Below are 115,343 nucleotides of genomic sequence, written 5' to 3' on the forward strand. Positions count from 1 at the left end.
GATATCGCTCTGGCGGGCTGCGGTGCGAATTGCCTTGGAAACCGACGACTCATGCAAATGATGACGGCGGCGAACTCCCGTTCTGGGGTCACGGCTGATTCCAGATGCAGGAAAAACGTATTTCCAGCGGAATTCGAAGGCTGCTCCAGGGGACTTCCGTTCTAAGGCATACGGTAATTCGACACTGCCGAAACCGTGCTGAAGATCGTCATTGTGGTAACCTCGGGAGATTTCGATTTGCGAACGCAGTCCTTCATGGGCCGCTTGTGGAAGCATCGTCCGGCGGTCCTTGTTTCCTTTCGCCTCGCGAATGAGCAATTCGCCTTGGGCAAAGTCGACATCTTTGACCCGCAACCGGAGTGCTTCAAGCAGAACAGACCGAGGTGCGTGGGTTGGCGCGTTGCTGTGTTCATGGTCCAGCCTCTCCCGAACGATCGGAACTGTTCAATAGTAGACCATAAGCCGCGAGGGGAGTCAAGCTTCTGCACTTAACGGATAGCGGGGAAAATTCCTGTCTTGAACGCTGAATATCGCACTTCGACCACCAGCAATACCGGAGCAATAGGTGGGCAATACTGTTACCAATTTGTTACCAAACCAACAACATCACGAAAAAAGGACTCACGTCGATTTGACGTAAGTCCATTGATCACAAAGTACCGGAGGGGGGACTCGAACCCCCACATGGTTTACCCATACTGGATTTTGAATCCAGCGCGTCTGCCAATTCCGCCACTCCGGCTGGTTCGAGCAATGTTAGCGAATCCGGCTGCGAATGCAAACGTTCGGAGAGGCTTCAAAATCGACTTGGGCGAAAATGCCGTCTTCGAGACACATGATGCGCAGGATTCACAGCTCTCCTTGCGGTGGGAATGACGGATGTGCCGCTGCGCAACGTGCGGTCGGTTCATTGAAAAGCCTGGCTGACAGCGTGAGAAATGCTACGCCGAAGCTGGGTTCCACGATCCAACACACTGCACTGGCTGTGAAAAGATTTCAAATGAACACATCTCAGAAACCGATTCGGTCGATGGCCATCGTGACTTGCCACTTTAACCCTTGTGGATATTCGCGTCCGATCCAGAATTTTGTCCGATTTGCGGCAGGAATAGCGGCGGCTGATCTGGATCTTTACGCTGTGGAGTTGGCGTTTGACGATCAGCCGTTCCAGCTCGCTTCTTACATAGCGCCGTCGCGACACCTTCGTCATCGAGTCTCGTCGGAACACGGTATCCTGTGGCAGAAAGAGCGGCTGATCAACTTAGGCTTCAGTACGTTACCCGAGCATTACGACGCGGTGGCTTGGATCGATGCCGACTTGCTGTTCGTCAATCCGAATTGGTCGAAGATTGCCTTGACCAAACTATCGGAGACGCCGGTCGTTCAGCTGTTCAGCCGCGTGATCGACACTGATGGAAACGGGCACCTGATCGACCCACCTCGCAGCGGAATTGGTCACGTGTTGAACACCCCGGCCCTGAAAGGAAAATACGGACGTCCCGGTGGTGCTTGGGCGGCCCGTCGGGAAGCTGTAGCCGATGGACTTTACGATCGTCATGTGCTCGGCGGTGGCGATTCCATCCTTGTGCATGCTTGGCAAGGGAAAGTTGGGCAGGCCCAAAGTTATGCGGCACTCGAGAGTGACTGGCTGCACGATTACGCTCGGCGACAAACGCCACGAGTCCAGGGAAAGATCGGCTATGTGCCGGGCGATGCAGTCCATTTGTATCACGGAACCCGCCAACGACGACGATATGTCGATCGCTATCAGATCCTTCACCGCGGAAAGTACAACCCTGCTACCGACATCAGTACAGAAGAAGGTCCGCTCACGTGGTCGGAATCGGCTCGGAGAGAAAAGCCTGAAATGATTGCCGAAGTTGCAAACTATTTCGCCAGTCGGCAAGAAGACGAGTGACGTAACCCAAACGTTGCTGAAGAAAAGCGGGTGAAGGGAATCGAACCCTCACATTTGGCTTGGGAAGCCAACGCTCTACCATTGAGCTACACCCGCGTATTCCGTCAAGGACTCTACGCTATCGCACGGCTCCGGGTTCGTCAAGTTTTGCCCTGATGATTCTCGCGGGCTTGAATCACATGGGGCGTTCGCCGCATGATGCGAAGTTTGGTGATCATACAGCTTCGCGTCTTGCGCTCAGACGGAATGGTAGGTACGTGATGAACAGGGCTCTTCTGCGGTGCGTGTCGTTTCTGTGCGGTGTCAGTTGGTGTCTGAATGCCGCATCTGCAGAACGCGTGGTTGAAGCGGATTTGTTGGTTGTGGGCGGGACGGAGTCCGGGTGTGCGGCGGCGGTGCAGGCGGCCCGGATGGGCGTGGCTAAAATCGTGCTCGTCAACGACATTGAATGGCTCGGTGGACAATTCAGTGTCGAAGCATTGGGCGCAATCGACGAGAACCGTGCCCACGGTTACGACGGCTCCGTGCCCATCCCCCGCTCCGGCATCTTTCGCGATGTGATCGATGCAATCGAAGAGACAAACGCAGCCCTCTACGGTGGTGTGCGTCGCCCCGGCAATACGCGTGTCATCACAACCAGTCGCCCGGTGGTCTCGGAGCAAGTCTTCCGTGAGTTACTGGCTCCCTACGAGAAAACCGGTCAGATTCAACGGTTTTCGAGTTACCAAGTTAATTCGGTCATGATGAACGATCGCCGAGTGGTTGGCGTTAAATTTGTATCGCCCAGCGATGAGGCGACACTTATCGTACGTGCGGGAATGACGATCGATGCCAGCGATTGGGGTGATGTCATCCAGGGTTCAGGAGCAGCTTGGGACGCGGGAATGGATGCGAAATCCGAGTTCAATGAACCGAGTGCCCCAGAATCCGGCGAGCCAGCGACCGATCTGAACCCGATCACTTGGTGTATGATCGTCGAACAACAGCCCCATGAGACACTGGTTCCCAAACCCGACGGCTACGATCCGCGTTACTTCACCGGACGTTGGGGTTGGATCGATGAGAAATTCGCCTACACGACGCGGCGGCTCGTTGATGGACAAGGGTACGAAGAGATCGATCACCCCGACGTGTTGCTGATCAACACGCCGCCGATTGATTACCCGCTGGATGTCTACCCGGCGGATGTCGCCACCGCATTGGAAGCGACCGAAGCGGGAGCGTCGAAAAAGAATCTGGTCGCGATGACACCGCAACAACGGGAGATTGTTTTTCGAGATGCCCGCCGTCATTCGCTGAAGTTTCTCTATCACTTGCAACAGCGGTTCCCCAAGTTTCGCACGATGGCGTTGAGTGATGAGTTTGGCACACCGGATCGATTGCCACCGAAGCCGTATATCCGTGAGAGTCTGCGACTCGTCGGCAAACACATCGTCAAAGAGTCGGAAGTCCTTGGGTTTGGTAGCCGATCGAATTACGCGACCACAATGTTCCCCGATGCGGTATTTTCTTGGCAGTTTGAACTCGATTTCCATCCCACCCAGCGTGCCTGGACCACTGACCAAGATGCCGCCGGTCCGTGGGAAGCGTCGTTTCGGGGCAATCGACGATTCGGTCGCGGCGGCACCGGCCGATGTGTGTTTCCGCTCCGAGCACTCGTCCCACAGGACACGCAAGGGCTACTGGGAGCGCAGAAAAACTTGGGTTATACAAGCATCGTGAGTTCGTCCTGCCGATTGCACGATCAATCCATTCATGCTGGTCAAGCCAGTGGTGCGGTTGCTGCCGTGAGCTTGCGACATGCCATCGCCCCGGAAGCGATTGCCTTCGACACCGAGAAACTTGCCGAGGTTTGGCAGGGGTTACTCGAACCACCTACAGGCGCACCGCTTGCCGTTTGGCCCTTTGCAGATCTCGATCCATTCGACCCCGATTTCGCGACAGTTCAACATCTCGCTTTGCGTCGGGTGCTACCGATGGGGCCGTCGGATACCGCATTTCATCCCGACGAACCGGCAACGCCCGAATGGATTAACGCGTTATTGACGACCGTTCGAAAAGCCGGCTACGAACCGCCGCCGATCATCGTGACCAGAACGGAAAGACGCCGGTTAATTGCTAAGCAAGTTTGGAAGGCGATTCAGACCCAACCGATCCCGAAACGAAACCGGGTCTCCGATAAGGATGCAGACGGCGACGGTTTGCCGGATTCGCAGGATGCCTTGCCCTTCACTCCTGGCGAAGTGTCCTGGGAAGTCGAACCAGACCGAGACGGTCTACCGGACGAACAACCACAGCAATCAACGGACACAAGAGCCTTCAATTTCACCGCTGCCAACAGCCCGCGAGCCATCGGGTTCACGCCAGACGTCGGTGGCCGATTCTCTGACGATGTTGGTTACGGTTGGCAACGTGATTTGACGAAAAACACGCGACTGCGAAATGTCGATAGCGAACCGTTACGTGACGGCTTTGTTTTCACACGCGAGCAGGATACCTGGGAATGTGCCGTTCCGAATGGAACCTATACCGTGCGAGTTTGTCTCGGAGATTCGGGACATGAGCAACACGGCCAACACCTCACGATCGAAACCGAGTCCGTCGCCAAGTCAATCGACACCGAAGCGGGGCATTATCGGGAGTTCACTCTCGAAAACGTCACCGTCAATGATGGCCGACTGACGGTGACGATTGGAACTCCGAAGGGTGGATCGAACACATGTATCAACTGGCTGATAATCACGCCGGTTGATACAAGTCCGTGAACCTTAGGGAAGCTGTGGTTTGAGTGCCTCAGTCCCATCCTGTGTCGTAACGGGCATGAGCGCGTCGTGCGTATCGAGACTAGCAACGAGTTTTTGCATCATTTTCTTCAGTTGCTTCGGATTGGACTCGGCAAGATTGTTTTGTTCAAACGGATCACTCGCCAAGTTATACAACTGGTAGTGTGAATCATCCGAAGCCTTTGATGGACGATAGTGATAAATCACTTTCCAATCCCCATCACGATAGCACGTAAAGTAGTCACTCCGATGGGGAGAGTGTGGATAGTGCATTAGGAATGTTGGCGATCGAGTCTTATCAGACTTCCCGAGCAACAACGTCTGTAGACTAGAACCATCAACAGGATGATTTGCGGGCGCTTCGGTGCCTGTCATCGTCAGAATTGTCGGAAACAAATCGATCACGGCGGCGGGTTGAGATTGAATGACGTTCGCCGGAATTGCTAGCTGGGTTTGGTTCGGATTCTGACCGTTTCGTTTAGCCCAAGCTGCAATCAAGGGGACTCGCATGCCACCCTCGTAGTGTGAGCCCTTCTTTCCACGTAACGGAGCCGCACATGCTACCTCATGCGGCCCGCCGAGTGGTGCATCGCTGCCATTGTCACCGAGGAAGAAGACGAGAGTATTCTCAGCCACACCGAGCGATTCAAAGTGATCTAGCAAGTCCCCGAGTGACTTATCCATGCCTTCAATGAGAGTTGCGAAAGCCTGAGCATTGGCCGGTTTGCCAGAGTCTTTGTAGTGATCGGCAAACCGCGGGTCGGACTCAAACGGGGCATGCACTGCATAGTGAGCCATATAGAGATAAAACGGCTTTCCAGCTTTGACTGCATCAGACACGCGGGACTTAGCTTCAATCGTGATGGCTTCGGTCAAGAAAGTTTCAGAACCGTGATACTTATCTAAGTGCGGCACCGCATGATGGGAACGACGTTTTTGGCCGTGACCGTAATTTTTCTCGGCATAGTAACTTCCCGGCGCTCCGAACGATGCCCCAGCCACATTCACGTCAAACCCCAGATTTGCGGGGTCGGCTCCCGGAAATTCTCTTGCTCCAAAGTGACCTTTGCCGACGTGAATCGTGTGATAGCCGTTCTTTGCGAGTTCGCTTGGCAATGTGACATCACCCGGCTTCAAGCCTTCCCAATTCCATTCCGGCGGACCATAGGGGCCTTTGTTGTTTCGATCCGGATTGATCCAATTCGTCACATGATGCCGAGCCGCATTCTGCCCGGTCATAATGGAACACCGCGTCGGCGAGCACACACTCATGGCATAGAAGTTATTAAAGCGAATCCCCTGCTCCGCCAGTCGTTGCATACTTGGTGTGCGATAATAGTCATTGAGTGGATACCGCTTTGGCTTTCCATTCTCGTCTGTCAAGAATGGGACTGACGTATCCATCACGCCCATGTCATCGACTAAGAACACCATGATGTTTGGACGAGGTGCATCCTCGGCGACAGATGCGGTTGTCACCGACACTAGTAAACAGACGCAAAGCAGAAGTGATCTCACGGAATCGTTTCCTTAATCGAATCGAGTGTATCTATAGAAAGGTGTGTTGCGACGCACCCTACGAGTTTAGTGAGTTGCATAACCACGTTCGTATAACTTTCGACATCGCGTTAGCACGTCTGCTAGTTTCGGATCGGCGGCTATGTTTTTGGTTTCGAGTGGGTCGGTTTGATGGTCGTAAAGTTCGGTAGCAACGACTTTGTTCGTCTTATGATTTCGCCATTCGGTGTAACGGTACCGTTTTGTTCTCAGGGACCGGCCCATGACTTCGGGTTCGTCTTTATAGTAGGCCGGCCTGGGGTGTTGGGTGTATGCAGCGGGTTGCACGTTTGCGGCGGGATCATTGAGAATCGGCACGAGGCTCGTTCCCTCACCGATCGGTTTTGGCAAATCGCATAGTTCGGCAAGTGTCGGATACATGTCTAGCAACTCGGCGAGCGAATCAGTTTTGATGCCGGGTTGATTCATGTCTGGCACGCTAATGATGAGCGGCACACGAGCGTCGAGTTCAAAGTTTGACGTCTTCGCCCACAATGTCTGTTCGCCAAGATGATAACCGTGATCGGACCAGAACACGACAATTGTATTGTCATCGAGTTTGAGTCGTTTCAACTCCGCAAGAACACGACCAATTTGCGCGTCCATATAACTAATGGCCGCCAGATAGCCGTGGCGAATTTCCATGATGGCTTCTGGAGAGAGTTCTCGATTCTTTGGCGGACGGCCAAGAATCTCCCGGCTATTGTGCCAAGCGATTCGCGGGGCGTCTTGGGGCCATTCGGGGTTCGCGGGTGGCGAGAGTTTCGAGCGATCGTACAAATCCCAGTACTTCTTCGGCGCATTGAACGGCGAATGCGGTTTCCAGAAACCTACGGCTAAGAAGAATGGTTCGTCGGCTGCTTTGCGGTCTTGGAGGGCCTCGATGGCGAGTGTCGCAATGCGACCGTCAAAGTAGGCATCGTCGGGCACGTCTCGGCATTCGCATTTCAAGTCGGAGGCGTGATTCGGTGGCAGTTCGCCTTCGACTTGGGGTTTATCAGACCCATGATTCGCAAAGTGCATCACGGCGGGCACGCTCCACGATTGCGGGTCGCCTTTGAGTTCGTGAATCCAATTGTGATAAATCTTGCCGATGTTCTGCGTGAAATAGCCGTTGTTTTTGAAATGCTCGGGGAGTGTGACGACGTTCGGCATTTTCGAACGGAAGTGCGTGGGCAGGTCCCAAATCTCCAGCGTGTCGGGGCGACGACCGGTCATCAACGAAGCCCGCGAGGGATTGCACACCGCTTGCTGACAGTACGCCTGCGTGAACAGTCGCCCGCGTTCGGCCAGGGCATCGAGGTGCGGCGACTGGACTTCTGGATGCCCTAAACATGCAAGATCATTCCGCAAGTCGTCCGCCGCAATGAAGAGCACATTCGGTCGCTCGGCGAATGTTGTGCTGACGGTGGTCAGGATGATGACGAACGCGAGTGTGTATCGTTGCATGTCAACTTCGTTCGGACTTGAGGATGGAGAATGACAGATCGAAGATGGCAACGATCAGGCAGCCGACGTGCAGATCTGTTGCCATCTTCCACGCTCCGTATGAGGATCGTCGGGTGCGTCGTTACGCGCTCGACAAAATCACCTGCTAGTCTTCGAGTTCCGGAATGGGATCGGTTGGGGCGACGTCTTTGCCTTCCCAATTGACTTGCCCATCAATGTATGTCAGCACTCGGTGCTGACTCCCGGGGGCAGGCAGCACGTCTTTTTTGGGCAACCATTTGCGATGCTCTGCGAGGACATCGGCATACTGTTTGTCACTCGCGAGATTTCGCCATTCGTTGGGGTCGACTTGCATGTCGTACAGTTCTTCGGAACCATCCGCATAACGAATGTACCGCCACCGTTCGCTGCGTATGCCGTGATTGCCTTGGTTATGCGTGGTGATCGCAGGCCATTCCCGGGTGGCTTTGGCATCCTTGAGAAGCGGCATCAAGCTGTGACCTTCGAGCGTGTTGTTCTCGGGAAGCCCACAGAGATCGAGCAGCGTCGGATACATGTCGAGCAATTCCGCTGGTCGTGTACAACGTTGTCCGGCGGTGGTTCCGGGACCGGCGAAAATCAAAGGCACGCGGGTCGAGCGATCCCATAGCGTATTCTTGCCCGTGATAGCTTTCTCGCCGAGATGCCAGCCATGATCGGACCACAACACGACAATCGTGTTCTCCCGGTGACCGCTACGTTCCAGAGCATCTAGCACCCGACCGACTTGGCTATCGACAAAACTTGTGCACGCCAAATACGACCGCACAAGGTTGGTCCATTCACCCGATTCACGAAGGAACTTCAAGCGGGGTTCGGGGAGTTGCCAATGCAAATACCACGAGAAGCGGGGCGTGTCGCTGCGGTCTTGGAAATCAGTGGGCGGCAGTTGAACTTTGTCTTCCGGATATAAGTCAAACCACTTTTGCGTGGCATAACAGGGAACGTGCGGCAGGAAGAAACCGCAGGAAAGGAAGAACGGTTTCGCATCGGACTTCCCGGCTTGTTTGGCGAGCGGACCATCGAGTTGCTCGACCGCCCAGCTGGCGACTTTCCAATCGCCTTTGTCTTCGTCCTTGTGCGGGAAGACGCCCCAATCGACCAACGGATGCGGTGCGGGAGTCTCGACAAGTTTCTGCTTCGGCCGCACCCCGACACCGGCAGCCGGGCCAATGTGATCGAATTCGTCGTCGTTCTTTTTGCGTCCGTATCCGCCGTGATAGATTTTTCCAGTCGTATAAGTTTCGTAGCCATGCTTCCGGAGATACTGCGGCAGCGAAACGATGTCTTCGAGTTCGTCCACTTGGCGAAACCACGGTGCCAATCCATAAATCCCGGTGCTGGATGGACGTCGACCGGTCATCAGACTCGTGCGACTTGGGTTACACAGCGGCGCTTGACAGTGCGCGTTCAAGAAGACGGTGCCGCGGTCGGCGAGTCCGTCGATGTGCGGCGTTTTGATCTGCGGATGTCCGTCGAGACAGCCAATCCAATCGTTTTGATCGTCAATCGCGATGAACAGGATGTTTGGTCGGGCATCGGCTGCGAATGCGATCGGTGGGAACGCTGTCAGAACCATCAGCCAACAGAGAATGCGGCTCGTTCGTATCATGAAGAATCTCCAACGGAGTGCGTCGATGAGATGAATTCGAGACAATCGACCGAAGTCCAAAACTGCGTGAATCGGCAGGTTGCGACGAAATCACTCAGGGATGTGGATCTCGGCTTTTGGTCGAGACTCATCATAACCAGATCAAACCGGCAATCCCAACCGAGACGGTTACCCGCACCGCAGCTGGTTGAAATTGCACACGAAGCCCTACATTCGATTCAAGCCGTACCGAATTCTTCAAAATCCTGGGAAACCGGCAAAGCACGAACTGGGGTTTATGAAGATGACTTGAGCGTGACCTATCTTTCCGAAAGATGGAATTCTTTCGCAGTCATATGCGCTCGCATTCCGTTACCAGCGGGGCGGAAGAGTTTCGCACGACACGTCACGAACACCGAGCGGTTAATGCTCCTAAAGTAAGCGTTCCCCACACTCCATAGATGTTTCCATTTCACCGGGCGAGTTTGGCCTTTTCGGCAGCCGGAAGCGTATTCATTTCCGAAGCCTTGCAGGCAGACAAACGACACGGTTGACTGAAAGCCGATCCCTCATGACCGATCCCGCGAAGATCTGGGCGTCTAGCCAATTGCCAACGCTGCCATCTGTCGCTGTTCAACTGCTCGAACTTTCGAACAACCCTTCAACCGAGTTGTCGATGGTCGTGAAAGTGATCAAGACAGACCCGGCGATCGCAGCGAAAATCCTGAAGGTCACGAACTCGTCGTATTACGGATTCAAGAAGGAAGTCGATTCACTCGAACGAGCAGTGTCCCTACTAGGCACACGAGTGGTCACGTCGTTGGCGTTGAGTTTCAGCTTGGTCGATGCAGCGATGTCGATCGGCAAGTTATCTGACTATTTTCAAGCGTATTGGCGGCAATCGGTTGTTCAGGCGATATCGGCGGAGGTGCTTGGCCAAGAGTTCCATAACCCCAAAGAGTTCGACTTCTTCCTAGCGGGTTTGCTAGCGGATCTCGGTCGATTGGCCATGTTGAAAACGATTGGTCCGGAATATGTCTCGACTCTGGAAGCGACCGCTAACTCCCGCAGTTGGCTGGCTGATCAAGAACGAGCGAACTTGGGGTTCGATCACGTCGAGATCGGCACAAAGCTCATGCAGAACTGGAAATTGCCTAAAGTGTTGATTGAAGCCACAAGGCATCATCATCACTCGCTGCCCGAACTTCGTGACCTTGAGAACGCGGCATCAACGACGTTGATTCGGTGTGTCGCGACAGCGACGGCGATCGGCGACTATTATTGCATGGAGAACCAAGGGCCGGCGTTGGAAAGAGTCCGTGAATTGGCGGGGACCTTTTACGAACTTCACGGTCAAACGCTGCAAGAACTGCTCGACCAGATCAAAACTCGGCTGGATGAAGTTGCGGAGTTGTTCAACGTCGACTCGGATGCCCTACGCGACCCGAGCGAGTTGCTCGTGATGGCGAACGAACAACTCGTGGAATTGGCGGTTCAGGAACGACTCAGCCACGTCGAAACTCAAGAACAGCACAAACGTCTGACGAAAGAGTCACTGCGTTTGAAGAAAACCAACGAGGAACTGCAGAAACAGATTCTGCACGACCCTCTCACCAAGATCTATAACCGGGCGTATCTCGAGGATGCGTTGCGACGCGAAACCGACCGCTGTAGTCGGCTAGCTGAACCGATCGGGCTGATTTTCATCGATATCGATCACTTCAAAAATCTCAACGACACTCATGGTCACGCATTCGGGGATCTCGTGTTGCAACGTGTTGCACGGACCATGCAAAGGACACTTCGCGGAGCCGACATTCTCGCTCGTTATGGGGGCGAAGAGTTTGTCGCGTTGATTATGATGCCCAGTGTTGAGGGAATTCGTATCGTAGCTGAGCGTCTCAGACGTGCCGTAGAAATCGAACACTTCGAAAACGACAGCACCCAAGTCCACGTGACCGTCAGTTTGGGCTGTACACTGGGAATCCCCGGTCGCGAAGACGACAACTTTACCAAGCACTTGATCGAAACCAGCGATCAAGCCATGTACGAGGCGAAATCGAACGGCCGAAATCAAGCACAGTTTTACAATCTCATGGAGCGTTCGGATCAAGTTCTGTTAGAGCAAACCAATTTGCTCCGTTTTAGTCATTGGCTCGTCGCAGGTCATCACCTTCAATCAGATATCGTGGAACAGGTTCGAAAGTCCATTCCGCCGCAACATCAATTGATCGGGCAACTCGCACGGAAGTATGGGTGTCTGACGAATGCCGAAGTCCGGCTGATTGTCGATCAGCAACAAGTCACCGAAGAACGATTCGGCGAAACCGCAATCCGCCGAGGCTTGATTTCTCATGAAGTCTTGGCGAACTTGTTGGCCTGGCAACAGGAAAACCCGGAAACATTCACTCAGTACCTTGTCAGCAATCGCGTTGCTGAAGCCCACGAATGCCAACAGTTGCTAAACGACTATCTCGATGATGTCCCCATTCGACAAGCACTAGCAACTGTCAGTGTGTAGCTTCGCTGGGGATGGTTTCACTCGGGCGGACGTTATGGGACTGGTCGACCTCACTCGTGAAACCGCAAACCAGTAGAATTCTTCGTGCCCGATCAATCGCAGTTCTCTCGCAAAGCCAGCCTGCGAAAACAGATTCTCGCCGCACGCTCGGAGTTAAGCGACCGAGACACGCGAAGCGAAGCGATCTGCAACCGCTGGATTCAATCCGATCTCCACCGACGCACCGGTTCCATCCTGTGCTATGTCAATGTCCGCAGCGAAGTCTCCACGCGGGGATTGATCGAGGCCTGTTGGCAGGCAGAACAACGCGTCGCGGTGCCCTACTGTGTGGGACAGGAACTTGCGTTGACATGGATCACGTCGTGGGATGAATTAGAGCCCGGGCGGTTCGGCATTCTCGAACCATTGGATGAGTTTCGAAACGATCCGTCGCGTTGTCCTTGCCAAGACGAGTTGGATGTCGTCTTCGTTCCGGGAGTAGCGTTTGACCGTCAAGGTGGAAGACTGGGGCACGGCCAGGGGTTTTACGATCGTTTGCTGGCGAGCCTACCGAAACGAACAACCTTGGTCGGCATCGCCTTTGATTGCCAGATCGTTGCCGAGGTGCCGACAGAACCTCACGACATCCCGATGGATTTCATTCTGACCGAATCCGCTTGGCATGCGTGCCAGGAAAGCACGTGAGTCCATCCCGGGCAATCGGTGTTTCCGATTAACAGGTTTTGTCTGGCGGTCGAAACACCAAGGCTTTTCTTGTCCTTCACGGTCTAGAAGGAGAGTTTGGCTTGTAGCAATAAGGTATCGTCGAGTGAAATTGTGGCAGAGTCGCGTTCGAACTCGATCTCACGCGCAAAAGAATAGCCAACTTCGCAGCCGAGTTTTCGTCCCCGTTGAAACGGGACTCCCGGTTCGACTCGTGGTACCGACTCCCAGCCAAGGACAACACGCCAGTCGCCGTACGTCAACTGATCTTGGCGCCCGTTCGTGTCTTCGAACGCCCAGGTTCCTCCACTGAACCCGCCGCCGAAATATCCCCAGCACTGACGTTCCCCTCCATCAAGCAGCAGAACATTGACTCTCGGACGTGGAAGTATCAGATCAATTTTCAGGGTGTCGCGTGGTTGCCAAATCAGACCGACTGCAGGAACCGCCGGCAAGTCGTTTCGTCCTAAAGCAATGACGCCTAGCGTCCAGATCCATTCCGGATCGCGAGAATAGAGCGCAAACGCGCCGCCACGAAATTGCCAGGCATCGCTGGACGTGTTATCACCGTCACTCGCAAACGCCACATTACACATCACTCGCAACGTCCAGCGATCGTTTAACCGTCGCACCCAAGACGAACCAACGACCACATCCATCACGTTGTTGGGAAGCTCGAACTCATCGGTCGATTGAAACTCGGTCCAGGTATACCCCAGTTGAATCATCGGTGGCGGCGGACCAAAAACGGGATACGTGGGCACTTTGACCTGTGCTCCATACGACGCAATCCCAACCGGACCGTTCGCCGGGAGCCATTCGGCAGTGGCGTCGACAAACGGACGAAACCGATTCGGTGACGCAAAGACCGTCGATGGCTGCTTGACCTCATTCGCCGCCCGAGACATGTCCTCGATGACTGGTGATGGCATCAGGTCATCGATTGTGGTTTCCGTCGGGAGAGCCGCCACACGCTGCGGTTCGGAATTCACAGGAGGAGTCTGCGAAACTCCGGTCTTGGAGTTTAGAAGAACCGCGGTCGCAAACAGCAAGATTACGAACTTACCAGACGACACCGTGATTGGCTGCGAAGTCTCGACCATCAGACTTTCCGTTGTAGCTGTGTCATCACGGAACCGTTGGCCCCATCGAAGCGATTTCGACGACATGCAAGTTTATGCACGCATTGTCAACTGTATCGACGGAACTGGCCGCACCGATCCAATCGATATTTCAACCACTCCCCATTGTCTCTCGTTCGTACCCAGGGTCTTAAAGCAGTTTCTGGTTGACGTGAGCGGCTTTAGTCTTGTGGAAGCTGGAGAACAGAGCAAATTCGTGTCCGTCATGGACACTAGAAACCGGAAATCGGTTTAGACTGCGGAATTGGCAACTCGCACGGGTCGTTCCGGTCATGTGACTGCGGAGAACGCGGTTACAGTCTGTCGTTATAATCGGCGATACGAAATTGATAGGAGGTTTTACGTCCGCAGGTGGCGAAAAAACTCTCGATTGTCGTCCCCAAACCTGACTAGAATTAGACACTCACACTTGATGACATCTCTGGGAGTTGATTGCATGCCGCCTATGAATTTTCGGTTTGTCTGGACCATTCCGATTGTAGCGGTTGTACTGATTCAACCCCTCGAACTCGCTGCTCAACAAACGACGGACGATGCCGAAGCGTCGCCGTTGCTCATTGAACCGGAAACTCCGGAAGCCGCGTTCGAGGCGGCTCGACTCATGATTCGGCTGGGACGTCCAGAACTTTCCCGCCGCTATCTGCAACAGTTTCTGGATACGAACCCCGATGATGCAACTTTGCTGAACCTGCGGGAGAAATTCGGGCCGGGAGTCTTTCTAAATCTCGATAACAATAAAGCCCTTCGCCCGGAAAGTACGGAACTGCTAGACCGTGTGAACGAAGTCTTCCGCAAGAACGCGGCTGACCCGAAACGCGTGGACCGGTTGATCGACGACCTGTCCGAAAGTTCTCAGAAGCGTGCCGAAGCGACGACCGCCTTACGCAATGCTGGTCCGAATGTCGTTCCACGGATGATTCAACGTCTCGCCGCTTCTCAGGGTGACGAACGCGATTATTTAATGGTGACTCTGATCAAAATGGGTCCGCAGGCGGTTCCGCCGATGATCGGAGCACTCAGCTCGGACAACGATGATCTTCGCTCTGCCATTATTGAGACAATGGGGCATATCGACTCCGTATTGAGCATTCCGCATTTGTGGTATCCAGCGTTTGGCTCCGATCAACCGGCCGGCGTGCAATCTGCCGCCCGAAGAGCATTACAGCGGTTACTCGACCGTCCTCGGGCAAGTGACATCAACGATTTCGAAGCCAGCAGCGATCTACGACAGACCGCACGACGACACTTGCGTGGCGAATACCCGTGGCCGACATACACCGAAGATTCAGACGTCACCATCTGGGCGTGGGACCCGCAACAGAACACCGTCACGCCGATCCCCATGCCCACCGAGGCGGCTTCGTTGTACGAAGGTAGTCGACTGGCTCATGATGCAGTTCGTCTGTCGCCGAGAAATCGTGACGTTCAGGGATTGTATTTGGCGTTGGCTCTCGGTTCGGAAGCCTACCGCAATGGCCCGGGACAACCGCTGCCGAAGGGTCGCGGAACTGTCGCCAATACGGCTCTCTCCGCTGGCATGGACGTCTTGAACGAAGCACTCCACGAAGCCCTCAACGCCGGCAACGCGATTGCTGCGGAAGCAATTGTGCCATTGCTCGGTCAATTATCATCTCGAAACGACCTCGCCACCGTAGGTGGACCGTCACCTTTGATCAAGGCGCTGTATTCGCCGGATCGCCGAGTGCGTTTTGCCGCTGCAGAAACGATTTTGGGGCTCGATCCACACGAGCAATTCGAGCATTCCGCACGCGTGGTCAGCGTTCTCACGCAGTCCCTCCGCGATGACGGCACCAAAGCCGCCTTGGTCGTCGATCCGAACGAAAGCCGGGCGATCGACATGGCCGGGCGTTTCAGTGAAATCGGATTCAGTGGCGGACCATTCACTGCCGCAACCGGCCAACAGGGTTTCCGCATTGCCGCCAGTCGGAACGATATCGAACTCGTCGTGGTCAATGCGAATGTCTCCCGCTGGCCACTTTCGCAATTTGTCGCCAACTTCCGATCCGACTCGCGAACCGAGTTGCTTCCCATCGTGATCTACGGACCGGAACGTGTCGAAGCCAATGTGCAGTACCTCATTGACCATTACCCGCAAGTGAAGTTTATTGTCGAACCGGCCTCGACGGATTTCCTCGAAATGCAAATTCGTCCGTTCTTGGATGCGACCGCCGGTCGGCCACTTTCGCCGGAAGAACGCAACCGTTACTCCGGTGCCGCAACGTTCTGGTTGGCTGATATTGCCGATCGTCGCCGGACAAATGTATTCCCGATCGAGTCGGCCGAGTCGGCCCTGAGCGATGCCATCGAAGACCCGGGACTCTCACGAAATGCCATTTCGGCACTTTCTTCGATTGGTAGCGAGTCGGCACAAACTCGGTTGCATAACGTCGCTGTAGGTGCGAACTATCCTGCAGAGACCCGCGAGTCGGCGGCTTGGCAATTGGCGTTTCACATCCAACGTCACGGTCTATTGCTGCGACCGACCGACATTGTCCAAATCAAGGACGCTCTCGCCGCCGCTCAAGAACCACAGTTAGTCACCGCACTAACAACCGTGATGGGATCGCTCCGCCCGGATGCGACTCGCTCCGGCCAGCGTCTTAGCAACCTGACACCGCCGCTTCCCGTGCTCCCGCCGAAACCGTAGTTCCTGAACGATCCGTACCAGAAATTCATTTCTCGGTCGCCATCTTACAAGCACGGCTTTCTCAATCCGGCTGACAAAACGAGCAGCATGCCCATGACACAACGTGGACATGCTGCTCGTTTTATGTCGCCCTCCGACGCAAATCATCACCGCCAAAAACTGTGAAGCAGAGGTCGTCGAACCTCTCCGCAGACCTGTCGTTTCCGACATTGCCGCTCGCATCACATAATGAACCTGGCCAAATGCTCTCGGGTTTTATGAAGTTGCGGCGGGCTCTTCGTGCCGCCAACGAACTCAATTTGCGTGGCACACGATATGCACGCGAACTCCAATCGATGTCACAGATCGAAGTTCCCCGATTAAGAAGACGTTGAAACCGCATGAATGCATCAACAATAAGCACAGAAGCCCAATAAATGTGCACAAAACATGCTTCCTCAAAAGTGTTATTGGAAACTTTCTTAATGTGCGGCTTCTTTGTTACCCATTTGAACGACGATCGCCTATAATTCCGGCAAATACCGCGCTCAATCTTTTCGGACTTTTGCGAACAGGGGTCACCGACTCGTCAAAGTGTTCGACGCTGAGCATCCGCCGGAACCTGGGTGCTGTCGACCACGTTCTGTGATGACGTTTCCACCTTCTGTTTGCCAATTCCATTTGCTGTTCTGAAATGCCTGCCACCGAACCATCTCAATCACCGCCTTGGCCGCTGATCGACGGACTGATCGGATCTAGTCCGCAGATGGTCGAAATCTGCCGTCTCACGCGTCAAGTCGCTGGAACGTCGGCAACGGTGCTACTCACCGGCGAAACCGGAACCGGGAAAGAACTCATCGCCCGTGCGGTGCACGAACTCAGTACCCGCGCGACGGGTCCTTTCATTCGTGTGAACTGCGGAGCACTCAGCGAAAGCTTGCTCGAAAGCGAATTGTTCGGACACGTCCGTGGTGCGTTTACCAGTGCCAACGAAAACCGAACAGGTCGATTCGAAGCTGCTCATGGGGGAACGATTTTCCTCGATGAGATCAATTCGATGAGTTATAAGTTGCAGGTCAAACTGCTGCGTGTCCTCCAAGAACACGAATTCGAACGCGTGGGAGATACGAAAACAATCAAAGTCGACTGCCGAATCGTGGCGGCGACCAACCGTGATCTGGTCGATGAGATCGAAGCCGAACGCTTCCGCGAAGACTTGTACTACCGGTTGAATGTCATTCCGATCGACATTCCCCCACTCCGCGAACGTCCTGACGACATTCCTGCGTTAGTCGAATTCTTCGCTGCGAAGTACGCGGAGACCAATCAGCGACCGAACCCGGAACTCACACCGGATGCCGCCCGATTGCTCCAATCTTACGCCTGGCCCGGAAACGTCCGGGAACTGCAAAACTATGTGGAACGGGCGATTGTGTTGTCCACCGAACCGATTTTAACACCGGAGCTGTTCCCCGCTCATGTGCGAGGCTTGGCTCCTGTGCGAGTGGCCCGTAGTCGAACGAAGGACCTCGATGGCCTGTGTCGCGAGTTGGTGACGATGGGTATGGCCAACGGCGATACCGATGAAGGAGACTTGCACCGGCAAGTTGTGTCGCTCGTCGAGAAAGAATTGATTTCTCAAGTCTTGCACAACAGTCAGGGTGTGCAAACCAAGGCGGCGTCGCGGTTGGGAATCAATCGGAACACGTTGCACAAGAAAATCGACGAGTACAACCTCGGTTCCGACGAACGCTCATGAAAGCCAATCGAAGGCCAAATCGAGAGCAACCGCGGAGTGCGTGAGACCACCAATGCTGATTCGTTCCACGCCGGTTTCCGCGATTGGACGAACGGTTTCCAGCGTGACACCGCCAGATGCTTCGAGCAACGTCCGCGAGCCACGCTTGTCCCGCATCGCGACAGCGTCTGACAATTGCGATGGCGTCATGTTGTCGAGCAGCACGATTTCGGGATCGCCGTTGAGCGCGTCGGCCAATTGATCGAGCGTGTCGACTTCGACTTCAATCGGAACCTGCGGACCAAGTCGTTCGCGGGACTGCCGAATCGCATCGGCAATGGTGCTGCCCGGATGATGCGTCGACCACGCCGCCAGGTGGTTGTCCTTGATCAGACAACCGTCGTACAAGCCGATGCGGTGATTATGCCCCCCTCCACACCGGACGGCGTATTTCTCGAGCACGCGATAACCGGGGTGCGTTTTGCGGGTATCGAGAATCTTCGCTTTTGTGCCCTCGACGGCTGCAACGAATCGGCTGGTCAGTGTCGCGATGCCGCTGAGATGCGTCATGAAATTTAACGCAGTGCGTTCGCCGGACAACAACGAACGCAACGGCCCGGACACGATCGCCACTGGTTGACCGGGCGAAACGGAATTGCCATCGGGCGTGAGCGTTTCCCAGTTGACCCGTTTGTCGAGAACAGCGAACACGTCCGAACCCACCGGCCCACCGGAGAGAAACCCGTTCTGCCGAGCGGTCACTTGCACCTTGGCGGTTTCAGACTCTTCGATCAACGCTCGACAGGTCAGATCGCCGGCATCGTGTAAGTCCTCCCGCAACGCCAAGTTGATCAGTGGTACCGCGGCGTCGCGTTCGAGGGGATTAAAAACCGGCGGGAGTCCAGGGTTCATTGCGAACAGATCCGGTGGGTCAGGCGGTGCCCGACATTCTTCGTTGGTTTCGTCAGGCACAGCCTGACCTACGTCAGTTATTCAGTTTCCTGAACGGCGTTTTCCTCCGAAGGTTCATCGGAATCGGTTTCTTCTTTCGTTTCCGGTTCGGATTCCGGTTTTGATTCGTCCGTTTTCGACTCTTCGGCTTTCTCCGTTTTTGGCTTAACGGGTTCTTCGGAGATGATGGTCGCCTTCTTCACTTCATCCAAACCGGGGAAATTCTCCTCGAGAAACGCGTTGCCCATCATTTGAATCTGTCCTTGGGTCTGCGTCGTGCGTTCGCCATACTCGCCGTTCAGCGAATCGACCACATCCATACCTTCGACGACCACACCAAACGGAGAGAACCCCATGCCATCGAGTCGGCTGTTGTCCACAAAATTGATGAACACTTGAGTGGTTCGACTATTCGGTCCCGATGTGGCGAAGGAAATGGTTCCGCGTTGGTTCGACGTTTTGACCGGATCATCGGGGATGACTTTGTCCTGCCATTCACGACTGACTTCCGGGTCTCCGCTAATTCCGAATTGAGCCATAAACCCGGGCACGACACGGAAGAACTTCACGCCATCGTAGAAACCACTTTCAACCAATTCCCGAAAACGTTTCGCTCCTTCTGGTGCCCATTCCGGACGCACCTTGATGACGAAATCGCCTTTGGTCGTCTCGAACTTCACGCGGAAGCCCTCACCAGCTTTGACGGGTGCAGCCGGTTCCGGTTGCGGTTCAGGCTCTCCCGAACATCCCAAAAACATCCCCAGCAAACCGACGCCAACCCAAGTCCACCTAGACATCGCGAACCGTTCCCTCTAAGACAACAGACAAAATCACCGACGTGAGTTTAGATTCTCGACCCAACAATCGCTAGCGTTCCAGAAAAGCCTGGCCCGTTCCGGTCGCTAACGTTCGCATCCCGATATCGCATGTCTGAATCCCACCAGAAACGTTTATTTGCTGAGGAAGTTCCTTGGGAAGCCGCCGGTCAGGCAGATCAATGGTCCGCGGAAATCGTCTTCGATTTGCCGGTCGATCAAACGTTTCACTACCTCGTGCCGGACCCGCTTCGCGAGCAACTCCAGGCCGGACAACGGGTGCGGGTGCCATTTGGTCAGGGGAATCGGCGGATCGTGGGGTTTTGTGTCAGCACCGGTCCGCCGCCGTCTCTGTCGAAACGGATGAAGTGGGTGGAAGCGATTGTCGACCCGGCTCCGCTCGTCACACCCCAGATGCTGCAACTCACGCGATGGATCGCCGAACACTACCTGTGCAGTTGGGGAACGGTGTTGCATGCGGTGGTGCCGGCGGGGGTCAAGAAGAATGCCGGAACGCGGATGGCCCGCGTGTACCAACTTGGCGACCCCGACCGGTTGGCGGCCGATGTCGCCTCGCTGACGAAGAAACAACAGGCGGTGATCGACGTCATTCGTTGTGCCACGCAACCTCCGACTCAAGCACAGATTTTGGAACTCGTCGGCTGCGGACCATCACCGGTGAAGACGTTGGAACGTCGCAAGTTGATTGCCTCCGAAGTTGTGCGGACATCGACATCTCACTTCGACACGCCGATTGCAACGCCCGTGACCGATTTGGAACTGAACGAAGACCAGAAGAACGCTGTCGCCGCTATTTGCGAGGTGCTGGAATCGCGTGAGCACCGCACAATCTTGTTGCATGGCGTGACCGGCAGCGGCAAGACGGAAGTGTATATTCAGGCGATTCGCGAGGTCATCAGTTACGGTCGACAGGCGATTGTGTTGGTGCCGGAAATCAGTCTCACGCCGCAAACGATCCGCCGGTTTCGCAGCCGATTTGATTCCGTCGCTGTGTTGCACAGCCATCTCGGCGATGCCGAACGTCATTGGCATTGGCAACAAATTGCCGCCGGTCGGGTGTCGGTCGTTGTGGGAGCCCGCAGCGCCGTGTTCGCTCCGACGCCGCATCTTGGATTGATCGTCATCGACGAAGAACACGAGACGACATTCAAACAGGAAACATCGCCACGATATCACGCCCGCGAAGTGGCCCGGCGACGATGTGAACTCGATCGGATTCCGCTGGTGCTCGGTTCCGCGACTCCCACGCTGGAATCTTGGCAACGTGTGCAATCAGGGGCCGATCAATTGGTGTCGATGCCGCGACGTGTCGAAGGATTGCCGTTGCCGCCGGTGGTGTTGGTCGATATCCGCAACGATCCGAAGATCGGCAGAGGGGCGGCAATCGGGCGAGCCCTCGACCACGCGATTCGGCAAGCGATCGAAGATGACGGCCAAGTCATTCTGTTTCTCAACCTGCGAGGGTTCTCCCCGGTGTTTTGGTGTCGGGCGTGCGGCGAATCCGTGACCTGCCCGAACTGCGATGTCACCCTCACTTGGCATCGTGACAAGGCGGCGGCTTTGTGTCATTCCTGCGAATACACTTGCGACCCGCCACTGCAATGCCCGGCGTGTGGCGACGCGGGAATTCGTCACGTCGGTGTTGGTACGCAACGGTTGGAAGCCGAAGTGAAGGCCCGGTACCCCGAGTGGAACTGCTTGCGGATGGACAGCGATTCCATGCGTGGTCGGGGCAGTCACGATGAAGCCTTGGAACGGTTTCGTTCGGGCGATGTGCAGATTCTGCTCGGCACCCAAATGATCGCCAAGGGCTTGGACTTCCCGAATGTGACGCTCGTCGGTGTGATTGCAGCGGACACGATGCTGCATCAACCGGACTTACGCGCGTCGGAGCGGACGTTTCAACTCATTGCCCAAGTGGCCGGTCGGACGGGGCGAAGTGAACGGGGCGGACGTGTGCTCGTGCAGACGGCGATGCCCGCGGAACCGTCGATCCAATTTGCCGCCAAACACGATTTCATCGGGTTCACCAAGTTAGAACTTTCCCAACGTCAAGCGATGCATGTGCCACCCTACCGACGATTGGCCCGTGTGATTGTGCGAGGTCCCGTTGAGGCAGATGTGCAAGCCCAGATCATGACGATGGCCACCACACTTCGAGAACACGCGACCCGCTTAGAGATTGACGACGACGTGTTAATTCTCGGCCCGGCACCGGCACCGCTCACGCGGCTAAAGACGTTTTACCGGTATCATTTACAGATCAGTGCGGAAACACCGGAGGAAATCCACACGCTCTGGCGTAATGCCGTTCCCGACTTCCCGGATGTGAAGGACATCGAATTCGCCATCGACGTCGACCCCCTCAACATGCGATGACGTTGTTCTTTCGACGCCGAGTCGGCGAATTGACACGGGGGGGTCATTCGACGTCACACGGGCGCTCATCATGAGGATGGAAGATAGAGGATAGAAGATGGAAAATAGAGGGTGGCAGATTTGTCCTTAAATCAATCCGCCATCCGCCATCCGCGAAGAACTCCCTCACTCGACGATCGTGATCTCGCTCCAGAAGGCGGTGTCATTCCCCCCGTTGCCGGCGTTTTGCACGTCCAAGCGAACTTGTTGGCCGGCGAATTTGGCGAGATCGACGGTCACGTCTTTCCAGGTTGGTTCGTTCGCCCCGCCGATGATTTCCTCGTGAATCTGTTCGCCGTTGGCCAGCACACGAAGCTTCCAGTCGGAGCGATAATCATGACTGACTCCCAGTTTCAACTTCGGTGAGCTACCAGCGGGAAAAGCCATAGCGGCACGGAATTGACTCGGCTCGTTTTTATACGGACTCGTCCGCAGAACGTTTTGTCGTCCGCCGTGCTCGCGAAACAACAGACACCCCGATCCGCTACGGTCCACCGCAAACGCCGGAGCCACTTGCGAAACGGCCCATGGATATTCCTGTCGACGGTAGGTTTCCACGAGCACTTGCGCATCGTCTTTGACTGGGGTGTGTTTCCGTTTGAGCCACTCTTTGTAGTCGTGGAGATCTTCCCAGTTTCGGGCCAGGTACACTGCATCCAACCAAGCCGCATTGCCGTCGAGACAGTGAAGATGAAAACCGGTCAGTGAAAACTCGCCGAAGTCGTTGACGATGTGAACTGTCTTCTCCTGCCAGTCCTCGGGTTGCTTGTTGTCGAGTCGTCTTGACTTCTTGTACGGGTCAACCGGATGTCCGCTGTAATACCGATAGCCGGCTTTCAAGCCGCGTTCAATTTCCCGCATGCCGGTGAGATCGCCCCAATCTCGTGCCCGACGATTGCGAAGCATTGGCATTTCCGGGTCAGCACCGATCTCCCCATCGTGGGCGATTTCCAAACCGATGATTTTTCCGCCGTCTTTTTTCCAGGCGAAATGCAACATTTGATACTCACCCAATCGCGGATTGAACCGAATCGGTAGGGGTTGCTTTGTCAGATTGAGACCGCCCCGCCCTGGCGGAGTCACCCGTAAACTGCGTTGTCCGCTCCGCACATCATCAGTATCGATGCTCGCCGTACCGGTGCCGTAGTCCAGTGAGTCGACGAAGTCGGCTTCCTCGTCGAACAGGCTGACCAACCCCGGATGATGCGGCAAAATGCCGATGCCTCGGTAGTCGATGGCCGATCCCATTTCGACGGGTTTCGGTTGGCCGTTGTCATCGGTCGGCACCCACTGCACGATTTCCACTTGCACCGGACGGCCTTGCCAATCGTGAAGTGGTACCGCGAGGGCTTGCGGATCGAGATGTCTCCGCACGGCAGGTGCATCCCAGTCAGCCACCACTTGGCCGTTGAACAATACGACCAATCGACTATTCGGGACTTTGTTGGCCACCTGTGCGACTGCGATGCTGAGCCAACGGTCTTCGGGTTCGAACGTCATCGTCCGCGTGAATACTGTGAACGAGTCCTCAACCGCCATCCCGATGCGATACCGTGGCTCGTATTCAATCGTTTCGTCCCAGAACGAGAACAACCGCAGTTTCCCCGCGGCTTCCGAGGATGCCCAATCCGCCAAAACGGGAATCGCTTGGAGACTCCGCTCGTGGATAACTTGCCAAAGCTGGTCGGCGTCGAGCGTGAGCGTCGGGCCGAGCCAATTGACCGAATCGCGAATGTCGAACGGGTCGGCGCCTGAAGGGCGACCGCTCAATACGGGATCGACGGTCAACGTCAATTGTCGATCAGGTCGGTTCTCGACCGCCGGAAGTTTTAACTCGCCGGTTTCGAGGACTTTCTCCGAACCGATCAGCAACTCGCTCTCGTACAAGGGGTTGGGTTGGGTATCCATTGTCACGCGAACACGCACGCAGCCGCCTTTGCCGGTCGATTGATCCAACCCAAACCGCGAGCGAAACGCTGTCGCGAAGGCCGGTAGCGCAAATGTCAACGAATTCTTGGCATGCACGCCAAACCCGGTGGGATGTTCCTCATTCGCTGAACGCAGCGTCTCGGCGTGCACGCTGCGATCGGTCCGCCAACGGAGTCCGGTTCCAAATGTCGACTCCTGTTCCACCGCGATCGGCGCAATGAGTGCCAACGGCACGACGTGCGGTTCGAAAAACAGCCAACTGCGAATCGTGGGAAATCGCACCCAGAACGGATCCAAACTCCAAGCGGGTTGCAGCCGTTGTAGCCAAGATTCTGACCTGTTCCGATCACCATAATGCTCCGCTTCGAAGCGTTCCGTCGATGTCGTTGCCCGGAGACCATCGGTGGTTTCGATGCGAATAAGACGAGATTTTCGATCCGTCACCAACTTCGTCAACGATTCGGTGTACGCATCCCAGGCGTCTCGCGAGGGCAGGTGAATCTCAGCGATTTCCGCAAACGAGAACTGTTCCAGACCGCCCGAAGTCAGCAGAGTAATTGCACCGTCTGACCATCGTAGCGACCGAAAACTGAACCGCCGACCATCACGAAGGAACACATTTCCCGGTTGGAATTCCCGATTTGGAATTGCCTCCCAGATCACACGTCGAACGTCCGACGCTGCAACACGAATGGTTCCAAACCGAGATTGTCGCGGATGATCCAACTCGATCGCCGGTTCGACCAGCAAATGATCGACCCACTGAAAAAATGGCGAGTTGTGTTGCTCTCCAAACCCCACGACCCGGCCTGGCAACCGATCGCCTCCATGGAACTCCACGGCGGGACCACTCGTGGACGGCAACGGAGCGGCCACGTTCATCATCCATCGGAACGGGAGCTTGTCGTCAAAAACGCGTTTCTGGGCGAGATGCGGATTTGCTTTCGCATCATGCCATTCATGGACGGTTTCCTGACTGACTCGTGTGGCATCTGCCAGTTCGGCGATGTACTGCGTCTCGGCAGCGAACACCGACAACGAACTTAGAGCAATCAGCCCGACAATTCCAAAACCCAAGTGTCGAATGGTCACAAGCACTCCCCGTTCGAGTCTCAACGGATTTGACGCTCTCGATTCTAACGGGCTGGTTTACATTCGCACCAGCAACATCGAAATGAGCTGCAACGAAATCAAGCTGGCTGTCACAAGCACGACCCAACCGAACCGCTCTCGAAGTTCGGGGCCGCTAAGTTGCGTACCGAATCGCGAGCCCACTCGGGCCCCGATTGTTCCGCCGAACAATAACACTGCGACCAGCCCCAAATGCACATGCCCTAACCACGCATGACTGACCGTCGCCAAGATCGAATTCACCCACACGATCACTAGCGAACTGACCACCGCTTGCTGAGTTGTCATCCCGAGGAGATACACCAAACCCGGCAACAGCACCAATCCGCCGCTGTTTCCCAGCAATCCGGACAGTAACCCGACCCCAAACCCGAACCACGCCAAAATGGGAATGGATGTTGGTCGGCCGTCAAATTCGTCGAGATTCGCCGACGGGGGAAGTCGCCAAGACATCAACCAACCGCGACCGACCGGTCGATTCAACCGCGTGCGATGCACATCATAGAGTGAGAAAATGCCCAACAGCAGCAACACCAACCAATACGTCGGCAGCACCACTAACTCTGCAATGGGTAGCATTCGCCCATGGATTTCCACGCTCCCCGCGTGTCGAGCGAACGACAAAATCCGTGCCCCGAGACTCACGCCCACAAGCAACCCGCCCGAAAGAATCAACGGCAACCGAAATGCGGACCAGTCAATTCTTCGCGCAAGCAGCGATGTCGTCGCCGGTCCCAAAACTTGACACGCACTGGCTCCGGCTGCGTACTCGATCGGCACGCCGAGGAGGATATTCAGAACCGGAACCAGCAAGAATCCGCCGCCGAAGCCGAACATTCCAGCCAGAATGCCAATAACGGCACTGGCCAATGCACATCCCGCGAGACTCGTCCAGTTCAGAAATTCCATTCGCTAATGGCCATCAAATCTGATAGTCAGGAAAGACCGGTTCGTCGTCCCTGTCCGACGGCTCCGAAGCCCACAAGGTGAACAGCCAATTGACGAACACGCCCCACAAAACCGGGAGTACCACGCACGCCAGAACATAGAGAATCTTCTCGAACACGACCCCAAAATCCATTGGAAGATGTGGCATCATCACATGTCGTCAATGATCTTCGCCCAGAGCCTATGGTTCCACGCGGATCGCTGTCAAGCAGGGTGCCGATCGGTCGGGGAGAGAGTGGAAATTGGACCCGGATTCCTCGTGCCGGAATCCGATCACACACAAACATTCAGTTACGATAGTATCGACAGAGTCCTCAGGAATAGGACGCAAGTTGTCACTGCGGGCTTGTCCGGTGTGGAATCGCGACATACGATATCGGTGACACGAGGCGGCTCGACTGCTTCTCCAATTGGGATTTGAGGATCAACATGGCGGCTGGCAAACGCATTTTGCTCATCGAAGACGACCGGGAAATTTCGACGACGATCCAAAGCGTCTTGGACGCTGCTGGTTATACGGTGCTGGCGGCACCGAACGGAGTCGAAGGCCAGAAACTGGTCTCCTCAGAGGAACCCGAGCTGGTCATCACCGACATGATGATGCCCCGCATGGGTGGCTTCCCAGTGCTGGAGTTCCTTTCCACCTTGGAAAACCCGCCCCGTGTGATCATGATTACCGCCAACGAAGGTGCCCGTCACAAAGCGTACGCGGAAACCGCGACACCGGGCAAAGTCGCCGTCGATGAGTACTTACGGAAACCGTTTCCGATGGATGTGCTGATCGAATCCGTCGAGCGACTCATCGGTCCTCCCGATGGTGACGGAAGCAACAACGAAGCCTCAACGACTGAGGAAGGAAAAGCCAAAACGAAGGCGTCCGAGCGTATGCGTCGGGGTCGTCGCAGTAGCTGAGCGATCGTCCGAGACGCCAATTGAACTCCCCAGAACATTGCGATGTGACGACGATTACGTTGTCACCGGGAACGGGGTGAGTTTGACAAACCGCACGGTCGCGGGCAGGATGAATACCTCTTTACATTTGGCTAGGTATTCACCGCTCTTCCTGCCGAGGACCTGCAATGTCTCGGATTCTACGCATTCCGTGCATCGTTTCCCGCTTGCTTCCGGGACTTGCACTCGTCATTTTCCTTGTGATCGGCCAGCCCGGAGTTGGTGCCGAGCCAAAACGTATCAACCTGCTGAATTCCCTGCAGCCGAAAACTGCCGGTGTCGCGGGAAATTGGCAACTCCGCGACGGTGAACTCCAAGTCGACGCCACCGCGGGCGCTCGTATCGCATTGCCTTGGACACCCACCGCAGCTTACGATTTTGAGATCGAATTCACCCGTCACTCGGGTCGTGATTCCGTCGCACTTATGTTTGTGGCAGGTGGGAATCAGGCGACGTTCGACATCGACGGTTGGGGACAACATCTCGCCGGGATCCAGAACATCGCCGGCAGAACCATGCGAGAGAATTCGACTCGTGTGCCGAACATCACGCTCGAAAACAACCGTCGCTACAAAGCCGCCGTCCGTGTGCGTCCAGACTGGGTTGAAGCCGTTCTCGACGACAAAGTGATTGCCACTTATCGAGGGACCGGTTCTGATCTTAGCCTTGTCCCATTATGGGCGCTCCCGGATCGCAATACGTTGGGACTCGGTGCCTGGAACAGTCGTACGACATTTCACTCGGTCACGGTGGCCCCCATCGCTGCGACACCGGAGATGGTCGCGAAGACCCAATCCACAACTCCGACCACCGCGAAGACACCAACATCACCCCCTGCAGAAAACGATGACCTCGTCGAATTGAGCGACGAATTTACCGACCCGGCGACTCTCCGAAATTGGCTGCGGATTTATCAAACCGAACAAACCCAAGCCGACCAATTGGCGGTGTGTGAAATTGGTCGCCCTCAACGTGGTTGGCTGACACTCGTGCCGCATGCAAGTTCTTGGTACCAGGACTATCGAGGCATGCTTGTCTATAAGAACATCTCCGGCGATTTCGTCGTCACAACGCGAATGCGAAACACGAACCGAGCCGGCAACGGTGCCCCGCGGAGTAACTACTCGCTCGCCGGCATCATGGTTCGAACGCCACGCGATGTCACACCAAGAACATGGCGACCTGGCGGAGAGAACTATATTTTTCTCTCCCATGGCTCGGCGAGAAACGCAGGTCGCTTTGAGTTTGAAGTTAAGACGACTATTAATAGCAACTCACAACTTGAAGTCACACCGGCTACGAGTTCCGAAGTACTCGTCCGTGTGGTTCGAGTCGGTCCAGACTTTGTGCTACTTCGAAAAGATGGCGACCGCAGTTGGCAAGTTCATCAACGCTACCGTCGACCGGATATGCCCAAGGAACTTCAAGTTGGACTGACCGTCTACACAGACTATAGCACTATCTCGCGTTTGCAACCTTTGCAACAGAACACCCAAGTCATCCGCGGCGGCAATCCTGACTTGCGAGCCATGTTTGACTATGTCCACTTCGAACGCCCACAAGTCCCTGCTAGTTGGCGACAACGTTCGATCGCCAATTCATCCCAAGTTTCTGATGCCGATATACTAGCCGCCTTCGGAAACTAGCATTGAATGACTAGCCCTACAAAACCATAACACTTTAGACCTCATCGAGAGATCATCGTGAAAGCTCCACTCTTTGTGCTCGTTCTCGCATTGACCGCCGTGTTCGACCACGATCCGAGTTTAGCGGCTGATGCACCAAACTTTTTGCTCATCACCGTAGACGACATGAATTGTGATTCAGTCGGAGTCTTCGGCTGCAAACTGCCGGGAACCACACCGCATATCGATCAATTCGCGAAGGAATCAAGACGCTACGAGTATGCTCATGTGCAAACTGGAAGTTGTTACCCGTCGCGAAACGTGATGTGGTCGGGACGTTACTCTCATAACACAGGCGTCGAAGGGTTCTATCAAGTCAAAGATGCTAACTATCCGCATCTCGTCGACTTGATGAAAGGGGCCGGATACTTTGTCGGCATCCGCGGAAAAGTTTCCCACTCCACACCATATCAACCCTATAGCTGGGATGCAGACCTCACGACACTAGACGGTCAGCGACAGCACATCAAAGACATTAAGTCATACTATCGCTCAACCGCCCGAGGTATTGAACTCGCACAGAAGGCCAATCAACCGTTCTGTATCAACATCAATATTTCTGATCCCCATAAACCGTTCTACGCCATGACGAATCGCGGAGACGAGTTTCAAGACCCGTTTGTTCCGTCCCGAGTATTTCAACCGAATGAAGTACCGATTCCCGGCTTCCTGTTCGACCATCCCGATGTTCGTAAGGAGCTTGCACATTATTACTCGTCGGTCCGACGGGCGGATGATTGTTTTGCGGAAACGATGCGAGCACTTGAAGAGTCCGGCGAGCAATCGAAGACCGTGGTCATTTTTCTCTCCGACCACGGCATGCCATTGCCGTTCGCCAAGACGGCCGTCTGGTACCACAGCACACGCACGCCTTTGATTGTCCGTTGGCCCGGCATCACCGAAGCGGATAGTGTCGATCAGACTCATATGGTCGCTGCAGTGGATTTGCTACCGACGATCTTAGACATCGCACAGATCGAACAACCTAAAGGAATGGATGGCCATTCATTCGCTCCCACACTAAAGGGTGAGACGCAGCCCGGCCACGATATGGTTTACACATTCCATAACGAGAACTCGGGACGCAATCGAAGCCCGATGCGAAGTGTGCAGTCAAAACGGTTTGGCTACATTTTCAATCCATGGTCGGACGGCAAGCGAGTCTTTCAAACTGCCACACGTGGGACAGCGACTTTTCGCACGATGAACAAACTGGCCAACACAGACGAAGCAATGGCAGCACGTTTAGACTTGTTTGAACATCGCGTGTTAGAAGAGTTCTATGATTACAAAAACGATCCGGATGCTCTCCACAACCTCGTTGACAACCCAGAGTACTCGGAAGAACTCGCCCGACATCGCAAAGCGATGCGAAGGTTTATGGTCGAATCGAATGACCCGCTGTTAGATCTCTTCGATCGACGAGATGATGCCAAGTATCTCAGCGCAGCCATCGATCAGTTACAGAAAGAAGCAAACAACCGCCGACAAAAACAACGCCAAAAATCCGCCCCGAAGAAAACGAAGCCCACGAAGAACTAGAACATAATATGGTCTAGTCATGCTTCGAATGTCCTGCTGACATGTTAGTCGGCCTGGAGACAAGCGACTAATAGACGTCGAGCTTGCTTAAGAGTCTTGAGCTTGTCCCCAGCGATGAATGAGGCGGTTGCCGATTCCTAGTTGATCACAAATTCGCCCTACGATGAAATCGACCAAGTCAGGAATCGAAAGCGGGTTATGATAGAACCCGGGCATCGCTGGGAGCATGACTGCTCCGGCGTCGACGAGTCTTTTCATGTTCTCCAGTTGCACACTACTCAGCGGTGTTTCGCGGGGTACGATGATGAGTTTACGTCGCTCTTTCAGGTGAACGTCGGCAGCTCGGTGAATCAAATTCGTGGAAATCCCGTTGGCTAAGTTTCCTAGGGTGCCCATCGAACAGGGACAGATCACCATTCCGCTTGTCAAAAACGAACCACTGGCGATACCCGCCGAGAAGTCAAAGTGCTGATAGTAACTCAGTTGCCCACGACTGATTTCGGAATCACTGAAGACTGAACTCAGGGCATATTGTTCTTCGGAAGGCCCACGCAGCGACGCGAGTTTACTATCGTGTTTCATGTCGATACTGGGCGGCATGATTTGCGATGGATCGAAGTTCTTGAGATCGATCGACAACCCCAGCTCATGCTCAAAGACCTGAACGGCGGACGGGCTAATCGTCAGATGCACATTGCAACCGCTGGCAAGTAAGACTTCCAGCAGACGAACCGCATAGATCGAGCCACTCGCTCCGGTGATCGCGACAACCATATCCGACATGCAAACTACTTTCCGGTTGGGGTCAACTCGGGCTTGATTCCGTAATACAGAGTCGCGATTCCGAACGTCAAAGGTCGGAATTGAACATCAGTCAAACCGGCAGATTCCATCATAGCCGCGAGCTCCTTACCATGGGGAAACTCGGCGACTGAATCCGGCAAATAATTGTAGGCGTTCTGGCGATTCGGTGCAAAAAGTTGGCCGATTCGAGGCAGGACATGCTTGGAATACCACAAGTAAGGGCCGCGAATCAGCGAACGCTGCGGTTGCGAGAACTCAAGAACCACGACCCGTCCGCCCGGTTTGCAGACCCGCACCATTTCGTGCAAGCCTTGCATGGTATCGGTGATATTGCGTAGCCCAAAGGCGACCGAAACAATTTGAAAGAGGTCGGCTTGAAACGGCAACTGTTGCGAGTCGGCTTCCAGATAAGAAATCTCGTTGGCAGATTTCCGCGCGGATTTTTCGCGGGCGATTGCGAGCATCTCGTGGGTGAAATCGGTGCCGATCACCGGAACCTTGCCCCCGGCTGCCTTCCAGTAAGCCAATGCTAAGTCACCGGTACCTGTGCAGGTATCGAGAATGGGGTCTGTTCCGACCGGTGGCACGGTCCGCACGGTCTTGCGTCGCCAAGCGGTATCGATTCCACCGGATAGCACACGATTCAACAAATCGTATCGCCCGGAAATCTCTCCAAACATCCGCCGAACACGAGTTTCGGATTTATCAACCGTCATTAACGAAGTCTCTCGAAGTGTAAGCAGCAAACCGTTAAGACTGTAGACACATTTCGCTCGCACGACCACCCATGACGCAGGGGTCGGGAGTCAGAGGACAGGAATCAGCCGGCTAGAGACCAAGCCGCTCAGCCGATTTCTATCGGTGCATGCCGAACCAGGAAACTGACGAGTTGCGAACTTCGCCACGACGGACAAACCACTACGAACAACGGACAACTCGATGCTACAACGATTCCTGCTAGGTTGGCTGATTTTGCTGTCGCTGCTGGCGTATTTCTGGCCGAGTTGGAACCTGGCATTCGATCCCTTTGCGATTTCGAAACCGTATCTCGGTTGGATCATCACGGTGACGATGTTTCTGATCGGCGGATTGTTACCTCGTGACGAGATTCGACAAGTCCTCAGAAGTTGGCCCACGGTTCTGGGTGGGACATTGGTGCAATATGTGACCATGCCTTTGGCGGCCTACACGGTCGCGCGGGTTGCCGGTTTGGAAGGGGAAATGCTTTTGGGATTGGTCCTGGTCGGGTCGGTGCCGGGTGCGATGGCGTCGAATGTGTTGACATTGGCGGCTCGCGGGAACGTGAGTTACTCGGTCAGTTTGACCACAACAGCCACCCTGCTTTCGCCGATCTTCGTTCCGCTGATCCTGTTGGTGACGCTACGTCAATCGTTGGCCGACCCTGTAGCCATCGCGCAGAAAGCCTTTCTCGATTTGCTTCTGCAGGTCGCATTGCCGGTGTTGTCCGGATATTTTCTGGCGCGATCGAGTCAGAAAGCAGAGTCCGTGTTGCAGCGAATGGGGCCGACGGTCGCCAACTTGACGATTCTGTGGATCATCGCCGTCGTGGTGAACGCGAATCACGAACGGTTAGCGAATCTGCAGCTGAACCTGCTAGCCATGCTCCTGACGATCAACGTCTTCGGCTATCTGGCCGGATGGTTCGGCGGGGGTGTGATGCGGCTTCCCGAAGCCAAACGACGGGCACTCACGTTGGAAGTCGGTATGCAGAACGCGGGACTGGGAGCAACGTTGGCGTCGCAACTTTTTCCGGAACAACCGATCGTCGCCTTACCGGCGGCGTTGTACACGTTCGGATGCATGCTCACAGGAACGGCGTTAGCCCAGTGGTGGTCGATGCGGGTTGGAGTCGAGGAAGGTCATGTGCAGCCAAGTGAGGCAGCAGGCGGGACGGATTCGGTCGGTCCGTAAATAGTCGAGGTCGCTGCTATTCTTCCAGGCGATGTTTGAGTTCATCCCGTTCTCGACGGGTCATTTCGAGATCGAACATCAAATACTTGATGTCTAACCGCAATTGAGCCAATGCTTCTTGCACAAGAGTTAGGATGCGGCGACGTCTGCGAACCGAATCGACAACCCGATTGTATGCCTCTTCGACTTCTGGTTGGTGATCGGCAGGAAGGCGGGCGATGACTTTCGCGAAGTCGATCAATTCGCGAGGCAGTTCGTCGCCGACACTGTCGGGAAGGCGAGAAGGTGATGTCGACATCGGTGGACGGCTCCTGAGTTGAATTTGCTACCCCGATAATTTTGAAGGCATGGACCACCGATCACAAGATGAAAGTGCCATCCTTTCCAGGATTCCCAGGTTCGAATTTTTCAACAACGGCATAAATTCGCTAACCCGGACGGTTCATGCACAAGCCGCCGAAAACCTCGTTCCCTAACTCGTTTATTCATCGGATGTTACAAACACCCCTTCATGATGAACAAAATGCTGTATCGGTCGAAGTCGAAATCGCTATAATTCGCAATTCTGAGCGAAATCGCTCGCGTTCGGAATTTTTCGATCAAGTTGCAAGTTCGATTGTGCCGATAATCCGCATTATACAGCCTGAGGAATTCGGGCGTTCCACTCGTTTTGATTGATACCTGAGACGCAGATTTGCCAAACTCTTGCCTCATGGACGAGAATGGAGTTGCCACCGTGATTGTCGATCGGCCTTCGAGACGGATCACAGGGTGGACGATCGCGGTTTGCCTACTGCTCGGGTTGCTAACTCCGACGATTTTCGCCGACGATTTTCACGCTGGATTCGAACAGCCAGACCAAACTGCCTGGACGGTGCGGTTCAAGTCGGCGCAACTTCGCCTGTCTGCACATCAGCGAACCGATCAACAACACGTTGACGGACAACGCAGTGAGATGTTGACTCTGGTCAGTGAAGCAGACGGCATCAGCTACCAGATCGAACATGATCTGCCCGAAGCCCGCCTCATTGACGAATTGCAAGTCGCTGTCTCCGTGCGGTCGAATCGGCCGGGTTTGACGTCGTGGTTTCGCGTGGTCTTCCCGAACGAAATGGACCCGCAAACACGGAAACCGTTGACGGCGTTCGTGTCCGGCGATGCCTATCGCAATAACGATCAATGGCAACGTCTCGTCTGTGCGGCGGATTCCAAGCAGCTACAGGGCCGGATTCGTGAGTTACGGGTGAAGTTGAATCGTCCGTCACTCAATACCGATGGGGCCTACGTCAACCGAGTTTTGTTGACCGGGCAAGTTGGAGTCGGCGAAACCCAGGTCTTTCTCGACAACCTGCAATTTGGCCCGCTTGTCGATCCGCGTCAGATTCAATTGGTGCAAGAGAACGACAAACCCGCCAGCCAGGTCGAGTTAGCCAGCTTCACCGAGACGGACACTCCGGCGGGACCGGCCGGCGAACTGCGTTTGGGGCGGTTTTTGGTTGAAGGGCGACCGTTCTTTCCCATTATTGCTGCCCAACATACCGAGTCGCCGGAACTCCTCAAAGAGTTGGGGCTGAACGTCGTCGGAATTCCAGATTACGAAGATCAGGCGGCACTTGCGGCGTTGCGTGAACAGAACTTATGGGCCATGGCCACGCCTCCGCGGGCGGTCGATGCCAATGGCCTGGTGATCGATGCCCGTGATGTCAGCGTGTTGCCATTCGGTCCAGAGACGCGGCCGATTCTGATTTGGAATCTCGGCACGCGTGTGCCCGCATCGGCCAAAGACGAGTTGTTCGCCTGGGTCGATCAGGTTCAAACTGCCGACCGTAATTTCGATCGCCCGATCGCGGTGGAAGTCATTGGTGGCGAAGAGCGTTCCATGTCGCGTCGCGTTCCCCTTCTGGGAATGAGTCGACATGTCGCGAACACCACGTTCGGTTACAAGCAGAAACGCGAGTGGTTCCTCGAAAAACGCAAACTAGCCCGCATGGGTAGTTTCGAGTGGACCTGGATTCAAACCGAACCGGCTCCGTCGTTGGCCGCCATGACGGCTCAACAAGATGGCGGCCACCCGGTTGTGATCGAACCGGAACAACTCCGGCTGCAAGTCTATTCAGCCGTTGCGGCGGGTATCAAAGGGATCGGCTACTGGAAGCGAACTCCCTTTGACGACAACTCCCCTGGCGCAACCGAACGTCGTTTGGCGATAACACAGCTCAACTTAGAACTGTCGTTGTTGCAACCGTTCTTGGCCACCGGTTCGGTGTCGACGCCATCGTCGTTCTCTGTGGACTTGCCCAGTGCCCAGTCGATTCGACGTGGCACGATTGATTTCCGCACGACTTCCGATTCGCTCCGCGAACGCGACGCCATGCTCCGCGAGCAGGAATACCAACGACAACGGGCATCCCGTGTCGGCGGCGAATTGGAAGCGACCGTCATCAGCAGTAGCGAGTACGGAAAACTCGTACTCCCAATTTGGTATGGCACCGATGCCCAATTCGTACCCGGTCAGATGGCCGCACGAAACGCGAGAATCGTGGTTGCGGGTGTCGACGACTTTTCCTCAGCTTGGGAAGTTTCTCCGACGAAAATCGTCCCACTGACCGGCGAAGGACGCGTCAAACGCGGTGCAGGCGGACTCGAAATCACGCTCAAACAGTTCGATCAGACATCGGCGATCATCATCACGCGTGATCGGGAATTGATCGACGCGATGCGGCGAAAAGTCGCTCAGATCGCTCCGCAGAGTGCAGCGGTGTGTGTGGCATTGGCGCGAGAAAAATTGGAACGTGTTCGCCGAATCGATGAAGAATTGCAGTCCCTCGGTGCCTCGCAACCGGACGGTCCGCAAATTTTGGCTCGTTCGCAGGAATACGTGATGATGGCCGAAGATGCCCTCGCACGTGGTTCCTACCAAGCCGCTTCCGAAGCCGCCGGACGGGCGATGCAATTACAACGCATCTTGCAAAAGGCCCATTGGAACGACGCGGTGCGGTCGCTGCCGTCGCCGATGTCGAGCCCGTACACAATCTGCTACCAAACGCTGCCCGACCACTGGCGGTTAATGCAACGAATTGGCCAAAGTGATTTCTCCAGCCAAGAGAACCTCCTGAAAGGCGGCAACTTCGAAGACGCCGACACGTTCTTTGCGGCTGGCGGGAAACACGAAGGCAACGACATTCCTGGTGTGCACGCGGGTGCGGATTTGTATCCGTCCAAGCAAGAAGGCAATTATTCACTCCGACTGCATGCCCTGCCCATCCCGCAGGAGAATCCGCCGGAGATCATGCCGACGAGCCCGGTGATCATCAAAACGCCACCGGTCTCAGTCAAAAGTGGCCAGGTGATTCACGTTAGTGGCTGGGTACGGATACCGAATCCGATTCAACGGTCACTCGATGGCGTGATGCTCTTCGACAATATTGCCGGCCCAGCCGCTGCCTTACGATGGACGGAAGCGGGTGAGTGGAAACAGTTCTTCTTCCTGCGGGAAGTGCCGGAAACCGGGCCTTACGAACTGACACTTCAACTCACAGGTCTCGGAGAAGTGCAGTTCGATGATCTTCGGGTCATTGCTCAGGACCAGCAAATCGTCCCGGCCCCCGAACCAACACCGACCGAGTCGGGCAGCCCGTTCTCGTATCCATTCAAACTGCTTGAAAAGTTGCCGAAGTGGAACACCAACCCGTTCCGCCGCTAAGGGGTGTCTTTCTGCAAATGGGTGGTACTGACAACACGCTGCCAGTGCGATTTCATCTGCATGAGCGAGTCACAACTCAGTGTGCCACGGCTCTATGAGCCGTGCTGAGCGATGAACCAGGAAAACACGGCTCATAGAGCCGTGGCACCCGAACTGAGATTTCAATCGAGCAACGCGACAACCAAACCGCTGCGGATTTTCGGTTCGAACCATGTCGATTTCGGTGGCATGAACCGGTTCTGCTGACAGACGGCGACGAATTGATCCATCGTGACGGGTGGCAACGTCATCGCGAATTGGAAGTCGCCGCTATCCACACGGGCTTGGAGCCACGCTGCATCTTTGTTGCCGCCGACGAACGTCAGTCGCTTGTCGCGTGCATCCGCGATTCCCAACACGGCATCGAAGATGTGACGTTGCACGATATCGGAATCAATCGATTCTGCCGCGTTGCTTGCATCGAACGCCGTCGACTTCGGGACCAACTCGAGCCATTGTTTGCCGTTGTACAGACCGATGTGGTGCGTTTCTTTCGATTGAAACGGCTCGGAATCGGGACGCGGCTTCACATCGAAGTGCTCTGCCAACGTTTGCGACCAATCCAGATCAGCGGCTTTCGGTTCGGCGACCAATCGGTTGTACGGGGCCAATCCCATCCGGCCAGTGGTGAAGAACATCGCCAGATAGTCATCGTGACCCAGCAACGCAGCGGCGGCACTCCGATGGTTACCATCCGCGACATAGGCGAATGGCTCGGCTTTCAAAAGGTCAACGAACTTGGTGATTTCTTGCTCGTTGGTGATCAACCAAACTTTGTGCGTGTTGTTGACTTCGTCATCGGCTTGGAAGTCACACTCCCGACTGTCGGCATACTGTTCGAGAGCAGCAATCAAGTTGCCGCTCTTGTCTTCGACAGTGTTGTTGACGACACCCACGTAGGACTTCGTTTTCGAAATTAGATTCGCCCGTCCGCGGGCTTTCTCTTCGCGAATGCCTTCGTTGCGGATGACAGTTCCCGTCGGTGATTCATCCGTGCGAATGTCAGCCGTCTTTGCTGCTCCACCAAGTCCCATTTGCCGCACACCGGGCCGACGTGGATCGACAATCTCATAAACCCACAGCACGTTCTCGACGACTTTGGTCAGCGGGCTGTCGATACGACTTTTCAGCGTTTCGCGGGCTTTATCGAGCGTCGCATCGGAACCGTCTTCGCCAATCTCGGCTTCGGTAGGCACGTCGCAATGTGCCATCGTGACGGCCAGAATGCAGTCGGGTTTCGCCTGGATGAACTCCCAGACCTCACGGTCGCCTTGGAATTCATCGTAATTCGGAGCCACCAACTTGGCAGCCGCTGCACTGTCCACCGGAACGAGAGCACGTCGAATCGGAGCAATATTAATCATAGTTTTCGTAGGGTGCGTCGCGACGCACCTTCTTTCGTCACAGGTTCAATTTTAATGCTGCGTTCAGTACGATTTCGTATCTGCAAAACGGGAAGGGTGACATGTCGACGGCTTTGCGTGGACATGATTCGACTTTCGAGTCTTTCTGGACCATGCCCACCCGAAATTGTGGGCATGCCACCCAATTCCTTTCTACATCGAATACTTCGCACGATCGTCTGCTACAGATGCAAAATGGTACACCACGCACCCTACTTTTAGAAATCCAAGGTTGCGAAGTAGTCGTCCAAAGTTTCGGCACGACGGATTTGTTGGACGCTGCCGTCGGGTTTCCAAAGCAATTCCGCCGAGCGGAGTTTGCCGTTGTATTGGAAGCCCATCGCGTGACCGTGGGCACCGGCATCGTGAATCACCAGCAAATCGCCGATCTCCACTTTCGGCAGTTGTCGATCGATCGCGAACTTATCGTTGTTCTCACAGAGTGAACCGACGACATCACACGTCGTGTCCGCAGCGGCGTTTTCTTTGCCGAGCACGGTGATGTGATGATACGCGCCATACATGCCCGGTCGCATCAGGTTTGACATGCAGGCATCGACGCCGACGTAATCCTTGTAGATGTGCTTCTCGTGAATCGCGGACGTGATGAGATACCCATACGGCCCGGTGATACAACGTCCGTTTTCCATCAGCACGGTCAGCGGATCGAGACCAGCGGGGCGGATCATCTCATCATAGAGTTTCTTCACGCCCTCGCCGATATGCTCCAAGTCGACAGGTTCTTGTCCGGGACGATACGGAATGCCGATGCCGCCGCCGAGATTGGCGAACTCTAACCCGATGTCGGTCTCTTTCTTCAGTTCGACGGCCAACTCGAACAGCATCCGTGCGGTTTCGACGAAGTACTCGGCGTTGAGTTCGTTCGATGCGACCATCGTATGCAAGCCGAACCGCTTCACACCAAGTTCGCGGGCTTGGCGGTACCCGTCGAACAGTTGTTGCTTGGTAAACCCGTACTTCGCTTCCTCAGGTTTGCCGATGATCGTGTTGCCTTCCCGCAGCGGACCGGGATTGTACCGAAAACACAACTGTTCCGGCATTTTCACGGAATCGGCGAGGTAAGGAATGTGCGTGATGTCATCGAGATTGATGATCGCACCTAACTCGACCGCTTTGGCATACTCCTCGGCTTTGGTGTTGTTCGAAGTGAACATCACGTCGTTGCCGGTAATGCCCACGCGTTCGCACATCACCAGTTCCGCCAGGCTGGAACAGTCCGCCCCGAAACCCTCTTCCTTCATGATTTTGAGGATATGCGGGTTCGGCGTCGCTTTGACGGCGAAATACTCTTGAAAGCCGTCACACCACGCGAACGCGGCATTCAATCGGCGGGCGTTTTCGCGAATCGCACGTTCATCGTAGATGTAAAACGGCGTGGGATATTTTTCCGTCAACTTGCGGATGAAGGCTTCATCGAACGGCAACGTTTTGGCAGCGGAGGCAGAAGCAACAGACATAGAAGCAACAGACATATCGGTATCAACGGCCAAAGGATGAATCATGGACAGCGCGGGCTGTACGGAGTTTACTCCGACAGATCATACGCAGCAGCGGAATTGGGATTCCACACTGCCGGAACCCAAGTGTAGTCAGCAAGCGTGTCGCTGACGAGCGCGGGAAGAGGTTTTCTGCGTCATTCGCCGGATTGGCCGGAAGAGCTCACGCCTCCGGCATTTTCGGAATCCCGTAGGTCGTTTCGCTATCGGAAGGTTCCGTAGAAGCCTTGGGGATCTCGAAACTCGACGGGGGATCCGCAGCCTCGGCGATCGAGACCTGCAAGACCATGTTACCGATTTTGACCTTGTCGCCGTTCATCAGGCGTGTGTCGGCTTGAATGAGACGCCCGTTGACATGCGTTCCGTTCCGGCTTCCCATATCACGCACGCGAACGGTGTACTCGTCCACCCGGAGCACGCAATGATAGCGGCTGACAAGGTCGCTATCCGGGCGGAGCTGGCAATCGGCGGCACGACCCACAATGAATTTGCCAGCCTTCAGATTAATTGTTTTCTCGGCCAAGGGACCTTCGATGACCTTCAACTCAGCTCGCATTCCGATGCCTTGTTATTACTTGAACGACATGAGGTTTTCGGCTCCCCCCAACAGTCAAGCATGAATCACGATCGGGCTCAACTCAAGAGAAATTGTACGCGGAATTGCCGACTAGGCTAACAAAATAGGTAAAAATACGTATTTTTCATGAATCAAACCATCAATTTCGATGTATTTGTACGGTGGCACCCCTCCAGCTTGTGAATTTAGGCAAGTTTGCGGAAACACAGAATCCTTGCTTGCGGAAAGTTCGAGCCATCGTGATACTTGATGGTCCTTCCGAGTGGGTCACTTGGAAACGCGCTGGGGTCAATACGTTTCCTTCTTACCAAGATCACTTTCTATGTCTACACCGCACTCGACTTCCGCATCTCCTGCGGAGCCGTTGGCGATTGTTGGGTACGCCTGCCGTTTACCTGGAAGCATCACCGACGGAACCAGTTATTGGGAACTTCTGGAAAAACGTCGTGATGCCGTCACCGAAATCCCCGAAGACCGCTGGAGCAAACTTGCTTACAGTGCCGGTCCGGGAATGAACGGAAAAAGCGCATCCCGTTGGGGTGGATTTCTCGACAACATCGACCAGTTCGAGCCGGGATTGTTCGGGATCTCCCCACGTGAAGCTCAGTACATCGATCCGCAACAACGCCTGCTCTTGGAAACCACCGCAGAAGCCCTCGAGCATGCCGGCATTCCGGCGGAATCGTTGGCGGGTAGCCGAACCGGGGTGTTTGTCGGAATCTCGACCGGCGACTACGGCCAAATCCAACGCGATCGTCAGTCGCAACGTGGACTGAGTGCGTTCACCGCCCAGGGGTGTTCACTCAGTATCGCCGCCAACCGGATTTCCTACTGTTTGGACCTCCGTGGTCCGAGTTTCATCGTTGACACCGCTTGTTCCTCCGCACTCATGGCATTCGATCGCGGCTGCAAGAGCCTGCTCGATCATGAATCCGACATGATCATCGTCGGCGGTGTGAACATCATCATCAACCCGGAAACGTTTATCAGTTTCTCGGCTGCATCGATGTTGTCGCCCGATGGACGCTGCAAAGCTTTCGACGCCTCCGGCAACGGGTTCGTGCGTTCGGAAGGCGGCGGGGCACTCGTCGTGAAGCGGTATTCCGATGCCATCCGCGATCGTGATCCGATCCAAGCGATCGTGCTGGGAACCGGTGCCAATCAAGACGGCCGCACCGGCGGGATCTCCATGCCCAACCCGGATGCGCAAGAAGCGTTGTTGCGGGAAGTCTATCAAAACTCGCAAGTCGACCCGGCCAGTGTGCGGTACGTGGAAGCGCACGGTACCGGTACCGTCGTCGGAGACCCAGCCGAAACAACGGCTCTCGGTCGCGTGTTTTCCGAAGGTCGCACCGCCGAAGAACCGCTTATCATCGGTTCGGTGAAAACGAACATCGGGCACATGGAAGCCGCTTCCGGGATCGCGTCGCTTATCAAAGCGATCCTCGTGCTCCAGAAACGCCAAATCCCCGCAAACTTGCACTTCAAAGAGCCAAATCCGTACATCCCGTTCGAGGAGTTCAAACTCCGCGTTCCAACGGAAATGGAAGCTTGGCCGGATGATCAACCCGGTGTGGTCGGTATCAACTCGTTCGGGTTCGGTGGTGCCAACGCACACGTCATTCTTGCCGACCCGAATCATGCTCGAACACAGTTGTTCTCGGAGCATTCGGCACAAATCACCGGTACTAACGGGCACACGACCAAGACCAATGGATCGGCTGTCGCCAGTTCAAACGGTTTGGAAACGAAATCGAGCGATGTTCCATTCCCGTTGTTGATCACCGCACGTTCCGAAGATGCCCTGCGACAACGAGCTGAAGACTTCAGTAAGTTCCTCGCGGATTCGCACGATTCGTTTGCGGATATCACTTACACCGCACAACTGCGACGTTCGCATTATTCGCACCGTCTCGGGCTCGTGGCGAACAATGCCGACGAAGCTCGCGAGACATTAGCGGCGTTTCTCGAAGAAGAAACCCGCCCGAACATGCACACGGCGGAAGCTAAGAAAGACGAACAGGGTTTGGTGTTCGTCTTCTGTGGACAAGGCCCGCAAGCCGCCCAAATGGGGATGGACTTGTATCGCCGCGAACCCGTCTTCCGAGCCGCGATGGACGAAATCGACACGCTCTTGCGAGAAATCGTCGATTGGTCGTTGATCGAGGAACTTTCGAAAGACTCCGAGTCGAGCCGTATTCATCTCACGTCGATTGCCCAACCGGCGTTGTTCGCGATTCACGTGGGCTTGGCCCGATTGTGGGAATCTTGGGGCGTGAAACCGGCCGCCGTCGTCGGGCACAGTGTTGGTGAAATCGCTGCCGCTCACGTGGCCGGTTTGGTCTCGCTGGAAGACGCGGTGAAGATCATCGGTTACCGGGGCATCTCGCTGCAAGAACACGCCCTGCCCGGTCAGATGCTCGCTGCCGCTCTCACCGAAGCTGACGCTCGTCGTTTGATCGCCGAGTTCGAACCGAAAGTCTGCGTCGCGGCCATCAACAGCCCGGACATGGTCACACTGGCCGGTGAAGCGGAGGCACTTGCAGCGGTCGGCGAGGAACTTGATTCTCGCGAAATTTGGTGGAAAGCCCTGCGAGTCAAACATGCATTCCACAGCCATTTGGTAGCTCCCGCGGAAGAATCGTTCATGAAGGCGATTGGCAAGATCGTCAATTCCGCCCGCACCTGCGAGATGGTCTGCACGGTGACCGGCGAAAAGGTCGGTCTCGAAGGACTTTCCGCCGACTACTGGTGGGACAACATCCGCCAACCAGTCCGCTTCGCACCGGCGATCGAAACCCTACAAGAGATGGGCTATTCGAACTTCCTCGAAATCGGCCCGCATCCCGTATTGAGCGCGTCGATCAAACAGTGTCGCAAGTCCGATGCCCCGATGCCGACGGTGTTCCCATCGCTCGTCCGCAAGGAAGACGACCAGAAAACAATTCGAGGCACATTCGTCGGTTTGCAAACACATGGACTGACAGTCGATCCATCGGCGTTCTTCCCGACCGGTGGAAAGGTCGTGAGTTTGCCGCGTCATCCGTGGTTGCACGAACGCTTCTGGCACGAAAGTGCCGACTCCCGCCAATCGCGGTTGCGTCCGGATTATCATCCGCTGCTCGGTCAAGCCGCCACGGCCGCCGAACGCGAATGGCATAACTCGCTCGATGTCTCGGTCTACCGGTGGTTACCCGATCACAAGGCCGGCGGGCAAGTCATCTTCCCGGCCGCTGGTTTCGTGGAAATGTTCCTCGCGGCAGCGTTGCGGGCGGAGAAATCCGAGTCGATCACCATCGACGATGTCGACATGCTACGGGCGTTGTTCCTGCCGAACGAGGCGGCTCCGCTCACGCAAGTTTCCGCCGACCCGAACGCGGGCACACTGTTCATGGCCAGTCGGATGAACGAATCCGACGAAGCCTGGATGAAGCACACCCAAGCCATGTACCGTCCGATGCCGAAGCTCAACCCGGCACCGCTCGACATCGAAGCATGGAAAGCCAACGCCGAACCGGCTTCTGCCGAGGCGTTCTACGAAACGTTCCGTCAAATCGATTTGGAGTACGGACCGACCTTCCAAGGCGTGAAGGAATTGCACCGCACCGGTCAGTCGGCACTTGGGCGGATTGAACTGCATGAATCGCTGTTGGATCGAGCGAACCTATACCATGTGCATCCGGCTTTGCTCGACGCATGCTTCCAAGTATTGCTCGAAGCGATTCCACCGGATGAACGAGCCGACGATCGGATGTTCCTGCCGGAACGCATTGGCCGCGTGCACTTCTATCAGTCGCCCGGTACCGCTGCTTATAGCCAAGTGACGTTGACGGCGTCTTCGCCGATGCAAGTCACCGGGGACGTTCGGATTTACACGACCGACGGTGAACCCGCGATCGACATTCTCGATTTCCGTTGTCGCGGCGTGATCTCACAACGGGAACGCGAACGCAACGAAATCGGCCCGTGTTTGTATCAAACTCGGTGGTATCACGCGTCACTTCCCGGGTCGCCGATCATTGCGGAACCGCTGACGGAAACCAAGGCACTTGCTGAACTCGTCGAGTCCGCCGAAAGCATCGCGGACAAAACCTGGCATGACGTTCCCGCCACGATCATCGGTGACAGCATCGCCGCTCAGGACCGCGTCGCCAAACCGTATTTCCTGAACGCACTTCGGGAAATGGGCATCGAACTCAAAGCCGGCGCATCTGTCGAAGTGCAAGCTTTGGTCGATTCGGGCAAACTGCTGGAAAAACACCGACCGCTGTTCGAACGGTGTTTGAATCGCCTGGTGCAATCCGGTGAGTTCAAGAAGTCTGCAGACGCCTGGAAAGTCGCAAGCGATTTGCCAGAGCCGGATGTCAACGCCGCGTGGCTCGATGCCTTGGCAGAACTTCCGGAACTCTATCCGCATTTGCGGTTGATCGAAGTTTGCGGCGAAGACCTCGCCGGAGTGTTTTCGGGCGAAGTCGATCCGTTGAAGTTGTTGTTCTCGGAGGAATCGGTCGGGTTGCTCGAACAGGTCTACCGCGATCAATACTGGACCCGTTACGGCAACACATTTATTCAACGTTTGGCTGTCGAGTTGCGAAACCGGTTGCCGGAATCACGACCGCTTCGCATTCTCGAAGTTGGTGCGGGTACCGGCGGAACGACAGCCTACATGCTGCCGGCTCTCCCCGAGAATCAAACCGAGTATTGGTTCACGGATCTTTCGCCGTATTTTCTCTCGCGAGCCGAAGACCAGTTCCGCAACGCCGATTTCGTGCGGTACGCCAAATTCGACTTAGAACAAGACCCCGCCGAGCAAGACTTGCCGACCGGTTGTTTCGATCTCGTGATCGCCGCGGATGCCATCCATGGCGTGACCGATTTGAAAGCCGCTCTCGGGCGTTGTTCCGATCTGCTCGTCGATGGCGGGTTGCTCGTGTTGCGAGAACTGACGCAAACCCGGTTGGCTTTCGATTTGGTCTTCGGTCTCACCGATGGTTGGTGGAACTATCAGCAAGACCCGGCTCGCGATCAGAGCCCACTGTTGACGACCAGCGAGTGGAGTCAGGTCCTGACGGAAACCGGTTGGGAATCGCCATCGTTACCCGCTACCTGCGAGAAAACCGGCGAACATGCAGCCGTGATTGTCGCCCGACAACCCGTTCGGTCGGAAACAAAACCGCCGAAAGTGTTCCTCACCGACAAACCGCCGAAGGAACCAAACTGGTTGATCTTTGGTGACGGCGGAGCCGCGGGACACACGCTGGTTGATCAACTCCGTCATGCCGGTCGTCGTTGTGTGACTGTGCGAGATGGTGAAGAATTCGACTTGCTCGATTCCGATGAATTCCAAATCAACCCGGCGAATCGAGAAGACTTCGTCCAACTTAAGTCGGCGATTGGTTTCCGAGGGGGTGATTGGAGCATCGTTCATTTGGCCGCCAGTGACACCGACGCCGGCAACACGACCATGCAGGGATTGGAAACGATCGACGATCGTTCCACTCACTCCTTGATGCACCTTCTGCAGGTCTTCGCCGCCGAAGAAAGCCAGTCGCCACGACGGTTGTTGCTCGTCACTCGTGGTGCACGCGATGTCGCAGTCGGCACCGAAGAAGTTGGTCCGTTGCAAGCCGGCTTGGTCGGTTTGGGTCGGTCGGCCGCTTCCGAATATCGACACATTGCCATTCGCCAGATCGATCTCGATCCGATGAAAGGTGATGAAAACACGTTGTGGGCGGAACTCTGTGCGGATGATCCGCAATCGGAAGTCGCCTGGCGTGGAGCACACCGGTTGGTGCCCCGATTGGAACAAATCGATCCCCGCACCGAACCGATCGCTGCGGAAGCCGCGAACAATGTGCCGTTCAAACTCCATGTGGCTCGTCCCGGTGACCTGGGCAGCTTGGAACTGTTGGAAACGCATCCCGCACCGCCCGGTCCGGATGAAATCCAAATGGACGTGCACTTTGTGGCGTTGAACTTCCGCGATATTCTGCGGGCACTCGGACGATTCCCGGCCGACGACTTGGCACAGATCGAACCGGGTGACGAATGCAGCGGCGTCGTGCGGAGTGTCGGTGCGAACGTGAAACACGTCAAACCCGGCGACCGCATCATCGCCTGCACCGCCGGAAGTTTCCGCTCCGTGCTGACGGTGGCGGGCACCCGTGTCACGAAGGTGCCGGATCACCTCAGTCTGTCGGCGGCGGTTTCGATGCCGGTGGCTTACATCACTGTCGATCACGCGTTGCGAAACGTGGGTCGCATGCAAAAAGGTGAATCGGTGTTGATTCACTCGGCGGCTGGTGGTGTCGGGATGGCGGCGATGCACATTGCTCGGCGTCTCGGTCTGGACATTTACGCCACCGCCGGGACCGATCCCAAACGGAAACTGTTGCCGAAGTACGGCGTGAAGCGGATTATGAATTCGCGTTCGCTCGACTTCTACGACGAAACCCTCGCCGCTACCGATGGTCGCGGTGTGGACGCCGTGTTGAACTCGCTCGCCGGGAAGGCGATGGTGCGAAGTTTGTCGTGCCTCGCACCGTACGGGCGATTCCTCGAACTTGGCAAGCGGGACTTCTTCGAGAACACCCGTGTCGGGCTGTGGCCGTTCCGTCGGAACGTGGCCTATCACGCCGTTGACTTGTCCGCGATGATGGGCAGCGATCCGGCGTCCGGTATGGCACTCCTCAGCGGTTTGTTCGAGGAAAGTGCGAACGGGCACCTCTCGCCACTTCCGACCCGCGTGTTGCCGGTCGCTCGTGTGCAGGAGGCGTTCCGACTGATGGGCCAAGGCGTGCACATCGGGAAAGTCGTGCTCGATCTCACGCAGCACTGGGGTCAGATTCGTCGTACCGAAACCAAACCAACGGTTCGCTCGGATGCCACTTACCTCGTCACCGGAGCTTTCGGTGGAGCCGGTCAAGAAGTCGCGAAGTGGTTGGCCGATCACGGGGCGAAACACTTGTTGCTCGTCAGTCGTAGCGGTCCGAAAACGGATGCCGCGAAGGCGTTTGTTGCCGATCTCGAATCGCGTGGCATCACTGTGAAAGCCGAGTCTTGCGACATCACGGACGAAACCCGCATGGCGGAAGTCCTGAAAGAATCGCAAGCGAACATGCCGCCGCTCGGTGGTGTGTTCCACTTGGCGATGGTTATCGACGACGCCGTCATCAACGATCTGAATCTCGATCGCTTCAAGACGGTCACACGACCGAAGTCGCATGCGGCTTGGGTGCTCCATCGTCTGACGAAGGACATGCCACTCGACATGTTCGTGTTGTTCAGTTCCGTCAGTGCGGCGGTCGGGAACTTCGGTCAGGGGAACTACGCTGCGGCGAACTTCTCTCTCGAAGGTCTTGCGGATCATCGTCGTCGTCTCGGTTTGCCCGCGACTGCCATCGGTTGGGGTGTGTTGGGCGAAGTCGGATACGTCGCGGAACGGGAAGACCTGGGCGATTCGCTCGCGAAACTTGGGTTCACCGCAATGTCGGTTGACGACATTCGCAAGACGCTCGATGTCACGATTCCGGCAGCGAATTCCTCGTTCGTTTCCGTGCGTGCCGATTGGCAAACGCTGGCCGGTCGGTTCCGCAACCTGAAACAAACACCGGGGCTGCTGACGAATCTGCTCGCCAATCAAAGCGAAGGCGGTGAGGGCGATGCATCTCAGGGTGTTCGGGAAGCAATTATCGCGGCCGAAGGCAAAGAACGTCCGGCGAAGATGCGAGACTTCGTGCGGGGTCGTGTCGGGCGAGTGCTCGGCATGTCGCCTGGCAAGTTGGCACTCGATCGGCCAATTTCGGAAATGGGTCTCGACTCTTTGATGGGCGTGGAACTCGCGAGCATCATCGAATCCGACCTCGGCGTTGCTGTTCCGATGAGTGCCTTGTCCAAAGACATGACAATCGAACGTCTTGCCAGCACCTTGTTGCAATCGCTGCTCGGCACATCGGAGGAGATGGTCGAGGACGAAGCCACGTCCACGCCGACTCAGGAATCGCCGCTGGTCACACTGCAAAAAGGAACCGGCAATGCCTCGCCGTTGTTCGTCTTCCATCCGGCGGGTGGCGAGTTACGAATCTACGACGACTTGCTGCCGTTGTTGAACAACGACTACTGTGTCTTCGGCTTGCAAGCGACCGAAGTGACGGACGGCGAGTCCACAGAATCGCTCGCTCGGACATACGCAGATGCGATCATGCAAGCACACGGCGATGGTCCGGTGCGATTGTTCGGGTTCTCGATGGGTGGATTACTCGCTGCTCGCACGGCACTTCGGTTGGAAGAGTTGGGACAAACCGTCGAGTTCCTCGGAATCGTGGAGTCCAACCCGGCCGATCTCGATTCGTCCGAAAACAAAGAACGTCAACTTCAGAAGTTCCTTGTGGAAACGTACGAGTTGATTCGGCAAGAGACCGGCTTCCTGGTCGAGATCGATGCCGACAGACTCGAACGCGAAACCGCGGAAGTGGCGGCTCACGTCAGTTCCGATGCGGTTCTGAATTGGCTCTTGGATGGCGGACACCTCAGCCCCGGCGTGCCCGAGGAACTGGTGGCGGAATACTTGCGACGAATCGGCGTGCACTTAACAATGATGAGTGACGACCCTGGTGAGCCTGAGTCGAAACTGTCTGTGCCGCTACACTTGTGGAGTGCCACCAACGGACTCGGTGCGGCTGAACGCAGTTGGAACCGTTGGACGAACCAAGATTGTGTGCACGCGGAATTGGACGCCGAGCACTTCTCCATCATGTTCCCGCCACGAGTGTCTGAATTGGCATCGCAATTGGAAGCGGCTCTCGCCACCACGGATTCAGAGGCTGAACTTGCTGGAGTGACACGCCGAGGGAATCAATCATGACGTCTTGGGAATGGGGACTGGTCATTCTGCTGGCGGTTTCGGCCGTGCAGCAGTTGGCCGCCACGGTGCTGTTTTGGTTCCGTTCCCGTCCCCAACCAACCCCGGCCCTGCAATCGGAGAACACAACGCTCCCGCCGGTAACCGTATTGCTGCCGATTCGCGGCTTCGATGACCGACTGCGGGAGACGATCCGTGGGTTGAAGAATCAAAACTATCCGAATGCCTCCGTGTTGATCGTTTTGGACGACGCGGACGGCACGGTTGAACCGTTGTTGCGTCAAGAATTGCAAGACGCAGCCAACTTCGAAATTCAGCCGCTCGTCACGCGACTAACAACTTGCGGGCTGAAGAACAGTGCGGTTTTGCAAGCAACGGAATCACTCCCGGCGGAATGCGAGATCGTCGCGTTCATCGACTCCGATGTCGTTCCGCATGAAACATGGCTAAGTGAATTAGTTGCCCCGCTCGCGAATCATCAAGCCGACTGCACCTACGGTTGTCGATGGTACACGATACCCGATCAGAAATTAGGCACCATTTGGCGTTATGTGTGGTGTGCAGCTTCCATCGTGAGCAGCACCGTTCGCAACTTGCCCTGGGGTGGTTCCTTGGCGGTGCGGCGGGCGATCCTCGATGAACCCAACCTTCGCGAACGCTGGACCAACGCCGGTTGCGAAGACCTGCCACTGAGTGCCCATCTGAAGAAAACCGGTCGCAGGTTGCAATGTGTGACCCGGTTGGTGATGGTCGAACCATCGAGCTGTTCGCTGGCAACTTACCGCACATTCACCAGTCGGCAAATGCTTTGGGTTCGACTTTATCGACCCGATGCGTTCTGGCCGGCCAGCGTGATTTATCTCGGGACCACCATCGGCTTATGGGGGCTGACCATCGCGGCCATTCTGCGAATGGTACAAGCCGATTGGGCAATCGTCGGGCAGCTTGTCGGAGTCCTCGCAATCTACCTGGGCTTGGCACAGGCATTGTTATTGCTTATCGAAAAGCGAGTTCGCGGCTTGATCGCTCATCGGATGATGCTTCCGAAATCGTTCGGCTTCCGTCGTCGAGCGGTGATGCTCGCAGCGTCGTGGTTAACGCCGGAGTTGATTTTCCAAGCCGTCATCACGCGACGAATTGTCTGGCGTGGCGTCAAATACGACGTGCGGAAACCGTATGGCGTACGGCGACTCACTCACGATGACAACAGGGAATCCGGCGAGCCATCACAATCGATGGTGTCGCAGCGAAGCGGATGAAGGATCATGTCGACGTTTGACCGCTCTACGCCACATCCGTTGTCCTTGATTGGTTGTCGCACGTTCGCTCGACTGGTGCGACAGTACGGCGTCGACCCGGAACACCGTGCGCTGGCAGCCAAACTTGCGGCGACGTGCACCGTCGGGATTCCGTTTCGTCGGTGGGACACGCTGCGATCGTTCCGCAAGGTCAGACGGACGGAATTGCCGAAGTCGCCGGTGTTCATCATCGGTCACTGGCGGAGCGGCACCACGCATCTGCACAACCTCTTCACATGTGATCCGCAGTTCGCGTACGTGAAGGCGTTTCATTGTGTGGCGGCTCAAAGTTTCCTTGGGGCTCGTAGGTTGGTGTACCGTAGTCTGGCGAAACGAATGCCTTCGGAACGCCCGATGGATGCCGTCCGCTTCGGTTTGGAGGAAGCCCAGGAAGAAGAATTCGCGATGTCGCGGATCAGCGAAATGTCGTTCCTGCATGCGTACTACTTTCCGCGGAAACTCGGAGAAATCTTCCGTAATTGGGTATTGTTCGAGGACATCACCGAGAAACAACGCGACCGCTGGAAACAGACTTACGGCTGGTTTCTGAAGCGGGTGATCGCTGACTGTGGACCGAAACCGCTATGCCTCAAAAGTCCGCCGCATGCCGCTCGTATTCCGACGCTCTTGGAAATGTTCCCGGATGCGAAGTTCATCCACATTTATCGCAATCCGTATGTGGTGCAGCAGTCGAACAACAACTTGTGGCGGAAATTTCTCGGGGCATTTGCCCTGCACCATGTCGAACTCAGCGACATCGAGGATCAAAACTTCGGTGTCTACACGCGACTTCATGAGCGACTATACAACGACATCGATCGTATTCCAGCGGGGCAATTCGCGGAAGTTCGCTTTGAGGACGTCGATCAAAACCCGGTCGGTGAAGTCGCTCGGTTGTATGCGGAACTCGGCCTGACCGGGTTTGAAACTGCGAGGCCACACCTGGAGGAGTATGTCGCCGCTCAGCAGTCGTACCGTAAGAACGAGTACACCTTCGATGCAGCCACAGTCGAGCGAATCGACCGTGAATGGCGAACCGTGCTCGACCGCTGGAACTACGAACGCCCGACAGTCAGTGAACCGTCCGTGTAACAACTTTGTTACAGCGAACCTGAAAGTTCGCGCTGACAAGTTGCAGCGAGTTTGTAGTCTATAGTCATCGGCAGACAACAATCCCAACAATCTCAGCGCGTGGTGTGACGATGATGTGGTACTTGCTCCTTACTAGTTTCTTGGTTCCCACGGAAACCGATGGGTCACAGAACACTAAACCAACGCCACGCGAATTAATCGCAAAGCTCTCGTCGCCTGATATTACCGTCGCCGAGATGGAACGCATCGAGGAACTGCTGCCTCGTCTGAAACCCAAGGATGTCATTCCGGCATTGTTGCCGAAGATTGCACAGGGCATGCCTGATGAATTTGGGATTTGGAACGGTGCTGGAAGTGCCAAAGGCGATGCCATTGCGCCACCAAAATGGCGAGCGTTCTATTCCTACCATCGCATCTGGAAGAAAGTCGCACCGCAGGATCGCAAGCTGACAAGTCGATTGCTAGCCGATCGCTTTGTATCCACGAAGTCGCCCCGTGAACACTCCGCTTTGATCCAGGAACTCAGGGCCTATTGGCATCCTGATGTGGAAGACAAAATGGCGGCAATTATGCATAAGGTCGAAGATGTCGGATCGCCCTGGCGACAAGCGGCCGAGTGTCTCCTCGAACGTTTTGGCGACAAGTATTGCAACGACATTAAGGAAATCATCAAGAAATTGCCGTCGGATGATTGGCAGCAATCTTTGACGAAGGGTTACACAATTAGCATGTTGTTGAACCAACGGTCGTCAATCATTCGGAACAGCCGGCCAGGATCGGACAAGCGAAAACTAGCCCCACCGTTCGACCCCGAATTACTGCGAATTGCCTTTGAAACCGTCCAAAAAATGGAGTCTCAAGAAATCGGCATGGGATATCTCTTGGCGATGCACATTGGTGAATACGTCGGGCAAAACTTTGAGCCTGATCGCAAAGACCCCGCGTACCGCGAAGAAAATAGCGGATTCAAAAAGCAATACTACATCGACGGCGTACAAACCGCACTCGATTGGTGGCAAGAGAACAAAGCCGAGTACAAAGAACGTGAAGCGGAAGAATCACGCCCGTAAAGCAGACTTAGTTTCAAGACTGCACCACCGGAAAAAGAGCTTCCCATAACGGTGGCCCCAAGAGGAACAACCCAACGACGACAGCCGTTATCGATACCGTGAGCACCGCAGCGGCGGCAACATCTTTCGCGATTTTGGCCAGCGGGTGATAGTCGGGTGAGACCAGATCGACAACCGCTTCCACAACGGTGTTAATTAGTTCGGCAGCCAACACCAAACCGATGAGTAACACCAAGATGGCCCACACAATCCGAGAGACTTGGAGCCAGCGGGCCAACACCATCACGATGGCGGCGGCTCCGAAGTGAATCCGCAGGTTGCGTTGCGTCCGCACCGCGTACCACATGCCTTCGGCGGCAAACCGAAAACTATGCCACAGCGAGGGCGCTCGGCTGATATGTTTCGGCTTGTCCGTTGCTGATTCAGAGTCCATTGAAATCTCGTCTCACTCCGTGAGAAGTTATTCACATTCCATCAAAATGGGCCTAACCGTGGCGGCAGTGGGTCCATCGTAAACACACTCGCATCGAAGGCCGCTTGCAGGAGTCTCAGTTTTCGATCTGTCTCGTCGGGTTCGTTCCAGAGATTGACGAACTCGTCCGGATCAGTCTGCAAATCATAAAGCTCGCCGACCGTTTGGCCATGATGCACCACGATTTTTTCGTCGCGGGTTCGCAGCATTGTCGAATAGGCGTCCGCGTGTGTCCAGGCATTGTAGTATTCGGAGAAAACGAACTCCCGATGCCGATCGGACGCAGCTTGTCCACTCAGAATCGGCAGTAGCGATCGACCTTGAATGCCCAATTCCATCGGCATTTCGGCACACTCTAATAACGTCGGTGCCAAATCGATCAATTCCACCAGTGCATCACTCCGCAGACCTGATGCGAACCGCTCTGGCCAAGACATCACCAGCGGCACGCGGACGGCTTCGTCATAGAAGTGCGGACCTTTCAACAACAGCCCATGATCACCCAACATCTCGCCGTGATCAGACATGAAGATCACCAGCGTGTCGCGTCGTTGCCCGGTCTGCTCGAGAGCCGTCAGAATTCGACCGAACTCGTGGTCGATATGTTCGATCATCGCATAGTAGGCGGCTACAACTTCGCGAGCTTCGTCGTCTGTCATATCCGCAGTCGGATACGAACCCGGTTCGTTGTGTGCCCGTTGATGATCGAGCTGCTGAAACTTCGGTTTCTGATCGAGTTCCCCCGCTCGAAACTTCGGCAGCGGCATGTCTTGGGGATTGTAACGGTCCAAGTATTCGCCGGGCGGATCGAACGGATGATGAGGCGCAAAACAATTCACGCTGAACATCCAAGGCTGATCGGTGGAGGCCTGGGCGTGAATAAATTCGATGGCCATCTCCGCACACCAGGTCGTTTGATGCCACTTCGCCGGCACGCCCCGCTTGGTGAATCGGGTCGATGGGCCGTCGTAGAGTTTCTCCCAACTCTGCCCATGTCGCGTGAGCCATTGGGTGTAGGCATTCTCCGGCCAATCGGGTTGCGGATGGTGACTCCAATGGAAGACGGAGTATCCATCGTCGATTCGTGGCTCGACTTGACCGTTCGCACAGGAACCGAGGTGCAACTTCCCCGCCAAACCGCAAATGTAGCCCGCATCGGCGAGCATGCGTGGCACAAGGCGTTCGGTCGGCGGAATGCTCTGCCCGTTCTGACGACACCGAGTCGTGCGGGGATACCGGCCCGTCAACATCGCGGCCCGGCTCGGTGTGCATACGGGGCTTTGAGCGAATGCTTCGGTGAAGCTCACGCCTTCGGAGACCAACTGGTCCACGTTCGGCGTTCGAATCAAGGAATTCCCAAGTGCCGCAATGGTGTCGGCCCGTTGTTGGTCAGTGCAGAACCACAAAATATTCGGGCGAGACATGTGCGAACCGTGCGACAAGGGTGCGTCGTGACGCACCCCGATTCAACGTAGCAAGATGGTGCGTCACGACGCACCCGACAATTCTATTTTCCGTTGTCCGAACTTGGAATCAGCAACTCCGGCTTTTTGAAGTGCAAATAGTGACCATGATCGGCAGTGACGATCAGGACAGACTCGTCCCAATTGCTATGCTCGTCGACCCATTCGGTAATGGTGCGGACAGCGTCGTCTCCACTGAAGACGGCACCGATGGAGTTGTCGAGGTTGTTGTCGTGGTTAGCCCAATCGACATCGCCCGCTTCGACCAACATCCAGAACGGCTTGTCATCGGCGGCTAGCACGGTGAGGGCAGACTCTGTCATGTCGGCAAGTGTCGGATTGCTACGAACTTCCTCAGCGGTGTAGGTTTCCGCCTTCTTGGTGGTTCCTGGCGGCGGGTTGAAGTTCCCGTCGGCGGTTTGGAATGGCAGGTGGGCGTAGCTCGTGCCAAAGTATCCGAACAATCGTTGCCCGGTCGCGACCGCTCGCTCTGCGGCTTCGGCTAGCACTTCTTTCCCGGACTTGTCTTCTTCGGGATGAGCAACAACGTACTTTCCGCCATTCTTGACGTTCACGGCTTTCCAATCCGCCTCGGCAAGATACCGATTTCCCGGCACAAAGTTCTTCCCTTGAGCCTTATCCGTCGACGTTTCGACACCGAATCCCGCACCGATCAGCACGTCTACACCGGGAAGCGGTTGATCGGGGTGCGCCACCGAGGGCAAACCGAGCAAATCACGGCTGAGGTCTTGGTAATCGTCCCGCGTGACATTGTGAGAATACGCGGACGCCGGAGTGGCATGGCTGATGGGCACGCTCGTCACCACGCCAATGCGGTAATTTTTCTGCTGAGCCGTATGGGCGATGGATGTGAGTTGAAAACCCGTGCGGTCGATACCAATGGCCCCGTTGTAGGTTTTCGTGGCGGTCGTCATCGCGGTGGCGGTGGCAGCGGAGTCCGGAACGGCATGCTTGCCGGGTTTATCTTTCGAGGCCTTCCCGATCAAGTAAGGAAGATCGTTCGTCGGGGTCCACGGATTTGGTCCGCCACGTTTGACATCATATCCCCCGAAAGTTCCCTTCAAACCATCGGCGGTTTGCTCATCGACGTCAATTTGAGCCCGCTCCGCCACTGGGGTGGTCACCATCCAACCGAATTGCGAGGTGTTGTCGGCGGTTTCATCTTGAAAGTGCAACCCGTTGCCGCGTCCGGATGTGTAACCGATTTTCCCAGTCTTGACGATCGCCGCCGCCTGCGTGGTTTGCCAGTCCATGCCATCGAAGACAACCAGGAAGATGTGCTTCTTTCCCGCTTTCAACGCTTCGAATTGAATTTGCCCGATGTTCGCCTGATCGAGGTAATCAGCCTTTTTATTGAGCGTGTCGGTCGGTGTATGACCGTAGATTTGGCTGAGCTTGGACTCATCTCGGTAGACACTGTTCTTGCCTGTGTAGCTCGTCAGGTCGATACCCCGACCAGCCCCGCGTGTGCCGAAGGTGTAAACTGGAATCAATCGGTTCGAGTGAGAGAACCAGTTCGAATAGATCGACTCGTCGGTGCCCCAAAATGCCAAGGGGCTGAATTTGTTCTCGACGGCCTCGGTTTGCAGTCGGTTCCAAAGGTCCGTTTCACCGGCAACACCGAACGCCGCACACTCAATCAATACGACGATGGCCAACAATCCCGATAACAATCCACGGCCAGCGGAATTGACGGACGGAAATCTCGCGTTCGACACAGCAACTTCCTCATGAAGAACATGGATAACGAACGCGAAGACGTTTACGGTCATTCCGTTCGATGACCGCGATATCCTACTGAATCGGACCGGCGATGCGAAAGGCGATGAACCAACGGGCTCACGAACAATTCACACAAGGTTCACAAACAATTCACATATAACGCGAGTCTCGACCGACGGCGTTATTTTGTGACCGCATCGGTGATGATTTGCCGTTGTTGGTAGAGTTGCTGCAACTGGGCCAGCGAGTACATGCGAATGACCTTGTCTTTGTAGGTCAAACGGCCCTCTTGGTCTCTGCCGAGGTGTTGCTTGACCTCGTTAGTCGCTTGGCCAGCGTACAAAGCAGCGAACGTTTCCGGGTCGACAGCCCGGTTCGATTCCAAATCACCCATGGCGTCGACACCGCCGACGGTCGTCGCAAAAGCATTGATACCGTTGATCGCCGGGTTGTAACGGCCTTCATCTTTCAACGCTTGCTGAGCGGCGCCGATATTGTCGATCGCCTGTTTGACCTTGTCGATGGTATCTCGCTGCAGACCGAGGGGAATTTTCGTATCGCTTCCGCCCTGAGCATTGGCCGCTGGCGTGGATAGGCTGCCACTTACGCCCAAGAGATACCCCACACCGAGGAGCCCGACTCCACATACCAACCGCACGATATTTTGATTCATGAGAGTTCCCTCGCGAACTTCGAATGGAATTCGACGCACAACGTCAGACGAGCGATACACAACGATCGCTATCACTTTACGTTGGCGAATTCATCCGCTGACGGCAAGGGAAACACAGAGATTCCCGGACGGAATCCTTAGGTTCCCGTGATCAATCGATCCAGATAGTCCTGCAGGGCGTTCAGATCGGTTTCGATCCGGCTTTCGTCACGGTCACGGCTACTATATTCCAACTGAGCGGCTAAATCCGTCAAACCCGGAAAGCCGTAACCGGCCCCGCAGCCTTTCAATTGGTGAGACACCTCCCGCAACCGCCCCCAATCCGCCGCAGCAAATGCGTCGTTCAAAGCCGTTTGATGTTCTGGCAGACCATCAGTGAACATTGTCAGAAGTTCTCGGAAGTCCGGATCGTTCGCAAACTCAGAGTGAACGCTTGACTCAGCCATGGCGGTTTCGTCCTCGAATTTGGTGTTGGGAACGGTGACGGGACGATTCGACTCTAACGAAAATGAGGATAGCAAATGCAGCAAAAAGCCACATTTCTATCCTCGATTGTTTCCGGGCCTGCCCGTCAATCAATCCAACGTGTGAGTCAGCAAGTTCACACGTTGTGGCTCAAGCGTTACGCTGCACGGCGATCCGAACGATCGTCCTGAGAATCGGCTCGATTCGGGAATCGCAAGATATGAGGCTCTGCCGCTTCCTGAGTCTCGGGCTTGCGAAACATTTGACCGATGTAGTAACTCACCGACATCAACGTACCACAGGTCAACAATGCAACGACGCATCCGACCAAGGCTTTTTGATCATCCGTGAGGGATTGCAAAAATTCCATCCGCTTTCTCCGTAAGATCGTTCGATCCTGAAAATCGTTCGGGACCGTGCATTTCCAGGCCTCGCACCGTCCGCATCGAGGACTCTCTACCGTTATCGGTGACCGGCCAATCTCAACTCGACCAGGGCCATTGTCGCCGCGAAAACCATCTCGAAAACCGTCCGTTTATGTCGATTCGCAACGCTATCGGTTGATTCCCCAGCAAACTTGCGTCAATTTCGGTGATCGAAAGAAAAGGGGAAACTTTGTATGCCGCACCGTGTGGCTTTGTTATTCGAGTACGGTTCGGTCCACGGCGGTGAGAACTCGCTGCTGGCAACAATTACGCCGCTGCAACGTGAGGGTTGGGAATTCATCGCCATTGCCCCACCGACCGGACGGTTGCCAAGTGTTCTCCAAGACCATGGCCTGGAGTGTCTTCCGTTTTCGATGCGAAACGAAAATGGACAGCGAATGCCCCGTGAGGAGGCACTCACCACGCTTGCTGAACTGGTGAAATCCTGCGACTCGACTCATCTCCACGCCAACAGTTTGTCGATGGGCCGACTCACCGGGGCACTCGCTGACGACATTGCCATCCCGACGACCGCCCATCTGAGAGATATCATCAAACTCAGCCGTGCCGCGATCGCCGATTTGAATCGGAATCGGCGATTGATTGCCGTCTCCAACGCCACACGCGACTTTCACATAGCCCAAGGCTTAGACGCCACACGCACCATCACCGTTCACAACGGAATCAACGTAGGTCAGGCTGTGCCTGACATTTGTGAGACCGATGATCGTCAGGCACAGCCTGACCTACGGGGTGAACTCGGTTTGCCGACCGATGCCAAACTGCTGCTCACAATCGGGCAGATCGGACTGCGGAAAGGACTTGATGTCTGGAGTGAAGCCGCGGTGACGGCAGGTCAAAGAGATCCGCGACTGAACTTCGTGCTCGTCGGCGAACGCTTCTCAACGAAACCGGAAAGCGTGCAATTTGACCAGGCGATCACGGACCGCTTCACCGATGCAGGCATGGCGAACCGCTTGCATCGGTTAGGATATCGTGACGATGTGCCCCGGCTGATGGCCGCCGCCGACTTGCTCGTGCATGCCGCCAAACAGGAACCGTTCGGGCGAGTGCTGCTCGAAGCCGCTGCGTGTGGGTTGCCGATTGTCGCGACCGATGTTGGCGGCACGGCGGAAATGCTCACGCACCGCAAAACCGCCTGGCTGGTTCCCGCAGGTGATCCCCAAGCACTCGCAGACGCAATTCAATTCGTCCTGCAAGACTCGGATCGACTCCCGAGAGCCGAACGCGCCCAGCAAGACATCATCGACCGGTTTTCGATCCAGAGCGCTGCCCAAGGTTTCGCGGCTGCGCTTCAGTTCTCCCGCGAATAGATCGATTGCCCCAAATCGACCGCGTGCGGTCGGTCCGCCGACATGTCTACGGCTTGGAGAAGTCGCTTGAATCGACCAAGGACACCTTGCGAAGGTTCTGTGACTTTTTACGCAGCGTGACGGTGTTCGATGGTCTCGTCTTGTGGCAGACGGGCGAGAATCGCGTCGGCGGTCATTTGCGTCGCGCCGGTTTGCATCACGCTGTCTCGCAAGGCGATCAACTCTTCACGCGACCGCTGAAGTTCCTCCGGGTTGGACAGCCAAGTGTCAAGCTGCTCGGTCATTGCGGTAATGTCTTGTTCGATGCGGTCGGAGACGATCCATTCCGGCATGATTTCGCGATCGGCGACGAGGTTGGGCAACGAGATGTAATCGACCTTCATCATCAGCCGCTGAACAATTCGGCCGAAGCGAAAGACCTTGTACACTACAGCAGTCGGCGTGGCTCGGGCGAGCATTTCCAAACTGACTGACCCAGACACCATGAAACAGCAATCCGCCGCTTCGATGATCTCCGGCGTTTTGCGGGTGAAGAAAGTCAGCGGCAGATTTTCGTCCTCGGGTTGCATCAACTCTTGGCAATGAGCGACGAATTCATCGTTGAAACCGGCCACGAGGAACCGCACATCGGGATGTTTCGCCGCGATGTTCCGCAGCACGGGCAACATGATCGGCCAATTCTTCTCGACTTCATGTCGCCGTGACCCAGGCAGTACGCCAACCGTTCGCGGATGAGTCGTCGATTCGACGGTTCTCCACTGGCTGACGAAATCCTGATCGAGTTGTTTCTCGGCGACCTCATCATAAAACGGATGTCCGACGTACTCTGAGTTCACACCTTGCTTCGAGTACCAGTCGTGTTCAAACGGTAAGCCACAGAGGACGTAATCAATCCACTTGTGAACCCGCTTGATCCGCCATGACGCCCACGCCCAAAGCTGCGGCGGCAAATAAAAGAAGACGGGAATGCCAGCTTCCTTTGCCCGCTTGGCGACTCGCCAGTTGAAACCGGGAAAGTTCACCAGCACAACAGCGTCGGGTTTTTCTTCGGCAAAGAACTTCTCTGCTAAACCCAATACACGGAAGAACTTGCGGAGCATGGGCACCACACGCACAAAGCCCATCACCGCGAGATCGGTCAGCCGGAATACTGAGCGAAACCCGGCTTCCTCCATTTTCGGACCGCCAAAACCGCAACAATCAATGTTCGGATCGCGTCGCTGAAGTTCTTCGATCAAGTGAGCCGCGTGTTGGTCGCCACTGGGTTCACCGGCAGAGAAAAAGATTTTCACGGTCGCGACTCCCTTCGCGAATCATCGATCGGGCCTGGCCATCTTGCGGAAACTACCAGCGATTCGGGCGTTTGGTCAAGAGGAGAGCGTTCTGGGTTCCTCCTCGAAAATCCGATGTTCAAATTTTCAAAAATCTCAAACAGATCGGTGATCCGACCGCCGAGTCCGCCCGTTAGCAAAGTAGATCGCAACTCATGGAGAACACTGATGGACAAATTTCCAAAAGACGGTGAAATCCACTTGCCAATTTGTTCATTAGTACACTATACTGGTGCCAGCGAGGAAGGTTAGCCAGGATGAGCCGGACAATGACAGGGAGGTCGCCCTTTCTCGCTCTTTGTTCTGCTCCAGTTGGAATCATCACATTAGGAGAGATTGATCATGGTTCGTGAAGTGCGTGTGTCTTGGGACAGTGACGAGGAGTTATCGGGCCTGAGTTTCCGTTGGAACGACCGCGGCACCAGCTTGGGAGACGATTGGGACGACGATACCGGGCCGATCACTCTTCCGATGCGACAAACCACGCTGGGAAATCCGGTGGAAGTGCCAAAATCGCTGACCCCTAAAGTCAGTCGTCGACGAGTGAAAAAGACCAAGCAATCGACGCGGAAGTCCAACGAGTCGGCAGAGGAAACGCCGAAACGGAACTTGTCTGATGCCAACTGGTTAGAGTGGGCCGCTTCCCAGCCCCTGCAACCGCCGAAGCATCCCGGTCGTGTTCCCAATCGAGACACCAACCCCGAACGCGGATAGAGCGGATCAGATTCGATCATTTTCCTGTTCGAAAACAGAGGCTCTACCAGGAATGCCCGATGAAAACCCGTGAAATTCGCAAACAGGTTTCGATTTTCATGCCGCTCTCGGATTGGAAAGCGATCCGATTCGAAGCGGCGAAGCAACGAATTCCCATGTCGGAACTCTGCCGACGTTGGATGAACAGCGACATGCAACGGCTTCGGAACGCCAACGCGGATGCAGAATCCGCCGCCGACGTCTAAAGCCGATCCACCACGACTTGATTGACCCCACTGAAGATTTCATGTTCCGCGGGAATGATTCCCGCGGGTTCTTGTTGAACCTTGTCGAGACCCCAACATGATTGGCTTACCCGTACCTCGGGAACGTTACCCTAGCGACATCGATAACTACGATTGGAACCGCATCGCGGAACTGATTCCGCCCGAGAAACAACGCGGACGACACCGGGAAACGGATGCCCGGGAAATTGTCAATGCGATTGTGTATCGAGCGAACGCAGGCTGTGTCTGGCGGATGCTGCCCCACGATTTCCCGCCGTGGGCAACGGTCTACACCTACTTCCGCCAATGGCGAGAAGACGGCACACTGGACGCGATTAGCAAAGTTCTCAAAAAGAATCTCAGCGACTCGGCCCCTCAACCTGTGACCACGGAAACATCGCAAGTCGCTTGAGGATGACTTGTTCACATAGACGCTGAAAACGATCACGTGGGGCAGACACCCTTGCCTGCCTCACTTAACATTCGTTCCCCTCAAGACTGACCTATTCCGAACAAACATCGCTCTCGGAGAAATGGCCGACCTGACTCCACCCCGAAGACGATATCCATAACAAGCTGAACGGATTATCTGTTTCGGTTCAAACTTGGATGTGGAGTCATGGATGAAGTCAGGTCGTAGTTGGCGGTTCGTCGGGTACTATTGCGGATTGGTCGGCGTGCTGATCAGCCTCGGAGCTGTTCACGCGGATGAACCGACGGTCGCTGCCCCACCTCCGTCGACGGAACAGTCCATAATCGAGCCCGAACCGACCTTTGACGTCGCAAACGCGATGACCGTCAAACCGTCGCTTGGGACGATATGTGATCCTGATTATTTCTTCATCGATACGATTCCCAGTCCCCAAGACGTCCCGCTGGGATGTGAACCGGTTGCCCAAGTTCGAGTAGTTCGCTACGAATCGAACCGGTATCGGCCATCCGATTTGGACGAGTGGATTGCGTCACTCCAACCTGGTGTGCCCGTCTGCATTCTGACGCACGGGGCGTTTGTCGACCGCGAGTGGGCGGCTCGCGACACACCGAAGCACTATCGAAACTTTTTGCGAAGCGTTGGTGGTCGGCCGATTCATGTGATGGCGTTGCATTGGCCGAGCAAAGCTGACTTCTCGAAATGCATCCACACGGAGATGGCTCGGCTCGATCGACAAGCGACGACAAACGGCCATTACTTAGCCCAGTTGATTTCCTGCATTCCACCGGACAATCCGGTCTGCCTGATCGGTCACAGTCATGGAGCGAGAATTTCCTGCCAAGCGTTAACGCATCTCGCAACCGGTCGCGTAGCCGACGCTGTTTGCCCTACAACGGGGCAACTCCGTCCATTCCGCCTTGTGCTCTCCGCTGCTACTGTTCACCAACATTGGCTGAACCCCAGCGAACAATATCACGCAGCCCTTTGCCGCGTGGAGTGTATGCTGTGCGTTCGCAATTTGCTTGATCCGATGTTGTGTGTCTATCCACTCACGAACATTGGACTCAAGAAAAGTATCGGCAAACTTGGCTTCCGCTGGTGCGACCTTCGCAAAATGGGTTGGCAAGCCGACAAGGTCAATCAAATCTGGGTCACCGGCAGCGTGAAAGCACGCCACACGATCTCCAGCTACTACTCCCAAACCGACACGCTACAAGCCCTGTCACCGTACTTGACGTTCGATTGACTCTGCATGTGTGCCACGGCTCTATGAGCCGTGTTTCGACGGGTTTGGGTATGTCACACCGCATCGCTCACAGCGCTGTGACACCCGACGCTGATGACACACGATCGAATTGTGGTCACCCACATTGGGCTTTCCACCTGAGCCAGTGATCGGCGAGCGTGATCGCGACCATCGCTTCAGCCATGGGGATGAAGCGCGGTAGCAAACAGGGATCGTGGCGACCTTTGGTGCGGATTGTCGTTGGTTCCGCAGCGGTCGTAACGGTGTCTTGCTCTTGGGGTAGACTGCTTGTCGGTTTGACGGCGGCTCGCAGCACAATCGGTTGACCGCTGGTGATGCCGCCTAACATGCCTCCGTGTCGGTTGGATTGCGTGGTGATCTGGCTCGCTGATCCTTTTGGTAGTGAACTCTCGTCTGACGATGTGGACTCGTTCGGCAAGAAGATGTCGTTGTTCTCGCTGCCCCGCATCGTGGCACAGCCGAAACCGATACCATATTCCACGCCCAACACCGCCGGCAGACTGAACAACGCTTTCGCGAGGTCCGCTTTCATTTTATCGAACACCGGTTCGCCAAGACCGGGCGGAATGTTCGTCGCCACGATCTCCGCCACGCCGCCGATACTATCGCCGTCCATGCGAACTTTATCGATGAGTTCAATCATCGCGGCCGCTGCGTTCGGGTCGGGACAACGGATGATGTTCTGTTCACCATTCGGTTGTTCTTCGACATCTTTCATGGTGATGGCCGCCGGATCGGGAATCTCGGCTCGTACATCACCAACTTGCACGACGTAACCAACAACGAACCCGCCGAACGCCTCCGCGAGCAACTTCTTGGCGACCACACCGGCTGCGACTCGCACGGTTGTTTCCCGGGCGCTCGACCGTCCGCCGCCACGATAATCCCGCAAACCGTATTTGGCATCGAAGGTGTAATCGGCGTGGCCGGGACGATATTTGTCCTTAATGTCGCCGTAATCTCGGCTGCGTTGGTCCTGATTGCGGACCAGAATCGCGATGCTCGTACCAGTGGTTTTTCCTTCGAACACGCCGGAGAGAATCTCCGGTGCATCGGGTTCTTTCCGCTGCGTGACGATTTTACTCTGCCCCGGTCGTCGCCGGTTCAGGTCTTCGGTGAAGTCATCCACGACCAGCGGAATCCCCGGCGGAACGCCATCAATAATGACGACATTTCCCGGGCCATGAGATTCCCCGGCGGTAGTGATGCGAAACGATTGTCCGTATGAGTTGCCTGCCATGCGGGTATTGTATCGACCACCCGATCATTGTCACCAGAGCGCCGTCACGAAAGTCGCAGACGACGATCAATCCACAATATAAACCCGATTGCCAAGGCCCCGAAAAGCAATCGCCAAAGCACGGAAGACTCGTAATGAACTTCCGCAACGTGCCCTCCGTGCGAATGAGCACGGGCGGTAGCCGCGTGATGTTCGTGTGGATGGGGATGATGATTGTGTTGATGCTGAGCAACTTGTGCCGTTTCCAATGAGCCGTCTTCGACGGCGATCACGTCTTGAGCCAACATCGAACGTCCGCTGAGTTCCTCAGCCATCACTCGTACCAGCAGTTGATTGAGTGGTTCGACTTCGAAGCGAGCAGCGGATGGCATTTCGTGAGCGTGACCGACGCCGGAATGATCAGTGAGGAACAGGTACTCGCCACGAGTCAGACAGGCCATCGCTCGGAAAATGAATTCGCACTCTGGCTTCGTCCCGCTACCTGCCAATGGATATAGTGCGACTCCGAGACTGCGAAGTTCATCGACAGCCGCAAATGTGCTCTCAATTTGATTGCGGTGCGGCGGTGCATCACCGACGAGAAACACGAGTCGAGCGGAATTGTCGGTGCGCCAACTGAGTTGCGTCGCTTTTTCCAGTCCCAGATGCACCGCTTCCGGATAATCTCCGCCGCCACGAGCCTCTTGAACCGACAACCGCCCGCGAAATTCACTGACCGAATCCGCGAAATCGAACGTCCGCGTCAGGTATTCGTCATAGTGGTCTCGGTAGCATACCAAGGCGAAACGTTGTTCGACGTCGGGGAATTGCGTTTGCAACGTGGACGCGACGTGATCGATCTCGGCTTTCAGGTATTCCAACTCGTCGGTCATGGTGCCGGTGGTGTCGATGACGAAGGCCACGTCCAACCGGTGTGGCAATCGCGCCGGTTGTGACGGTACTTGAATGTGCCAGAGAGAATTGTTCAGCGACACCACATGCTTGGTAATTGTCCCGCCAGCTCGGACAGCCACTTGAACGCGGTGTTCGTCCTCCGCCAACAGAACATCACGCGTTACGAACAGAAGTTTTCCATCCGCTCGGGTTCGACTGGTCATCAGGATTTCGTCGGTATCGAGAGCGCTCACTGTCACCGCAGCATTGGGAATTCCGTGGCCCTGCAAATCGACTACGCTGATCGTCGCTGTTTTTCCCAAGGAGAATTCTGGAAACAGTCGATTGGCCCCACTCTGTGACGAGGCCGACAAATACTGCAGGTACGACGGCAGATTTTCGGAATCGTTCAGACTTCCTGCCGTTAACAGGTTCGGTTGTGGTGTCGGCTGCGGACGGTCGGGACGCGAGCGTTGTTGTTGGCGAGGCGCGGGTTGCTGTTGGTTTGGGAGCTCGGGTAGCCACTCTGGTTCCGAGCTTTTGGAGGTTTCAGCACCATCGAACGCCAACTCTTCGTACACCGCCATATCGGGTCGGTCGACGCTCAAAGGGGACTCGTCACCCGCCATCTCTGTATCCGACCTGGGGGTCTCAGTCACGGAGCGTGTCGCGGGCCGGGCGAACTGGACTTCCGGCGGTGCTTCCTGAACACAACCGGAAATGTAACCGACAGAGAGCGCGAGAAGTGCCAGATACCGCATGAAATCGCCTTTCCGAAATGGAAATCTCGACAGGTTTAGGATGACACAAACTCCTCAAAATTCCCAGAAAACAGTTTTCTCCGGCGAATTCGACCAGATTCTCGCACGTCCCGAAGTCGGAAAGTCTCGCTGACAGTTCGATGGCGAGATCCTCCCCCTGCTCTGACAACTTGTCAGTCATTGCGAAGAGTTGAATCCCGCTGACAGAATTATCTCGTTTCTTGGTTTCACTTTACAGCATCGACTGATTGAGCGGCGCGCCACTTGCACACTGGGCCGACGTGTAACCAAAACAGGCGGGAACGCTCCATCGTGGCAGCCTGGAATTGACCGATCGCGGCGACGGCTCATTCGAATTCAACCCCGAATGACCACCCAACACGCCGATATGGTTTTGAATTTTCGTTCCCATCAGAGTTGATCGAGGAGAAAACGTGTCCAAATTATTGACGTTCGACGACGATGCTCGCAAAAGTTTGCTGGCGGGTGTGTCCAAACTGGCGAACGCCGTCAGCAGCACGCTCGGCCCACGCGGTCGGAATGCGGTGCTCGACAAAGGCTGGGGTGCCCCGAAAGTCACCAAAGACGGCGTGACGGTTGCCGAAGACATCGATCTGGAAGACCCATTCGAAAACATGGGCGTGCAGTTGGTCAAAGAAGTGGCCTCCAAAACCAGCGATGTCGCCGGTGACGGAACCACAACCGCGACCGTGCTTTCCGAAGCCATGTTCCGCGAAGGTCTACGGTACATCGCCGCCGGTGCCGACGCCATGAGCCTTGCCCGTGGTGCTCAGAAAGCCGTCGCCGCTGTCGTTGAGCACCTCAAAACCATTGCTCAAGATGTCGACGCCAAAGACAAAAAGAAGATCGAAACCGTCGCGACCATCGCCGGTAACAATGACAAAGAAATTGGTTCGATCTTGGCCGACTGTTTGACGAAAGTCGGCAAAGACGGCGTGATCACTGTCGAAGAAGGCCGCAAAGGCACAACCGATTGGGAACTCGTCGAAGGGATGCAGTTCGAACGCGGTTTCCTTTCTCCGCACTTCGTCACCAATGAAGACGATCAGGAAGTCGTTCTCGAAAACGCTCGGATTCTGATCTTCGAAGAGAAGATTTCGAACGCGAAAAACATGGTGCCGCTGCTGGAAGAAGTCAGCAAAGCCAACGCTCAATTGTTGATCATCGCTGAAGACGTCGAAGGGGAAGCCCTGGCGACGTTGGTTGTCAACAAAATGCGGGGCATCCTCAAAGTCGCCGCTGTCAAAGCTCCCGGTTACGGCGACCGTCGTAAAGCGATGCTCGAAGACCTCGCCATCCTCACCGGCGGCAAAGCCATCTTCAAGGACTTGGGCATCAAGCTCGAAAACGTCCAAATGGACGACCTCGGCAAAGCCAAGAAGTTGATCATCACCAGCGAAACGACCACCGTCGTTCAAGGTGCCGGCACCAAAGAGGCCATCGAAGGCCGAGCCGAGCAAATTCGTCGGGAGATCGAAGAAACCGACAGCGAATACGATCGTGAAAAACTCCAAGAACGCTTGGCGAAACTCGCCGGTGGTGTGGCGGAAATTCGCGTCGGTGCTGCCACCGAAACCGAAATGAAAGAACGCAAAGACCTCTACGACGACGCCCTCGCTGCCACGCGAGCCGCCATCGAAGAAGGCATTGTTCCCGGTGGTGGAGTTGCCCTGCTCCGTTGTGCTCCGGCTCTTGAGTCGCTCAAACTCAAAGGCGATGAAGCTCTCGGTGCTCAGTTGGTCAAGAACATCCTCGAAATGCCGATGCGGAAAATTGCTTCCAACGCCGGTCTCGACGGAGCTGTGGTCGCCAACCGTGTCAAGAAGAGTGACGACGTCAACTACGGTTACGACGCCCTCAACGACAAATATGGCGACATGATCGCTGCTGGCGTTGTCGATCCCGCCAAAGTCGTGCGGACCGCTCTGCAAAACGCGACCAGCGTGGCGTCACTCCTGCTGACCACCGATTCCATCATCGTCGAAGAGCCGAAAGACGAAGACGACGATCACCACGACGACCATCACCACGACGGTGGAATGGGAGGCATGGGCGGAATGGGTGGAATGGGAATGGGAGGCATGGGCGGAATGGGCATGCCCGGAATGATGTAATCCGGCCTGATTCCACCATAGATCGTTTTGCAAACTTGGCGGGCGTTGCAGCCTCGCTAGATCACAAATCACAACCCACAACTGACAACAAACAAATCCAAGGAATGTGCAATGCAACTCAACCCTCTCGATGATCGCGTCGTTGTCGAACCGGCTTCTGCGGAAGAAACCACCGCTGGCGGAATTGTGCTCCCAGGAGCCGCTCAAGAAAAACCACAACGTGGCACCGTGAAGGCTGTCGGTCCTGGTCGTCTGCTCGATTCCGGCGATCGTGCCGCTGTCGCTGTTTCGGTCGGCGATGAAGTTCTCTTCGGCAAATACGGCGGCAACGACATCGAAGTCGACGGCGTCGAATACAAGATCCTCCGCGAGAGCGACATCCTCGCGAAAATTGAAAAGTAGTCAGTGGTCAGTTGTCCGTGGTCCGTTGTTGGTCGTTCTTTCATTCGGCATTTGCAATTGAACATCCACGACTGACAACAGATCGCAGACAACACACGAAATACAACTGACAACGGACCACTCACCACTAACAATCCAGGAGCCTATCCGTGGCCAAACAACTTTTATTTGACGACCGCGCACGGCTGAAACTGCTGCGTGGGATTGACACCCTGGCCGACGCCGTCGCTTCGACGATGGGACCGACCGGTCGGAACGTGATCATCGACAAATCCTTCGGCAACCCCGTTGTCACCAAAGACGGCGTTACGGTTTCCAAGGAAGTCGAACTCGAAGACCCCTACGAAAACATGGGGGCCAAACTGGTCAACGAAGTCGCACAAAAAACTAGCGATGTCGCTGGTGACGGAACCACAACCGCCACCGTGCTCGCTCGGGCGATCTTCACAGAAGGTTTGCGAAGCCTAACCCTCGGTGCGAACCCAACCGTTGTGCGTCGGGGGATCGACAAAGCTGTTGCAGCGGCTGTCGAAAAGCTCGAGAGCATGGCGAAGCACATCGATTCTAGTTCGCAAGTCGCACAAGTCGCTGCGATCTCCGCGAACAACGATCAAGAAGTCGGTGCACTCATCGCTGAAGCGATCGAGAAAGTCGGCCGCGATGGTGTCATCACCGTTGAGGAAGGCAAAGGCAACGACACCACTCTCGACCTTGCCGATGGTATGCAGTTCGACAAAGGCTTCTTGTCGCCGTACTTCGTCAGCAATGCCGAAAGCATGAGCTGCGAACTCGAAGACTGCTACATTCTCATCCACGAGAAGAAGATCAGCAATCTTCGTGAATTCGTGCCGATCTTGGAGCAAGTCGCTCAAACCGGCAAACCGCTGCTTGTGATCGCCGAAGACGTCGAAGGCGAAGCCCTGACGGCTCTCGTCGTCAACAAACTTCGTGGCGTGTTCAATGTCTGTGCGGTCAAAGCTCCTGGCTTTGGCGAACGTCGTAAAGCCATGCTCGGCGACATCGCCACCTTGACCGGCGGCACGATGCTCAGCGAAGACTTGGGCATCAAGCTCGAAAACGTCAAGTTGGAGCACCTCGGTCAAGCCAAGAAGATCGAGGTCACCAAAGACAACACGACGATCATCGAAGGTGCTGGCGATCAAGAAAAGGTCCAAGCCCGCATCGACCAAATCCGCAAGCACATCGCCGGAACCGACAGCGAGTACGATCGCGAGAAGTTCCAAGAACGCTTGGCGAAGTTGACCGGTGGGGTTGCCATCATTTCTGTCGGTGCTGCCACCGAAGCGGAAATGAAGCAAACCAAAGCCCGCATGGAAGACGCCCTGCACGCCACCCGTGCTGCGGTCGAAGAAGGTATTCTTCCTGGTGGTGGCACCGCCCTGCTTCGTTGCATTGAAGCCGTTGATGCGGTCAAAGCTCGTGGTGATGAGAAGATCGGTATCGAGATCATCAAACGTGCTCTCGAAGCTCCGATTCGTCAGATCGTCAGCAACTGCGGACGCGACGGTTCGGTGGTGGCCGACGAAGTCAAAGACCTCGACACCAACACCGGCTTCGACGCCAACAAAGGTGAATACGTCGACATGTTCGAAGCGGGCATTATCGACCCGACGAAGGTCGTCAAGAATGCTCTTTCGAACGCTGCGAGTATCGCTGGTTTGATGCTGACCACCCAAGTCTGCGTCACCCGCACCGACGATCCTGATGGCGGCGCGAAAGCCAAAGTCGAAGGCGCCATCCGGTAATCCAATAGGACTAGCCGGTTTATAATAAAAACCCCGGTTTCGTCCGCGAAGCCGGGGTTTCTTTTGATATTACCAAGAACACTAACACCACATCGTTCCAAATAGCTTTTGAACAGGTATCCTGGAAACGAAAAATCGTATCTTGCTTGCTGTGACTGAGAACCCTCAATCCGGAGCCACTTGATGCCTGTGGTTTTAGTTCTAGATCTCCACCGTTACACGCGTCGCGTTCGAAAGCTAGAAGCAGAGCTAGGTGTTGAAGCCGTCGCTGATTTGAATGATCGAATCAGTCGCTTCATCGTCGACAGTTTGAAGTCCAACAAGATTACAGAGGACTTTCAAAAGAGCACAGGGGACGGAGCAATCCTTGTTTTTCAATCGGCGAATGAGGCGTTCGATTTTGCTCAGTCCGTTCACTCTGCAACCGCAGACCATAACTCACGATGCAACACTGTTGACGATCTGTTTCATTTTCGAATGGGTGCCGCTACCGGCCAAATTGCACGTCGCGGAAACGACATTGCAGGTGGGGTGATCATTGATGCAACCCGTTTAGAAGCAGCCAGTGAAACAACCGGTCTCGCAGTCGACGAAGACACCTACAAGGCTTTGTTGCCGAATCGACCGAAACGATTCCGAACCGCAGAAGAAATTCAAGCAAAAGACGAGGTCTTCAAGGTTTTTCGGTGTCAATTTGGGCCGACGAGTATGGAGTGGGAAAACAAAATTCTGACGAGAGATCCGATGGAGGAACGGTCTTTGGCGGGCAAGGACATGAGAACTGTAGTCTTTGGCCCAGATGGAATGCCGATCGATGATTCGCCCTCTACTGATGTATGGTCCGTGGAGCGAAGTCTAGTGCCTCCACCACGTGCAAAGATTGTCGGCAATCTGGGTTCCTCTCAGAAACGATCGCAACCGCGTTGGTCTAAGAATCGATTGAAATGGTCGCAGGAGCGTCGGTCAGAAGCATTGTCATACCTTTACCATCTAAGCTTTGAAGACACTATTCAGTTGTCGAAAGCCGTCGGTTATCCAATGACAGAACCAATAGATGCAGATCTGACTGTTGTAACGCTCGTTACACAACTCGTGAATTGGGCAGAGTCGAACCTCGATGGTGGTTTTAGCGAACTGTTTCGAAAGGCGTGCGTTGAGTTTGGTCGTCCACTTCAGTTCAACTGATTTCAGTTCCCATGCCTCAAGACGATCTTGTTTACTTCGAAGATTACGTCGAGGACACGCCCGGATTGGAGCGGGAGGGTGAAGATTCGAAGTCGATTGATGGTGATGTCAAAACCGGCATTGGTGAAACGCTTGTCATGGGGTGTATTCTGTGGCCGTTGGCGGCCGCGATGATTTGGTGGCGGGGGGTGATTACGGCTCAGTTGGATCGGGATTTACAATGGATCGCCACGCGATTCTGTGACACGGTGATTTTGTTCGCGGTGGTTATGCCATTGTGTTTTCTCGTGCCCTCACGCTGGGCACAGAAGTTGGCCGACCGATTGATGTTAAACGTCTGGCGGATCGGCAAATTTGTGATGTGGGTGTTCATCATCGCATTTTGGGTAGGAGCGGCAGTGTCGATCGCTTGGATCGGTCGTGAACTCTATCGAATGATTTTCTAACAACGATTTGACAGAGATTGATCGCGTATCCACGTGATCATTTCTAGGAACAAGTTTTGCCGGAAATCTGGCGTTTCCTCTGGTCGGGGAACCGCCTACACTTCGGGCACGCAGCGCAATTTTTGATCTGAGGATAGACGGAAGCGATGGGGACTATGCCAGCTCAGCGATGTTATTACGAAGTGTTGTCTGTTTCCAAGACGGCTTCGAATGACGAAATCAAACGGTCCTACAAGAAGCTCGCGGTCAAGTACCATCCCGACCGGAACAAGGGCGACGAAACCGCAGCCGAGAAGTTCAAGGAAGTTGCGGAAGCGTACGAAGTCCTCAGCGATCCGGAGAAACGCGGTCGCTACGATCGCTTCGGACACGAGGGCGTGAAAGGTGCCGCCAGTGCCGGTGCTGGTTTCGGCGGATTCGAAGATGCGATGGACCTGTTCAGCCAACTCTTCGGCGGACAGATGGGCGGCGGACGCCGTCGTCGTGGAGGCGGTGGACAACGCGGCAACAGCTTGCGGACGGTCGTCGAGATCGATCTGTTCGAAGCGGCCAAGGGTTGTCGACGCGAGCTGGAATTCTCCCGCAAAGAAACCTGTAACACTTGTAGCGGCAGCGGAGCCAAACCCGGCACGACTCCCGAAACCTGCGATTACTGCAACGGGCAAGGCCAAGTCGTACAGCGGGCGGGAGCGGGGTTCTTCGGCTTCCAAATGGCAACCGAATGCCCTGCGTGTCATGGCAGTGGCAAGGTCGTTCGCGACAAGTGTTCGGACTGTCGTGGTGACGGTCGACAAACCAAAGAGATTCAACAGACGCTCGAAATTCCGCCCGGTGTGGATAACGGCAACCGTATTTCCCTGCGGGGCGAAGGCGACGCCGGTCCGAACGGTGGTCCGCGGGGCGATTTGCTCGTCGATGTTCGCGTCAAAGAACATCCGCTGTTCCAACGCGAAGGCGATCATCTGACCTGCCGAGTGCCGATTCACTATTCGCAAGCCGTCCTCGGTGCGACGATCGACATTCCGGTGCTCGAAAGCGGTGGAAAACATGCCCTAGATATTCCCCCTGGTACTCAGCCTGGGGAAGTGATCCGACTTCGAGGGCAAGGTATGCCCGATGTCCACAGCGGAGCCCGGGGCGACTTATTCGTACAAATTCAATTGGAAGTTCCAAAGTCCGTCAATGGTCGGCATGAGGAACTCATCCGCGAACTTGCGGAGATCGAAAATTCTAACGTGACACCACATCGCAAAAGCTTTTTCGACAAAGTCCGCGAGTTTTTCTCACCGGACGACGAATGACGATTGCGATCGAGCCGTCGTTGGTCTTTGTGTGTCCTCACGAGAGCTGTTACCGCGGATCGAGGATAGAAGTCGCGTAGGTCAGGCTGTGCCTGACGCAACTCGTTACGAACCGATCAAATCGTCAGGGAAAGCCTGACCTACTTACTAACTCCGATAACACATTTCAACATCTGCAACCAACTGCCATGAGCGAACCTGATCCTAAGAACGAAGCGACGCCGGAAGACGTTGAAGAAGTTTTCGAAGAGCAACCGCCGACCGCTGAAGAAGAGCATGTCGAAACGGAAGCTGCCGGCCTCAACGCGGAGCAACTCGAAGCGTTGCGAGCCGAGCGGGACACCAACCGGGACAAGTGGCTGCGGGCGGAAGCGGAACTCGACAACTACCGCAAACGTGCCCAACGCGACGCCGACGAAATCCGTAAGTATCAATCGATCGGTTTGGTGCGGGACTTGCTTTCCGGTCTCGACAACCTCCGACGAGCCGAAGAAGCGGCGGCCAAGTCGAAGAATGTCGACGAGTTGCTCAAAGGGATTTCCATGGTCTCCGTGCACTTTGAGAACACGCTCAAAGCGCATGGCATCGAGCGAATCGAGGCGGAAGGTCAGCCGTTCGATCCGAACTTCCATGAAGCGGTCACGCAGATTCCGTCCGAGCACCCGGCTATGACGGTCATTACGGATTATGAACCCGGATACAAACTCCATGACCGCGTGATTCGACCGAGTAAAGTCGTCGTGTCCAGCGGCCCAGCCGAAGAAAGCTAGTCCTGACGGACTCTGCCCCTAAATCCTAACCCCCAACACCACCATCCTAAGGGTTCCCTGGAATGCCCACATACGATTATCGCTGTGAAGCCTGTCAGCACGAATGGGAGTTGTTTCAATCCATCACCGCCGACCCGGAAAAGAAGTGCCCCGATTGTGGCAAGAAGAAAGCCCGTCGCGTGATCGGCCCCGGTGCGGGAATTTTGTTCAAAGGCTCCGGCTTCTACGAGACCGATTACCGCAGCGATAGCTATAAGAAAGCCGCCGCGGCTGATAAGAAATCGCAAAGCGAAGGCAGCAGCAAGAGTGAAACCAAATCCGATTCTGGCTCGGCAAGCAAATCATCGGATTGATCACGTTGTCGGATGGCACGTCCACGACTTTGCGTGGACATAATTCAAAGTTTGAGCCTCTCTGGCCCATGCCCACACCGAGTTGTGGGCATGCCGACCAATTGCTTAGTCGGGTGCGTCGCGACGCACCGAGACTCCCTAACGAATTGCGGTACATCATGATGTACCTGGCGACTCACGGTCTATCGACCGAAGATGCTTTTTAGGCCTTTGCCAAGTTCGTCTTGCAGGCGTTTCTCGGGGACTTCTCCGCCGAAAATTTTGTCGCGAACTTGCTCCTCGACAGCACCACCAACTGCGGACTCAGCTAACCGACGCGCTAAGTCTTGCATGACGCGAGCATCGACCGTCGGTCGACTGAGCGAACCGCCGATGGGAAGTTGGATGGTTTGTCCTTTCAATGGGGCGAGCCATTGATTCTTGCGGATCCAGTCGTCTTGCACGGGAATCTCGGCGACGATGGCGAGTGAATCGTCGACCAATCCCACGCTTCCACGGGTTGTGATTTGCACATCGTCGATCGCCACGATCAATCCGCGATGCGTTACAAAACCGTCGGCCACGCGGAACTCGATGTTCTGCTTCGGGAGCAAAAGGACTGCTTTGTCCGGGTCGGCCACTTGTCCGCCGGCACCGCGATTGATGAGCGACTTCACCTGCCCTGCCACCTTGAACATTTCCGCCGCCACCGGACCGGGACGCACTCGGGCCTGTTCGATCGCGAGCACACCGGCGGTGTTCATTCTCATCGGATCATCCAACGGCACTTGTCCGCCGGCCAAACGGAGCGAGAACTGCCCGTCTGCGCGAGCCGAATCTGCTAGTAACGGGGCCACGTATTTCAACCACTCTCCGCACATTTCTTGCGACAGCACGACGTTGTCGAGACCGCTGCCATTATCGATGGTCGCCACAAGGGGATCGCGAAGTGGAATTGTGGTGCCAATCGCGACCCGTCCGGTGGTCGTCGTTCCCGATACAAGGGACTGATTGAGCGGACCAAGTCGCAGCGATCCGTTGGCAATGTCGGCGGTAAGTTCGGAGGCACCGCCTTGCAACCCGTAAGCGGCCAATCCATCCCAACCGATGGCAATCCGCGCGAGCAGATCTTTCGAGACGTAGCTCGTATCGTTGGCTGGCGGAAATGCCGGTCCGCGGATGGCAAAGTCACGAGTTTGCCGACCAGTGAATCGCACATCGTTGCCGATCCACGGTCGCAACCGTTCGCTGGCCGAGGCCGTATCACAGGTGAATTGCCCGTACAGATTGACGAGGCATTCGGTTGACGGCCGTCGAATTTCACCCACGCAATTCAATTCGATCGGGCCGCCGAGGAACGTCAATCGCTCGAAGACAGCCGCATCAGCGACGGAATCATATTGACCTTTGCCCTCGCAAGTCACACGGTTGTCGGCGAACAGCGGCGTTCCTGGGGTCTGCGGATCGATCAACACCGGATTCTCGATTTCCAACTTCCAATCCGCTTGGGTTCGCGAGTCGGTCACCGCAAGTTGAACCTCGCCATTGGCTGTCCCTTGGGCTTGAATCGTTGGTGGTGTGGTCGTGTCTTGCAACCAAGCTAACACCGTTGGCAAGTCGCCGCGGAAAACGATGTTCCCCGCGATCGTTGCTGGTGCATTGGTGGCGAATCGACCGTCTAGTCCTTTGACCTGCACACTCAGCGAAGGGCTTGCCCAAGTGAGTTCGGAAGCGATCAACCGCATCAACACGGTTTGCCATTCGGCTTCACCTTTAATGACGACTTGTCGTTCACTGAAGTTGATACCACCACCTTGAATCTGCAGCGGTGTGAAGTCCGCGTGCAGGTTCTTCGCTGCGATTCGCACGGGCGAGTATTCCACATCGGCGGCAATGACCGTCTGACCTTGAATGTTCCAGGCACTTAGATCGACGATCGGCTTGAGACGAGTTGTCCAACGCTGCAAGTCGCCGGTCATTTCAGCCCGTAACGAAGCCGTTCCGGTCGTTAATGGCCAATCACACGCCGCAGTCTGACGGACGGTGAGTTCGTCGTCGCCGGAACGAACCTGGAACAACGCATTTCGAATCTGCTGAGATTCTTTCCCGAACTGGCACTCGCCAGAGGCGGCGATTGTGAGTTGACGCTCTGTCCACTCGGGTTGACCGGGAACAAAGAGCGAGAAATCCGTCGCTGCCGCCGCCGCTGCGATTCGCCACTCTGAGGGGCCAATCTCTTCGCACGACAATCGCGAACGGACTTGCCCGGCTAGACGCATTTCGCCGAGATCGACAAACCGACCGAGTTCACGAGTCAGCCGATCGAGATCGCAGTCGGCTTCCAAGGTTGCATTGTCGATATGTCCGCTGCCGCGAATTCGGAGAAAATCAGACTCGCAGGCAATGCTGTCAATCTGCGGGCCCGTCTCGGTCATTTTGGCGACAGCACTGATCTTGAGGGGGTGTTCCCAAGTGATCTCCTGCCCGTCCGCAATGCCGACGAACTTCGAAGTTCCAATACTCGCATTCCAGACCCGCACGCCATCGCGATCTTCGGGCTGCAACGATGCGGAAAGCGTGCCTTCGGTGATTTCCAGTCCCTCACGCAGCCGCACCGTTTCGGGCAACATTTTCGCGAGTCGGGCTAAGTCGATGTTCGCGTCGACCATCAAATCCGACTCGTTCAGCGATTGGGTCAGCGTCTCGAAATCGGTCCATTGGCTGGCTTGATCGAGATCGACACCGCCTTGCACGTTGAGTTTGGCGGCGTCCGAGTTCAACATCAGTTTGGTGATTTGCAGTTGCCCTGCGTTGAGTTCGAGGTCGGTCTCGGTGGCGAAGAATTCCGCTTTGAGTTGTTCCTCACCAAACCATTGTGGATTGCCGATCGCGAGTTGCGTGGCCGTCATGCGACCGTTCGTCTTCAGTTGCAACTCGCCATCGGTCTCCTGCCAATGAAGATTCCAATCACCGACCAAGACACCACCGAACCGGGAACTATCCAAGAACCGTCGCAATGGTTTCGTCAGGGTCTCGAGTTGCAAGTCCTGGGTTTTTAGAGTCACGTTTCCCTGGCCGATGCCGAGTGTTTCGTCTTCGGCAGGAAGCGTCCACGTGAGTTGGGTGTCGAACTGACCGGCAATGCCGGGGCTGTCCGAGGTGCCCAACTTCGCGATCACTTTTGCAACCAGTGGATTGGTGACCTGATACGGTTGGGAAAAATCGACGGCCAACTCGGAAAGCAACATCGAGTCCGAACCCGTAGCATCCGTGACAAGAACGGTTCCTTCCACGACGGTGACATCGAACGACATCGGAGCATCGCTGCTTTCAGCATTGATCATCTTGTCGAGCGTGTCTTCGAGATTGCTGCCGTCTTCGCGAAGTCTCACGTCGATGTGCGGACGTGTTAGCGTCCATCGTCCTAACCGCGAGGCATCGAAGGCCAACTCCCAAAGCTTCTTCTCACTTTCGACCTGTGGCACGGTGAGCAGTGGTTTGTCTTCGGTGTCGTAACCGGTCACGTCGTACATGACGACGGGAGAAAACCAACTCAACGAGGCTCCCCCGGTTTCGATTTTGCCGGAGTAGTCGGCGAAGATCGTCGGAAGAATGTGCTGTCGAAGTTCAGTTTTCGCCACGATCATGGGAGCGACGAACGCGAATGCCACCAGCAGCACGCTGGAAACAAACACGAATCGCACGAACTTCCGCAGACGAGACGTTCGAGGCGCATCGGTATCCGCACCCGGCACACCGGCTTTCGAGGGAACCGCAACCACGGCATCACCCGCTGATTTGAGAATCGAAATGGACTGAGAGATCGCAAGCGGTTGAACCGTCCTGAGTCGACAATGTCCGGATCTTCGACCGCACGCCCTTTGGCGTGATCGTCATCAGTTCCGAACAAGTTGAGTCAGGTTGGTAGCAACGCGAGAAAGGATCGAAACGGCTTGAGTCGAGCCGTTCGCGCGGGATGATACTTGCGATCATCGATCCCAACAAGACCAAAACGACATCACTGGAACGGCTGGAATGTCAATCCAAACGTGTCCGCGACGGCTTGGTTCGTGACCTGTCCGGCGTGCATATTCACCGCGTCGGCGATGCCGGGCGTTTCTGCGGCGGCGGTTTGGAGACCATCATTGGCGATTCGCAAGACGTACGGAAACGTCACATTGCAAAGGGCATACGTGCTCGTCCGACCCACTGCGCCGGGCATGTTCGTCACACAATAATGCACGATGCTATCGACGATATACGTCGGCTCGGCGTGTGTCGTCGGTCGTGTGGTCTCGATGCATCCCCCCTGATCGACGGCGACATCGATAATCACTGCCCCCGGTTTCATCAGTTTCAAGTCTTCCTTCGAGACCAATTTCGGTGCCCGGGCACCGGGGATGAGAACGGCTCCGATAACGAGGTCGGCGAGTTGAAGTTCTTCGCGGATGTTATGACGATCGGAAAACAGCGTGTTGACGTTCGCGGGCATAATGTCTTCGAGATATCGCAGCCGATCGACGTTCACATCCAAGATCGCCACGTCCGCTTGAAACCCGGCTGCAATTTGAGCGGCGTTCTTGCCCACGACTCCGCCGCCGAGAATCACAATATGAGCCGGCGGCACACCGGGCACACCACCGAGCAAAATCCCCCGCCCTTCCTGCGGACGTTCGAGGTACTTCGCACCTTCCTGAATACTCATTCGCCCGGCGACTTCGCTCATCGGAGTCAGCAACGGCAAGTCACCTTTTGTCCCCTTCAGCGTTTCGTAGGCAATCGCCGTCACGCCGGTTTCGAGGACACTTCGTGTCAAAGTTTCATCGGCGGCAAAGTGGAAGTACGTGAAAAGCATCTGGCCCGCGCGTAACATCGGCCATTCCGCGGGTTGTGGTTCTTTGACTTTCACGACCAAGTCGGCGTTACCGAACACATCGGCTGCCGACTCGACAATCTCCGCACCGTTTTCCACGTACAAACTGTCGGCGATCCCACTGCCCAAACCGGCGCCGCGTTGAACCAGCACGCGATGCCCGGCCGCCGTCAGCTCTTCCACACCCACCGGCAACAATGCGACGCGGTACTCATCCTGTTTAATCTCACTAGGCACGCCGATAATCATTCCGTTAGCTTCCTGAGTCATTGGTTGCGTTGTGGGCGGGAATCGAACACGATGCCGTTCGCTTTGTCATTCTAGAGCAGTTTACGTTGGATCGTAGCGGATTGTGTGCTGGGGAAGACGGAAAACGAGACGTTTTCCAGGACCTTCATGGACATAGAACACCGTCACACGATCTACCAACCGGAGTTCGCTTCATGAGCAAAGAATACACAATCCGCCGGAAGGTTCTCACTCTCTTCGGGGCGAAATTTCATATCTACAATTCCAGCGGCGATCTCATCGGTTTCAGTAAACAGAAGGCGTTCAAGCTAAAAGAAGACATCCGCATTTACACGGATGAAAGCATGAGCGACGAACGGTTGTTGATTGCCGCACGTAGCGTCATCGACTTTTCCGCGGCTTACGATGTCGTCGACAGCCGAACCGGCGAAACCGTGGGCACGCTGCGACGGAAAGGATTGAGCTCGATGTTTCGCGACACTTGGGAAGTGATGGACAACGATGGTTATTCCGCCGGACATCTTCGGGAAGACAGTGCATTCTATGCGTTCATTCGCCGCTTCGGTTTGAGCTTCCTGCCACAACACTTTCACCTGGACGACGCAGACGGGAATGAAGTCGCTCAGTTCCGCACGCACTTCAATCCGTTCGTTCACAAGATGACCGTGATTGTCCACGACGAAACATCACTCCCGCCAATGCTGATATTGGCAGCCGGGATTTTGCTCGTCGCAATCGAAGGCCGTCAACAGTAGACCGTTTCTTCACCCTCGGCGCGAGGGTCGTGCGGGCTCCGGACGGTGAACATGACCGGTTTTCGGTCGAGGTGCGGGTGTGACGACGGGCGAATCGATCCTGAGTGGCAACTTATGTCACTTAGGAATCTCGATGCGACAACATCCCAGGTCGATGAAATCTTTCGACTTGGCATTGTCCGCGAGTTCGAGAATCCCTTCCCGCAGATTATAGACGGCAAAGCGACCGTTCTTCGTTCGCTCGACGATCTCCGCCGTGCGGAGTACACCAAGATGGTGCGATACAGTGACAATCTCCGTATCGATCGCTTCGCAAATTTCACCGACCGTCTTCGGCCCTGCCCGCAGGCAGTCGACAATTCGCAACCGCAATGGCTCGCCGAGCGCCTTCAGCTTCTGAGCACAGGTGTCGGATTGAAGTCGGTCTTGCGTCATAGAACCGCATGGCATCGAGAAATGCTGGAGAAGCGACAGCGTCACATCTTATGCGATTCTATGGGGTTGCTCAATCCACGGGTGAGCCGCTCGATCACCGGGTGCGTTTCGGGGCGTCGGGTGTGAAGGGATTCAGGGCGGCCTGTGGCATCGGTTGCGGCGCAGCTTCTTCATTCGTGCGTGGCAACGGTTGGCTGGGCACTCGTTGCTCCCCTTGACCGTTCGATCGGATAGTTCCCGGTGCTGGCACAGCGGGAATCGGGGGTGCAACTGGCCACGTTTGTGGTTGCATCATTTCATGCGGCGTTGGACCAGCCTGGTGCACGCTCACGGTTCCGACGGGTGAAGAAAACCCGGGAAAACTGGATTCTGCACCGATTAACCCGCCCTCGGGATCGGTCGAGAGCACGATTTCGCGGAGTCCCTCACGACCATCTGCCGAGGCAGCCACCGCTCCCGCACTGAAGCCATTGAACCAGGCAATGGTCTTCGAATCCCCTTCTGCCGAGGAGTAACACGCTGACTGGTACTTCTTTGGAGGAACGACCGGCGGCTGACCGACTCCGCCACCACAGACGTTGGCATAGCCGTCAAGGAAACCATCTTTAAAGGCTCCCCGATGTGGCCCATCGTACTGCGATCCGCATCCATGCCAAGCTCCCTTGGCCAACACGCGGTCACGCATGTCCATCAAGCAGCGATTCGGCAGAAGCGTTCCCGCTCCGCATCCGCAACAGATCAGCCCAAGTTGCATCACCACCAGCATGCGAAGTTGCAGCATCTTCAGTCGCCCTCAAGAGCGGTTCACAATTCACCATAACGGCCTATGCCCGATGACGAACCGTAAAAGACCGGCTTTCACGCGTTCATCGCAGACCTACAAGACCGCATTACGGTCAACCGACGAAACATCAGATGGACCATACGCCTAGCACGGTCCTACGAATCGTGTCGGCTATTCCGATCAGGTAACTTGAGGAATCTTTGCGGAAAATCGGGGTCAGGAGTGAGAGGTTCGAGGCGAAAGAAAACGCATGAGCGAGCGAACTCGCTGCCGAACGCTACTTCGCACCGCGTTTCCGAAGCGGTCGCGATTCACACAACGGTGCATCTGGATTGCGTTCTTGGAAGAATCGCAGTTCCCAGTCGCTATTGTAGAGCAACATCGGACAACCCAGTTGGTCGTACATGATCCGCGTGCCGGAAGGGCAATTCAGCGAATCGACTTTGTCGGGGTCTGTGTCTAACCATCGCGCGCCCGAGTGTGGTAGACGTTCGAGTGTGGTTTGCGTCTTGTACTCCGACTTCAGACGGAACTCGACAACATCGAACTGCAACTCTCCGACTGCCGCCAACACGGGTTCGTTGGCGTGGGTACGAGAGTCGGTCAATACCCGGACGACCCCCTCTTCGATCAGTTGTGTAAGCCCCTTTTGGAACTGTTTACGACGACCGGTGTCACCACAACGGATGCGGGCAAAACATTCCGGCGGAAACTCCCATTGCCCATAATATTGCAGGATTTCGCCTTCGCAGAGCGTGTCACCCAGGTGAAATTGCCCCGGGTTGACCATGCCGACGATGTCGCCGGGATAGGCTTCCTCGGTCGTTTCACGGTCTTGCCCGAACACACGGTGAGCCCGTTTGATGCGGACTTTTTCCCCAGTGCGAGCCAAGGTCACTTCCATGTCCCGCTTGAATCGACCGGCACACACCCGCACAAACGCAACGCGGTCGCGGTGTCGGGGGTCGAGGTTGGCTTGGATCTTGAACACGACGCCCGAAAACGCTTCGCTGTCCGTCGGAACTTCGCCGATATCGGATTCGCGTGGCCGCGGTGCGGGGCTCATTTTCAGGAACGCATCCAAGAACGGCTCGACACCGAAGTTGTTCAACGCACTCCCGAAGAACACTGGCGTCTGTTCGCCCTGCCGAAAAAGTTCCTCATCGAATTCCGTGCCCGCGACATCGAGCAACTCGATCTCATCCTGCAATTTGATGGTGAGTTCGTCCGAGAGAACCGAATCGGCGGTTTCCAGCGTTGCCTTCTGCACGGGAACGCGGGTGGCGTTATGCGCAACTGGTTGGAATTTCAGGACTTCCTGTCGCGTGCGGTCGTAGACTCCGCAGAATTCCCGACCAATCCCGATCGGCCAATTCAGCGGAATGGCGTCGATCTCGAGCACTTCTTCGATATCGCTGAGCGACTTCAACGGGTCGGCACCGGGACGGTCCATTTTGTTGACGAAGGTCATGATCGGGATCTTCCGATCCGCACAGATCTTAAACAGTTTGATCGTTTGCGCTTCCACACCCTTCACCGCGTCGAGCACCATCACCACACCGTCAGCAGCGGTCAGCGTACGGTAAGTGTCTTCGCTGAAATCTTCGTGACCGGGCGTGTCCAAAAGGTTAATTTCATAACCCTTGTACGGAAACGCTAGCAACGTCGACGTGACAGAAATCCCCCGTTGTTGTTCGAGTTCCAGCCAGTCGGAAGTGGCCGCCCGTTGGTTCTTTCGCCCGCGTACGGCCCCGGCTTCATCGATGCAACCGGCATAGAGCAGCAGTTTCTCGGTGAGCGTGGTCTTCCCGGCGTCCGGGTGGGAGATGATGGCGAACGTCCGGCGGATCTCGGCTTCGCGAGCAATCTTCGAGCGAGTGGCGGACGACGACGGTGCGGCAGATTCGTTCATCGAGGAAGTTTAGTGAATCGACCAGCGAATTTTCAATTCGAGACGGCTGCAAGCGCCTTCCGCAACGGTTCCCCCTGTTGCGGATTGACCATGTGAATGTATGCCACCATGCCCTCGACCCAACTCTCGAAATGCGGATGATTCTCACGATTCTGGGCGGCTAACCCTGTCGTTTGGGCGTTGTGCAGGATTGCTCGCATGCGTCGTACGAGATGCCGAGGTACACCGGGACGCTCGTTGACCACCACTCCCGTCACGCTTTGCCGACGGCTCGGTCGCTGGACTCGCGTCTTTTGCTGATTAAGCGTAAACCCTTCGTCATCAACGACATGCCGAATCTTGGCGATAATCCAACCCGCCATATTTGCAGTGTCGCCGGAGCCGGAAAACGTCAAATCGTCGGCGTAACGGGTGTAATTTGCACCGAATTTCTTCGCCAAACCGGTCAGACGCGAATCTAACCGACGACACACCAGATTGCTGATCGCCGGGCTGGTACATGCTCCCTGAGGCAATCCTCGCGGACCGGTGGCGGCATAGAAAGTTTGGCCGGCGTAGGTCACCTTTCGACGCGGACACTCCGTACACAACAGCGCCAGAATCGTCGCAACCGCCGGTGAGTACCCAAGTTGCTCAAAGACACCTATCACGCGAAAGACGGTGATCGACGGAAAGAAGTCTTCGAGATCACACCCGATGATCATCCCTTGTCCGACGTGTGGCTCGGCATTGGTGACGGTACTCCGTCCGCGGACGAATCCGTGAGCGGCCTTATGAACCGGCACGCGCTGCAGAATATTTTCCAGAATCCACCGCTGAGCCGCCGCCATATCCCGATGTGGAGCCGACAACACCCGTTCGCCGCCACTTTTCTTCGGCACCGTAAACGAAATGTAATGCACTCGCTCTGCCGCTACAGAATGAAACGCAAGCCAACGTAGTCGCGGAACTCGGATTCCAAGAGCTTCCGCCAGATCTCCCGGCGTGGATAGGACCGGCAGATTATGCTTCGTCAATGCCTCGACGTTCGCCCGTCGATCAGCCAAGCCCTTGGAAACACCGCGACCGAGAAAGACGATGTCCGTCTGCTTTCGATGGGCGATGTCCGCTTCGCGTTGACGTTTTCGCTCCTCGGCTTCCGCTTTCTTCTGGCGTTTGAGGGCCTCGCGATCGGTCGTCGCCTCGGCCACCAACTGATTCGCCCGATGCGAAACGAGAGCGGAATCTGGCCGGTACTCGCTCATTTCCTCGCCGACCGCGTGGATGTCGGCCAACTCCTCACTGGTGAGGAAACCGTGCGTAACCATCGCCCGGTCGATGAGTTGCGTGCGTGGATCGTCGGCAGGCGGAATGATGTCCCGTCGGCCAAACCACGGGTTACTCCACGCGGAACCGAGATTCTTCGCTTGCTGTTTCAGATCGCGATCACTAATCGGCGTAAACTGAGCAGCATTTAGAGCTTCGGGACTGGCCGACGTTTGCTTCTTCTGGGTCGAGACCGATCGAGTAGACGTTGAACGGGGTGTTGTCGACGTCCGAGCGGCATTCCAATTGTCGGCGATCGTTTGCTGACGTGGAGTTAGCCTAGGATTGGAACTCAGTCCCAGGATGTTCAAAAGCCAGCGAAAAACGCCCATGCGTGAACCTTGTAAATTTCCGCGTCATGAAACGTGAGTGGCATGCCCACGGCTTTGCTTAAGCTGATGCGTTCTCAATCAGTCGAAGTATATTTTTTGAGGGTACGAAAAGAGAAACGTCGTGTGCCACGGCTCTGTGAGCCGTGCCGAGCGATCATCAATGCTTGGAAGCACGGCTCATAGAGCCGTGGCACATTTTAATTGTTGATCACTGTTCTATACACCATCGACAAAAGCGTATCAAAAACAGTCGGTCGGCTGACTTCTCACGGCGGACCAGGGTCGTTCACTCAGGCCAGCCCCGTCACTGTTGGCGGGGAAAGCCTGTGGCTTGCTGTGGCCCCGCCAACAGTGACGGGGCTGGCCACACGAACAACGGCCCTGGGAAGGCAATGGGGAGTCAAACACAACCGTGGCGGAACGCCACAGTCAATTGGTCTCAGCCGACCGACCGTGCACCGATTATCGCACTCCGCAGCCGGGTTGCAACGCTGACTCCAGTTTCATGTCGCATTTGTTTGCCAAGACGTGTATAACTAGCGCCTCGAACTGGGAGTGCAGGAAGTCTCCCGGCTTGAAATAGACGTTTCGCAATACTATCGGATTCGTCCGATCCGTCGACGGGATACCGACGGGAATATGGCTGTGATAAGCATATTACTCACTTTGCTGCTGACTATCGCCGTGAGCGTGATCGACTGGGTCATGCCGCGTGAAGTCGTGGGTAGTGTTGCTTATGTGCTCCCGGTGGCATTGTCGTTTGCCGCCGGACGTCGCTTTCCGATGCTCTCTGCCGGAGTGTGCTCGGCCCTGATTTGGCTCACGCCGCTTTTGACCGGTGGATTGGGCGATCGCGTGGTGCTAGCCAACCGCTTACTGGCCATGTTCGCGGTATGGATCGTCGCCGTAATGACGACTCGCGTGGGCCGATTCCTTCAGACGAGTCCGGAAGACGCCGACGAACAACCACAACCAACCCCTGCCTCCTCACGAACCGAAACCGAGGCAGATTACGCGAGAATTGCGCAAATTCAACAGGAGTTGGAACAAGTTCGTCGCGAACGGGACCAAGCTCGCCGCGGTTCGGAACGAGCGACGCAGGAATTGGAACACCTCCAGGCGGAACTCGAACAAGCCAGTGTCGAGTTGCAACAAGCTCGCCAGACGGCCGGTGCCGCCGTCCGAACGCAACAGGAATTCCTGCACCAACTCTCCCGACAAATCGAAGTTCCCGCCGAAACGCTTGTCGCATCCCTCGATGACGTGCTGGAAACAGAGCTTTCCGCTTCGCAGCGGAAGTCCTTGCAAACGGTTTCGTTGTCGGCCGGGTATTTGCAGGATGTGTTGCGGAACATGCTCGATTTGGCGAAGCTCGAAGTCGGCACGCTCGAACTTCAACCGGAAGAATTCAACTTGCGAGCCGAGTTGGAGACTTTGTTCCGAAGCCTCGCGACTCAACCCGCCCATCCAGATTCGACACGATGGCTGATCGACTGGCCGAATTCCGTACCGACATCTGTGGTCGGCGATGTGGATCGGCTGCGACGATTGTTTCTCGATCTGATTGGCCCCGGTGTTTCACGCACGGCCGGTGGAGCCGTTGTGCTGACAGTCGAAACCGATCTCCAGCAGATCGGGACCCGTTTGGTCGAACCCGGCGAGGAAGTTTCGATTCGCTTCCGACTCACAGACACGCATAGTGAAGGATACCGCCAACGGCCGGCGCTCGCGGAGAAATTGGCCTCGCTGCTCGGTGGCCAAGTTGCCATCACCAGCGGAACCGATGGCAGTCGCGAGACCGAACTCACCCTGCGATTGCCCATCGGTCGCAGCCCGGTGACGGAATCGGTTTCACCGGATTGGGTCGGCACTCCGGTACTCATCGTCGACAACAACGCCGCCGCTCGTCGTGTGCTGTCGCGGATGTTGCAGGATTCGAAACTTCTGCCCACAACCGCAGCGGCCGGTTTTGAAGCGCTCGAAACTTGGCGACAAGCCAAACGCGAAGGCCGAGAGTTTCCGCTCGTGCTGATCGACGCCGACCTGCAAGACGTCAGTGCCGCTTCACTCGCGGATCGCCTTCGTAAAGATCGTGGTTTCTCTGGGCGTGTGGTTCTCGTGCGGAACGTGCAGCACAAGTCCGCCGATAGTTCGGAAGAATGTCTGCTCAAACCATTCCGGCGGGATGATGTGCACAAAACGATTGCAGCAGCCCTGAAAGCCATAGACCGCCCTGTCTGGCAGACGGAAACCGGCTTCGCGAGTTCAAAACAATCGGTATCTCCAAGTTCGGAACTCCGGCATTCCACGAAGTCAATTGCGAAAACGCCGATGCCCGGGGAATCTGCCCACGTCAATTGGCCGAAAAGTCAGCGACTTGATTGGTCTGCCGCGATGCAAGAAGCCGGTGGCAGTCGGGAACACTTACAGGAAGCAATCGACACCTTCCTCGAAGCCTGCCCGCGACACTTGCACTCCCTCCGAATGGCCATTGCCGAGGAAGATTCCGAGAGCATCGCTCGAACTTCGCAGGTCATTGGGCAGGTGAGCCGCATGGTGGGCGGCATCGAACTGGCCCCCTTGGCCGACCAGTTGGAAGAAAAATCCCGACTCGGCAGACTGGACGAAGCCCCGGCCCTATGGGACGCTCTACGTTTGAGCTTCGAGAATCTCGCCGAAGAACTGGGCGACTTCTTGATGCTCGAACCGACGAAGTAATCCGACCATTGTGCTATGATGGAGGACACTCGATCGGAGTTCCACGATGCCGAGGGGAGTCCACAGATGTCATCACTATTGCTTGTCGAAGATAGCCTCACACAGGCCACGCAAATCCGGCTGACCCTCAAAAAAGCCGGTTTCGACGTTTACGTGGCAGAGAACGGTCGACTGGCGTTGGATGTTCTGCAAACTCACGAACCAGACTTGGTGCTGACCGACCTCCAGATGCCGGAAATGGACGGGTTGCAACTCGTCGATGCCGTCCGCCGAGACCATCCCCATTTGCCGGTCGTGTTGATGACTTCGCACGGCAGCGATGATATTGCCATTCAAGCACTCCGGCATGGAGCCGCCAGTTATCTGCCGAAAAGTCGTCTCGATCACAGTATGATCGACACGCTCCAAGACATCTTGGAATCCAAGCGGGTCGCGGATACCAAAGACCGAGTGCAACGTTGTCTCGTGGCACGTTCGCTCGAATTCCGCATGGAGAACGACCCCACGCTAATTTCGTCCGTCGCTACGCATGTCGAGCAGGAACTCGAAAAGGCCGACTTCGGCGACGACACCGTCCGTATGCAAGTGATCGTCGCATTGCGGAATGCTCTCGATCACGCCATGTTCTTCGGCAATTTGGCTCTCGACCCGAGCACACGTCTCGAAGGCGAATTGATCTTCCGAGAAGCAGCCGAAAACCAACGGGCGATGCCGCCGTTCTCCAAACGATCTGTCTGGCTGACAGCTCGCATCGATGACAACGAAATTCGGCTGATCGTGCGGCATGAAGGCGAAGGAACGGCGAGTATCTTCCTTCCCGAAACGAACGGCAGCGCCGACTTGGAAGACCCGCTGCAACGGAGTTTGATCCTGATTCAAACTTTCATGGACGAGATTTCGGTCGACTCCTCCGGCCGGGAACTCACACTGATTCGAAAGCGTCCCGAACCGGAAGTCGATGCCGAACCACTGACGAGTTTGGTCGCCTCGGAAGATGCGATGGCATCGCCGGCAGTCTTTGGGAACGATCGTGACGGTGACGTGCTGATTGTCTCGGTTCTTCAAGGTTTTGCCGGGTTCGCGGACGATCGTCGTACCGAAGACAAAGACCGAGCCCTCGCCCGGATCAATCAGGAAGACCTCCGGCACGTCCTGATCGATTTTAGTAATGTCGATGCCTTCGGCTCCGCGGTCTTGGAAAGCCTGTTGAATCTGTGGCACGCCGTCAAAATCAAGGACGGCGGTCAACTCGCGTGCTGCGGACTTACGGAACCCGGCTTACAAATCCTGCAGACCGCCCGGTTCGACACCGTCTGGCAAATCCACGAAACCCGCGAAGCCGCCATCGCGGCGTTGGCGGGAAAGACATCTGAGGAAGACGTCGAATCCGACGCTATTTAGTCCGCTCAAAAGCAAGACGGTTCTTCGCACAGAACTTACGTAGTGCTTGATCGGTGAATACGCCGGTGGTGGCACCGACCGCGCCGACGCAACTGGCTCCAAGTGCGCTGCCCCATTGGAGACACGTTTCCGGGTCGGCGTCCGCCAGTAGTCCATGAATGAAACCGGCGGCGAAGGCGTCTCCACTTCCTGTGCCATCGACGACGGGCACATCGAATCGGCCGGATTTCCAATTCCCTGCCTCCGATTGCAACACCGCGCCCGTCTCGCCACAGGTGATGACCACCGTCTTCGCACCGGCGTCGCGGAACTTTGCGGCTTGCTGGGTCGGATCGGTCAGTCCGGTGATCATCGTGGCTTCGTCGGTGTTGGGAAGGAACACATCCGTGAACGGGAGTACCTCCGCCACACGCGGCCAATAATCGCCAGCGGCCGGAACGACGACATCGAGAATCGTTGTCACACCTAGTTCCCGAGCCGTACGAAATGCAGAAGCCACATTGCCCGCCGTCAATTCCTCGCACAACAAATATCCGCCCAAATACAACACGCGAGCGGACGCAATCCGTTCCGGCGTCAGCTCCTGCCCCGTGAACTCAGCGTTCGAACCAATCGAATGGATGAACCGCCGATCTTCACCTTCGCAATTGACAACCAACGTCCCACTGGTCTCGCGGGTCGTGCTGGTGAGAAGTTGCTCGCAATTTACACCGGCCGCTTGCATCGTCTGTCGCACGAACGTGCCGAATGCGTCCTCACCCACGAACCCCAACATGGCGACGTCTCGCCCGAGTTTCGCCAAGTCGACCGAAACATTCGCCGCACATCCGCCCACGGTGAGTTCCATCCGCCGGGTCAGAACAAGCTCGCCTGAGTGCGGCATTCGTGCGATCGGGGCACACACATGGTCCGCGACCACAATACCAGCACACAAGCAGTCGCAAGATGGCTCACTCATAACGGCATCTAAGTGGAATCGGAAGAAATGAAGATTCAGTGAATGCCGTATCCTATCACTCCGGCTGCTTGGGTTCGAGCAAGACAAGTAGCAATGTCGCCACTGGCCCCAAGAGCAGGGAAATCAGGAACCACAGCAGTCCACCGCGATTCTTCCCTTGGGCCAGTCCGGCATTGATCAAAGCCAACGTGCCCCAACCGACAAAATATTCCTGTGTTTGTTCCATGAAGAAAGTCGCCAGCAGAAGAAACGGGGTGTGATCGTGAAAATTCGACCTCTTTACAGGACAACGTTCTCCAAGGCTGTAGGATCTTTGTCAATTCTCTATTTGGATGACGTCTGTTCTGTTAGGTTTACGGGAAGGCATGTTAATGCAATACTTGATTGAAATTCATGCTGGCACTTCTGGAATTTGAGGTCATTTCATGGACTCTGCGTCCTCGACAAATCGCCCCGACAATCTCTCAACGAAACGCAAACCGGACTCACTGAATTTCTTCCGTGGATTTCTCAAGGAACCTCGGCAAGTCGGTTCAATCATTCCTAGTTCGCCGATCTTAGAACGCAAACTGAGCACATTCGCCCAAGTTCCGACTGCCAGACGGATCATAGAACTTGGTCCCGGCACCGGTGGAACCACTCGGGCCTTATTACGACATATGACCAGCGACGCTTCGCTGATGAGTATCGAATCCAATCGAATGTTCATCGATGGCCTCGAAAAAATCGATGATCCTCGTTTGATTGTTCAGCACGGCGACGCTTTGCGAGTACGGGAATTCTTGGACAAGGTCGAATGGAAGTCGGCGGATTTGGTCATCTCGGGCATTCCCTTCTCAACGATGGATCGTGAGACGGGACGGCGACTCATCGCTGACATTCATTCGCTACTCAGCCCAAACGGGGCGTTCGTGGCGTATCAAATCCGCGATCGCGTGTGCAATTTGGCGAAGGACTCGTTCGGACGCCCTGACAAGTGCACGGTCTGGCGAAACATTCCGCCGCTGCGAATCTTCCGCTGGGAAAAGTCGAAAAGCCCCGCCGGAAAATCTAACGGACGCGAACGGTAACCACCCGCGTCCGTCGAACTCCCATCAAGTGTGCCACGGCTCTGTGAGCCGTGTTTTTCGACATTCATTGCACGACTCCGCTCATCGTACCCCCTCCAGTTGTCACTTCTTCCGGGCACGTTGGATCCAGCTTTTATATTCCGGTCGGTCGGCCCAGTCGTCGAAGAACGGTTGGTAGGCGTCCACATCGATCCAGTATTGCGGTTCGGGATGGTTTGGATCGACGCGGCCTTCCGGATAATCCTCACCGGCCACACTCTCATCGACCGACGCGTTCCAAGCATCCAACTTCGCCTTGAGTTTCGCGAACACTTCCGGCTCGGCGGTTCGCAGATTCTTGGTTTCTTTCTTGTCCTCTTTGAGGTTGTATAACTCGTAGTTCGTTCGCTGCCTGTTCGACAGTGCGAGGATTTTGAACTCGCCATCGGTCAATGCCGATCCGCCGCGATAACGAAACCCGATCGGTTGTGGACGCGAAAATTCCTCACCTTCGAGCAGCGGCTTAAGACTGATTCCATCAAGCGTGGGGAGCAGTGTCTCGCTTGGCAAACCGACGATCTCAACCAATGTCGGTGCAATGTCCATCGTGCACGCGGGGACTGCTGTCACACGGGCTTTCTTGATTTGAGCCGGCCATTCGATAATCCCCGGTACCCGCAAGCCGCCTTCATACAAACTTCCTTTGAATCCGCGTAGTCCGCCGACGGTTTCGGGTGTAATCCGTGGCAATCCGCCGTTGTCGCTGCAAAACCAGAACAACGTGTTCTCCGCGATGCCCGCGTCTTTCAGCCCAGCGCGTAGTGTGCCGATGCTCCGGTCCATGGCCACGAGTTCGCCGTAATGTTCCCGCGAATCTCTCTTGAGGTCACCGAACTGACTCGCATCCTCTTCCGCCGCCCGCCAAGGACTGTGCGGCGTGCCATACCAAATCACTGTGAAGAACGGCTTCTCCGCTTTCGCGTTTTTGCGAATGAACTTGAGTGCTTCTGCGACCACGATTTCCGACGAATCACCCGTGTACTCTTCGAACGTGCCTTGTCGCCCGAGTATCGGATCGCGATCGAAAAAGTTCGTGACCGACAGCCATTCCTGAAACCCGAATTCGCCTGGCGAGTGCGGATCGTCCGCCAACACCGGCACACCCGGACCACGCAATCCGTTGAGATGCCATTTGCCGAAGTGTCCCGTCGCATAACCGGCTTTCGCCAGTCCCTGGGCGATGGTCGGTTCCTGTCGTCGCAATGCGTAGCCATGCGTCATCACGCCGGTGCGTTCGTGCGTGCGTCCGGTCAGCACTGTTGCCCGCGTCGGCGAACACACAGGCCCACCCGCATAAAACCGATCGAACCGCAACCCGTTCGCCGCCATCGCATCGAGATTCGGCGTCTTGAGCACCGGATGATTGTAATACCCCGTTTGCCCCCACCCCATGTCGTCGGCCATCACCAACACAATGTTCGGCCGCTCGGTTTGCTCGGCGAATGAAGTATGCGTGCCGAAAAAGAGAACCGTGAGCAGCGTCATCCAACCGAGTCGGTTTCGTCGTATCGTTGAGATCATGGGGCGTGACTTTCAAACGTCAAGACTTCGCTCGTCCTCCGCCGGGGTGTGAGCGCGTTGGAAATCCAGATCAATTTGGGCGGCTGTCCGTCATTGTTCAACGCCAGTGGGAGAACGTCAAACCAACAACGCTGTGTCACGGCTTCGTGAGCCGTATCGACAACCAACTTGGAATCGAATGGCTCATAGAGCCGGGGCACATCGCGTCGTCTGGATTCGTGCTTTTCCGATACGCTTTCCCTCACGCCTGTTTTGGCGTAGGGTGTGACTCAAATAAGCTCTCATTGATAACTTGCACAGAGGCGATCGGTCGTGCAAACGACGCTTTCACTTTTGGATTACTTGGTCATCCTCGGGTATCTCGCGGGGACATTGTGGCTTGGCGGTTGGATCGGGCGACGAGTTCGCTCGGGGACGGACTTCTTCCTTGCTGGTCGCACGTTGCCTTGGTGGGCGATTGGCATGTCGCTCGTCGCCACGGATATCGGCGGAACCGACATCATCGGCGTCGGCGGGGCGGCATACTCGCATGGCATGGCGGTCGCGAATTTCGAATGGATCGGCTGCGTGCCGGCGATGATCATCGCCGCGTTCGTCTTCGTTCCGTTCTTCTACCGCAGCGGACTCTACACCGTCCCGGAGTTCATGGAACGCCGCTACAACGCGGGCATGCGGTCGGCATTGGCGGCGTGCTGGCTGATCTTTATGGCGTGCAACATCGGTGTGATGCTGCTCGCCTCTGCCAAGATGATGGGCCAAACTTTTGGCTGGAATCTGACCGCGTGTATTTGGGCGACTGGTATTCTCGTCGGGTTCTATACGATCGTCGGCGGACTCGCAGCGGTGGTTTACACGGACGTCATTCAATGCGGTGTGATGATCGGCGGGTGTCTGCTGATACTTGTGCTCGGATTGATCGAAGTCGGCGGCGTCGGTGCCCTACAAGAACGACTGTCAGAGAACGCCTACTCGACACAACTCATCGTGCCCGTTGATGCCGACTCGCCCTTTCCGTGGACGGCCATCTTCTTCGGGTTGGCACTCATTCTCAGCCCGGCGTACTGGATCGGCAACCAAGCGATCGTACAGCGTTCGTTCGGGGCGAAGGACGAATTCCAAGCAAAAGCATCCTTTGTGTGGGGTGCGGTGCTGAAGAACATCATTCCGATCATCATCGCTGTTCCGGGGCTGATCGCCGCCGCGTTGTATCCTGATTTGAAAGAAGGAGACGCCGCCTTCCCGCAACTTGTCGCGACACTCCTGCCCACTGGTATTCGCGGATTGTTCGTGGCCGGTTTTATCGCGGCATTGATGTCCAGCGTGGATTCCTATTTGAACTCGGCAGCGACGATTCTGTGTCACGACCTTTACCGGCGGTTCATCCATCCGTCCGCAAGCGAAGAAACGCTCCTCAAAGTCGGACGCATCACGACTGCCTTGCTGGTGGCGTGGGGCATTGGGTTTGCGTTCGTATTTTTGGAAGGCAGCGAAGAGTCCGGCGTGTACGCCATCTTCCAGACGCTAATGTCCTTCTTCCAAGGCCCGGCTCTCGCGGTGTTATTGATCGGCGTGTTCTGGAAACGCGCGACCGGACGAGCCGCCGTCATCGCGTTCCTCGTTGGCATCGCCAGTTCGGTAAGTCTCTTCACACTCAGCCAACCTGCAGTCATCGAGAAACTAGGTTGGGAACCGTTATTTCAAATTCCTGATCCGTTTCTGTATTTCTCCGTCTGGGCCTTCTTGGTGACGGCGACTCTTTTAGTCGCGTTGAGTTTCATCACGCCCCCGCCCTCCGCGGAAAAAATCAAATTCACTCTCGGACAACGAAAGGCGGACGCATGACGCCCTTACATGTCATCGGCAACACGGTCCGGGAACTGTTGGCCGCGATTCCGTTGCCCGTCGTTCGCGGTTTGTTTCTAACGATACTCGTCGGCATCCTCATTTGGGTGCTGCGACTGCCCCGTTCGGAAACGACTACGCAGAGTAATACGGGTGAATCCAGCATGAATCTGAAATGGGGTGCGGCGCTCGCGATCCTCTTGCAAATCGTGATCTATGCCACGTTCTGACTGAATCGGAGATGCCCCCATGCCGTTGTCGACCCGCCGAGAGTGGCTGCAATCCACGATCCAAACCGCCGCCGTCACCAGCGGGTTCAACCACTTCGGTTGGGCCGCATCACCACCCCGGAAACCGCTTCCCGTTGCAGCTGTCGTCACGGAATATCGTCGGAACACACACGCGGATGTGCTCGTTGGCAAGATTCTGGATGGCTTCGATCAGAACGGCGGCGTCGGACCGGATTTGAAACTCGTTTCGATCTATACCGATCAAACCCCGGCGAACGATCTCTCACGTCCGCTCGCCAAGAAACACGGTTTCCGCATTTGTCGAACGATCGACGAGGCACTCACGCTGGGCACGAACACGATGCAAGTCGCCGGTGTGCTCAGCATCGGCGAGCACGGCGACTATCCCGACACAAGCGACACCGGACAGAAGATGTACCCACGTCGGCGGTTCTTTGATGCCATCGTGAAAACGTTTCAAAGAACCGGCCAAGTGGTGCCCGTGTTCAACGACAAACACCTCGGCTATCGCTATCAAGATGCCCAGCACATGGTGCAAACGGCTCGCGAAATGGGTTTCCCGCTGATGGCCGGTTCCTCGGTTCCCGTCGCTTGGAGACGCCCGCCGTTAGTGTTGCCGATGGGGTGCGAAATCGAAGCGGCCCTGGCTGTCGGTTACGGCAAGGCGGAAGCGTACGGGTTTCATGCGATCGAAGGCTTGCAATGCATGATCGAACGTCGCCGCGGCGGTGAAACAGGTGTTGTCTCTGCTCGAGCAATCATCGGCGATGCTCGTTGGCAAGCCGCCAAAGCCGGGAACTGGAGTGAAGAACTTCTCCTCGCCGCACTCAACACCCTACCCAACAAGCTCAAACCAAATTGGAAAGAACGCCTCTCGAAAGACAGCCCGTTCTATTTGTTCGAACACGCGGACGGTTTGAAATCCTGCGTCGCGATGGCAAACGGGGTGAGCGGGCATTTCGCTTTCGCCGCCAAACTCAAAGGGCAAGCGGAACCGGTCGCGACGTGGTACGAGTTAGAACTCGACCGCCCGTACGGTCACTTCGCATTTCTGCTGAAAGCCATCGAGGAAATGTTCCACACCGGTCGAGCCTCGTATCCCGTCGAACGCACGTTACTCACCACCGGCATGCTCGACTACTGCCTGCACTCACTTTCGCAGAAAGGCAAACGGTTCCGCACCGACGATTTGAACGTGAGTTATCAACCGGTCGATTGGCCGTTCGCAAACTCGTCCGGACTCTCTAACGAATGAGTCGCAATCGCATGAAGACGCTCTGCACCATGATGCTTGGCATCGCTTCGATGAATCTGGCGAACAGGTCTTTCGCGGATGATCGCATCTCCCCCGCCGAGCGGGACGACCACGGCTTTCTGGTGCACAACGTCCGTTCGCCGTACCAAGCGGGACCAACACGCATTCGGGTGCTACAGCCGAATGAACTCACGCCCAAGCACACGTATCCCGTGATCTACGTGCTTCCGGTTGAAGCGGCCGACGGTTCGCGTTATGGCGATGGTCTGCTCGAAATCCAGCGACACAACTTGCACAACAAACACCACGTCATCTTCGTCACACCGACATTCTCCGCATTGCCCTGGTATGCGGATCACCCGACTGATGCCAAAGTTCGACAAGAGAGCTATCTCCTCAAAGAAATTGTGCTGTTTGTCGAGCGAACCTATCCCGTTTCGAAGAATGCGCAGCACCGTTTACTGTTGGGTTTCAGCAAGTCCGGCTGGGGAGCGTGGTCTTTGTTGCTCCGACATCCAGATACATTCGGTCGTGCGGCTGCTTGGGATGCACCGCTGATGATGACTCGCGTCGGCCAATACGGGAACCGTCCCATCTATGGTTCGCAGGAGAATTTCGAGGAGTATCGCATCGACCAACTGCTCCGGAAGAATGCGAAGAAACTCCGCGACAAACCCCGGTTGATCCTCACCGGCTATGGCAACTTTCGCACGCATCACCAGCAGATGCATGAGTTACTCCAAGAGTTGACGATCCCGCACGTGTACCGCGACGGTCCGTTCCGAAAACACGATTGGCACAGCGGCTGGGTCACCGAAGCCGTCGAATTGCTGCTTGAAGAGCCTAATTCATGAGGCACAAGAAGGCATGGTCGGCCTGCTTCAAACGGGCCTCGCCTTCAAGAAACCGCCGAATGGTGTAGTACCCGTAAAGCGTTTTGATGCGGTGCGTCAATAACGCGCTGTCGCGATTGAGCATGCCATCCCAATAGTCCGGATTTCGCGGGTCGAGTTCGGACTTGGTGACCGGCCCCAATTCCTGTCCGACATCCGGCAACGAACGCCACAACCGCACATGCCGATGATGAGCCGGGAGCGCCTTGCGAGCGATGGTTGAGAAACCGAACCGCTCCATCTCGGTGACAGCAGCGGCATGGTTGATCAGGTGATGCAACCCGCCGAAACCCTGCTTCCGAATTGTGGCTGTTTGAATGAGTTGATCAATTGTGACTTCGACCATCTCGCTTGTATTTCTGTAATCCGGAAACTGCGTGTCGGCTTCCAACGTCACTTGCTCCCCACTGAGCCAACCGGTCTTCTGACCGTAATAACCGCGTCCTTCTGATTGGTTTTGGAATGCCGCGATTAACTTGCGAATGCCTTCGACGACAGGGCCGGTTGCATACTCGGGATGATCATGCAATGCCCGCAACGCGATCGAGGCGAAGATGATGTCATGTCCCGATTGCCGCAGCGAACCGGCGATTTGCTCCATCGCTTTGGCGATCGGTTGAATCGACGATGGCTTTTTCTCTTCAGTTCCCACCGGATTGAACAGTTGCTGCGGAGTCACGCCGGCTTTGCGGGCGTTGAACCAGATGGCTTCCTCGCCATCCATCACGCGGTCCAATTCGCCTTCGACTCCGCGAAACACCCGCTGATCCAACCCGCCCTGGTCTTCGCCAAAGAAATAGCCGGCCACGACGGCGGCGCCCAAATGCCCCGCCATTGTGCCCGCCTTGTGAGCGTTGGCCAAACCCCACACGCCTTTTTGTAGGTAATCGAATTTGACCATCGCACTGTCCTTGAGAGGATTATTTCAGCGATCGCAAGTACGCAATCAAATCGGCCAATTGCTCGGGTGTGAGATTATTGACCAAGCCCTTGGGCATCATCGAGAGTTCGCGTTTGATACGGTCTTCGATATCCGGTTTGATAATTTCTTTCGAGAGACCGTTCGCACTGCGGATCGTCACGGTCTCCGCACTTTCGCTGACAACAAAACCGGTCTCGACTTGCCCACTGGTTGTGAGGAACGAAAACGTGTCGAAACCCTGGGCGATTTTCTCGCTTGGTTTCAAAATTGATTCGACCAATTCCGCCGGTTTGTAGCGTTTGCCGATGTCGACTAAGTGCGGCCCTTTCGGTTTTTGCCCGTCGGCGTAGGTGTGACACGCGATACACGCCTGCGAACGGAACAACTCCGCCCCACGCCCGGCATCGCCTTCGGTTCTCAACGCCCGTTCCGCAACTGCTTCGAACGACAAGTTCGCAATCAGGTTGGGATCGTTAGAATCGACCTTTGGCACTTCGATCGCCGTTTGCGGTTCCGGTTCGTCCATCGCAACCAGATTGCCATCACCCAGACCATCCGCTTTGACTTTGTGCAAAACGATCTGGTCTTCAATGAACTTCGTTGTGGCTTCATTGGCATCACTAAGGGCGGTTTTGACAACGGACGCGATGCGATCACTTTCGGCCCACGGTTGGCGATCGTAAATCGGGCCACTGTTATCCGGTCGCGTGCCCCACCAATCGCCTTTGTATTCGCCTTCCTGGTAATACAAGCGAATAAGTGTCGCCAGCAAATCACGTCGCAGGGAAACATCGCTGGTCTTGTTAAGACGTTTGATCAACCCCGTCACCACCTCCGGCGAGTAAATCTGTCGCAGTGCTTGGAGTGCACCATCGCGATACGGACTATCGAGAGCGTTCAAACACGCGTCGATGGCTTCGAGTTCGATCAATGCTTGCACGGCAAGATGCGGAAGCACGCGACCAGGGTCAGGTTGGGCGTGGAATTTTTCGTGTTCCGGCTTCGGTTCGTCGGCCGATCGTTTGGTAAGCGGCAGAATCTTTTCGGCCGCGGACGCATCCCCCAAACGCCCCAGGCAGATCAATGCTTGGGCTTGCGTGCGTTGATCGCTCGACGAGAGAGCCGCAACGAATGGTTCTAACGGCAGCGACTGCAATTCGCTCTGGCGATCGGTCAATGCTCGCAACGCGAAACGACTAACCGCTGGATCGGTCGCGAGTGCAAGCAAAGTCATGTGTGAATCGATGCCGTCGAGTTGTTTCAACGTGAAAATTGCGGCCACCCGGCCATACAACGGAGCATCGTCACTCTTGGCTAGATCGGCAAGGTGTTTCGACATCTCCGCGTTCTTCCCGCGTCGCAGAATCTCACGTTGACTGTGCAATTGATGCACGGCACTCGGGGAATTCAACATTTCGACCAAGTCCGTATCGGTCGCAATATCGAGGTGCGGAAATGGCTTTGGGACGAAATTCTTGGGCAGAATCTGTGCGACAAACCCGACATTCGGACCGCTGTAGTTGAACTTGCCGTTCTTCCAACTGCTCACGTACATCCGTCCGCTGCCGTCAACGTCGATGTCGGTCGGTCGCGGAATTTGAAGGAACACTTCTTGATGCGGATCGAATGTCGCCCCGTGCTGCGGGAAGTTGTGCCGATAGACTTCGCTGCGTCCCCAATCACAGGTGTAAGCGGCATTGCCGAACGGTTCGGGCCAACGCAAATCGTGGAAATACATCGCCCCGCAACCGGAGCCACCACCGTAATCCGCCAGCGGCGGCATCGTTTCCTCAGCAAAGTGCAGATACCGCGACGGATACCCGTAGTCCGCGGTTTGCATCACATGTGTGGTGCGAATATCCCAACCGCCGCCGTCGTTGGTGTTGTCGCGGGTGAACATGTTGAGATACGGATCAATGCACACATCGAGAATGTTCCGCTGCCCCCAACTGAAGACTTCCATCTCCGTGCCATCCGGTCGTACCCGCACGACTCCGCCACCACGTTGCGTGAGTTTCCGGCCATCGGTTCCCGTCGCATCGACGAAACCGAAGTCGCCGACGGCAATATAAATCCAACCATCAATACCCATGCGGATGCCGTTGGTCGTGTGGTCGGCTCCGCGTTGGTTGACCTGATCGGTGCTGATTCCAGTGATCAAAGTTTCGTGTCGATCGGACACGCCATCCAAATCGTCATCGTGATACACACTCAAAAACGGCGGATGCAATACCCATAGCGAGCCGGCGTCGTAGATCAAACCGCGTGGGTGATCGACTTTCACAAACTCGTTGATCTTGTCCGCCGTGCCGTCGCCGTCGGTGTCGACACACCGGAGAATTTTGCCTTTGCCGGGTTCTTTACCGAGCGAGCCTTGTTCATCCACACCGACGAACAACTCCCCCGTCGGAGCCGCCGAAATACACACCGGATAGTTCACTTCCGGCGGCGCGCCGAAGATCGTCGCTTCGAAACCCTCGGGAAGTTTGACATCGCTGAGCAACTCGTTCGGCGTGCCCATCGCATCGCCAGCTTGCAGGGATTTTGGTAACTCCGGCAGTTCGCCGTTGTAGGCTTCGAATTCCCAAAAACTGCCCCATCCGCCCGTTTTCGAACCGAGATAAGTCACCCGCAGAAACTTCGTATCAACCGCTTTGAACTTGTGCGGCGTGATCTTGCGGCGTTTCTTGTTCTTCGATTCATCGACGACAGTTTGCCAGTTTTCGCCATCTTTTGACGCGTCAATCTTGTACTGATAACCGGCGTTCGACTCCCAATGAATCCGCACGGCAGACACCGGTTGCACTTTGCCGAGATCGACCTGCCACCAATGCCCGCCGGACCCATTGCTGGCACACCATCGCGTGCTGAGTTTGCCATCGACGGCGTTTTTGGCGAAGTTGTTTTTGCCGGTCTCTTCGCTGCTGGCTTTCGTCGGTTGACCAAAGGCGAGATTGGCCACGCCGCAGCAACCCGACAAATCCGGTTCGCTCGCGGGAGCTTCGATTTTTGCGGAGATCAGCTTTTTGATTTCTTCGTTAGTTTGTTGCGTGGTCGGCGTGAATTCTTTGTCGACATCGCGACCGACCGCCCACAGAATGCCCCGCGTGACCATGTCGAGATATTCCGGCTCGACCATTGTTTCGTTGTGGTGGCCGATTGTGGTGCCGAACACGCGGGTTTTGTTTTCGCCGTATTCGTTGGTCCAAATACACGTTTGTGGAGAACCGTCGGCTTGTTTCGGAGCTTCGGCGAGCGGCGTGGCGGTCGGGAACAGTTTGATGGTGTGGTACAACTCGCCCATCGGCGTGATCCATTGCGGACCGAACTCCGACATGATCGGATGCTTCGGTTTCAGGTTCTTGACGGTGTAAGCATATTTCGGTCCGTGATTCGGGGATTGCACACCGACGAACTCGAACCACTGATCGTCACCGGTGCGGTAACAGTGCATCGCACAGTGAATTAGCACGGCGGGCGTGCCCTCTCGGTGTGGCTTCAAAATCCGCTCGACCCACTCTTTGTCTTTCACATGCGCAAAGCACTCGTTGTGCACGACGACATCAAACCCCTCCGCCCAATCCGCGTCTTCATAGAGCGGAATCTTGGTGTCGGTCGTGCTGCCGCCTTGATGGACGACCGTCCAAACCACATTCGCCCGCGCCGAAATCCCTCGTGCGAGAATCAACTTCTGACGCTGGTAATCGTGACAACACCCGCCGGTCACAAGCAGAGCGCGAATCGGTTTCGACGCGGCGGATTTGTCGTCGGCTTGCGCGAGTACTGGCAGCAAGCACAACAGTCCCGTTAGAAAAGATCGCATGGCACGCAGTTCCATATTCGATAATCGTCAACAAATGATTGAGTCAGAATTGGGCAGGACCATGCAGTTTGACTGATGCAAGCACCACTCGCAAGTTTCTCGAATCCACCGCTTGCGTTTTTTATTCGAGAGTGGCACGTCCCAGAGCGAAGCGATGGGCGTGGCGAACGCGGAATCCACGCCCTTCCCGCTGGTCAGGGACGTGCCACACGAACCGCTCGCAAGTTGTGCGATTCGGTCGCTTCCGTTTTTTTCTGTCGCCACTCACGTTAGGGTAGTGCGTTCTCGTCGGATGGTCAGAGCCGGAGCGGACGATTCATCACGTACTGATCTGCTGGCGACATCTTGCGATCTCAACAACAGACAACCCACAACGGACAACCAACAAAGCGCCATGCAAGCACGTAATGCCCGGATCGGCATGATCCTATTCTGTGTGTACCTGCTGTTTTACGGCGGGTTTGTGGGGGTGAATGCGTTCGCCCCAGAAATGATGGAATCGCTGCCGATCGCGGGGATCAACCTCGCGATTCTGTACGGGTTCGGGTTGATCGTGTTGGCCTTGGTGCTGGCCCTGCTTTACGGAGCGTTGTGCAAAGCCGATGTGGAACCGCCGACGATGGCTGAAGCGAAAGCGGACGCAGAGAAGGAGGCGGGCGAATGATTTACGAACCTTCGGTGGTGGCGGTCGTGATCTTCGCGATCTTCGTGGCGTTCACGTTGGGGCTGAGTTTTTACCTCGGTAGTCGGGCGAAATCCTCACAAGGATACTTCGCTGCTCACGGACAGATTCCCTGGTTCGTCAACGGTGTGGCGTTCGCGGGGGATTACCTCTCGGCGGCATCGTTCCTCGGCATCTGCGGGATGATCGCCTTCTACGGTTACGATGGGTTCCTGTACTCCATCGGTTATCTCGCGGGTTGGGTGGTCGCGTTGTTCGTGATCGCCGAACCGATGAAACGCCTGGGCAAATTCACCTTCGCCGATGCACTCGATGCAAAATTCGATTCCCGCGGGATCAAGCTCGCCGCCGGCATCAGCACGCTCGCGGTGAGTGTGTTCTACCTGATTCCGCAAATGGTCGGAGCCGGGGTGCTTGTGCAACCACTACTCGGGTTTCCGCACTGGGTCGGTGTGGTGTTGGTCGGGACCGTGGTGATTCTGATCGTCGTGACTGCCGGGATGGTGTCGACGACATGGGTGCAGTTTCTCAAAGGATCGCTCCTGGTCATCTTCAGTGCGATTCTGGTTTTCATGATTCTGCAACGTGGGTTCTCCGTGAAAGCCGGCGGCGATGATGATTACGCCTTCCGACGCATCGGCCCGATTGACGCAAACGCCATCGAGGCGAGCGTGCAAAACCTGCCGGAGTTCAAAAACGCCTCGATGTTGCCCGCCGACGATGGTTGGGAATCGGTGCCGTTCGTGCGATTGAAAGACGGCGAAACTGGTGACGTATCGACCTGGAGCATCGAGGAAAACGAAGACGGCCAAGCCACACTTCGGGAAGCGCAAACCGTCACGGAACTGCCTGACAAAACCAAATTGTACAACGGCAAACCGCTCGGCACCGGTGATGGCGAAGCGACATTGCACCCCGTCGGACGGATCAGCGAACTCCCCGGCGGTGAGATGGCCACCGGCGAAGTCGGGGCGTTGGAATTCTTCCGGACCTTGCAAGACAGTACGGTCATCCTGTGGAAATCGAAGGTCATCAACGAAGCTGATGGCACGAAGGTCACGGTCTACTATCAACAACCAACTCCCGGAAGCCATGTGCTTCGACCGGGCGAACATCCCACGTTCGCAGGGATTCGCAGTGGCAAGATGATCGACAAACTGAACTTCCTGTCGCTGATGCTCGCGTTGTTCTGCGGAACCGCCTCGCTGCCGCATATTTTGATTCGCTACTACACCGTGAAAGATGCCGCCGCCGCTCGGAAGAGCACGATCGTCGGGATTGCCTCCATCGGTTTCTTTTACGTGCTCACGCTTTACATGGGTTTGGGGGCGATGACGAGCGGTTCGATGGACGTCACCAACAGCAACATGGCCGCCCCGCTCCTCGCGCGTGGCATGAACGAGTGGTTGTTCGCAGCGATCTCGGCGATTGCCTTCACCACGGTGCTCGGCACGGTCAGCGGGTTGATTCTCGCCTCCGCCGGTGCGGTCACGCACGACCTGCTGACGAGCGTCTTCAAGTGGAAAATGAATGACTACGAGAAAGTCCGCGTGGCGAAAATCTCGTCGGTGTTCGTCGGAGTAATCGCAATCGTCTTGGGGATTCTGTTCGAGAAACTCAACGTGAGTTACCTTGTCGGTTGGGCGTTCAGCGTGGCAGCGTCGGCGAATTTGCCGAGTTTGGTGATGCTGCTGTTCTGGCGAGGCACCACACGACAGGGCATTATCGCCGCCGTCGTGGTCGGCATGACCAGTTCGCTTGCCTGGATTCTCCTCAGCGGTGACACTTTCGCCAAAGTCTACGGCCTCCCCGCCGAAAACGCCCTCGTCCCCTTCAGCCAACCGGGCATCGTAACGATCCCGCTCGGCTTTTTGACGTTGATCCTGGTATCGATGATGACCCGTTCAAAACAGTAGAACGTAGGCTGGGACAAGTCCCAGCTTTTTCAATGTCCCGTGGCCTGAGAAAATGCTGGGTTACGCTCCGCTAACCCAGCCTACTTACTCATGATGAAGATTTGGCCGACTGGTGCGATTGCAGCAGCCACTCTTGGAGGGGCAACCGCAGTTTTTGCTTTATGCTACTATTGCATTCAGCCAGCGACTGGTGTCTGTGAGTCTTTCCACGAACAAGCGAAGTTGCTTCACTTAACTTCACGGTTTCAAGACTTTCCTGCTGTCGGTCCTACCGAGTGGAAGCGTTTTGACCGACTTCGAAACGCATATCGCGTCAAAGGACGTATTCGAGACTTACAATCTTATCTGGATTGGCGATTTGGACCCGGTGTTGTCGAAGTTGATGAATTCCAACTTGCAAAACAGAACGAGAACCCGGTGATTGGTGAAAAAGACGATCGATACCTCAATGATGGTTTTGATGACAACGGCCATCACCTCGAATTTCGAGTTCTTAATACAGGAGAGTTTTTCTTCGATTTCATGAGCAATCAATGACTCATTGGCTGGTGCAAGTCCTAGCTTTCTGGCCATTCTATAACCGCAATGAAAGCTGAGTTGCGCTTTGCTAACCCAGCTTACTTACTGAGTTGGTTCAACATGGAGAACTCAAGGTGACAGAGCAAAACGTTGCGATCGTGAAGCGGTGGTTTGAGGAGGTTTGGAATCAGCGGAACGCGGATGTGATCGACGAACTTCTGACGGACGAAAGCGTCTGCCATGATGGAGACCGAGAACTGAGAGGCCCGGCGGAGTTCAAAGTTCAACAGTTCGAGCCGTTTCTCGCTGCGTTCTCGGACTTGCGAGTGGAATTGGACGACGTGACGGCCAAGAATGATCAAGTCATTGTCCGCTGGACCGCCACGGGAACCCATGATGGTCCCGGCCTAGGATTTCCGGCAACGAACGAGCCAGTCCGGCTCAAAGGCATGACTTGGATCGTCATCCAGGATGGAAAGCTACGGGAGGGTTGGCAACAGTCCAATATGGTGGAAGTCATCGGGCGTCTCCAAGCAAACGTTGCGGATTGACTTGGGAAACTCCACTGGATTAACGATCTTAGAGTCGGTGGCACAGGGAATTGCGAGATGCACGACCCGACGACGCTCCATGCAGAACTAAGAGCGACTGATGAAGCCGACCAAATCGGTTATGCACGCTACCTCTGTGAGCAGTATCTGCAGATTCACGCCGACCATGGACCGACTTGGCTACGATTGGCGGGTCATCTTATCTCTTTGGCTCAGTACACAACTGCCGAAATCGCGTTGGACCGTGCTGAGTCACTAGCACCAGAAGTTCAACTCCATCGCATTCTGACTCAACGTGGGCATTTGCACGCAGCACAGGGAAATTTCCAGACGGCGAAGAACCTGTTTCTACAAGCCCATAAGATGCAGCCTCAGAACGCAACAAATCTCATCTTCGCAGGGAGTATGGCGTTCCGCGCCGGAGAGATCGACCAAGCGAGAAAACTTGCACAGCAAGCTACGGAATGTACGGAGGGTTGTATTGACGAGGCCTGGTTCAATCTCGGTGGCTATTGCCTTTCCGCCCAACAATACCGGGAAGCGGAAGAATGTTACCACCGAGCCTTGAAGATTGATCCCGAATACGAAATTGCCAAGGAGCGACTCCGCGATGTGCAACTCATCATCGCACGTGAAGTCAAGTAGCCTGAGACAAGTCTCAACTTTCTGGCCGTTCCATTCATTGAAAGAAAGCTGGTAACGCTTCGCTAAGCCTGCCTACCGATTGCAGATCTGAGCGCGTAGCAGATCAACACCGCCAACCCCATAGCGATTAACTATTTGTCGAGAATGGTCAAGTTCGGTTCCGCAGGTAGATCCACCAACCACCATCCGAAGATCCCCGCCAACAGCAACGGCCCGGCATAGAACTTTCGTTTCGTCAGCCAATCTTTCCAAGTTGTTTTCAACCGAAAACCTCACTTTCGCGACTATAGTAGCTAGGCAAGCTACTCAATTGGACGTAGCGATTTGCCAAAGCCCTTGATTAATGGACTCTCGATTTCCTTCTCGCCGCGTAACACGCGTTTCAAACCACGTAGTGCCCACGAATGAATGACGAAGGCGGCCATTCCAAAAACGAATCCGAAACCCATAATTCCAAAACCCAAAGCCACTAACCAGGACCAAAAACGAAAAGCGAATATAAACAGGAGGCCGGTGACAACCAAAATCAAACTGATTCGCCAATACTTCGCCGCTGTTTTCGCATCGGACATAAACCTCTCAAATTGAACGAACGCCTCGATCTCAGCGATAAAATGGCTAAACACAATCACGTTTAATGGCACAAGCAGCATCAATGCCAAGCAGGGAAAATCAGGGTCCCAGAGCAAACCGAACGGCCACGAATACTCAACCATGTAAGGACCTCGATCTCCGCTGGCGTATCGAAAGCTCACGCACGCGATGATTCCCAAAACAAGGCAGACAACCGATATCACAAGACTTACAGTGAGAAAGTATTTCGCGCGGACTTCTTTCGCCGCCGTCATGCAAAACAGCTGCCCGATAATGGCAATCAAACCCAATGTCACGGCAATCAACAGCATCAAAAGTTGATTTGCAAGCTGCGGCATGAAATTCGCCGACCACGGCAAACTCGGCAGGATGGGAACCAAAACCGTGACGCAATGCACCATCGGAATCCCGATGCGAAGTCCTTCGATCGCTTCTTCTGTCAACACATGCTCGAGAGCCGCTTTCTCCGGTAGTTCGGCGATGATGTCGTTGCAATCGCTCATTCGGGATTCCTACGAGCCAGCGACTTATGTGAACAGGGATCCACACCATTGAGTGTATCACCCCGCTTTGCTCTCGCCAAGAAGTAGCTTTTCTTCTTATAGTGCGGTTTTGATGGATGTGATTGAGAAGAAAATCCGTTAGGACGGAGCTGGCGATGCGGTGTCATCGAAATTTCACAACCTGGGCAATCTGGGGTCTTTTGACTTTCGGGTTTTGGGGTTGTGGCGGCAATCTAGAAGCGGAGTCGGACGCCAAGCAAGACGGTGTCGTCGCCAAACAGGATGAAAAGCCGAAGGGCAAGCCGAATCGGTTGGCGGGTGAGACCAGTCCGTATTTGCTGTTGCACGCTCATAATCCGGTGGATTGGTTTCCCTGGGGGCCGGAGGCATTCGAGAAAGCCCGGGCCGAGAACAAACCGATCTTCCTTTCGATCGGTTACAGCAGTTGTTATTGGTGTCACGTGATGGAACGGCTCGTCTTCGAGAATGAAGACATCGCCAAGGCCATGAACGAGAAGTTTGTGTGCATTAAAGTCGATCGCGAGGAACGCCCGGATATCGATGACATCTACATGACCGCGCTCTTGGTGTATCTGCAAGCGACGGGGTCGGATCAGGGTGGCGGTTGGCCGTTGTCGATGTTCCTCACGCCGGAAGGCAAACCGATCGCGGGCGGCACGTACTTTCCGCCGGAAGCGAAACCCGGGCTGCCTGGCTTTCCGAACGTGCTCAAGCAAGTCGATCAGATTTGGACAACCAACGAAGACGGCGTGCGTCAAAGCGCCGACACGATGGCAGCGAATGTCCGGCGGGTGATGCAACCGCCGTTGATTCTCGAGAAAACCGAACTCAAGCGGGAACTGGTCACGCAGACTGTGGCAGCGATCGAGGAAACTTTTGACTCGAAGCACGGCGGCGTGGATTTCTCCGCGAACACGCCGAATTCGCCGAAGTTTCCTGTGCCGGTCAAGCTGAGCGTACTGCAATATGCGGCCAATCGCGACAACAACGACCAGGCCGGCAAGATCGTGCGAACAACGCTGGATGCGATCATCCGCGGCGGGATTCATGACCATCTCGGCGGCGGATTTCACCGGTACAGCACCGATCGCGAATGGCATGTGCCGCACTTCGAAAAGATGCTCTACGATCAGGCGCAGCTTGCCGACGTGCTACTCGAAAGTTACCGCACGACCGGGCAGGATCAGTATCGTCGCGCTGCCGAAGGCACGTTCGATTTCGTGCTGCGAGAACTCACCGATCCCGCTGGCGGTTTCTATTCGGCACTCGATGCAGAAACCGATGGCGTTGAAGGTCAACGGTATGTGTGGACAAAGGCGGAAATTGTCTCCGCACTAGGTGAAGACGATGCGAAGTTGTTTGGCCAAGTCTACGGATTGGATCAACCACAGACCTTCGAACACGGTTACGTGTTACACCAACCGCAGCCGTTGTCGGAAATTGCGGATCGACTTGGTACCACCTCACCGGAATTGGAACGTCGATTGGCTCCGATGCGGAAGAAGTTGCTTGCGGTGCGAGACCAACGACCGCCGCTGTTGAAGGATGACAAAGTCCTCACGAGTTGGAACGGTTTGATGATCCGTGCGTTCGCTCACGCGGCAAAACGGTTGGGCCGATCGGATTACCAAGCGGCTGCCGAGAAGGCTGCTCTGTTCGTGCTGACCAACATGCGGGACAAACAAGGTCGACTCCAACGCACCTATCGCGATGGGCAATCGCAGTTGAATGCATATCTCGATGATTATGCATTTCTCATTGAAGGGTTGCTCGCTCTTTACGAAACCACCGAAGATCGGAAATGGCTCCGAGCGGCACAGCGGTTGACCGATCAGCAAATCGAGTTGTTCCAAGACGAAGATGGCAGCGGGTTCTTCTTCACGCCACATCATCACGAAGAATTGTTGGCTCGCACGAAGAACGCGAACGATGCGGTTCTGCCGTCGGGTAACAGTGTGAGTGTCCGCAACTTGATGCGGTTGGCCTCGCTGACCGACACGCCTAAGTATCAAGAGGCCGCCGAGAAAACATTGCAATTGTTCGCTTCACAACTGGCGGATCGTCCACGTGGGATGGCGAACATGGCGTTGGCTTTGGGGGAGTATCTGGATAACCCCAACTTCGCGGCTGCTCGCACCCAGGCACCGAACATTCACGATCAACGCAAGAATCAGAACGCGATTCTGCAAGTCGCTGCCGAAACCACGAGGGATCAGAGCAAGGAAATCGTAACCGCTCAGGCGTACTTGAACGTCGATAAACTCCCCGCCGGCAGCACCTGTGAGATCGTCGTCTTCGTCGACATCAAACCGGGTTGGCACATCAATCAGAACCCAGCGGTGCCAAAGAATTTGATCCCGACGAAGTTCACGATTCAAAGCGATCACGGCATTACCGTTGAAGACCTGCAGTATCCCAAAGGCGAACCGCTTGCGATTCCCGGGTTCGACGAATCCGCGTTGGTCTACGAAGAGAGCATCGTCATCCGAGGCAAACTGCGGATCCCGCAAGACATCAACGTTACCACCGACAAAATGCACCTCGCGGTCAAGTATCAGCCGTGTAACGACAAAACCTGTCTCGCACCAAAGACCGCCAAACTCGTTGGCCAAGTGCCCATCGCCCGCCCGGGTGAGCAGGTGCGGTTGATTAACCAGAATTTGTTTCCACGCCGTTGATGGTTTGATGATGTGATGAGGTCTGGGGTGATGATGTGAAGGACTCGTCAGAGACCGGACATGGCTGAAGACCTATTCTAACGGCGGGAAATTGGCCTGACGCGTCGACTTGTGCGTGTTTGCATCTCGCCTAGATTGCAACTGAACCCGCGCGAATTGCCAGATCAGCAAGGCGGTGAGGATGCCTGTCACCCAGTAGGATGCGTCTCGTTTCCACTTACCGCAGTCGCCGGTGATCGCGCTGATCGTCCATGCCGGATGAATCAGCATTAAACAGTACGCTATCGGAAACGCCCAACCTTTCTGGTGGTGGACCAAACGGTCGAACAACAGTGCCGCGACGATCACCCCGCCGATAGCTGCATGGTAACTTGCGATGACAACATTGCTACTGAGACTCGCACGGCTGCTACAAGCCCATATGACCGATAATACGAGTTCGGCAGCGGCTATCTGAATCACATGATTACCCCAGACCTCATCACATCATCATCCGCCCATCACGGGATTCGCGTCTCTTCCAGGATTTGCCGAATCACCTGACCGGCTCGGTCGCGTTGGTTTTCTTGGACGAGTCCGCCGCAGACGACCCGGTGAGCGAGGACCGGTTCAGCAAGGGTTTTGACGTCGTCGGGAATCGCGAAATCGCGGCCTTCGATCATCGCCAGACTTTGTACCGCCCGATACAACGTCAGTGCACCTCGCGTGCTGACGCCGAGTTGCAGCATGTCGTGATCTCGGGTGGCGTGGACGATGTCGAGAATGTATTCGCCGATGGCATCATCGACACGCACCTCCCGCACCTTTGCTTGGAGTCGTCCGAGTTCGTCGCCAGTCATCGCGGGTTGCAAGGTATCGACGGCTTCACCTTTGCGGTGACTGTTCAGCACTTCCAATTCGTGTTGTCGCTCGGGGTAGCCGATGCCCGTGCAAATCATAAAGCGGTCGAGCTGGTTCTCCGGCAGCGGATATGTGCCTTCAAATTCGAACGGATTTTGCGTGGCGACAACGAAGAACGGCGGATTTAGCGTCCATGTTTGTCCTTCGACGGAGACTTGTCCTTCGCTCATCGCTTCCAATAACGCACTTTGTGTTCGCGGCGTCGTGCGGTTGATCTCGTCGGCAAGCAGCACGTTCGTGAAGATTGGGCCTTTGCGGAATTCAAACTCGCCCAAGTTCTGCATAAAAATGCTGGACCCGAGGATATCACTCGGCAACATGTCCGGCGTGAATTGCAACCGGTTGAACGAGCAATCCAAACTCTTCGCGACCGACTTCGCCAGCGAGGTTTTCCCCACGCCGGGAGCGTCTTCAATCAACACATGCCCGCCGCCAAACAAAGCGACAAGTGTGAGACGAATTGGGTCTGGTTTCCCAAGCAGTACACTAGCGATGTTTTCCTCAAGACGGCGAATCGAGCTGGTGTCCGGTGTCACGTGCGGTCCCGTTCCAAGTCAAGAATATGTCCACGAGTTTGGTCCGATGATACCTCCGTGTCGGAATCGAAACCAGCCGCGAGAATGTTAAGAAACAGCCGAAACCACAAAGTAGGCAAGCCACATCAACTTTTCCGACTCGGTCGCCCGTTCGGATTTTGATTGGAAGTCTGATTTTAGCGGATGCAGGATGACGATAAGGGACCCAGGTTCCCGAAGATCGATCCAACTTTCCAATCAGCCGACCATGTGATTATGACCACTGAGTCTCCATCCCATCGAGTTCTCCATATCCGGGGCTTTCTGGGTTCACAGTTTCGGACCAAGTGGACTCTCGGTCTATTAGTTGCCCTGGTGTTCACAAGCGGTTGTCGGAACACTCAGCACATCGCGTGCTCGCCGGGAGTGTTTGAATACGATTCCGCCCCGAAACCCTCCGAGCCGCTCGAACCTTCTCTAAGTCCACCGTGTGTGTCAGACACGATTGCGTGTTCAACGGAGACTTCCGGTGATCTTTCTTGTGCAACTGTCGAAGTCCCCTGCGGAACTTCGACAGGTTTGGCGACACAGCCGATTTCGTTCCGCCAGGATTTGCACGACTTTCTCGGTCGTTTGGGTGGTGATGCCGCCGGCATGGCAGATTGGCAGAACGCGGCACTCGTCGGAGCGGCGACAGCAGGGGCGATTGCGATCCATCAGAACTGGGACGACGACGTCCGCGACTACACGGCGGAACATCCGAAACGTTGGGGACACACAAGCCATATGATCGGGTACTTCGGCCACGCCCAATATCATGTGCCAGCGTTGCTCGGTTTGTACGGTTGGAGTATCAAAGAGCAAGACGCCGAACTTCACCAGTGTGCGACAACGCTGATCAGTGCTTACACGCTAACGAGTATCAGCGTCCTGAGTTTGAAACTGATCACCGATACCGATCGGCCTAGTGACGACTGGAACGACGGCCGCTTCGGGTTTCCGTCGTATCATGCAGCCAGTATGTTCACGTTGGCCGCCGTGACGGATGAATTCCACGGCTTCGCGACGGCAGCCCCGATCTATACGCTTGCCGGTTTGGTGAGTTGGAGCCGAATCGACGAACGCGATCACGACCTATCCGACATCGTCTTCGGTGCCTTTCTCGGTTGGGCGGTTGGAAAAAGTGTGGCCGCCACTCGGTTGTACGGAGACGGTCGCATTCAACTCCGGCCCTACTTTCACCCGACCGAACCTGCCGCCGGAATGGCGATCGACGTGCCGTTCTAGAGTGTTCACGTTTCTCGATGCCGGCAAAATACCGTCGGGGGTTTCCCTGGGTCAGAAACCAGGATTCACGGATCCCGTCTCACAAGAGTTCCAGATAATTTGAACCAAGCGACCGATTCGGTTGCTTGGTTTGTTCTTGTCGCTCTTGGAGAAACCACTCATGCCATCCGCCTGGTCAAAGAAAGACGAACGTCAATACGAGCACATCAAAGACAGTGTGCAGGAACAAGGAAAATCCAAGGACAAAGCCGAAGAGATTGCCGCCCGAACCGTCAACAAGACCCGGCGGAAAGAGGGGCGAACGCCCAACAAATCCACATCCGGCACGGGGAATCCCAATTCGCAGTTAGAAGAACGAACCAAACGCGAACTATACAACCAAGCGAAACAAATGGACCTGCCGGGTCGCAGTCAAATGAGCAAACGCGAATTGATCGAAGCCATCCGCAACCATCGTTAAACGATTAAGGCGTTGTCGAAAACGTGGCCGTCCGAATCTTATTCGCTCACGCCGGAGGTCGGTTTGTGATCCATCAGGCGACGTTGCACGTATTCGTGAATGACGAGTGCGGGGCGTTCGCGTTCGATGACGTCCTTGGGAAACTCCGACTGCCATTCGTACTGAACGGCTTCGAAATGTTCGTTCAAGAACGGTGCCAACGCAGTCATGAAGGAATCGTGGACCATCACGATGTTCGGGCGGTCGGCTGACGAATTCGATGATCGGATCGACTTCGGCGAACCTTCGAGCACTTCACAGGTAGCGTGTCGCGGACGCGTCGGAACGAGGCGAATGTCCTCTTCGATGTACGGCACCGGCGATTGCAGCATACGAGCGAGATCCTTGTTGCCGACGTGCTCGGTTTGAATTTCGAAATCGTCGATCGTCCAGGCGGAATCCCCTGGCAGATGGCGAGACACCGCTCGCATCACTTCCTGATAACCAGCGAACGCACCGACATCGTTCCAGTGGGTATCGGTGCGATGGTACGTTCGAGCCGTCGACTTCATCGCCGTGACCGCGTCTCGCAGATCGACGATTTCCAGCCCGGAACCTTCCAAATGAGTCTTGAGCTGATCGAGTCGGCAGATATCCGTGACCGAATGAATCGCACGGGGCATGTACTCCGGGTAGATGGCGTTTTTGTTCGGTGCGAACACCACAATGTACGGAATGCCCCGCTCGGCCAACCACGCTTGCCGTTCGAGTAACACATTCTTCCAGCGATCGAGCCCGTCTTCGGTAAACGGATGGGTGCCGCGGAAATCGTCGATGAGGCGATCGCTCGTGCAATACAACCACCCTTCGCGACCAATGATGACAGGCACGCGGTCGGCTTCACCGGTCATCATCTGACCGAGACTTTCACTCACCAAGCCGTTCGTACGAGCGAGATTGTAAAGCCCTAACAACGGCCCACGAAATCCACGATGGTCATTGAACCAGCGTTCAAACGAACGGGGAAATCCATTGATGCTCCGTTTCGATGGCCAAAGAATCGGCCCCTTTTCTCGCCATTCAACAGTCGGAAACTTCGCGGGATGCCGGTTCTCGTTTTTGCGGATTGCGTCTTCCGTTCCGTCTTGGAACACACCTAACAACGGTGCTCCGAGTAAACCCAGAAACATGACTGCAATCAGGGTCGAATACGCCGTCCGCGCGGTTTGAGGTGCGAACAATCGCGAAGTGGGGAGTGCAGTCATGTCAGTCTCGGACGACAGGCTAGTAGCTTCGTTTTGATTGAAAATCCAGGGTGTGTGCCAAGGATTTTTAGAAGCGAAAATAGATGAACGGGTTATGGGTTCCGGCGGCTAACACTGCGGAGGACGCAATCAGAACCGCCGCAAGCAACACCAACTGAACGGCTGCCAACAAACCAGTGAAGGCCATGCGGGGAACTTGGAGCGAAGGTGCTTCCGATTCGGTCGTCGTGAGTCGTTCCCGCAACCAGGGCAAGATCGGCAAACTTCCAACAATCCCTGCTACCAACGCCAATGCCACGCCGGAATCGAGATACAGTTGCCAAGGGTATTCCATTCCGTTCCAACCGTGTAAACCGAGCATGGCTCGATAGATCGCGGTGGCGTGTCCGAAGCTATCCGCCCGGAACAACACCCATCCGCCGATCACTGCGAACAACAAATAGACATGTCGCAACGGTCGCCAGAGTTTGGCCAACGCATCGCCGAGCCCTTGTCGTTCGACCATGAGGAACAAACCGTGGTACACACCCCACACGACGAACGTCCAACTCGCCCCGTGCCACAATCCACAAAGGAGAAACACGATCAGCAAGTTCAGTGAGTTCCGCCAGGCCGAACACCGGTTGCCGCCAAGCGGGATGTAAAGGTAATCGCGAAACCACGTCGAAAGTGACAAATGCCACCGTCGCCAGAATTCCGTGACCGACTGAGCGACATAAGGATATCGAAAGTTCTCAGGGAACGAGAACCCGAACATCCGCCCTAGCCCGATTGCCATATCCGAGTAGCCAGAGAAGTCGAAGTAGATTTGCAGCGTGTAACACACCATCCCCAACCAGGCGACAGACATCGTCAGTTGCGAATTTGGCAAATCGAAAATCGGATCGGCGACGGCGGCGAGTGAATTCGCGATGAGTAAC

86 protein-coding genes and 2 tRNA genes (1 of these 88 running past the window's edge) are annotated in these 115,343 nt (G+C 55.6%); 44 read left to right on the top strand and 44 right to left on the bottom strand.

Going from position 1 to position 115,343, the window contains the following annotated elements; translation table 11 throughout:
* The coding region (locus AC5DDB_RS19230) for a tyrosine-type recombinase/integrase (RefSeq protein ID WP_491741380.1) at positions 1 to 354 on the bottom strand (354 nt) is incomplete at its 3' end.
* Positions 355 to 657: 303 nt separating this feature from the next.
* Positions 658 to 742 (bottom strand) — tRNA-Leu (locus tag AC5DDB_RS19235).
* 258 nt (positions 743 to 1,000) lie between these two features.
* Here AC5DDB_RS19235 and AC5DDB_RS19240 point away from each other — a divergent pair.
* A complete protein-coding gene (locus tag AC5DDB_RS19240) occupies positions 1,001 to 1,918 on the top strand; it encodes a hypothetical protein (RefSeq protein WP_491741381.1) in 918 nt (305 codons plus the stop codon).
* 25 nt (positions 1,919 to 1,943) lie between these two features.
* Here AC5DDB_RS19240 and AC5DDB_RS19245 read toward each other — a convergent pair.
* A tRNA-Gly gene (locus AC5DDB_RS19245) sits at positions 1,944 to 2,014 on the bottom strand.
* Positions 2,015 to 2,178: 164 nt separating this feature from the next.
* Between AC5DDB_RS19245 and AC5DDB_RS19250 the strand changes: the two genes are divergently transcribed.
* Positions 2,179 to 4,683, top strand: coding sequence for an FAD-dependent oxidoreductase (locus AC5DDB_RS19250; RefSeq protein ID WP_491741382.1), 2,505 nt, complete (start codon positions 2,179 to 2,181; stop codon positions 4,681 to 4,683).
* Positions 4,684 to 4,686: 3 nt separating this feature from the next.
* On the opposite strand, the gene AC5DDB_RS19255 is transcribed toward AC5DDB_RS19250, so the two are convergent.
* The 3 genes from AC5DDB_RS19255 to AC5DDB_RS19265 form a co-directional block, all read right to left on the bottom strand.
* Positions 4,687 to 6,219, bottom strand: a complete 1,533-nt coding sequence (locus AC5DDB_RS19255) for a sulfatase (RefSeq protein ID WP_491741383.1) — start codon at positions 6,217 to 6,219, stop codon at positions 4,687 to 4,689.
* Positions 6,220 to 6,285: 66 nt separating this feature from the next.
* Positions 6,286 to 7,707 (bottom strand): sulfatase, encoded by a 1,422-nt coding sequence (locus AC5DDB_RS19260; RefSeq protein ID WP_491741384.1) that lies wholly within the window; start codon positions 7,705 to 7,707, stop codon positions 6,286 to 6,288.
* A gap of 145 nt (positions 7,708 to 7,852) precedes the next feature.
* A complete protein-coding gene (locus AC5DDB_RS19265; RefSeq protein WP_491741385.1) occupies positions 7,853 to 9,358 on the bottom strand; it encodes a sulfatase in 1,506 nt (501 codons plus the stop codon).
* 550 nt (positions 9,359 to 9,908) lie between these two features.
* Between AC5DDB_RS19265 and AC5DDB_RS19270 the strand changes: the two genes are divergently transcribed.
* Both AC5DDB_RS19270 and AC5DDB_RS19275 read left to right on the top strand, forming a co-directional pair.
* A complete protein-coding gene (locus tag AC5DDB_RS19270; protein ID WP_491741386.1) occupies positions 9,909 to 11,858 on the top strand; it encodes an HDOD domain-containing protein in 1,950 nt (649 codons plus the stop codon).
* Between the two features lie 84 nt (positions 11,859 to 11,942).
* Positions 11,943 to 12,542, top strand: a complete 600-nt coding sequence (locus AC5DDB_RS19275) for a 5-formyltetrahydrofolate cyclo-ligase (RefSeq protein ID WP_491741387.1) — start codon at positions 11,943 to 11,945, stop codon at positions 12,540 to 12,542.
* Positions 12,543 to 12,625: 83 nt separating this feature from the next.
* Here the strand turns inward: AC5DDB_RS19275 and AC5DDB_RS19280 are convergent, their stop codons facing one another.
* Complete coding sequence (locus tag AC5DDB_RS19280; RefSeq protein ID WP_491741388.1) at positions 12,626 to 13,663, bottom strand: DUF6268 family outer membrane beta-barrel protein; 1,038 nt, start codon at positions 13,661 to 13,663, stop codon at positions 12,626 to 12,628.
* Between the two features lie 475 nt (positions 13,664 to 14,138).
* Here AC5DDB_RS19280 and AC5DDB_RS19285 point away from each other — a divergent pair, with 475 nt between their 5' ends.
* Positions 14,139 to 16,370: a hypothetical protein gene (locus AC5DDB_RS19285; RefSeq protein ID WP_491741389.1), complete on the top strand. Its 2,232-nt coding sequence runs from the start codon at positions 14,139 to 14,141 to the stop codon at positions 16,368 to 16,370.
* 673 nt (positions 16,371 to 17,043) lie between these two features.
* Positions 17,044 to 18,108: a sigma-54 interaction domain-containing protein gene (locus AC5DDB_RS19290; protein ID WP_491741390.1), complete on the top strand. Its 1,065-nt coding sequence runs from the start codon at positions 17,044 to 17,046 to the stop codon at positions 18,106 to 18,108.
* On the opposite strand, the gene nadC is transcribed toward AC5DDB_RS19290, so the two are convergent.
* Positions 18,103 to 18,999 (bottom strand): carboxylating nicotinate-nucleotide diphosphorylase, encoded by an 897-nt coding sequence (gene nadC / locus AC5DDB_RS19295; RefSeq protein ID WP_491741391.1) that lies wholly within the window; start codon positions 18,997 to 18,999, stop codon positions 18,103 to 18,105. The genes AC5DDB_RS19290 and nadC overlap by 6 nt on opposite strands.
* Positions 19,000 to 19,076: 77 nt before the next feature.
* Complete coding sequence (locus AC5DDB_RS19300) at positions 19,077 to 19,835, bottom strand: peptidylprolyl isomerase (RefSeq protein WP_491741392.1); 759 nt, start codon at positions 19,833 to 19,835, stop codon at positions 19,077 to 19,079.
* Between the two features lie 129 nt (positions 19,836 to 19,964).
* Between AC5DDB_RS19300 and priA the strand changes: the two genes are divergently transcribed.
* Positions 19,965 to 22,253: a replication restart helicase PriA gene (priA, locus tag AC5DDB_RS19305; RefSeq protein ID WP_491741393.1), complete on the top strand. Its 2,289-nt coding sequence runs from the start codon at positions 19,965 to 19,967 to the stop codon at positions 22,251 to 22,253.
* Positions 22,254 to 22,418: 165 nt separating this feature from the next.
* On the opposite strand, the gene AC5DDB_RS19310 is transcribed toward priA, so the two are convergent.
* From AC5DDB_RS19310 to AC5DDB_RS19320, 3 genes are read right to left on the bottom strand one after another with little or no spacing between them, the layout of a single operon-like run.
* Positions 22,419 to 25,313, bottom strand: a complete 2,895-nt coding sequence (locus tag AC5DDB_RS19310; RefSeq protein WP_491741394.1) for an NPCBM/NEW2 domain-containing protein — start codon at positions 25,311 to 25,313, stop codon at positions 22,419 to 22,421.
* Positions 25,314 to 25,370: 57 nt separating this feature from the next.
* On the bottom strand, positions 25,371 to 26,261 hold the full coding sequence (locus AC5DDB_RS19315) for a TSUP family transporter (RefSeq protein WP_491741395.1): 891 nt from the start codon (positions 26,259 to 26,261) through the stop codon (positions 25,371 to 25,373).
* A gap of 13 nt (positions 26,262 to 26,274) precedes the next feature.
* Positions 26,275 to 26,451, bottom strand: a complete 177-nt coding sequence (locus AC5DDB_RS19320) for a hypothetical protein (RefSeq protein ID WP_491741396.1) — start codon at positions 26,449 to 26,451, stop codon at positions 26,275 to 26,277.
* A gap of 278 nt (positions 26,452 to 26,729) precedes the next feature.
* Here AC5DDB_RS19320 and AC5DDB_RS19325 point away from each other — a divergent pair, with 278 nt between their 5' ends.
* From AC5DDB_RS19325 to AC5DDB_RS19335, 3 genes are all read left to right on the top strand, one after another.
* A complete protein-coding gene (locus AC5DDB_RS19325; protein WP_491741397.1) occupies positions 26,730 to 27,212 on the top strand; it encodes a response regulator in 483 nt (160 codons plus the stop codon).
* Positions 27,213 to 27,379: 167 nt separating this feature from the next.
* The gene (locus tag AC5DDB_RS19330; protein ID WP_491741398.1) at positions 27,380 to 28,897 is read left to right on the top strand and encodes a hypothetical protein; all 1,518 of its coding nucleotides are present in this window, start codon (positions 27,380 to 27,382) and stop codon (positions 28,895 to 28,897) included.
* A gap of 57 nt (positions 28,898 to 28,954) precedes the next feature.
* A complete protein-coding gene (locus tag AC5DDB_RS19335) occupies positions 28,955 to 30,478 on the top strand; it encodes a sulfatase family protein (protein ID WP_491741399.1) in 1,524 nt (507 codons plus the stop codon).
* Between the two features lie 87 nt (positions 30,479 to 30,565).
* Here the strand turns inward: AC5DDB_RS19335 and AC5DDB_RS19340 are convergent, their stop codons facing one another.
* Together AC5DDB_RS19340 and ubiE are read right to left on the bottom strand one after the other, a co-directional pair.
* Positions 30,566 to 31,261 carry a UbiX family flavin prenyltransferase gene (locus AC5DDB_RS19340; RefSeq protein WP_491741400.1) on the bottom strand — a complete coding sequence of 232 codons (696 nt, stop codon included), beginning with the start codon at positions 31,259 to 31,261 and terminating at the stop codon, positions 30,566 to 30,568.
* 5 nt (positions 31,262 to 31,266) lie between these two features.
* On the bottom strand, positions 31,267 to 31,998 hold the full coding sequence (ubiE, locus tag AC5DDB_RS19345) for a bifunctional demethylmenaquinone methyltransferase/2-methoxy-6-polyprenyl-1,4-benzoquinol methylase UbiE (protein ID WP_491741401.1): 732 nt from the start codon (positions 31,996 to 31,998) through the stop codon (positions 31,267 to 31,269).
* 223 nt (positions 31,999 to 32,221) lie between these two features.
* Between ubiE and AC5DDB_RS19350 the strand changes: the two genes are divergently transcribed.
* On the top strand, positions 32,222 to 33,214 hold the full coding sequence (locus AC5DDB_RS19350) for a bile acid:sodium symporter family protein (protein ID WP_491741402.1): 993 nt from the start codon (positions 32,222 to 32,224) through the stop codon (positions 33,212 to 33,214).
* 16 nt (positions 33,215 to 33,230) lie between these two features.
* Here AC5DDB_RS19350 and AC5DDB_RS19355 read toward each other — a convergent pair whose 3' ends face one another.
* Complete coding sequence (locus AC5DDB_RS19355) at positions 33,231 to 33,512, bottom strand: transcriptional regulator (RefSeq protein ID WP_491741403.1); 282 nt, start codon at positions 33,510 to 33,512, stop codon at positions 33,231 to 33,233.
* A gap of 414 nt (positions 33,513 to 33,926) precedes the next feature.
* On the opposite strand from AC5DDB_RS19355, the gene AC5DDB_RS19360 reads away from it, so the two are divergent.
* Positions 33,927 to 36,917, top strand: coding sequence for a hypothetical protein (locus AC5DDB_RS19360; protein WP_491741404.1), 2,991 nt, complete (start codon positions 33,927 to 33,929; stop codon positions 36,915 to 36,917).
* A 161-nt stretch (positions 36,918 to 37,078) separates the two neighbouring features.
* On the opposite strand, the gene AC5DDB_RS19365 is transcribed toward AC5DDB_RS19360, so the two are convergent.
* The 3 genes from AC5DDB_RS19365 to AC5DDB_RS19375 all read right to left on the bottom strand — a co-directional run bounded on the left by AC5DDB_RS19365 (position 37,079) and on the right by AC5DDB_RS19375 (position 40,432).
* Positions 37,079 to 38,320 carry a DUF1015 family protein gene (locus tag AC5DDB_RS19365; RefSeq protein WP_491741405.1) on the bottom strand — a complete coding sequence of 414 codons (1,242 nt, stop codon included), beginning with the start codon at positions 38,318 to 38,320 and terminating at the stop codon, positions 37,079 to 37,081.
* A gap of 257 nt (positions 38,321 to 38,577) precedes the next feature.
* Positions 38,578 to 39,837, bottom strand: coding sequence for a diaminopimelate decarboxylase (gene lysA / locus AC5DDB_RS19370; protein ID WP_491741406.1), 1,260 nt, complete (start codon positions 39,835 to 39,837; stop codon positions 38,578 to 38,580).
* A gap of 202 nt (positions 39,838 to 40,039) precedes the next feature.
* Positions 40,040 to 40,432, bottom strand: coding sequence for an FHA domain-containing protein (locus AC5DDB_RS19375; RefSeq protein WP_491741407.1), 393 nt, complete (start codon positions 40,430 to 40,432; stop codon positions 40,040 to 40,042).
* Between the two features lie 343 nt (positions 40,433 to 40,775).
* On the opposite strand from AC5DDB_RS19375, the gene AC5DDB_RS19380 reads away from it, so the two are divergent.
* The 4 genes from AC5DDB_RS19380 (at position 40,776) to AC5DDB_RS19395 (ending at position 52,773) form a co-directional block, all read left to right on the top strand.
* The gene (locus AC5DDB_RS19380) at positions 40,776 to 49,316 is read left to right on the top strand and encodes an SDR family NAD(P)-dependent oxidoreductase (protein ID WP_491741408.1); all 8,541 of its coding nucleotides are present in this window, start codon (positions 40,776 to 40,778) and stop codon (positions 49,314 to 49,316) included.
* Positions 49,313 to 50,572: a glycosyltransferase family 2 protein gene (locus AC5DDB_RS19385; RefSeq protein WP_491741409.1), complete on the top strand. Its 1,260-nt coding sequence runs from the start codon at positions 49,313 to 49,315 to the stop codon at positions 50,570 to 50,572. The genes AC5DDB_RS19380 and AC5DDB_RS19385 overlap by 4 nt, the downstream gene beginning before the upstream one ends.
* A gap of 6 nt (positions 50,573 to 50,578) precedes the next feature.
* Complete coding sequence (locus AC5DDB_RS19390; protein WP_491741410.1) at positions 50,579 to 51,703, top strand: sulfotransferase family protein; 1,125 nt, start codon at positions 50,579 to 50,581, stop codon at positions 51,701 to 51,703.
* Positions 51,704 to 51,813: 110 nt separating this feature from the next.
* Positions 51,814 to 52,773, top strand: a complete 960-nt coding sequence (locus AC5DDB_RS19395) for a hypothetical protein (protein WP_491741411.1) — start codon at positions 51,814 to 51,816, stop codon at positions 52,771 to 52,773.
* Positions 52,774 to 52,786: 13 nt separating this feature from the next.
* Here AC5DDB_RS19395 and AC5DDB_RS19400 read toward each other — a convergent pair whose 3' ends face one another.
* From AC5DDB_RS19400 to AC5DDB_RS19425, 6 genes are all read right to left on the bottom strand, one after another.
* Positions 52,787 to 53,206 (bottom strand): diacylglycerol kinase family protein, encoded by a 420-nt coding sequence (locus tag AC5DDB_RS19400; protein ID WP_491741412.1) that lies wholly within the window; start codon positions 53,204 to 53,206, stop codon positions 52,787 to 52,789.
* 41 nt (positions 53,207 to 53,247) lie between these two features.
* A complete protein-coding gene (locus AC5DDB_RS19405; RefSeq protein WP_491741413.1) occupies positions 53,248 to 54,669 on the bottom strand; it encodes a sulfatase family protein in 1,422 nt (473 codons plus the stop codon).
* An 83-nt stretch (positions 54,670 to 54,752) separates the two neighbouring features.
* Positions 54,753 to 56,447, bottom strand: coding sequence for an alkaline phosphatase (locus AC5DDB_RS19410; RefSeq protein ID WP_491741414.1), 1,695 nt, complete (start codon positions 56,445 to 56,447; stop codon positions 54,753 to 54,755).
* A 185-nt stretch (positions 56,448 to 56,632) separates the two neighbouring features.
* Entirely contained in the window at positions 56,633 to 57,124 is a 492-nt protein-coding gene (locus AC5DDB_RS19415; protein ID WP_491741415.1) for a hypothetical protein, read from the bottom strand.
* A 137-nt stretch (positions 57,125 to 57,261) separates the two neighbouring features.
* Positions 57,262 to 57,570, bottom strand: coding sequence for an Hpt domain-containing protein (locus AC5DDB_RS19420; protein WP_491741416.1), 309 nt, complete (start codon positions 57,568 to 57,570; stop codon positions 57,262 to 57,264).
* Between the two features lie 176 nt (positions 57,571 to 57,746).
* The gene (locus tag AC5DDB_RS19425; protein ID WP_491741417.1) at positions 57,747 to 57,959 is read right to left on the bottom strand and encodes a hypothetical protein; all 213 of its coding nucleotides are present in this window, start codon (positions 57,957 to 57,959) and stop codon (positions 57,747 to 57,749) included.
* Positions 57,960 to 58,208: 249 nt separating this feature from the next.
* Here AC5DDB_RS19425 and AC5DDB_RS19430 point away from each other — a divergent pair, with 249 nt between their 5' ends.
* Positions 58,209 to 59,348 carry a glycosyltransferase family 4 protein gene (locus AC5DDB_RS19430; protein WP_491741418.1) on the top strand — a complete coding sequence of 380 codons (1,140 nt, stop codon included), beginning with the start codon at positions 58,209 to 58,211 and terminating at the stop codon, positions 59,346 to 59,348.
* A gap of 107 nt (positions 59,349 to 59,455) precedes the next feature.
* Here the strand turns inward: AC5DDB_RS19430 and lpxB are convergent, their stop codons facing one another.
* Positions 59,456 to 60,640 carry a lipid-A-disaccharide synthase gene (lpxB, locus tag AC5DDB_RS19435; protein ID WP_491741419.1) on the bottom strand — a complete coding sequence of 395 codons (1,185 nt, stop codon included), beginning with the start codon at positions 60,638 to 60,640 and terminating at the stop codon, positions 59,456 to 59,458.
* Between the two features lie 381 nt (positions 60,641 to 61,021).
* Between lpxB and AC5DDB_RS19440 the strand changes: the two genes are divergently transcribed.
* The 4 genes from AC5DDB_RS19440 to AC5DDB_RS19455 all read left to right on the top strand — a co-directional run bounded on the left by AC5DDB_RS19440 (position 61,022) and on the right by AC5DDB_RS19455 (position 63,338).
* On the top strand, positions 61,022 to 61,393 hold the full coding sequence (locus AC5DDB_RS19440) for a hypothetical protein (protein WP_491741420.1): 372 nt from the start codon (positions 61,022 to 61,024) through the stop codon (positions 61,391 to 61,393).
* A gap of 59 nt (positions 61,394 to 61,452) precedes the next feature.
* Complete coding sequence (locus AC5DDB_RS19445) at positions 61,453 to 61,638, top strand: hypothetical protein (protein ID WP_491741421.1); 186 nt, start codon at positions 61,453 to 61,455, stop codon at positions 61,636 to 61,638.
* Between the two features lie 97 nt (positions 61,639 to 61,735).
* Complete coding sequence (locus AC5DDB_RS19450; RefSeq protein ID WP_491741422.1) at positions 61,736 to 62,071, top strand: transposase; 336 nt, start codon at positions 61,736 to 61,738, stop codon at positions 62,069 to 62,071.
* 211 nt (positions 62,072 to 62,282) lie between these two features.
* A complete protein-coding gene (locus AC5DDB_RS19455; RefSeq protein ID WP_491741423.1) occupies positions 62,283 to 63,338 on the top strand; it encodes a hypothetical protein in 1,056 nt (351 codons plus the stop codon).
* Between the two features lie 115 nt (positions 63,339 to 63,453).
* Here the strand turns inward: AC5DDB_RS19455 and aroC are convergent, their stop codons facing one another.
* Both aroC and AC5DDB_RS19465 read right to left on the bottom strand, forming a co-directional pair.
* A complete protein-coding gene (gene aroC / locus AC5DDB_RS19460; protein WP_491741424.1) occupies positions 63,454 to 64,599 on the bottom strand; it encodes a chorismate synthase in 1,146 nt (381 codons plus the stop codon).
* 44 nt (positions 64,600 to 64,643) lie between these two features.
* Positions 64,644 to 66,233: a vWA domain-containing protein gene (locus AC5DDB_RS19465; protein ID WP_491741425.1), complete on the bottom strand. Its 1,590-nt coding sequence runs from the start codon at positions 66,231 to 66,233 to the stop codon at positions 64,644 to 64,646.
* Between the two features lie 434 nt (positions 66,234 to 66,667).
* Between AC5DDB_RS19465 and groL (AC5DDB_RS19470) the strand changes: the two genes are divergently transcribed.
* The 7 genes from groL (AC5DDB_RS19470) to AC5DDB_RS19500 all read left to right on the top strand — a co-directional run bounded on the left by groL (AC5DDB_RS19470) (position 66,668) and on the right by AC5DDB_RS19500 (position 74,591).
* Entirely contained in the window at positions 66,668 to 68,368 is a 1,701-nt protein-coding gene (gene groL, locus AC5DDB_RS19470; protein WP_491741426.1) for a chaperonin GroEL, read from the top strand.
* Between the two features lie 111 nt (positions 68,369 to 68,479).
* Positions 68,480 to 68,770 carry a co-chaperone GroES gene (locus tag AC5DDB_RS19475; protein WP_491741427.1) on the top strand — a complete coding sequence of 97 codons (291 nt, stop codon included), beginning with the start codon at positions 68,480 to 68,482 and terminating at the stop codon, positions 68,768 to 68,770.
* 149 nt (positions 68,771 to 68,919) lie between these two features.
* Complete coding sequence (gene groL, locus AC5DDB_RS19480; protein WP_491741428.1) at positions 68,920 to 70,536, top strand: chaperonin GroEL; 1,617 nt, start codon at positions 68,920 to 68,922, stop codon at positions 70,534 to 70,536.
* A gap of 1,196 nt (positions 70,537 to 71,732) precedes the next feature.
* Positions 71,733 to 72,167 (top strand): hypothetical protein, encoded by a 435-nt coding sequence (locus tag AC5DDB_RS19485; RefSeq protein ID WP_491741429.1) that lies wholly within the window; start codon positions 71,733 to 71,735, stop codon positions 72,165 to 72,167.
* A 155-nt stretch (positions 72,168 to 72,322) separates the two neighbouring features.
* Positions 72,323 to 73,468: a molecular chaperone DnaJ gene (dnaJ, locus tag AC5DDB_RS19490; RefSeq protein WP_491741430.1), complete on the top strand. Its 1,146-nt coding sequence runs from the start codon at positions 72,323 to 72,325 to the stop codon at positions 73,466 to 73,468.
* Positions 73,469 to 73,656: 188 nt separating this feature from the next.
* Positions 73,657 to 74,238, top strand: coding sequence for a nucleotide exchange factor GrpE (gene grpE / locus AC5DDB_RS19495; RefSeq protein WP_491741431.1), 582 nt, complete (start codon positions 73,657 to 73,659; stop codon positions 74,236 to 74,238).
* 62 nt (positions 74,239 to 74,300) lie between these two features.
* Positions 74,301 to 74,591, top strand: coding sequence for an FmdB family zinc ribbon protein (locus AC5DDB_RS19500; RefSeq protein ID WP_491741432.1), 291 nt, complete (start codon positions 74,301 to 74,303; stop codon positions 74,589 to 74,591).
* A 182-nt stretch (positions 74,592 to 74,773) separates the two neighbouring features.
* Here AC5DDB_RS19500 and AC5DDB_RS19505 read toward each other — a convergent pair whose 3' ends face one another.
* Together AC5DDB_RS19505 and ald are read right to left on the bottom strand one after the other, a co-directional pair.
* Positions 74,774 to 78,352 carry an AsmA family protein gene (locus tag AC5DDB_RS19505; protein WP_491741433.1) on the bottom strand — a complete coding sequence of 1,193 codons (3,579 nt, stop codon included), beginning with the start codon at positions 78,350 to 78,352 and terminating at the stop codon, positions 74,774 to 74,776.
* Between the two features lie 236 nt (positions 78,353 to 78,588).
* Entirely contained in the window at positions 78,589 to 79,692 is a 1,104-nt protein-coding gene (gene ald / locus AC5DDB_RS19510; protein ID WP_491741572.1) for an alanine dehydrogenase, read from the bottom strand.
* 194 nt (positions 79,693 to 79,886) lie between these two features.
* Here ald and AC5DDB_RS19515 point away from each other — a divergent pair, with 194 nt between their 5' ends.
* Positions 79,887 to 80,447: an LURP-one-related family protein gene (locus AC5DDB_RS19515; RefSeq protein ID WP_491741434.1), complete on the top strand. Its 561-nt coding sequence runs from the start codon at positions 79,887 to 79,889 to the stop codon at positions 80,445 to 80,447.
* Between the two features lie 117 nt (positions 80,448 to 80,564).
* Here the strand turns inward: AC5DDB_RS19515 and AC5DDB_RS19520 are convergent, their stop codons facing one another.
* The 4 genes from AC5DDB_RS19520 to AC5DDB_RS19535 all read right to left on the bottom strand — a co-directional run bounded on the left by AC5DDB_RS19520 (position 80,565) and on the right by AC5DDB_RS19535 (position 85,215).
* Positions 80,565 to 80,882 carry an ArsR/SmtB family transcription factor gene (locus tag AC5DDB_RS19520; protein ID WP_491741435.1) on the bottom strand — a complete coding sequence of 106 codons (318 nt, stop codon included), beginning with the start codon at positions 80,880 to 80,882 and terminating at the stop codon, positions 80,565 to 80,567.
* A gap of 94 nt (positions 80,883 to 80,976) precedes the next feature.
* Positions 80,977 to 81,663 carry a hypothetical protein gene (locus tag AC5DDB_RS19525; RefSeq protein ID WP_491741436.1) on the bottom strand — a complete coding sequence of 229 codons (687 nt, stop codon included), beginning with the start codon at positions 81,661 to 81,663 and terminating at the stop codon, positions 80,977 to 80,979.
* 280 nt (positions 81,664 to 81,943) lie between these two features.
* Positions 81,944 to 83,578 carry a peptide chain release factor 3 gene (locus AC5DDB_RS19530; protein WP_491741437.1) on the bottom strand — a complete coding sequence of 545 codons (1,635 nt, stop codon included), beginning with the start codon at positions 83,576 to 83,578 and terminating at the stop codon, positions 81,944 to 81,946.
* 32 nt (positions 83,579 to 83,610) lie between these two features.
* Entirely contained in the window at positions 83,611 to 85,215 is a 1,605-nt protein-coding gene (locus AC5DDB_RS19535) for a reverse transcriptase family protein (protein ID WP_491741438.1), read from the bottom strand.
* Positions 85,216 to 85,854: 639 nt separating this feature from the next.
* On the opposite strand from AC5DDB_RS19535, the gene AC5DDB_RS19540 reads away from it, so the two are divergent.
* Both AC5DDB_RS19540 and AC5DDB_RS19545 read left to right on the top strand, forming a co-directional pair.
* Positions 85,855 to 87,933, top strand: a complete 2,079-nt coding sequence (locus AC5DDB_RS19540) for an Hpt domain-containing protein (RefSeq protein WP_491741439.1) — start codon at positions 85,855 to 85,857, stop codon at positions 87,931 to 87,933.
* A gap of 66 nt (positions 87,934 to 87,999) precedes the next feature.
* Positions 88,000 to 89,334, top strand: a complete 1,335-nt coding sequence (locus tag AC5DDB_RS19545; RefSeq protein ID WP_491741440.1) for a response regulator — start codon at positions 88,000 to 88,002, stop codon at positions 89,332 to 89,334.
* Here the strand turns inward: AC5DDB_RS19545 and AC5DDB_RS19550 are convergent.
* Both AC5DDB_RS19550 and AC5DDB_RS19555 read right to left on the bottom strand, forming a co-directional pair.
* The gene (locus tag AC5DDB_RS19550) at positions 89,327 to 90,292 is read right to left on the bottom strand and encodes a carbohydrate kinase family protein (RefSeq protein ID WP_491741441.1); all 966 of its coding nucleotides are present in this window, start codon (positions 90,290 to 90,292) and stop codon (positions 89,327 to 89,329) included. The two genes, AC5DDB_RS19545 and AC5DDB_RS19550, sit on opposite strands and share 8 nt — an antisense overlap.
* A gap of 55 nt (positions 90,293 to 90,347) precedes the next feature.
* A complete protein-coding gene (locus tag AC5DDB_RS19555) occupies positions 90,348 to 90,518 on the bottom strand; it encodes a hypothetical protein (protein ID WP_491741442.1) in 171 nt (56 codons plus the stop codon).
* Between the two features lie 199 nt (positions 90,519 to 90,717).
* Between AC5DDB_RS19555 and AC5DDB_RS19560 the strand changes: the two genes are divergently transcribed.
* Positions 90,718 to 91,362 carry a class I SAM-dependent methyltransferase gene (locus tag AC5DDB_RS19560; protein WP_491741443.1) on the top strand — a complete coding sequence of 215 codons (645 nt, stop codon included), beginning with the start codon at positions 90,718 to 90,720 and terminating at the stop codon, positions 91,360 to 91,362.
* Positions 91,363 to 91,464: 102 nt separating this feature from the next.
* On the opposite strand, the gene AC5DDB_RS19565 is transcribed toward AC5DDB_RS19560, so the two are convergent.
* Entirely contained in the window at positions 91,465 to 92,922 is a 1,458-nt protein-coding gene (locus tag AC5DDB_RS19565) for a sulfatase family protein (RefSeq protein ID WP_491741444.1), read from the bottom strand.
* Positions 92,923 to 93,234: 312 nt separating this feature from the next.
* On the opposite strand from AC5DDB_RS19565, the gene AC5DDB_RS19570 reads away from it, so the two are divergent.
* Genes AC5DDB_RS19570 through AC5DDB_RS19585 form a run of 4 tightly spaced genes read left to right on the top strand, consistent with a single transcriptional unit; the run spans position 93,235 to position 97,124 of the window.
* On the top strand, positions 93,235 to 94,764 hold the full coding sequence (locus AC5DDB_RS19570; protein WP_491741445.1) for an SLC5 family protein: 1,530 nt from the start codon (positions 93,235 to 93,237) through the stop codon (positions 94,762 to 94,764).
* Positions 94,761 to 94,994: a hypothetical protein gene (locus AC5DDB_RS19575; protein WP_491741446.1), complete on the top strand. Its 234-nt coding sequence runs from the start codon at positions 94,761 to 94,763 to the stop codon at positions 94,992 to 94,994. The genes AC5DDB_RS19570 and AC5DDB_RS19575 overlap by 4 nt, the downstream gene beginning before the upstream one ends.
* Before the next feature lie 19 nt (positions 94,995 to 95,013).
* The gene (locus tag AC5DDB_RS19580; RefSeq protein ID WP_491741447.1) at positions 95,014 to 96,270 is read left to right on the top strand and encodes a hypothetical protein; all 1,257 of its coding nucleotides are present in this window, start codon (positions 95,014 to 95,016) and stop codon (positions 96,268 to 96,270) included.
* Positions 96,267 to 97,124, top strand: a complete 858-nt coding sequence (locus AC5DDB_RS19585; protein WP_491741448.1) for an alpha/beta hydrolase-fold protein — start codon at positions 96,267 to 96,269, stop codon at positions 97,122 to 97,124. Before AC5DDB_RS19580 ends, AC5DDB_RS19585 begins: the two co-directional genes overlap by 4 nt.
* Here the strand turns inward: AC5DDB_RS19585 and AC5DDB_RS19590 are convergent.
* Positions 97,114 to 98,064, bottom strand: a complete 951-nt coding sequence (locus AC5DDB_RS19590; protein ID WP_491741449.1) for a hypothetical protein — start codon at positions 98,062 to 98,064, stop codon at positions 97,114 to 97,116. The genes AC5DDB_RS19585 and AC5DDB_RS19590 overlap by 11 nt on opposite strands.
* 19 nt (positions 98,065 to 98,083) lie before the next feature.
* Positions 98,084 to 101,908 (bottom strand): DUF7133 domain-containing protein, encoded by a 3,825-nt coding sequence (locus AC5DDB_RS19595; protein WP_491741450.1) that lies wholly within the window; start codon positions 101,906 to 101,908, stop codon positions 98,084 to 98,086.
* 394 nt (positions 101,909 to 102,302) lie between these two features.
* Between AC5DDB_RS19595 and AC5DDB_RS19600 the strand changes: the two genes are divergently transcribed.
* The 5 genes from AC5DDB_RS19600 (at position 102,303) to AC5DDB_RS19620 (ending at position 106,221) form a co-directional block, all read left to right on the top strand.
* Positions 102,303 to 102,572: a DUF485 domain-containing protein gene (locus AC5DDB_RS19600; protein WP_491741451.1), complete on the top strand. Its 270-nt coding sequence runs from the start codon at positions 102,303 to 102,305 to the stop codon at positions 102,570 to 102,572.
* Positions 102,569 to 104,506 (top strand): sodium/solute symporter, encoded by a 1,938-nt coding sequence (locus tag AC5DDB_RS19605; protein WP_491741452.1) that lies wholly within the window; start codon positions 102,569 to 102,571, stop codon positions 104,504 to 104,506. The genes AC5DDB_RS19600 and AC5DDB_RS19605 overlap by 4 nt, the downstream gene beginning before the upstream one ends.
* Positions 104,507 to 104,596: 90 nt before the next feature.
* Positions 104,597 to 105,043 carry a hypothetical protein gene (locus AC5DDB_RS19610; RefSeq protein ID WP_491741453.1) on the top strand — a complete coding sequence of 149 codons (447 nt, stop codon included), beginning with the start codon at positions 104,597 to 104,599 and terminating at the stop codon, positions 105,041 to 105,043.
* A gap of 116 nt (positions 105,044 to 105,159) precedes the next feature.
* Positions 105,160 to 105,576: an ester cyclase gene (locus tag AC5DDB_RS19615; protein ID WP_491741454.1), complete on the top strand. Its 417-nt coding sequence runs from the start codon at positions 105,160 to 105,162 to the stop codon at positions 105,574 to 105,576.
* A gap of 57 nt (positions 105,577 to 105,633) precedes the next feature.
* A complete protein-coding gene (locus AC5DDB_RS19620; RefSeq protein ID WP_491741455.1) occupies positions 105,634 to 106,221 on the top strand; it encodes a tetratricopeptide repeat protein in 588 nt (195 codons plus the stop codon).
* A 131-nt stretch (positions 106,222 to 106,352) separates the two neighbouring features.
* Here AC5DDB_RS19620 and AC5DDB_RS19625 read toward each other — a convergent pair whose 3' ends face one another.
* Both AC5DDB_RS19625 and AC5DDB_RS19630 read right to left on the bottom strand, forming a co-directional pair.
* The gene (locus tag AC5DDB_RS19625; RefSeq protein WP_491741456.1) at positions 106,353 to 106,484 is read right to left on the bottom strand and encodes a hypothetical protein; all 132 of its coding nucleotides are present in this window, start codon (positions 106,482 to 106,484) and stop codon (positions 106,353 to 106,355) included.
* Between the two features lie 39 nt (positions 106,485 to 106,523).
* Positions 106,524 to 107,318 carry a hypothetical protein gene (locus tag AC5DDB_RS19630; protein ID WP_491741457.1) on the bottom strand — a complete coding sequence of 265 codons (795 nt, stop codon included), beginning with the start codon at positions 107,316 to 107,318 and terminating at the stop codon, positions 106,524 to 106,526.
* A gap of 155 nt (positions 107,319 to 107,473) precedes the next feature.
* Here AC5DDB_RS19630 and AC5DDB_RS19635 point away from each other — a divergent pair, with 155 nt between their 5' ends.
* Positions 107,474 to 110,017 (top strand): DUF255 domain-containing protein, encoded by a 2,544-nt coding sequence (locus AC5DDB_RS19635; RefSeq protein WP_491741458.1) that lies wholly within the window; start codon positions 107,474 to 107,476, stop codon positions 110,015 to 110,017.
* 72 nt (positions 110,018 to 110,089) lie between these two features.
* On the opposite strand, the gene AC5DDB_RS19640 is transcribed toward AC5DDB_RS19635, so the two are convergent.
* Together AC5DDB_RS19640 and AC5DDB_RS19645 are read right to left on the bottom strand one after the other, a co-directional pair.
* Positions 110,090 to 110,479: a hypothetical protein gene (locus tag AC5DDB_RS19640; protein ID WP_491741459.1), complete on the bottom strand. Its 390-nt coding sequence runs from the start codon at positions 110,477 to 110,479 to the stop codon at positions 110,090 to 110,092.
* A 38-nt stretch (positions 110,480 to 110,517) separates the two neighbouring features.
* Complete coding sequence (locus AC5DDB_RS19645) at positions 110,518 to 111,453, bottom strand: AAA family ATPase (protein ID WP_491741460.1); 936 nt, start codon at positions 111,451 to 111,453, stop codon at positions 110,518 to 110,520.
* A 558-nt stretch (positions 111,454 to 112,011) separates the two neighbouring features.
* Here AC5DDB_RS19645 and AC5DDB_RS19650 point away from each other — a divergent pair.
* Together AC5DDB_RS19650 and AC5DDB_RS19655 are read left to right on the top strand one after the other, a co-directional pair.
* Complete coding sequence (locus AC5DDB_RS19650) at positions 112,012 to 112,719, top strand: phosphatase PAP2 family protein (RefSeq protein ID WP_491741461.1); 708 nt, start codon at positions 112,012 to 112,014, stop codon at positions 112,717 to 112,719.
* A gap of 160 nt (positions 112,720 to 112,879) precedes the next feature.
* Positions 112,880 to 113,179: a Rho termination factor N-terminal domain-containing protein gene (locus AC5DDB_RS19655; protein WP_491741462.1), complete on the top strand. Its 300-nt coding sequence runs from the start codon at positions 112,880 to 112,882 to the stop codon at positions 113,177 to 113,179.
* 38 nt (positions 113,180 to 113,217) lie between these two features.
* Here AC5DDB_RS19655 and AC5DDB_RS19660 read toward each other — a convergent pair whose 3' ends face one another.
* Together AC5DDB_RS19660 and AC5DDB_RS19665 are read right to left on the bottom strand one after the other, a co-directional pair.
* A complete protein-coding gene (locus AC5DDB_RS19660; RefSeq protein ID WP_491741463.1) occupies positions 113,218 to 114,423 on the bottom strand; it encodes an alginate O-acetyltransferase AlgX-related protein in 1,206 nt (401 codons plus the stop codon).
* Between the two features lie 67 nt (positions 114,424 to 114,490).
* Positions 114,491 to 115,343, bottom strand: partial view of an MBOAT family O-acyltransferase gene (locus tag AC5DDB_RS19665; RefSeq protein WP_491741464.1) — the 3' portion only. 605 nt of this gene lie beyond the right edge of the window; only the last 853 of its 1,458 coding nucleotides appear in the window; its start codon lies beyond the right edge, outside the window — the gene reads right to left on this strand; the stop codon is at positions 114,491 to 114,493.

The sequence above is a fragment of the Thalassoroseus sp. genome (genome assembly GCF_984380535.1).

Excerpts from the sequence above, each read along its gene's own strand:
- AC5DDB_RS19355 (WP_491741403.1), bottom strand. The coding sequence starts at position 33,512 with ATGTCGACATCACCTTCTCGCCTTCCCGACAGTGTCGGCGACGAACTG.
- ubiE (WP_491741401.1), bottom strand. The coding sequence starts at position 31,998 with ATGACGGTTGATAAATCCGAAACTCGTGTTCGGCGGATGTTTGGAGAG.
- AC5DDB_RS19600 (WP_491741451.1), top strand. The coding sequence starts at position 102,303 with ATGCAAGCACGTAATGCCCGGATCGGCATGATCCTATTCTGTGTGTAC.
- AC5DDB_RS19360 (WP_491741404.1), top strand. The coding sequence starts at position 33,927 with ATGGACGAGAATGGAGTTGCCACCGTGATTGTCGATCGGCCTTCGAGA.
- AC5DDB_RS19340 (WP_491741400.1), bottom strand. The coding sequence starts at position 31,261 with ATGTCGGATATGGTTGTCGCGATCACCGGAGCGAGTGGCTCGATCTAT.
- AC5DDB_RS19485 (WP_491741429.1), top strand. The coding sequence starts at position 71,733 with ATGCCTCAAGACGATCTTGTTTACTTCGAAGATTACGTCGAGGACACG.
- grpE (WP_491741431.1), top strand. The coding sequence starts at position 73,657 with ATGAGCGAACCTGATCCTAAGAACGAAGCGACGCCGGAAGACGTTGAA.
- AC5DDB_RS19400 (WP_491741412.1), bottom strand. The coding sequence starts at position 53,206 with ATGGACTCTGAATCAGCAACGGACAAGCCGAAACATATCAGCCGAGCG.
- AC5DDB_RS19300 (WP_491741392.1), bottom strand. The coding sequence starts at position 19,835 with ATGTCTAGGTGGACTTGGGTTGGCGTCGGTTTGCTGGGGATGTTTTTG.
- AC5DDB_RS19635 (WP_491741458.1), top strand. The coding sequence starts at position 107,474 with ATGCGGTGTCATCGAAATTTCACAACCTGGGCAATCTGGGGTCTTTTG.
- AC5DDB_RS19240 (WP_491741381.1), top strand. The coding sequence starts at position 1,001 with ATGAACACATCTCAGAAACCGATTCGGTCGATGGCCATCGTGACTTGC.
- AC5DDB_RS19465 (WP_491741425.1), bottom strand. The coding sequence starts at position 66,233 with ATGCGGTATCTGGCACTTCTCGCGCTCTCTGTCGGTTACATTTCCGGT.
- AC5DDB_RS19475 (WP_491741427.1), top strand. The coding sequence starts at position 68,480 with ATGCAACTCAACCCTCTCGATGATCGCGTCGTTGTCGAACCGGCTTCT.
- AC5DDB_RS19290 (WP_491741390.1), top strand. The coding sequence starts at position 17,044 with ATGCCTGCCACCGAACCATCTCAATCACCGCCTTGGCCGCTGATCGAC.
- AC5DDB_RS19515 (WP_491741434.1), top strand. The coding sequence starts at position 79,887 with ATGAGCAAAGAATACACAATCCGCCGGAAGGTTCTCACTCTCTTCGGG.
- AC5DDB_RS19555 (WP_491741442.1), bottom strand. The coding sequence starts at position 90,518 with ATGGAACAAACACAGGAATATTTTGTCGGTTGGGGCACGTTGGCTTTG.
- AC5DDB_RS19445 (WP_491741421.1), top strand. The coding sequence starts at position 61,453 with ATGAAAACCCGTGAAATTCGCAAACAGGTTTCGATTTTCATGCCGCTC.
- AC5DDB_RS19285 (WP_491741389.1), top strand. The coding sequence starts at position 14,139 with ATGCCGCCTATGAATTTTCGGTTTGTCTGGACCATTCCGATTGTAGCG.
- AC5DDB_RS19630 (WP_491741457.1), bottom strand. The coding sequence starts at position 107,318 with ATGAGCGATTGCAACGACATCATCGCCGAACTACCGGAGAAAGCGGCT.
- AC5DDB_RS19525 (WP_491741436.1), bottom strand. The coding sequence starts at position 81,663 with ATGCTGCAACTTCGCATGCTGGTGGTGATGCAACTTGGGCTGATCTGT.
- AC5DDB_RS19565 (WP_491741444.1), bottom strand. The coding sequence starts at position 92,922 with ATGATCTCAACGATACGACGAAACCGACTCGGTTGGATGACGCTGCTC.
- AC5DDB_RS19620 (WP_491741455.1), top strand. The coding sequence starts at position 105,634 with ATGCACGACCCGACGACGCTCCATGCAGAACTAAGAGCGACTGATGAA.
- priA (WP_491741393.1), top strand. The coding sequence starts at position 19,965 with ATGTCTGAATCCCACCAGAAACGTTTATTTGCTGAGGAAGTTCCTTGG.
- AC5DDB_RS19575 (WP_491741446.1), top strand. The coding sequence starts at position 94,761 with ATGACGCCCTTACATGTCATCGGCAACACGGTCCGGGAACTGTTGGCC.
- AC5DDB_RS19280 (WP_491741388.1), bottom strand. The coding sequence starts at position 13,663 with ATGGTCGAGACTTCGCAGCCAATCACGGTGTCGTCTGGTAAGTTCGTA.
- lysA (WP_491741406.1), bottom strand. The coding sequence starts at position 39,837 with ATGTCTGTTGCTTCTGCCTCCGCTGCCAAAACGTTGCCGTTCGATGAA.
- AC5DDB_RS19365 (WP_491741405.1), bottom strand. The coding sequence starts at position 38,320 with ATGATTAATATTGCTCCGATTCGACGTGCTCTCGTTCCGGTGGACAGT.
- AC5DDB_RS19325 (WP_491741397.1), top strand. The coding sequence starts at position 26,730 with ATGGCGGCTGGCAAACGCATTTTGCTCATCGAAGACGACCGGGAAATT.
- AC5DDB_RS19580 (WP_491741447.1), top strand. The coding sequence starts at position 95,014 with ATGCCGTTGTCGACCCGCCGAGAGTGGCTGCAATCCACGATCCAAACC.
- aroC (WP_491741424.1), bottom strand. The coding sequence starts at position 64,599 with ATGGCAGGCAACTCATACGGACAATCGTTTCGCATCACTACCGCCGGG.
- AC5DDB_RS19660 (WP_491741463.1), bottom strand. The coding sequence starts at position 114,423 with ATGACTGCACTCCCCACTTCGCGATTGTTCGCACCTCAAACCGCGCGG.
- AC5DDB_RS19595 (WP_491741450.1), bottom strand. The coding sequence starts at position 101,908 with ATGCGATCTTTTCTAACGGGACTGTTGTGCTTGCTGCCAGTACTCGCG.
- AC5DDB_RS19375 (WP_491741407.1), bottom strand. The coding sequence starts at position 40,432 with ATGCGAGCTGAGTTGAAGGTCATCGAAGGTCCCTTGGCCGAGAAAACA.
- AC5DDB_RS19260 (WP_491741384.1), bottom strand. The coding sequence starts at position 7,707 with ATGCAACGATACACACTCGCGTTCGTCATCATCCTGACCACCGTCAGC.
- AC5DDB_RS19270 (WP_491741386.1), top strand. The coding sequence starts at position 9,909 with ATGACCGATCCCGCGAAGATCTGGGCGTCTAGCCAATTGCCAACGCTG.
- AC5DDB_RS19385 (WP_491741409.1), top strand. The coding sequence starts at position 49,313 with ATGACGTCTTGGGAATGGGGACTGGTCATTCTGCTGGCGGTTTCGGCC.
- AC5DDB_RS19500 (WP_491741432.1), top strand. The coding sequence starts at position 74,301 with ATGCCCACATACGATTATCGCTGTGAAGCCTGTCAGCACGAATGGGAG.
- AC5DDB_RS19610 (WP_491741453.1), top strand. The coding sequence starts at position 104,597 with ATGATGAAGATTTGGCCGACTGGTGCGATTGCAGCAGCCACTCTTGGA.
- AC5DDB_RS19320 (WP_491741396.1), bottom strand. The coding sequence starts at position 26,451 with ATGATGCCACATCTTCCAATGGATTTTGGGGTCGTGTTCGAGAAGATT.
- AC5DDB_RS19350 (WP_491741402.1), top strand. The coding sequence starts at position 32,222 with ATGCTACAACGATTCCTGCTAGGTTGGCTGATTTTGCTGTCGCTGCTG.
- AC5DDB_RS19590 (WP_491741449.1), bottom strand. The coding sequence starts at position 98,064 with ATGGTCAAATTCGATTACCTACAAAAAGGCGTGTGGGGTTTGGCCAAC.
- AC5DDB_RS19530 (WP_491741437.1), bottom strand. The coding sequence starts at position 83,578 with ATGAACGAATCTGCCGCACCGTCGTCGTCCGCCACTCGCTCGAAGATT.
- AC5DDB_RS19415 (WP_491741415.1), bottom strand. The coding sequence starts at position 57,124 with ATGAATCAAAATATCGTGCGGTTGGTATGTGGAGTCGGGCTCCTCGGT.
- AC5DDB_RS19250 (WP_491741382.1), top strand. The coding sequence starts at position 2,179 with ATGAACAGGGCTCTTCTGCGGTGCGTGTCGTTTCTGTGCGGTGTCAGT.
- AC5DDB_RS19535 (WP_491741438.1), bottom strand. The coding sequence starts at position 85,215 with ATGGGCGTTTTTCGCTGGCTTTTGAACATCCTGGGACTGAGTTCCAAT.
- nadC (WP_491741391.1), bottom strand. The coding sequence starts at position 18,999 with ATGAACCCTGGACTCCCGCCGGTTTTTAATCCCCTCGAACGCGACGCC.
- AC5DDB_RS19455 (WP_491741423.1), top strand. The coding sequence starts at position 62,283 with ATGAAGTCAGGTCGTAGTTGGCGGTTCGTCGGGTACTATTGCGGATTG.
- AC5DDB_RS19395 (WP_491741411.1), top strand. The coding sequence starts at position 51,814 with ATGATGTGGTACTTGCTCCTTACTAGTTTCTTGGTTCCCACGGAAACC.
- AC5DDB_RS19545 (WP_491741440.1), top strand. The coding sequence starts at position 88,000 with ATGTCATCACTATTGCTTGTCGAAGATAGCCTCACACAGGCCACGCAA.
- AC5DDB_RS19390 (WP_491741410.1), top strand. The coding sequence starts at position 50,579 with ATGTCGACGTTTGACCGCTCTACGCCACATCCGTTGTCCTTGATTGGT.
- AC5DDB_RS19315 (WP_491741395.1), bottom strand. The coding sequence starts at position 26,261 with ATGGAATTTCTGAACTGGACGAGTCTCGCGGGATGTGCATTGGCCAGT.
- AC5DDB_RS19450 (WP_491741422.1), top strand. The coding sequence starts at position 61,736 with ATGATTGGCTTACCCGTACCTCGGGAACGTTACCCTAGCGACATCGAT.
- AC5DDB_RS19265 (WP_491741385.1), bottom strand. The coding sequence starts at position 9,358 with ATGATACGAACGAGCCGCATTCTCTGTTGGCTGATGGTTCTGACAGCG.
- AC5DDB_RS19430 (WP_491741418.1), top strand. The coding sequence starts at position 58,209 with ATGCCGCACCGTGTGGCTTTGTTATTCGAGTACGGTTCGGTCCACGGC.
- AC5DDB_RS19380 (WP_491741408.1), top strand. The coding sequence starts at position 40,776 with ATGTCTACACCGCACTCGACTTCCGCATCTCCTGCGGAGCCGTTGGCG.
- ald (WP_491741572.1), bottom strand. The coding sequence starts at position 79,692 with ATGATTATCGGCGTGCCTAGTGAGATTAAACAGGATGAGTACCGCGTC.
- AC5DDB_RS19440 (WP_491741420.1), top strand. The coding sequence starts at position 61,022 with ATGGTTCGTGAAGTGCGTGTGTCTTGGGACAGTGACGAGGAGTTATCG.
- AC5DDB_RS19605 (WP_491741452.1), top strand. The coding sequence starts at position 102,569 with ATGATTTACGAACCTTCGGTGGTGGCGGTCGTGATCTTCGCGATCTTC.
- AC5DDB_RS19330 (WP_491741398.1), top strand. The coding sequence starts at position 27,380 with ATGTCTCGGATTCTACGCATTCCGTGCATCGTTTCCCGCTTGCTTCCG.
- AC5DDB_RS19540 (WP_491741439.1), top strand. The coding sequence starts at position 85,855 with ATGGCTGTGATAAGCATATTACTCACTTTGCTGCTGACTATCGCCGTG.
- AC5DDB_RS19405 (WP_491741413.1), bottom strand. The coding sequence starts at position 54,669 with ATGTCTCGCCCGAATATTTTGTGGTTCTGCACTGACCAACAACGGGCC.
- AC5DDB_RS19420 (WP_491741416.1), bottom strand. The coding sequence starts at position 57,570 with ATGGCTGAGTCAAGCGTTCACTCTGAGTTTGCGAACGATCCGGACTTC.
- dnaJ (WP_491741430.1), top strand. The coding sequence starts at position 72,323 with ATGCCAGCTCAGCGATGTTATTACGAAGTGTTGTCTGTTTCCAAGACG.
- AC5DDB_RS19520 (WP_491741435.1), bottom strand. The coding sequence starts at position 80,882 with ATGACGCAAGACCGACTTCAATCCGACACCTGTGCTCAGAAGCTGAAG.
- AC5DDB_RS19425 (WP_491741417.1), bottom strand. The coding sequence starts at position 57,959 with ATGGAATTTTTGCAATCCCTCACGGATGATCAAAAAGCCTTGGTCGGA.
- AC5DDB_RS19550 (WP_491741441.1), bottom strand. The coding sequence starts at position 90,292 with ATGAGTGAGCCATCTTGCGACTGCTTGTGTGCTGGTATTGTGGTCGCG.
- AC5DDB_RS19560 (WP_491741443.1), top strand. The coding sequence starts at position 90,718 with ATGGACTCTGCGTCCTCGACAAATCGCCCCGACAATCTCTCAACGAAA.
- AC5DDB_RS19655 (WP_491741462.1), top strand. The coding sequence starts at position 112,880 with ATGCCATCCGCCTGGTCAAAGAAAGACGAACGTCAATACGAGCACATC.
- AC5DDB_RS19585 (WP_491741448.1), top strand. The coding sequence starts at position 96,267 with ATGAGTCGCAATCGCATGAAGACGCTCTGCACCATGATGCTTGGCATC.